This window comes from Flavimaribacter sediminis (genome assembly GCF_019492055.1).
Classification (GTDB): domain Bacteria; phylum Pseudomonadota; class Alphaproteobacteria; order Rhizobiales; family Rhizobiaceae; genus Flavimaribacter; species Flavimaribacter sediminis.
Genome location: NZ_JAICBX010000001.1, coordinates 686,232 through 801,574 on the forward strand (window position 1 = coordinate 686,232; position 115,343 = coordinate 801,574).

Below are 115,343 nucleotides of genomic sequence, written 5' to 3' on the forward strand. Positions count from 1 at the left end.
CGCGCATCACGCCGTTCGGTCGCGTTCTTAGAAAGTTTCGCATCGATGAAACGCCGCAGATCCTGAATGTTCTTCTGGGGCAGATGAGTTGGATCGGACCAAGACCGGAGGCTGTCGCCTTGTCGAGGTCTTATGAGGCGGCTCTGCCGTTTTATCGCTATCGCCATGCGGTAAGGCCCGGAATTTCTGGTTGGGCTCAAGTCAACCAGGGCCATGTCACGTCCACATCTGACGTGCATCACAAGCTTCAGTACGACTTTTTCTACATCAAGCAAGTCTCTCCATGGCTTGATATACTGATCGTCATGCGAACGGTTCGTACAGTTTTGTCCGGTTTCGGCGCCAAGTAGCAAAGAGTTCAAGGAAGGGCGATCAATGCGCATAGTGATGATAGGGGCCGGCTATGTCGGCCTGGTTTCCGGGGCCTGTTTCGCCGATTTCGGTCATAATGTGATATGTGTCGACAAGGATGCGCAACGGCTGGACGCGTTGCGAAATGGCCGGATGCCGATTTTTGAGCCTGGGCTAGACGTACTTGTCGAAGAAAACAGTGAACAGGGTCGGTTGGGGTTTACCGACAACCTGATTGAAGCTGTATCCCAGGCGGACATTGTCTTCATTGCTGTAGGAACGCCGTCCCGCCGCGGCGATGGATATGCGGATCTGTCATACGTCTATGGGGCCGCCCGCGAAATAGCCGCCGCCATGAGCGGCTTTACGGTCATTGTGACCAAGTCAACCGTGCCCGTTGGCACTGGCGATGAGGTCGAACGGATTGTCGCGGAGACCAACCCCAAGGCGGAATTCGCCGTTGTTTCAAACCCGGAATTTCTACGCGAAGGATCTGCGATCGAGGACTTCAAACGGCCGGACCGCATCGTTATCGGAACGGACAACGAAAAAGCGCGCAAGCTTATGGAGGAAGTCTATCGCCCGCTCTATCTGAACGCTTCTCCAATCCTGCACATGAACCGACGAACCGCTGAACTGACAAAGTATGCAGCCAACGCATTCCTGGCGATGAAGATCACCTTCATAAATGAAATGGCCGACCTCTGTGAGCAAGTCGGCGCGGACATCCAGGATGTTTCGCGTGGCATGGGTATGGATCAACGGATCGGTGCGAAATTCCTGCATGCCGGGCCGGGTTATGGCGGATCGTGTTTTCCCAAGGATACCTTGGCGCTTGTCAAGACAGCGCAGGACGCCGACAGTCCGACGCGACTGATCGAGGCGACGGTGTCTGTGAACGAACAGCGCAAGCGCGCTATGGCAAGAAAGGTCATTCGCGCAGTCGGCGGAAAGGTGAGGGGGAAGACGATCGGAATTCTGGGTCTGACGTTCAAGCCGAATACCGACGACATGCGGGAATCTCCAGCCATCTCTATCATTCAGACGCTTGTCGACAAGGGGGCGGAGATCAAGGCCTATGATCCGGAAGGGATGGATCAGGCAAAGCCGTTGCTCCCTCCGAATGTGAAGTATTGCAAAACTCCCTATGAAGTTGCCGAAGAGGCTTCAGCGCTGGTTATTGTTACGGAGTGGAATGTATTCCGATCTCTCGATCTCGATCGTTTGAAAACCGTAATGGCGTCTCCGGTTCTCGTCGACCTTCGCAACATCTACAGGCCTGAACAGGTGCGTCAGGCTGGCTTCACATATGCATGTATTGGTCGTGGCGATCGAGGTTTACTCGATGCTCCAGAGGCTGCCCGGGCAGCGGAATAAAATAGCGCAAGAAAACATTTACTTCAGGTTTTTAAATATACCGTGAAATACTGATCGTAAGAAATCGCGCTAACTAGAGAATTTTGGATGCGATGTTAACAGTTTGGCTGAAAAACTAAGCAATTCCTATTGAGTAAGGTAACCAATAACTGGAATGATTAGCAAAATTGAGCCAAACGAACATTGCCAGCGCGTAATACAGAATTATCCATATCGTAATATTCTGATTCCGGCTTCTGTACTTTCTAAAAGCATCCGGAATGTGTGAAAATACGAACAACTGCAGTGGAATTATATATAGTGCCATTCGATCGAGCGCTGTGCTCAAATTTGTGACGAAAAAAGCAACAAATGTGGCAATAGCAATGACGGAAAACAACGACCACAATTTTCTTTCACTTGGAGCTAACACTAGTCGATTTCGGTATATCAAAAACAAGACCGCTGGAACAAGATTCATAGAGAGTCGAATTAAGGCACCTTGAGATTGTATATTTGCGTCAGTGTAGGTCTGTATCAGTTGATCGGCTGAATCTTCCAGGAGAACGAAGTAACCAACTAATGTCGCACCGGCAGCGATGCCAAGTGAGAGCCATCGATTTTTGGATATAGATAATCCAGCAATTGGTATAATCAGAACAGCGGATTTATGAAATAGCGCCCCCAGTAGAACCCAAACTGCGAAAGCTACCAACCTGCGTCGCGAAAGCATCACCAGCCCGATCATTACCAATCCGAGCGCGATTGACTGGCGTGTATAGCCCATGGCGACGACCGTAACGAGATAAGGCATCGCGCAGGCTAGTGCGACCCAAGGTCGTGGCAAACTTTGACAAAAAACAACCAGTCCGGTCGAAAAAATCAATGCGCTTAGAGTATTGACGCCAGTTATTCCAAAACCAAAACGTACCGAGATAATGTTAAGGGCCCAGTATCCGGGGTCTTCCACTGTAACTAAATCAGTGAAATTCAGATTCATAGCGCCGAAGAGGTAGCGAAAGTAATTACCCCAGTCCCCCCCGACCTCATAGCGGAAGCCAACCACAACCGTCAGAATCAGGATCGTGAACATCCAAGCGGAATCAATCCGAACTGGTATCGTGCCGTCTGCGCGCACATTAATGCGCGGGGCGGAACTCAGTGCTATTACTGCGGGTAAAATGAAGAAAATCCAGTAGGGCAGCATATGAACCGCTCAATCAACAAGCAGAAAGACGTGTATCGGCTGACTGTGGAACAACAAAATGATGACGATATTGGTTCAGCCACGCCAAAAGCATAAGAATTGTCCAAAGTTTGGTTCCGTTGTTTACCGAACCCGCTTGATGACACGTCCACAACTCACGCACAGGGATGGGCTTGAGCCCCGCCAGTCCAAAAAGCGTATCATCTGACAGGAGCTCCTCGGCCCAATCGCGTAAGTCACCACGCAGCCACCGATCCAGGGGAACTGCGAAACCCTGTTTCGGGCGTTCGATTAGGTCTCTGGGAACATGCCGATCAAGAATCGATCGAAGCACATGTTTGCCGATACCGTTGGCCATTTTCGCTTCGGGAGGCAGTCCCCAGGCTGCTGTTATCACTCGCGAATCCAGAAAAGGCGCCCTCGTTTCGAGCGATGCTGCCATTGCTGCACGATCCACTTTTACCAGTATGTCACCTGGCAGGTATGTCACAGTGTCCATCGCCATTAGCCACTCGGCGCCTTTGAGAGGAAAAGAAATTTCCGGAATTGTCACGGCGGTTGTGCCCGACATCAGATGTTCGGGGTCATGGATGCCCCGGGTGAAAAATTGATAAAGAGCCGGCAGGTCATCAATGTCGCCCAAGTGCGGCGAAAGTTTTGCGGCTTTGTCAAGAGCTGTAACCGGCAATTGCATCCTTGATGCCACACGACGCAGCCACCCGTCTTCCGACGTGATTTTGGGGGCCACAGCCGAAACGATTTGTCCTGCTGAGCGACGCAGGCCGCGCGGCACTCTCTGCAATCTGGACAAGAGCTGCGGCCCGAAAACGTAGCGGTTGTAACCTCCAAATACTTCGTCGCCCCCATCCCCTGTCAACGCCACCGTGACAACCTTGCGCGCTTCACGGCATAAAAGCACTGTCGGAATCTGTGAGGAATCGGCAAAGGGTTCATCGTAGATTTCCGGCAGAGTTGTGATCACCCCGAGAGCGTCCTGCTCGGACAGTATGAATTCCGTGTGATCTGTCCCGAGATGCTGAGCAACCGCGGCGGCGTGCGGGGCCTCGTTGAAACGCGCTTCACTAAACCCGATGGCGAAGGTGCGAACTGGTTGTGCGCTTCTACGCTGCATTAATGCTGCAACAAGCGAAGAATCAACGCCACCGGATAGAAAGCAGCCCAATGGTACATCGCTCAGCATCTGTTCTTCGACAACTGTACGCAGAACCTCTTCAAGACGTTCGAGACCATTCTCTAGTTGCACTGTGCGCCTTCTAAGACCATTTTCAAGAAGGTCCTGGAATGTTTCATAGTCTTGGATCTCGGGGGGTGACGCCTCCAATGAAACGCTCGTCACGCATCCAGGCGAGATCTTTTGGATGCCCTCGAATATGCAATGAGTTTCCGGGACGTATCCATAGGCCAGAAATGCGGCGACGGCATCGCGACATAGGCGCGCCTCAAATCCAGGTACGGCAAGTATCGCTTTCAACTCCGATCCAAAGGCCCAGCCGTCAGAGAGTCGCGCAAGATAGAGCGGCTTTTCACCCATCCGGTCCCGCATGAAATGAAGCCGTTTTTCCTGGCGATCCCAGAGCGCTAGAGCGAACATGCCGTGGGCACGATGAACGGCCTCTCGCAGGCCCCAGTGAACGATCGCCGCGAGCAGGGTTTCAGTATCCGAGTTTCCGCGCCATGCAGACGCGATTGTTCGCTGATCGAGATCAGCTCGCAGGTCTAGGTGATTGTAGATTTCACCATTGAAAGCGATGACATAGCGTTCGCATGTTGAAATCATCGGCTGTGCGCCGGCAGGGCTCAGATCAAGGATGGACAGTCGCCGATGACCGATAGCCACACCCGCCTCTCGATCTACCCAGATACCTGCAGCATCCGGCCCCCGGTGACGCAGGGTATTGGCCATATTATCTACGGTTTCGGCCAATGTTTCTGCCGAGGCTTTTGATACTATACCGCAAATACCACACATGTTAGCTTACTGGTTTACAATTGAATAAGAATTGTTCAGCCTTCATGTGCGCAACCTTCGATTAACTCTCTTGCCGCCTCAAGAAAATCATCTCGATAAAGTGGTTTCTCCTGCCAATACGCTGCCGCTGCTCGGGACATTCGCCTGTAGCGGCACGGCTCCGACAGTAGAGACAATACAGTATCTGTCAAAGCAATGTTGTCTTGAACAAATACTGCGTTTTCACCATCATGGCAGTAACTGGCGATTTCACCTACCGGAGTTACTACAGGTACGAGACCGGCCTGCATGGCCTCTACAACCGATAGGGCCATGCCCTCTTCGAGACTTGTCTGGAGGTAAAAGGAGGCGCGCAACGCTTTCACAATAATTTGCTCCTGCTGCATCGGCCCCGTGAATACCACGTGGTCACGCAACCCTAACTCAGCCACTTGCGCCCGTAGCCGACCCTCCATGCCCCCGTCCGGTCCGATGATTGTGAATTTTGCATCTGTGCGGTGTTGTACTATAGCAGCAAACAGTATCAGAGCCCGATCAATACCTTTCTGCGCGTTAAGTCGTCCCCAGAATATAAACTCGGGCATCGGATCGCGCTGTGCGGGCAAGGGCCGCCGATTTAAAAGAAACGATACAACCCGATCCTTGCGATGCATATAGGGCGGCACGCGTCGCTGTAGTGTAGCGCTTGAATCCGCCCAAATCGCATCTGAAAGATACATTGCAACCCTGTTTGCCAGCTTGTCAATAAGATGGACGTCGTGGACGGAGTGCAGAAAGACTACTACTCTCGTACGCGGCCGCAGGAACTTTAGAAAGATCAAAACCAACGCGCTGCGCCACAAGGACGCCACCAGAATATCGGGCGGATTGCAATACAAGCGACGAATGGCATGCCAGTAAACTATTGGGTTGCTTAGAGATGTCGACAGGCCGTGATACTCGCCTCTTTCAAGGGGCGCGCCCAATGCATTAATCAAGTATTGACGTTCGAGATGCAGATTTTCGTGGCGTCCAGTGGGTACTGAGCGCGCAGCGATTTCCACCCCTCCAATACCGTCGTAAGGTATAAGATGAACAATGCGCTTCACGGCTTCTTGATGTCTCTGATTATATCCAGATAGCGCTTGAGCATTGATGATGTGCTAAATTTTGTTTTGGCTCGGTTGCGCGCGGCAAATCCCATATCAGTACGCCGTTGTGGATTGCTGATCAGGGCGGTAATAGCCTCTTTCCACGCCTCACGTGTATTGGGAACAAGCACACCGCATCGCCCGTCTTGGCCAAGAATCTCATCCATTCCAGAAATATCTGAGGCGATGATTGGTAAGCCAGAGGCCATTGCTTGAAGAATCGACATACTGAAAGTTTCTCCTTCGCTTGCATGCAGGTAAACATCCAGGCCTCGAAACCACTCCGGCATGTCAATTGAACTCACATATCCACTGAACTCAACTTGGTTTGTGTCATTTACCGCCGCACAATTTCGGAGTGCCGACAGGCGTTCACCGTCACCCGCAAATCTGAAAGTTACATCAAGGTCAGACGCAATATCTAAGAGAATGTCATGTCGCTTTGTGTGGGAAAGACGAGCGGCCATACCAGCACACAAATTGCTGTTAGATTTCTCAATTTTGCGGGGGTGAAATATCTTTGCATCAACACCATTTGGGATAGTTCGAATTTTGTCATCGCGAAACCATACTCCGAGACCTGTCCTGAGCAGCGATTTGTACTCATCGGTGAGCACCACTATACGGTCTGCCATCATCATGGCTGCGTGACTACCTGCCCATTCTGTGCGCGATTTTACCTCATTCGGAGTATGCTCAATAGCGACGAGTGGTACCCGGTGCCGATGGGCGTACCATGCGCAGGGTGGAATCGCAGTTGTAGAATGACAAAGGACCGCGTCAGGGCGTTCCTTGTCAAGCCAACGCGCCATCCTGCGCCAAGCTAACCAGGGATGCCGATGCCGTGGTTGGAAAACAGCATAGCGGATTTCGTGGGCATTACAAAAATGCTGATTGGAAGGATCAAGCGGCGCTACGCCATAAAATCCCATGATCCAGTCATGCGCCTCGGCACCGGGTGCGGTAATCATCCCATTGACCACTGCGGCAAGACCACCAAAACCAGTGAACTGGATATTGGCGATTTTCATATGTAACCGTCAATCATTTGCTTTCAATGCTTAGATTGTTCGAAAATCCAAGCCTCGCAGACTTTGTAGAATTCAAGGTCTTGTGAATACCAGCGTTCGATATTTGCACGACCCTCTTCGGATAGAGGTGGTATGCTTGAATAATCAGTCCGATGGGTGTTAACAGGATCTTCGACTAGTTCGGGCATTGGGAAACCAAGCGCTACAAACAGTATTTCCAGATCGTTGCGGAGGTGCTCTTGCCGACCGATGTGCACCGGCGGACGAAGCGATAGGAAGTTACCCATCTCGCTAAACCAGTCTATTTGATTCATCGAGGTATGTGAAATCGACTTGATGGCGCTCAAAGCTGCCGCACCGTCCAGACCCGGTACAAACAGCGCTTTGGCCAATTCGTCAGCATGTTCGAACCGAGTGAATGCTGCTTGCTCATTGGCAGACCATTCATAGTGAACTCTAGGCATCCCCTTTCGCTTTCGGCTATAAAAGGCTGACACGAAGCGGTTGACGGGGTTTCGTATGCTGAAGAAATACGGGTCATCGAAAGGTAGGTCACGTAACCGCACAGAATGCGAATGCTTGACGAACACCGTGTTTCCGCTTTTCACGTTTGCTGCTTCGCATGCGCGGGAGATGGTAGTGCCGGCATTCTTTCCAATGTGCAGAAAATGAACCCTTGTCTTCCCCCAACGACCACCCTTTAAAGAGCTTACCACTTTCAGACCGGTAGGCGACAGGAGTCTGTTGACTGCTCCAAGACTCCTCGTGCGCAGAAAGTCTAGGTAGATCATTCTAGTCCCTCCGTCTCAGAGTTTGTTGTGCTCGGAATTTGGAAAAACATATCCGAATTCATGTATGTCGGGAGCAAAGAGTTGCCGAACCTTGATGATCATCTCGACCGAGTAGACCTCATGCAATGGCTGCCGTCCAGGTGAAGCATTCCTGACGCCGACCTCCGTAAGACGTGGCAGAAGCGGAGTGAGGCTGGATAGAAACTCTTGCAACATTTCCAGCTTACCGATTGTGATATCGGGATCGACCTCGCCGGAAGGCAGGCGCAGGTAATTAACCTGGCAGCCAATGAAGTAATGGCGTGAGGCAATTTCTTCAGTCATACCTTGCATGACGAAGGACTCGAAATCAGGAAAGTGCGTGATCCACTCCAAAGGTGAGGATTTATACCGCTGGACATCACGCTCGGCATAACGAAAAGTTGAATAGAGCCTGTCCCATGGGTTGCGAACGACTGCAAACTTAAAATAGCGGTTATATTTTGCTCGGTTGATCCGTAAAAGATCAGTTGCTGTCCAGTGCCAAGGTCAACTCCATATAGTGCCTCAGAGATTGACGATCCGGCGTTCTTTGGTATGTGGATAAATACAGTTTCGATCTGATCATATACCCGGGTGTAAATACTTGGTTTGTATTGCAGACGTTCACGCAGATACTGCATGACCAGTTCACGTCGATGATTGCGACCGGACAGTACGGTCATTGTCAAAATCGCCGGCTTCGAGCCAGACCATACCCTGCGTTCAACAGCTGCAACACTGCTGTGGGCAACCAGGCGGCTATTGTCAAAACCTGCGTTTGCCGATCCACCGGGTCGAACATCAGACGGCGCAAAGCACGCGCCTGTCTCGGGAGGCTTTGCCGAATTTTGTTGCGCATACCGCTGCGCAGGCGACCATTGATATAGGCACGTATATCTTCTCGTTCGAATAGTGATGGATTTTCTGTCGCCTTGTCGCTGAGCATTGCCAGAGAAGGCGAAACGTCCGCCAACTTGTTAAGACTTGGAGGCGGTTTGTCCGTATTCTGGGAGGCTATCTGCTCCATGTTACCCATATTGCCACGACAATATACCGATGTTGTGCGATCTGACAACGCGTAGGGATATTCCAGCGCCACCCGCGACCAATATTCAAGATCGGGACCACTACGGACATTGATGAACCCTCCGACCCTCTCAAATACTTCGCGATGAATCGCGCTCGAACTGCAATTGTTCTGACCGATCTGACGCCCTGCCGCTTCGAAATAGTTAAGTTCGCTTATGCAGCTTTCTTTACGCAGATCCGGTTTCACGATGACGCCTGTGGGCATCTCTATGGGCTTTGTCGAAATTAGCGCTGGCCGTCCGACATATAATGCGATGATCGCCAATTCTTCTAAGTGGTTAGGTAACCAAAGATCATCTGCATCCAGAAAGGCAAACCATTCACCGCGCGCTTCGGCCATTCCTGTATTGCGGGCTTGGCCGCCGGCGCCTCCTTTGTTGAGTTGCCGGATGACCCGCAACCTGATGTCGCTGACGTGTGCCTCCAGAAGCTCCGCACTGCCATCGGTCGATCCATCGTCTACCACAAGCAGTTCGAGATCAGTGTACCCTTGTGCAAGTACGCTCTCAACCGCCTGAAGTATATAATCACGTTTGTTATAGAGTGGTACGATGACTGAAAAAAAGGGTGATGTGGATACGCTCATATGGATTTTCGCAAGCAATGCGATTGTCGGCGCTAGTGTTTGCTGACAATGCTTGGTGTAATTACTTCAGCGCCGAGTTTGCGCCCCGCATCTGCTAGCCAGCTACGGACTTTCAACCCATGCGGCAGCAGCATAACTGTGCGTGTCGCGAATTGCGACAGCGTGAACAATGTGCTGCTGAACGACCCTATCAGTTCAAAGGGTCGGCCTGCAGAATGACGCATGATCGCTTCCTCGGCAATATCGCCTGCCTTGTTCAGCTCCGGAATTCCGAGCACCAAAGGCTCGCGCTCGCGCGGGTGCTTAACGTACCAATCAGGTTCAAACTTTTTGGCTTCGCTTTCAACCCAGTGAATGTCTGTTTCAGAAATTACCTCTTCGAGAGGCTGACCAATGAAGTAGCGATACCCAATTTTACCGTCTTCTGAAGCTGCTGCGTTAAAGAATTCCGTTTTGATAACGGATACCCGATCGGGCGGCACGATGTTAGGGAAAGTGTCGAATATCGTGTAGTGTCTCTCAATTCGATCGCGCATCGCAGCAATAGGTTCAGAACCTAGAACCCGCCGCAACATAATCGATCGCCACGGCAGTTGTCCTGACTGATAGTTACCATTGGGTAGCAGATTAACGATGCCGTCATCCCATGTGATGAGATTTGCGCTCTTGTGGCGAGACGCGATCGCTCCAATCACTGGCGCGTCAATACTAGACAAGAAAAGCTTACTATAAGACGTATCGGTAAAGTGATCGGGGAGACGCCGCCAAAGATCAAGTTGGGTCAAAACATCGAATTTTCTTGGTGTCCGGGTTAAGAAACTCGCCGTCACCGCTTCCTTGGCGAGACAGTCGAATTGGCGGCGTTCTTCTGTAGAATTGTTGTGAGAAATCTGAAGCAAATCATAGGATATCTCCGGCACGCGAGCCAGTACTTGACGTGCAAGCCATCCCTGAAAAGCCGTCCGAAGAATAACCAGACAGTGTGGCATCATATTGACTTGTTGCTGTTCCACAACATCTCGGCCACTCGCCAGTCGAATTCCGTGTCGATGTCCAGCGATCGTTCCGGAGGCATCTCGGCGATGCGTGTATCCTGATAAAGTACGCGAGGGTCTTGCTTGTAGCGAGCGTGGTCGAAGACGTAAACCGCTCCGTTCAAATCCCAGCAACGTGGAGCGTCTTGACGGCGCGTAAGCAGTGGCTCTGTGGGCTTGGATAGGGCAACTGTGCCATCTTCTTGCTCTTCCACCAAGGAAAAATACGGTGAACTGTGTGATGGAGTTGCGCTCACGACACTACCGGGCCGGTAGGCTTCCCACAAGGCGATCGCGTCGCTGATGTCCTGAACTATTCGGAACGGACTGGTCACTTGAAGATAAGTAAAACTATCAACCGCAGTCTTCAAACGTGGCTCGACAGCAGCAATGCAATGCGCAATCGCAGGATGCACTGATATCAAATCGCTGGCTAATTCAGAAGGCCGCTCGACTAAAAGGTCCGCGCCCGCCACCTTTGCCGCCTGGAGAATTTCGGCGGCATCACTGCTTACTGCAACGCAATCGAAAAGCCCCGACTCCTTCGCTTGGTCGACCGTCCGCGTGATCAGTGGCTTTCCTCCTAACAAGCGCAGGTTTTTGCCCGGTACCCCTTTTGAGCCGCCTCTCGCACAGATGACCGCAACCCGACTCACTTCTAGCTCTCCCGATGGTAGTCTTGACGTGCGCGCTCCAGATCTTCGATGCGACCTATGTCAAGCCAGTATTCTCGTAGTGGAAAGACAGATACCGTGTCTCCTCGGTCGGTTAGACGCGCCAGTAGGTCTGGCATATCCAGTGGCATACCTGGTTCAAGCTCGTCAAATACTTCTGGTGATAGCACGTAGACACCGGCATTGACGAAATGTCTGTGCACCGGCTTTTCGACGATTCCGAGGAGGCGCGTGCCGTCGGAATCGATCACTCCGTACGGAACTTGCATATCGTAGTGCCGTGCACAGAGCGTGGCCACGGCATCTGTTTCATGGTGGAAAAGCAACAATGCGTCAAAGCGAACGGAGGTTAGTAGATCGCCGTTCATCACGATCATCGGCTCTTTGGGGTATTGCGGCAATAATGAGAGCGATCCTGCCGTTCCCATGCGTTCGTTTTCTTCGACATAGTCAATTTGGACCCCAAACCTGCTGCCATCCCTAAAATGATCGCGGATGATATCACCCAGATAGTTGATCGAAAGGACAAAGCGCGTAAATCCTTGGTCAGCAAGGTTTTCGATAATTTGCTCGAGTATCGGACGCCCGCCAATCTGTAACATGGGTTTCGGAATGCTTTCGGTAAGCGGTCGCAGGCGCATGCCCAGTCCCCCGGCCATAAGAAGTACAGGGGTGGTCCGCCGCGCGGCGCGAGTGATGTCGTCGATCCATAGCAGATCCACAATCCGGCTTTCTGCGTCGATTAACGGAACATGGTGCAACTGCCGCTCGCGCATTAATCGGCGGGCGGCCTCGACTCCATCCTCGATCCGAACGGTGGTTGGGGTGCGGTTCATTACTTCGCTTACCGGCGCATCGAGCGACAGCCCGCGCAACAGACCGCGCCGGATATTGCCATCTGTTATTACCGCGACTAGACGATCGGCCTCGTCAACCACCAGAGCCACCTGCCGTGCGCCCCGGTCTATAGCCGCGATCGCCGCGCGCAGATCGGCTTGTGGAGAAATGATTAGGTTTTGAAGGTTAGTCATCCTTTACTACGTTTAGATACACTTTGTGCTGGGATGCCAACAACAGTCGCACCGGGCAAGACGTTCTTAAGCACAACAGCACCCATGCCAACTATAGCGCCTGCGCCAATTATCAGCGGCTCGCTGGGGCTGCCCTGCCGCAGCACCGCGCCTGTGCCGATATAGGCACCGTCTTCAATTACTACATTACCGTTGCAAGCAACGTGCGGGGCAAATGTAACATAATCGCCTATCACGCTGTCATGGGCGACATAAGAGTAGATGTTAAGGTGAAAGCCTACGCCAATGCGAACGTTTGAAGTGACTGTCGTGTGGCCACACAAGATTGCGCCCGGACCGATTTCCGCGTTGTCTAACACCTCAGCAGAACCAGACCGTATCTGGAAAGGCTTAGCACCTGCGGCCTCTGCCTTGGTAGTAATACAGCGGCGCAGCTCAGCATCGGCGATGGCCACAACAAAGCGGCGCAACCCTTCGAATGCGTGAAAGGACGCCTCGTCCAAAACCTCGTACCCATTTATCGGTGCGCTCCCTTCGAGGTCCACAAAAACTGCCCGTTCTGTTGCTGGATCAAGCTGGGCGCGTAGCAATGGCATCACCTCGCGCGCGAAACCGGAGGCGCCGAAAATCCCAATTAGCGTTTTCATGATAGATCTTCCGCCCGTAAGGTTTCATCCTGTACTAGATCGCGCACGGCGCGGCGGCCCACAATGTCCCACAGATCGACTGCGGAAATGCCCTCTCCTGGACGTTTAACGGTTAGATCACCGGCACTAAGCACCGTTCCACCCTTAATCAGACGAGCGGCCACCAGACTCCGGCGTACCACTTTGCGGTTCTCTAGCTCGCGCGGGCTAGGGCGCTTAATCCCGCTGCCCAGTGCTTTCTCCACCTGACGTATGCCGCACACTAAATCAGCAAATGTATCAGGCTCTACAGAGGCAGCGTGGTCAGGACCCTCCATGGTTCGGTCCAGCGTTATGTGTTTTTCGATGATCGTCGCCCCGAGCGCTACAGCAGCAAAGCTAATGGCGTTGCCTTCAGTGTGGTCTGAATAACCAATCTCAAGTCCGAAGGCGGAGTGTAGCGTGTCCATTACCCGCAGGTTTGTATCCTCGACAGCTGAGGGGTATTCCGTTGTGCATTGCAAAAGAGAGACTTTCTCACGTAGCCGATCCCAAATGCCATTCTGTAACAATGCATCAGAAAAAGCTTCGCGACCAGCGTTCAAGTCATCGGTATAAGTCATACCAAAAGCCAAAATACCGAGTGCCATCTCTATTTCGGAGATCGTTCCCATGCCTGTTGAGAGTATAAGTCGCGCCTCTGTGCGTGCCGCCGCCAACAAAAGGGGGGCATTGGTTAGCTCGCCCGAACCTAGCTTAATCGTCGGAAGATTTAGCGTTTCTGCGAGGAACCGCAAACTCTCAACCTCTCCAGCCGTTGACAGGAAGGTTATACCCCGCCGTTGGCAGTGTTCCACCAATTTCAGATGATCGTCATTTGTAAGCTCTAGCCGCCGCAGCATGTCCAATTGGTTTTCTGACTTGTCGGTAGTTACCTTCTGGTAGCTTGCCTTAACAGCACGGGCAGAGGCAAGATTCGTACTCTTGAAGGTCTGGAACTTTACCATATCGGCTCCAGCTTCGGCAGCGGCGTCGATCAACTTGATTGCCAGCCCCGTGTCGCCATTGTGGTTGACTCCGGCTTCGGCGATGATGATTGTCTTCTGGGTCATACTCTAAAATCTCTAAATCTTTTCTTATTTAGCTCAGCGAGTGTGTCAAACTCCGCAAGAGTCTCAACGATGATCTCTGCTGCACGCCCACATCCGAAAGGGTTTTCAACATTACGACAATCAAGTGTGCGAGCGTAAATTATTGCCTCGCTGATAGCGTCTACTGTTGCAGCACAGTCGATGACCGAACGTGCTCGCGGACGTCCTGCCTGTCGGTCACCAATATTCACGGTCGGAATACGAAAGCTTGGCGCCTCAAATAGACCGCTGGAAGAGTTACCCAACATAAGACTGGAATGTGCCATGGCCGAGAAATATAGCCGTGAGCCGAGCGAGGTGTGAAATACAGCGTTTTCGCGCATCTCCGCCAGACCCGAAAACGCTTCGTCAATTGCCTGCCCTCCAGGATCGGCATTGCTGCCCGTAAGCACGAGGCCAACCTCGGGGAAGACCGCGAGCGCTTTCATGAGCGCCGACAGTTGAGCCGCCTTATCGGTCGCAAGCGTCTCGGGGTGAAAGCTGACGAGAATGAAGTCACCACTCTCTGACAACCCAACTTCTGCAACGAATTGGTCGCGCGCAACGATGGGCTGTGCAAGGATGCGATCGATGCCCGGGCTGCCGCTGATGATTACGTGAGACGGATCTTCGCCAAGTTGTTGAATTCGCCTAGCCGCATCTGCATTAGTTACAAAGTGAAGCGCAGACATCTTGGTGATCGCATGGCGGATTGAATCATCAAACGCCCCGTAGGTAAGGTCGCCGCCACACAGATGAGCAACCGGAACTTGGCTAATCAGTGCTGCGCTAACGAAGCAAAGCACTTCATAGCGATCTCCGAGAACAAGGCAGAGATCTGGCTTCGCCTGCGCAAGTACAGCGCCACTTCCTGCAATGCAAGCACCCATGGCTTGGGTCAGTGCAACTTCGCTGTCATCATTTGTCAGGCCCATCGGGATTTTGTGGTCGATTTCGAATCCGTCTTGGGCAATGGCGTTGAGAGATGAATTTCCGAGCTTCAAATGCTGCCCGGTCACTGCGATTTCTAGATCAAAACGCGAATCATCGCGCAGTCGCTTAAGCACCGGCACCAGCAGACCCCAATCCGCTCGAGTTCCCGTTGCTGCCAGTATCTTCATATCGCTCCCAGACAGGCCGAAGACGGTAGGCTTATAATCCGGCGCTCCAGATCTTCGACCACCGGCAAGGATGTGCGGGGGCAGTCTGAGTAGAATGGCAGGCGATGCAACAGCGACCACACAGGTCGGCACATGAAACCGGCTTCGTTAAGCTCGTCCAGGAGCGCGTTCCGCTCTCCAGCACGGTCCGGGTCCAGGATCAGCGTGTTGAGCCAGTAGTTACTTTGGCAACCTTCGGGTTCGCGAAAAATTGTCACTCCATCCAGATCAGCAAAGCCCGCGATGTAGCGCTCTGCCAGTGCCCGTTTGCGCGCCAGCCTGTCTTTGAGTTGCTCGAGCTGCGCGCAGCCGAGCGCCGCATTAATGTTGGGTAATCTGTAATTGTATGCTATCTCGTCGTGATAAAAGGCCCATCTATGCGGAAGCTTACCGGTAGTGCTCAGGTGTTTGGCGTGCCAAGCAAGATCCGGGTCGTCTGTCACTATAGCTCCGCCGCCGCCAGTTGTTAGGATCTTGTTGCCATTGAACGAGAGCGCCGCTATGCGGCCTAGCCCCCCGCAGGCTCGACCGTGGTAATGGCTGCCAAGCGCTTCTGCGGCATCTTCGACAACTGGCAAATCGTACGCGGCGGCGAGATCTAGAAGCGGGTACATATCGGTTGGGTGACCAAAAATATGCATAGGCAGAATGGCGGCAATACGCGCACCGGTCTTGTGGTTGATCAACTCACCTTTGCGCATTTTCGCCACCTGATCGAGATGGCGGTCCAAGGCCTGTGGATCGAGCCCGAGTGTTCGCGCTTCGCTGTCGACGAAATGTGGAATAGCTCCAGCGTGGCTAATTGCGTTCGCCGTGGCGACAAAGGTCATCGCAGGTACGATAACTTCGTCCCCAGGCATGACGCCTACAACACGCAAGGCCAGGTGCAGCGCCGCTGTCCCGTTGACCAGCGCCACTCCGTGCGCAACCCCGCAGATTTTCGCCACGTCACGCTCAAATCGGTCAACATAGGATCCAACCGACGACACCCACCCGGAGTCTAGACAGTCTTTAACCATCTTCCATTCCGCACCAGAAAATTCTGGGGCGTGAAGGGGAACGAAGTCATCGGGTTCATCAAGAACCTCGCGCAGCCGCGCCAATACAGCGGCGCGAAATGTTGCATCACCCAAAAACGTCTTTGATTCCTGCGCTTGGGTCATATGTTGTAGCGATCCGTCTTGTAAGCTTCAAGGTTGGCTGGGTTTTGAAACCATTCAGCTGTTTCGGCAATTCCCTTCGCAAACCCTTCAGCGCCGCTATGTTCAGGTGCCCAGCCGAACAGGCGTTGTGCTGCCTCAGTGCCCGCAAATAGCCGCTCAACCTCGCTGGCATTGGGGCGTACGCGCTCCTCGTCCGTCCGAATGTCGACCTCCACCCCCATCACACTGGCTATTAGCGCTGCAGTATCCGCGATCGAAATCTCGAAGCCGGAGCCGATATTGGTCACTTGACCGATCGCGTCGTCGCACCGGGTAACCTGAATGAAACCCTGCACAGTGTCACGCACGAAGGTAAAATCGCGCGTTGGATGTAGCGCACCTAGCCTAATACGACGTTCCCCCGATGCAATTTGTCCGATGATCGTAGGGATCACAGCTCGGGCTGATTGTCGCGGTCCATAGGTGTTGAATGGCCGCAGCACTGCGACCGGCAGGTCGAACGATTGATGGAAGGCAAGCGCCAACTGATCAGCGGCGATTTTCGTGGCTGCGTATGGCGATTGCGCATTTAGTGGGTGTTCTTCCGTGATCGGTACGAACTGCGCGCTACCGTACACTTCGGAGGTCGAGGTGCAAACAATGTGCGAGGTTCCGTGGCGGCGCGCTGCTTGCAGCACATTCAGTGTACCAGTGACATTTGTCTGTACATAAGCGTCTGGTGCCTGATAACTGAATGGAATAGCGATGAGCGCAGCTAGATGAAGAACAGAGTCGCAGCCCTCGACGGCTGCGCTGACGGCATGTGGATCGCGGATATCCCCAGAGACAACCTCGAAATTGCCAACTACATCCGGTGCTGCACGGTCCAGCCAGCCCCAAGAGTTGAATGAATTGTAATATACGAAGGCGCGCACTTCATGACCATCACGTACGAGCGCTTCGACTAAATGCGAGCCAATGAATCCATCAGCGCCGGTCACTAGTATCAGGTTATTTCCAGACATCTTCTAACTTATCTTCAAAGTGGATGATATTTCATGCAGCTTCATTTGACAGTGCAATACGCTGAAAGGCTCTGTTTTCAGCCATTAGAGCTTCCCAGTTGTCGCAGCCTACTACTTGTCCTTTTTCAAGGACCACAATACGATCGCAGTGCCGAACAGTGCTTAGCCTGTGGGCGATAATCACTACAGTTTTTTCGCTCGGAAGAGCTTCGATTGCGAGCATGACCTCACGTTCGGTCAAGTTATCCAGCGCGCTTGTGGCCTCGTCAAATACGATAAGATCGGCATCATGGTAGAGCGCACGCGCGATACCGATCCGTTGCCGTTGCCCCCCAGACAATCGTATACCACGCTCGCCGATTAGAGTCGCGTATCCGTTAGGCAGTTCAGATTTGATGAATCCATGCAGCTGGGCGATACGCGTTGCTTTTTCTACACGCGTCTCGTCAATGTCCTCAGTTGGAACGCCAAGTGCCACGTTCTCGGCGACGCTTGCATCCGTCAGGAAGATGTCCTGTGGCACATAGCCCACGCTTTGCTGCCAGCACCGAAGGTTGCTCTCGGTTACGGGGACGCTGTCCACGACGAGGCATCCTGTCTTAGGGGCGAGTAGCCCGAGGATAAGATCCGCGAGGGTCGTTTTGCCCGCACCGGTAGCCCCGACAACCCCGATTTTCTCGCCCGCGAGAATCTGCAAGGAGATATTGCGAACCCCGGCATGAGCGGCATCGGGGTAATGGTAGGATACTTCTTCCAGTGCGAGCCGGTTAGTCAGGCCAAGTCCGGCCGGGATGGAATTGGGTATAACAGCCTCGTTGGCCCGGATAAGGAAGTCATTATGGACGACATCCACAGCCGCAGCGCCAGCCTGGAGTTGTGCGAGTGATTGGTAAAGCTTCTGAAGCTCTGGCATTAGTCTTTGCCCGGCGAAGGCAAAGAGACCCAGAAGTGGCAGAATGCCGCCAAGGGACGCGCCTGAAGCCAGGCTTTGGGGGTTCATCAAGACAAGACAAAGCATGATGATGCCTCCAAAGGCGATCGCCTCCAGGGCGAATTTCGGCACCAGAGAGACGACCTGGACTCTCGTTACTGCGCGTGCCATTCTATATGAGGGAGCCTTGTAGCGCTCAACGTAGGTCCCCTCTCGCCCAAGTAATTTGATATCCTTGATACCAGCCAGCGCCTCATTTGCTAAACGAAACCGCTCGCTGTTAGCCATAGCCCGCACTCCGCCCAGATGCTTGAGTGCGCGACGACTCAGCCAATAAATGAGCGCGTAGATGCTGCCCAAGGTCACAAAGACCACAAACGCCACCAGTGGCTCGACCCATAATAGCAACGCAACGATAGCAATGATCGTGAAAACGGCAGCCACCGCCTCGGCTGCGGGACGAAGGAATTGCGCCACAAGTTGCTGCGTCTCCGCGAGTATTCGTGTTCCCATTTCGCCTGAATGGCGATTGAGGAAGAACTCGTAGGGCTGGCGCAAATAGGCGGCCATCAACCGATAACTGATCGAGTGAATACGCATCATTGCAAAACGCGCCAACGCCCAGGTTTTTACAATTTGGATGACGCTCGTGAGGATTATCACCCCGAGCGCGGTAAGTCCCAAACCTACTAGGAACCCATATTCTGAAGTGAACCCAAATGTTTTATAGATCCAGGACAGAGCGGGTACAGTCTCAATTCTTTCAGGCTCGGCAAGCACAGACAAAAAAGGCAGAACCGAACCAACCATCAGCGCAGAAGACAAGCCACTAACAATCACGATACCAAGCACAATCCAGGCATTTCGACGCTCACGCGCGTCCAGAAGCGCCCAAGCTTTTTTCCAGGTGCCAAAGTCGATCACAGCCGCAGCTCGCTTTCATCCGGAGCAAACACGCTCTTGAGATCGAACAATACATGCCCCTCGCGGCCATGGGCGCGCAGCGCGCTGCTTCCCTTGTCGCGCAGGCAATCATGCGCCACGGCGAGGATGACTCCGTCATAGGCACCACGGCCTGGCTCCATTATTAAATCCAGACCGTATTCATGTCTGGCTTCTGTTGGGTTCACCCACGGATCGAACACATCCACCGATACCCCGTAATCCCGCAGCTCGCGAATGATATCGACCACGCGCGTGTTACGCAGGTCTGGACAGTTTTCCTTGAAGGCGAGGCCCAGAACCAGCACTTTCGCGCCGTCGACCTGGATGCGGCGTTTCAGCATCGCCTTGACGAGCTGGCTCGCCACATAGGCGCCCATGCCGTCGTTGATGCGCCGGCCGGCCAGGATGACCTGCGGGTGATAGCCGAGCGTCTCGGCCTTGTGCGTAAGATAATAGGGATCCACGCCAATGCAGTGGCCGCCCACCAGGCCGGGTCGGAAGGGCAGGAAGTTCCACTTTGTGCCCGCCGCGCGCAGGATCGCCTCCGTGTCGATGCCCATCCGGTTGAAGATGATGGCGAGTTCGTTGACGAGCGCGATATTGAGGTCGCGTTGGGTGTTCTCGATCACCTTGGCTGCTTCGGCGACGCGGATGCTCTCGGCCAGGTGGGTGCCGGCCGTGACGATCTCGCCATAGAGATCGTCGACCCGCTTCGCGACCTCCGGCGTGGAGCCGGCCGTGACCTTGGTGATGGTGGTGAGCCGGTGCAGCCTGTCGCCGGGGTTCGCCCGCTCCGGGCTGTAACCGCAGAAGAAATCCTCGTTGAAGCGAAGGCCCGATGTGCGCTCGAGCACCGGCACGCAGTCTTCCTCCGTGGCGCCGGGATAGACGGTGCTTTCATAAACGACGATGTCGCCTTTCTTCAGCACCTTGCCGACGGTTTCCGAGGCGCGGAGGAGGGGGGTGAGGTCGGGGCGCTTGTGGTCGTCGACCGGGGTCGGCACCGCGACGATGTAGATCGCAGCGTCCGCGATATCTGCGAGGTCGCTGGAAAATGTCAGGTGTTTTGCGGCGGCAAGGTCTGCCGCCTCGACCTCGCGCGTGCCGTCGACGCCGCTGCGCAGGCTTTCGATGCGCTCCTGCTTGACGTCGAAGCCGACGACCGGCCGGATCTTGCCGAACTCGACGGCGAGCGGCAGGCCGACATAGCCGAGGCCGACGACGGCGATCTTTTCCCTGGCGGCGTCAGTCATGGATGCGATTGCTCATCATTGTGCGGTTACTTTCCGTAATAGTCGCGGAACCATTCGACGAAGCGGGCGATTCCGTCGCGAAAATCCGTTTGGGGCTTGTAGCCCGTCAAGCTCTGCAGAAGCGAGGCGTCGGCCCAGGTGGCAGGCACGTCGCCCATCTGCATCGGCATGTAGTTGCGGATCGCCTTCTTGCCGAGGCAGTCCTCGATGGCGTCGATGAAATCGAGAAGACGGACCTTGTCCGAATTGCCGATGTTGACGATGCGGAACGGGGCAACGGGCGAGAGGCTGTCGCCGGGTGCGATGTCGTCAGCGGCTTCGGGACGAACGGGCGCCGCGTCGATCAACAGGCGAATGCCGCGCACCAGATCGTCCACATAGGTGAAGTCGCGATACATGTCGCCGTGGTTGTAGATGTCGATCGGCCGGTCGTCGAGAATGGCGTCGACAAACTTGTATAATGCGAGATCCGGGCGGCCCCATGTTCCGTAAACCGTGAAGAAGCGAAACATCGTGGTCGGCAGATTCCACAGATGGGCGTAGCTGTGGCCCATGCTTTCGTTGGCCTTCTTAGTCGCGGCGTAGATGGTGAGCTGCGTGTCGGCCTTTTCTGTCTCGGTGAAAGGCATGTCCTCATTGGCGCCGTAGACCGAGGAGGTGGACGCCATCAGCAGATGGGCGACCTCGAGCCGTCGCGCCGCTTCCATGACGTTAAAGGTTCCTATCACGTTGGAATCGATGTAGGCGCGCGGATTTTCCAGCGAGTAGCGAACGCCGGCCTGGGCTGCGAGATGCACGATGATTTCCGGCGCGAAGTCGTCGGCGAGGCGGTCGAATTTCTCTTGGTCTTCCAGCATGCCTTCGACCGCTGAAAAGTTCGGGTTCTGGAGAAGCATGGCGTGGCGGCGCTGTTTCAGCCGGACGTCGTAATAGTCCGTCATGCCGTCATAGCCGCATACCTGGAAACCTTCCTTGAGCAGAAGGGTCGCCAGATGGAAACCTATAAAGCCTGCCGTGCCCGTGACGAGTACGCGTCTCACCTTAACATTTTCTCCAAATTGGCTTTGTTTACGGGCAAGATCACCGACCGGACCTGTTCCGGGTGTCTGCGGCAAGGTCATCTCCGAGGTCGATCTCTTCCTGCAAAGATGCGATCTCGGCCTTCAGGACTTCATACTCGTCCATCTTTCGCTTCAGGAAGCTCCGCGTGAGGCGCGCTTTCTCGCTGATGCCCCTTGGCGTCAGCAGATAGGCGTAGCGACGCTTGTCCTTCGCCGCGGAAAAATTACCGAGCTTCACCATGCCTTTGTCCACCAGCATGGTCAGCACGTAATGCACGCCGCCGACGCTGATGCCCAGCATTTCCGCCAATTGGCGTTGGCTGATTTCCGGATTTTCCTGGAGAAGACGCAAAATGCGAAAACGGACATCTTCCTGAAGTTTGCTGCGCTGACCCGCCACTATGTCAGCAAACCTTCAAAAGCTACCGCACCGGAGCTCGCTTCGTGTGCTTCGGAGAAGATGCGCAATAATGAGTTCAACAACACGTTCATTGTCGTTCAATTTTGAGCGATATCACAGTCTGCTGCGTCAGCAAACCGATTTTTGCGGGGCCGTCGCAAATATCTCAGGGTTGCCCGTGACAACCTTTCCGAGCGCGGCGAAGTAAGAGTCGATGATAATCCTCTCGTCGAATTGCCGCTCCATCTTGCGCCGGCCAGCGGTCCCCATGGCCATCTTTTCTGCATAAGACAAATCGAGGAACCTGAAACAGGCCTCTGCAAGGCTTGAGCCGCTCCTGACCTCGCACAGATAACCGGACTCATCTGGATCGACGATCGATCGGCATCCGGGGACATCGGTGGCGATCAATGGGCGCGCCATGGCCGCGCCTTCGATAAGTGTGCGCGGCGCCCCTTCGCGGTATGAGGGGAGTACGACGCAATGTGCGTTGGCGATATGTGGCCTTACGTCATCTGTCGTGCCGAGATGCTCAATAAGTCCCTCGTTTTTCCAGGCGTCTACCTCGGTAGCGTCGATAGCCGTGCGATTGTCCGCGCCGATTGCGCCCAATATCTGAAATTGGACAGTGGGAAAGCGCTGCTTAACCCGTTGTGCGGCCTCGACATATTCATAGACGCCCTTGTCACGCAGCAGACGAGAAATCATAAGAAAAATAGGCGGTTGATTTTCCGCAGGCAGGGGGGCGGCTGCGTAGCGGAGGAGGTCAATCCCGGACCCAGGAAGCAGCTGCGTCTGCCCAGGGCGAACAAGACGGCGCTTCAGGAAGAGGTCCCGGTCGTCGTCGTTCTGAAAAAATACGACAGGAAGATTGCGATACGAAGAACGGTACAAAAGTTCAGCAACAGTCTGGAGCATTCCGCCTGAAAGAAACGCCGTGCCGAGCCCGGTCACATTCGGGATGAAAGGGACTTTTGCTAGTCTCGCGGCGAGTGCGCCGAAAATATTGTTCTTGATCGTGTAGCTCAGAACGGCGTCCGGGCGAAGCTCCAGGAAGTGCCGTCTGAACGCGCGGACCAACTTCAGATCCTCAATCGGGTTAAGGCCCTTGACGTCCATTTCAAGTGGTACGAACGAACATCCCGCGTCCTGCAAGTTTGCTATGCTCTCATCCGGCGGGGCAAGCACCGTGACACGACAGCCTCTCTGTAGAAGCTCCGTGAACACCGGTCTGCGAAAATTCCAGATGTTCCAGGCCATGTTGGCCGTCATCAGGATATGCACAGCTGAATTCCTGCTGATCAAGCGGCGAAAAATTTCCGGTACAGAATCACGAAGCCCGAACTCACGTGAGTTCGGGCTTCGGAATCAATTCATATGGACTGCTTACCTGCTGGCGGGAGGCGGTCCGTTGTCATCCTGACACCAGCCGATGCATGTGATCGCCACGATACCTGCAGCCGCGCCAAGAGCAACCACTGCGCTCTGATCAACGCCCCCATTCGGATTAGCCTGCGAGAAGGTTGATGATTCGGAGCCGAGAGTAGCGGTTCCGAAATTTGATTCGGTAACCTTCACGCAAATCGAACCATCCTTGCCTTCCGGCTGAAGGATGCTGATTTCCGTATTCTGAGCCGCCGCAAGATTACAGTTCGAACCGATTTCTACGCTGGCCTTGCCATCGGGGCCAACGTTGATCTGGGAACCGGACGTAATTTCGGTGCCGGCTTTGCCTTCAATGAAACCGGTAGTCCCGGAATACATCACGCTGCCGGACGAATCGGCAATCTTGCCGACAACCGGGTAGGCCTGTCCGGAAGACAGATTTGTTACGCACGTACAATCAAGCGCCTGTGCTGCGCTGACGGACACGGAGCCCAACAACACACCTACAACGCCCGCAAATTTCACAAACTTCATCGCCCTTCTCCAGTTCGAACTCGGAACTACGCCCATGATAATTGATCTAGTTCCGATTGCAAGTTACTTCCGCATTGCAATAACAGCAACAGTTATCGCGTGTCATCCTTCTATTTCGCTGCAAAACAGGCTTTTTTGAGTTTGAATTGTTCAAAGTCAAATAAGATTAACGCGTGTTATCCAGCGATATGGGGCTCTATTTGTACATCGTATTTAGCAGCCAAATAGATCCAACATACATCCTTTACGAGTGGTGTGGACACCTTAAAAACAGCACTGCAAGATATCAGAAATATTAACACAGCCTTGACGTCGCATGATTTAATGTCGGTGTTGCATGGCTGCATCAGGCGTCGATCCAGGTTTCCAGTCCCAAATGATCGCGAGAAACCGTGATCATCCTCCAGCGTGCGTTTCAAGACTCCAGTATTCTGATATCACCTGCGTGAAAACGATTTTGACGCCACCTGACCCTATGCGGGCAATAACGCAAATATTGGATAATCCGTGGAGCACGTAACCTTCATTTTGTCGAAGCTTTTTTGGGCAATGCTTCGGCCCGACAGCTGGATCGTATTGGGTCTGATCCTTTCCTGCTTAGCGGTGTGGGTGAAACGATATCGTCTCACGCGATTCTTGCTTTCTGTTACAACTGTTATTGCATTTCTAATAGCGATCTTTCCGGTCGGAGATGTTCTCCGCGCGCCGCTTGAAAGAGAATTCCCGCAACAAACTGCATCTGATTCAATTGACGGCATCGTTATTCTGGGCGGATCGGCGTCAGTGGATTTGAGTTCCGAATGGAACCAAGTGCAGTTGAATGAAAGCGCCGAGCGCTTGACTGCGGGGCTTGCTCTTGCCCGCCGCTTTCCAGATGCAAAGATCATATTTACCGGGGGTAACGCCGAAATCTGGAAGGCGCAGGATTTTTCGACCGAAGCAGGCATAACGCAGGCTTTCTTTGCTGAGCAGGGGCTCGATCCGGAGCGCGTCACATTTGAAAGAAAAGCGCGCAATACCTACGAAAACGCGATCTTCAGTTATGATCTGGCAAGTCCGTCGCCGGACGAACGCTGGATTCTGGTCACGAGCGCCTATCATATGCCCAGAGCAATGGCGACCTTCCGCAAAGCGGGCTGGGAGACAATCGTCGCGTATCCGGTCGATTACCGGTCCTTGCCGTTCTGGCAGGGCGTCGAATGGGATTTTTCAGGCCACCTTGAAGCGCTCAACGTGGCCGTCAAGGAATATGTCGGACTGTTTGCTTATAGATATCTGGGTTACGCTGAATAGGTCTTGACACCAGGTCTATGTTTGCTTTGAGCCGAGCAGTTTCTCGGCGACCTCGGCGTCGCGACCTGCATTGCGCGCTTCGGCAAGCTGCCTTTTCATTCTCCATAGTTCATTGGCAATCTTCATCGGTTCAATTCCGATTTTCGACCACCAGGCTTTTTCGTCGCCAAACTGATGCAACTCCTGATGATGCTTCGAACAGAGAGGGACCGTGAATTCGTCCGATACCTTTCGTCCTAGCGCGTGGGGCTGGGCAAATGTCAGATGGTGCGCTTGCGCCCCATTGCGGCCGCACACAACACATCTGTGCCTGGCGACAAATTTGAGATGTTCCGGATCGCGAATTCGTTTCGGTTCGCCGAACGTCAGAACTGATTTATCGATCGGGTTCTTCGAGCGTGTCAGAGGTTTGGCGACAGATCCATTTCCGCCGCGTTCAGTATTTCGTTCTTTCAGCGCCGCTTTTCCATTCACATCGCATTTCTGTTCGACAGGTTCCGCGGTTCCATCGTTTGCGTTTGTTCCGACCGAGGAGTGCAGGGCAGGGACATCGTTTGCTTTGGGAAATTGAGCGTCCATCTCTGCTGCATCCACCTTTGCGCTCTTGTAGAGCGAAAGACCGAAGGCGTTGCCGAATGTCATGAGGGCGCGTTTGGTGGCGTCCGTTTCGGCAGCTTTCAACGCGAACTCATGTGCCTGGCCTGGTGTCTGGGCGCTGGATTCGCCTGTACCCGAACCTTCCCTGATGATCCTGGCGCCATCGGCGTTTACGATAATGCGAATCCGGGTTGTATAAACAGCGTCGTACCGACCGCCATTGTGCTTCGTGTAGACACATTGCACATCAACCGTCTCGCGGCTCCAGCCATCAAAACCAAAAATTCGGTTTGCCTCGGAGATGACATGCCAGCCTTCCAGATAATGAAGAGTCATACCGTTTTCGCAACGGCTTCGAACGTTGGCCTGCTTCAGTTTCGAACGCAGCTGACGCACCTGCTTTTGATCAAAAGCCATTATTTCTTCCTCACTGAAAGGGAACGCCGCGCATTGGACAGTTCTGCGCCTGTAATCGCAGTGCCAGCCTTGAGTGTGTCGAGGAGCGAGCGCTTGTCGAGCTACGCAGGCTGAGGGATCCAGAACCATTCCGGAATTACCGTCTCGTCGGTCACCAGCACGCTTGGAGGCGTGGCCCGCAGAGACAAAGTAAAATCAGGTTCAAGGATTTTTTCGATTCCGGCTTCCTCCATTGTCGAGAGAGCCAGCTGTCGCTTGTTGTCGATACGGATCTGTATGCGGTCGAGCCTTTCCTTTAACTCTCCCAACCGCGCCTTCAGTCCCGTTACCAAGCATTCATCTTCCAGAGCCGAGCGGACCAGAGCGCCTATGGCTTCATGAAGATTGGTTGCACCCTCCAAGGTGTCGAGAAGGGTGGTTTCATCGATTTCCGGATCAGCTTCAATTATCTGGCGACGTAAAGCTGTGAATCGGGTAAGTTCGAAGTCGAGTGTGATATGAGACATAATGCTGAACCTTTATGTTTCTTAATGATGCAAAAGGTATCATTATAGGCCACTATAGTCAATTCAGATTTTTGGAATGGATGTTGATTACGACCGAGCAGATAAAAGCAGCGAGAATGATGGTGGGTTGGAGCCAAGCGCAACTGTCCGAGTACTCTGGCGTTCCGCACTCAACACTTAAGCGAATCGAATCCAAGAAAGGCCCGCTTCAGGCAAACGCCAGAACTGCTTGGACTATCCAAGAGACGCTTGAAAAAGCAGGAATACTGTTTTTGTCAGCTGACGATGAGGCGGGTGCCGGTGTGAGGCTTGCGATCGGATATAGAGAAGAATAAATTTTGAAAGCGCTGATCAGATAATTACGTGTGAGTGCCGGTTGCCAGTCTTCTCTCATCCTCATAAATTTTCTGCATCGTATCGTCGAACATTCAGACATGCATGCCCTTAGCTTTTTCCAAAGCAATATTGGCTTTAATCAAACTGGCCTTTGATGACGCTGCTTGGGCTGGAAAAAGCACGAAACCAGCACAGATTCTTGGAACAGCCATATGGGCCTGAAATTCGAAATGATCCTCAAGGCGGTTTAACATCATCTCTAGTTGGGTTCTCGCTTCTACGGCAGAACCTATCTTTTCAACGACTATAGCTAATGTGTTTGCTGTGATTTCGATCAGTTCAAAGTTTCGGAAACTTGTTGAAAGCCTGTCCGTTGCTTCCATAAGATGTGAGACGCCAATTTCGTGTTGAAATCTCCAATCAACGTGGAAGATTACAAACATACCGCTCTGTTTTGACGACACCGAAGCCGCAATCGCGGACGCGAGTTTCTTCTGCAAAAATGGGTGTGTAGCGAGTATGCGATGGCCGTCAGACAACATTGTTCTCCCAGGAATCTTCTTCCTGTTGCGCGAAAGTTCAGATGGGTCTCAATGCGGTAGACTACAGGTTATGTAACTGATTGATTACACACTATAGTTGATAAACTTACAGTCGCTAAATTGCGATCTATTGCGCATGGATATGCGTAAATTGATTGGGCGGAATTTTGCTCGCCTTCGTCGTGAAAAGGGCCTGACGCAGGAAGAAGTGGAAGTGCGATCTGGGTTTAGCCAGCAATATTTGAGCAGCCTCGAACGTGGGCGGCGTAACCCGACAATGATCACACTGTATGAACTGGCGCAGGCGCTCGGCGTGAGCCATGGTGATCTAGTCGAGCCCGACGGCGAGGAGTGAGCGACCGGCCCAGGTTGGCGCACAAAGTGACAGTCTGCCAATTTCATCTCTTCAACATCCAGAGCAGCTTCAGCAAGCGGTTGTTGGCGTGATTGGTTTTGTAGAGTATACTCCGTTGTAGAATACTCATCAAGACGCAGAACTCTCGATCATGGATATTCGAGAGGTCTTTGCGCACAACCTTCGTGCAGCCCGACAAGCCAAAGGCGTGTCACAAGAGGAACTTGCCCATCGAGCAGGCCTCGACAGGACATACATCAGTTCGCTTGAGCGAAGCGTCTACAATGCCAGTATCGATGTGGTTGATCGCCTGGCAAACGCTCTGCAGATCGAAGCTTCAGATCTGCTGAAGCGGCCGACGTCAAACAAATAGGCGCTCACGCTTTGGGTTGTGAAAGGTGTATTCGACGCTATTTTGTCGCATAGCTTGCAATTCACGGACTATTACGTCTATTAATAGATACTATCGGGCGACGAAATTGAATTACACTCTTTTCAAGAGAGTAAAGCCGTGCATCTTGCCGAACCTTCAGATCTTTCAGAGGATGGCGTCATACTGATTACTGGCGCCACAGGTAATCTGGGTTCAAAACTCGCCCGTCATCTGTCGCAGAGCGAACACAGACTAATCCTTCTGGACCAGATTCCTCATCCAAATCTTCCGGTACATACTGCAAACCTATCGTCACCCGGACGCTGGATGGATTTGTTCAGGGACGCGGACATTGTCGTCCACCTGGCGGGAACGGCCAAACTCAATTCGTCGCCGGATGCCTGCAAACGGGAGAACATCGACTGCACAACCAATGTGCTTTCCGCCTGCCGGAAGCACAATGTGCGCCGGATCGTCTTTGGAAGCAGCCTTCGTGTCATGGGAGGCTACCGGGAATCAGGCAAGCGGATCGTCGAAACGCTGAAGCCTTATCCAGAAGGCTTCTTCGGTCAGTCGAAGTCCACCTGCGAAACCATGCTTACAGATTTTCCAGATGTGATTAGCCTTCGCCTCGGCTGGTGCCCACGCCAGAACGTCCGCGAAGCGGTGCTCGGCGCACCGGAGCGATTGCGGGAAATGTGGCTGAGCGACAATGACTTCCTGCAAGCGGTGGAACTGTCGATAACCGCCGAAAACCAGGGCTTTACGCCCCTCAACATCACCTCGAATGTGGCGAACAACCACTATTCTTTAAAGCAATCGCGGAAAATCCTGGGCTTCAAGCCGCAGGATCGATTGAACAAGACGCAGATCCTCCTCTTCAAGGTGACGCATGCGTTTTCGGGAAGGGCGAGGGGATATCGGTAGAGAGCTGAAATATAAGCGACTCTCTGCGGGTCTCCTTAAAACCTATGAATTCGAGCTTGTTTCGTATTGACGCAGCAGCGATCAGCGCGCAGGCTACATAGCAGATTTAATAGATGTGCCAGGCGCGAAGGAACACTATGAGTATCGAGAAGAAAAACCAATCGGACGATGGCTGGACGAGCAACCCGCCCGAAGAGCCTGTCGATAACCGCCCGCTTAATCAGATTATCGCTGAAAAATTCATCAAGGACTTCGCCAAGTATGGGGATGAAGTGATCGAGGCGCTTCGGGTAAATGATCCGAAAGCCTATTTGACGATCGTCGCGAAGCTGGCTGAAAAGACGCCGCAGGCGCAAGAAAATAGTTTCAACAATCGAAGCGGTGTTGCGGTCATACCTGCCGTCCCTCGAACACCGGAAGATATCGCTGCTTGGGAGGAACGGGCCAGGCGGCAACAGGAAAAGCTTCTCAAAGACGTATCCGACGAACCGTATATGGGCTATCAGTAGTCTTTGAGCTGCTCCACCAGTTGCTTGTAAAGCAATCGCGCCCACTTCCTCTTGTCGATTGCTTCCTTTGTAAACCTGCCGTGTTTCAAGGCGTTCCTGTTTCCAGCCGGCGCGCCGCTTCCCGCGGCACCCCCATGCATCCGGCATCGTGATTTGCCGCTGACCGCCGGCGCCTGACACTGCGTTCCTCGACGGGTTTTAGCCCCGCACCGCGGACTTGAAAGCATCGGCCCGGTATTGCGTTCATGATCTGACACAGACTATTCGATGGACTTTTTGCTGTTGACTGCCCCGACGATCGCCTGGCCGCCGTCATTGACGTGGACGTGTTTGACGATCACCTGTTGCTTACCCTTGCTACGCATCTTGGTCCAGGCCTGCAGCTGCTGCATTGATAGCTTCTTCCATTTCATGCCCTGCTCGGCCAGTTGGTCTCTTTCTTCGCGCGAGATGTTCAGGTTTCTGGCTCGTTCAAGCAGGCTTTCCGACACCTTGTCGCCCACGATAATATCTCTTGCCAGCATCGCCTGGGCCATATCTTCCGAACCAAATTCGAGGAACATCTCGATAGCTTCGTTGACCTTCTTTGCTCTTGCTTCGCCTGTATATTCGCACAGATCGGCCAAGGTATTGACCAGTCCGCTGATCAGGCCTTCCCAGGCCGGAATGCTGTCCATCGCAGTAAATTTCTTGCGCGCTTCATCCGACAGCATCTTGACGTCATAGCCCGGTCCCGAGAGCCGAGCGACGGGTGTCATCGTAATTGCAGGAGGCGCATGCGCCATGTCTCAGTCTCCTCGTAGATCAAGATACTTAACCTAAAGCCGCAACCATCACCGAATCCAACGTTTTTTGCCTTTAAGCGGTACTAAATTGCGCGAAAGGGCTGTTGGCACGTTAAACGTGCTCCCGCAGGTGGAAAATGCGCGCAGTTTCATGAGACATAGCCAGGCATTCTCGTCGCGATATCCCAGGTCTCGCGGTGATATCGTCCAGCGAGCTCCATCTCGGTCATCTCTGAACGATCTACTTTACATGGGGTTGTTTTGAAGAAATTGGAGCTGCCCCCTCCCATGGGTTCAACACCCCGGGGGTAGGTCATGCCTCGGCACAGGACGCAAGTCGCCTGTCGCCGCGACCAAAGCCGCGGCGGGGAAGGCTGCTTATTCAGGGCGTGGATGGGGTCAGTCGGTCTCGGACTTCGGCGCTTCGGAAGCCGTTTGATCGGGCGCCTTCTCAGGCCGCTGCCCCATCGCCTCCACAAGACGGTCGATATCGCGCAGATGGATATCGCGTTGCGGGAAGGGGATCTCTATGCCGGCTTCGCCCAGCGCCTTGTAGACGTCGATCAGAAGCTGGGACTGGGCGAAGGGGATGGTGAAGATCTCGCGCAGGAAGCAGCGTATCTCGAAGTCGAGCGAACTGTCGCCAAGCCCCATGAAGAGCACCTGCGGTTCGGGAACGCTCAGCACGTATTCGTTGGCGTTCGCCTGTTCCATCAGGACGTCGCGGACCTTCTCCACGTCGCTGCCATAGGCGACGCCCACCGGCACCACCAGCCGGCCAATGCGGCTTGAGTGCGTCATGTTCTTGACGGTGCCGGCGATCAGGTCCTGGTTGGGGATGATGACGTCGTGCCGGTCGAAGGTCTCGATGCGGGTCGAGCGGACCGAAATCTTCTTTACCAGCCCCATATTGCCGCCGACCTCGATCCAGTCGCCCTCCTTGATGGGGCGCTCGGCCAACAGGATGATGCCGGAAACGAAGTTGCCGACGATGGTCTGCAGACCAAAGCCGATGCCGAGAGACAAGGCGCCTGCAATGAAGGCGAGGCTCGTCAGGTTGATGCCGGCCATCGAGACCGCGATCAGCGCCGCGACCGTCAGGCCGGCGTAGCCTACGACGGTGACGAGCGCGGTGCGCGCGCCCTGGTCCATGTTGGCGCGCGGCAGAACCGAGACCCGAAGCACCCGCTGGAGCCAGCGCGTGATGAGCACCCCGATGCTGAAGACGACGAGCAGGGTCAGGATGACGTTGATCGAGATGCGCGTGTCGCCGATCTGGGCGCCGACGGTCAGATAGCGCCAGGCCTCGGCGATGTCGGTCGGCCGCGCGCCCCAGACGAGCGCCAGCAGCGGCAGAAGGCCCGCCGAAATCAGGATGATCAGGCCGATCGGGATCAGCGAAAGCTGGTCTTCCTCTTCTTCCTCCCTGCCGATCAGATCCTCGATCAGGTTGAACAGCAACGTGTAGACGATCAGGCCAAAGCCGAGAAGCGCAAGCGTCTCGATCACCGGCTCCATGGCGTAGCGGGCAAGATCCACATAGCCGATCAGCACGCAGATCACGGAAAGCCCCGCTGAAATCTGAACGACCCGCGCCACGAAGCCGAGGAACCCGGAACTCAGTCGCGATTCGGTCTCGTCGTCGGTCTCGGCTCGCACCGTTTCTTCGCCGCCGATACGCAACAGACTTGCGAAACGCCAGAGAAGCAGGCTTCCGACGATCACGATCGGCGCCGACAGGACAGACTTCGCGGCCGGTGTGAAGCCAAACTCGTTTTCCAGATGCTGGAGCATGAAATCGATGCACAGGACAACGCCGAGCCCCTGGGCCATGCGCAGTCCCTGCCATGCCTGACCGTCGTCGAGGCTGAGGATGCGAAGGTCGGGGCTGTTGGGCGCAAACAGGGTGTGGCCGATCCAGTGGGCGATGATCAGGAAGACCCCGATGACGAAGACAAGCGCCGGAAGGTTGCTCGCCGAATCCAGTTCGATCCCGAGAACCCGCATGACCGCCACAAACAGAAGCGTCGCGCCCAGGGGGAGCACAAGACGCGAGAGATTGGCGGCGACAATGAGAGCGCTGCGCCGCCGGCCGCTGACCCTGCCGGCAAGTCGTTCCAGACGTCGCGCGACCAGGCGTTCGGACAAAGTCAGGAGCAACAGCGCCAGAAGCCCGAGAAACAGGATCAACGGCAGACTGTCCCGCATGCCCCGGGCATAGTCCGGATCGTCCATGACGTCCCTGAACTGCGCGCCTATCAGGGAGAAATGCCCGCCGAGTTCCTCGAAGGCAGGCGCCCAGTTCTGAACCAAAAGCGGCGAGGGATAGAGCGTCAGAAGCTGACGGGTCTGCTGGGCGCGAATTTGCGAATCGATTTCCCGGATGAGCAATTCCGCCCGGGTAAAGGACTGCTGGGCGGCGAGGATCGGCCGGTTCGCCGCGGCGATCGCCTCACGCAGTCTCGAGCGTTCTGCAGCGACCTCGGCCGCCTCCTCTTCACCTTCAGCAGGGGCAGGTCCCAGCGCGTCGAGCTGCGCCTGGAGAGCGCGCACATTCACGCTGCCGGCCTGTGTTCTTTCGAACGCTTCGTCGCGCTGCTTGGCTATTGTTTCGCGCAACTGCTCCAGCGTCTGGATGTCTGCATCGCCCTCCTGCAGAACCTCTTCGGCCTTTTGGGCCGTGGCATCCCAGGTCGCATAAACCGGATCGAGTTCAACTGGCTGCTCTGGGGCTTGCGTCGCTTCCTGCGTATCCGGTTCGGTCGTCGTTTGCGCCTGTGTCAGCGTCGGCGCGAGGCAGATCGCCAGGACGAGGAAGGCGGCGCGCAGCCATTGCGCGTTCAGCCGTCGAGAGGAATTGCCGACAAGGTAGCGCTGAAACATGAAAAACTCCCGGACCTGGCCATACCAAAACCTAACGCGCGTGAAACTGCAAGCAAAGGCAATGATATGGCCGAATTACGCCGGGAGCTTAAAAGAACCGGAAAACGGTCAGCCGAGGCAATCGGCCATGGAGTCGGCCATATTTCCGATCAGTGAGAAATAGAGGTCCGGACCGTTGGCGAGTTCCGCGCCAAGCGGATCGAGAACCGCCGTTTTTGCGTCCGTCCCCTCAATGATCGCGCCTACGAGGGACGATTCGAACTGAGGCTCGGAAAAGACGCAAACCGCCTTGAGGTCGGAAACCTTTTCACGGATTTCGGAAATGCGGGCGGCGCCGGGTGAAACCTCGGGGCTGATGGTGATGCTGCCGGCGGCGGAAAGTCCGAAGCGGTTCTCGAAATAGTGATAGGCGTCGTGAAAGACGATGAAGGGTTTTTGTTTAACCGGTTCAACGACCGGAGCGACCCCCTCAATCAAGGAATTCAGTCGGGTTTTCAAGGTGGCGAGGTTCTCCGCGTAGAGCGCGGCGTTTTCCGGGTCGGCCATCTGCAGGCTCGCAGCGATGGCGTCCGCCATTGCAGACGCATTCACCGGATCAAGCCAGATATGCGGATCGAAGCTGTGATGGCCGTCATGATCCTCATGCGCGTGCTTTTCGTTGTCATGGTCGTCGTGGTCGTGGCCTTCTCCCTCATGCCCGGCTTCTTCATGCTTCTCGTCGTCGTGCTCCTCATGGTCGTCGTGACCATCATGATCATCGTGGTCGTGTTCCGCGTGATCGTCATGGCCTTCATGATCATGGTCGTGCTCTTCGAAAGCGCCGCCCTCGCGTACGTCCAGGAGCGCCAGTCCCGGCGCGTCGTCGAGCGCAACCGACGTCGATCCTTCGGCGATTGTCTCGAGCGGCTTTTCGAGGAACGGTTCGAGCGACGGGCCAACCCAGAAGACGACGTCGGCGTCGGCCAGGCTGCGCGCCTGGGAGGGTTTCAGGCTGTATGTGTGGGGGGAGGCGGCGCCGTCTACCAGAATTTCGGGCGATCCCGCGCCTTCCATGATGGAGGCTACCAGCGAATGAACCGGCTTGATCGATGCGACGACCTTGACGTCGGCCAGAGCCGTGGTGGACAAAAATCCGGCTGCGGCGAGAACAGGAAGGGCTAATCTGATGCTCATGGTAGACTCCAAAACGTTATGTTATTACATCCGTTGCGTTACGCTATAACGTCTGGCATAGATCAGTGCAAGAGGTCGCAGGCCGGCGCCGTCGTTTCTTGAAGACCGTTTCGGCCGCGACGGTGAAATGAAGCAACTGGAACACTGGATTAACGCGTGTTGAGTCCATCCAAACCATTGGTTGATCTCAAGAATGCCGGGATTTATCGATCCGGCCGATGGCTTGTTCGCGGCGTCGATCTCAGCGTTTCGCGCAGCGAAATCGTTACGCTTATCGGACCGAACGGATCCGGCAAATCGACCACAGCGAGAATGGCGCTGGGGTTGCTGAAGCCGGACGAGGGGACATCGACCCGGGCAAGGTCCCTCAAGATCGCCTATGTGCCCCAGAAGATCGCCGTCGACTGGACACTGCCTCTGACTGTCGGGCGCTTCATGCGACTGACCCAGACGCTGGACGATTCGGCCATGCGCGCCGCCCTGCAATCCACCGGCGTCCAACATCTCGAGAAGGCGGAAGTCGGCGATCTGTCCGGCGGCGAGTTTCAACGCGTCATGATGGCGCGCGCGATTGCCCGCAAACCGGATTTCCTCGTTCTCGACGAGCCTGTCCAGGGCGTCGACTATTCCGGTGAAATCGAGCTGTACGAACTTATCGGCAAGATACGTGATACGCTTCAATGCGGTATTCTGCTGATTTCCCATGATCTTCACGTGGTCATGGCCGCGACTGATCAGGTCGTCTGCCTGAATGGACATGTTTGCTGCAAGGGAACGCCGCAAATCGTCGCCAGAAGCGACGAGTACCGCAGGCTGTTCGGCGAAAGGGCGTCTGCGCTCGCTCTCTATCAGCATGATCACGACCATGAGCACCTGCCGAATGGAACCGTGCGCCATTCGGACGGGAGCGTAACCGACCATTGCCACCCTGACGACGGGCATCACCACGCCGAGCAAAAGGAACAGGCGGAGGCGAATAATGCTGGATGATTTCTTCGTTCGGGCAATTGTCGCTGGTATCGGCGTCGCCATCGTGGCTGCTCCGCTGGGTTGTTTCGTTGTCTGGCGCCGGCTTGCCTATTTCGGGGACACCTTGTCCCACGCCGCCCTTCTGGGCGTGGCGCTCGCATTGTTTTTCCAGATCGACGTGGTGTTCGCCGTTTTCATTGTCTGTGCTCTGGTGGCGCTTGCGCTGGTCGCCTTGCAACAGCGTGCGTCCCTGTCGTCTGATTCGTTGCTCGGTCTGCTCGCTCATTCATCGCTGGCGCTCGGTCTGGTGGTTCTGGCTTTCATGACCTGGGTTCGCGTCGATCTCATGGGCCTGCTGTTCGGCGATATCCTCGCCGTTTCGAAGACCGACATCGCGTTAATCTATGGCGGCGGCGCCGTCGTGCTTGCGATCCTGGCGTGGATTTGGCGACCGCTGTTTGCATCAACCGTCAATCGGGAATTGGCGGCGGCCGAAGGCATGGCGCCGGAAAAAACCAATATTGTCTTCATGCTTCTCATGGCGATCGTCATCGCGATTGCGATGAAAATCGTCGGCGTCCTCCTGATCACTGCGCTGTTGATCATCCCGGCGGCAACCGCCAGGCGCCTGGCGCACGGCCCGGAGGTCATGGCGGTGTTGGCGGCGCTGGTTGGAAGCGCGGCTGTGATCTTCGGACTTTTCGGCTCCCTGCAATGGGACACGCCGTCCGGACCGTCCATCGTGGTCGCCGCGTTGCTGCTGTTCATGATCAGTCTCACGCCGGTCTATTCCATTTTCGTTCGCAGGAAGGACATAGCCAAATGACCCCATCCACCGAGACTCCAAAGCTTACGAAGAACCAGACCCTGGTTTACAAGGCGCTGAAATCCGCGGAAGAACCGCTGAGCGCCTACTCGATCCTCGACCAGTTGCGCGACGACGGCTTTCGGGCGCCGTTGCAGGTCTACCGCGCGCTCGACAAACTGATCGAATTCGGCCTGATCCATCGTCTGGAAAGCATCAATTCTTTTGTCGCCTGCCGTCATCCGGATTGCGGAACGCACGAGATGGTCGCCTTTGCCATTTGCGAGAGCTGCAACCGGGTCATCGAGATCACCGACGACGCCATGGCCAGCAATTTGGCCAGTCTCGCCAGAGACAACGGATTTTCCGTGAGCCGATCGACCATCGAGCTGCGCGGTCTTTGCGACGCCTGCAGGGTGCATTGAGATCTTCGTGACTGTTCGCCTGATCCACCGCCGGGCGAAACCCTTGAAAATTGAATACACACTAGAATGGAACCTATAGCCTTTCCCGGACGTTTATCTTCTCAATCATTAATTTGGGGGCCCGCAACGTGCAGGAATTTTATTCCAAGATATCGCTTGTCTACTTCATCGCCGCGACGACGGTGCTCATGGCGCTGGCGTTTTTCCTCCTCGGCACGGCGCTGCGGGAAATGTGGCAGATAACGAAAGGCGCGGACGCAGCCAGCACGGCGCTTTCCAGCATAAGCCTTCTGATCATCGGCTTCGCGGTGATCGAAACCGCCAAATTCATCGCCGAGGAAGAGGTGCTTCGAAGCAGGGAGCTGCGTTCGACCCGGGAATCGCGCCGTTCGATCACGAAATTCATTACCATTATCGTCATAGCAGCAAGCCTCGAGGCGCTCGTCATGGTGTTCCAGGCGACCCGCGAGGGCATCGAGTTCGCAATCTATCCGGCCGCGCTGTTTCTGGCCGCGACCATATCTCTGGTCAGTCTCGGCGTTTATCAATGGCTTTCCAGCCGGATCGGAGACCATCACGATCAGGACTAATCCCGTTGTTGCATTCCCTCAGAACGGCCAGACGATCATGATCATCGGAACCGCGACGGCGATGACGATGATCTCCAGCGGCAGGCCCATGCGCCAGTAATCGCCGAAGGCGTAGCCGCCCGGCCCCAGGATCAGCGTGTTGTTCTTGTGGCCGATCGGGGTGAGGAACGCGCAGGACGCGGCGACTGCGACCGCCATCAGGAATGGGTCCGGGCTTGCGCCGAGACTGCCGGCGATGTCGACGGCGACGGGCGCGGCGATGACGGCCGTGGCGGTGTTGTTAAGCACGTCGGACAGGGTCATGGTGACCACCATCAGCAGCGTGAGCACCACCCAGGCCGGCGCGCCGGCGGCGACTGCGACCAGCACATCGGCGATCAGCTCCGTGCCGCCGGAATTCTCCAGCGCCACGCCGAGCGGGATCATCGATCCCAGAAGGACCACCACCGGCCATTCGATATCGTCATAGACCTCGCGCAAGGGAATGATGTCGGTGAGAACATAGATCACGACGACGGCGGCCAGCGCGACCGGCAGATAAAGGACGCCGAAGCTCGCGAGCGCCACGGCCGCTGCGAATACGCCTGCCGCCAGGCCTGCGCGCCCATGCTGGGTGACCTGCAGGCCGCGCTCGGCCAGCGGCAGGGCGCCGATCTGGTTCGCCGCTTCTTCCACACGGCCCGCAGGCCCGATCAGCAGCAGGATGTCGCCGGCGGCGATGGGCTGACGGCGCACCCGCTCGCGGAATCTCTTGCCGCGCCTGGATATTCCGAGCAGCGTCACGTTGTAGCGCCGGAGCAGACGGACGTCGTCGGCGGAACGGCCCTGGATGCGGGAATCGCGCGGCACGACGACCTCGATGACCTTCAGGTCGGCGCCGGCCTCCTCGCGGTGCTTTTCCTCGCCAATGAACCCCAGCTTCAGTTTGCCAACAAAGGAGTCGATGGCGTCCGGCGTGGCGTCGACGACGATCAGATCTCCCTGTCTTATCTCCTCGCGCCTTGCAGCGCCGGGCAGCCGCCGGCCATTGCGGACAAGGCCGAGGAGGACGACCTCCAGCTCCGCCGCATCCTCGTCAAGATCGGCGACGGTCTTTCCGATCGCCGGCGATTCTTCCTTGACGACCAGTTCCGCCACATATCCGTGCAGGTCTTTCAGCTCGGAACCGGCGTTCCGTTCCGTCACCGACGCCGGTATCAGGCGCCAGCCGATCGTCGCCACAAAGGCAATGCCGACGACAGCGCAGACGACGCCGACCGGCGCGAAGTCGAACATCTGAAAGCCTTCGCCGAATTCGCGTTGTCGAAAGGAGGCGATGATGATGTTGGGCGGCGTGCCTATGAGCGTGATCAGGCCTCCGAGAATGGTGGCGAAGGACAGCGGCATCAGGGTGATCGCCGGGCTGCGATTGGCGCGCGCCGCCGCCTGGATGTCGACGGGCATCAACAGCGCCAGCGCGGCGACATTGTTCATGAAGGCCGACATGACGGCGCCGATGCCGGCGAGCTTGAGAATATGGCGACCGACGGACTGGCCGCCATGGGCGAGCAGCCGCATCACGAGGTCGATTGCGCCTGAATTGATGAGTCCGCGCGAGACGACGAGGACCAGCGCGACGATGATTGTCGCCGGATGCCCGAAGCCGGAAAAGGCGTCGTCCTTCGGCACCGCGCCAAAGGCGACGGCGACCAGAAGTGCGGCGAACGCAACCACGTCGTAGCGAAACCGGCCCCAGAGCATCAGGGCGAACACGGCCACGAAAAGTGAGAACAGGAAGATCTGATCGGCTGTCATTTGATTGTCGGTTCTATGTCCAAATGAAAGGCGTGACAACAGACGGGCCCCGTAAGCGGGGGTCAGCCGGGGGAAGGCCCTGAAAAGCGTTTTTCATTCGATAACGCGCTGCCCGGAATCGGGTTCCGGTGTGTGGTTGAATGGATATATTCATTCAAGTTATTGATATCGTTGCGTAACGTGAGAAATGAGGCAAATCTGGCTTTGTTTCGGGAAACGCCGCTTTTCGGCGTTTCGGCAATCTGGCTTTGTTTCGGGAAATCGGGATTTTGCGGTTCGTCCGGCGTGTCCGGCGGCGGAGTTTCGGCCTCGGCGGGGCAGTCGATCCAGGCTTTGAACGCCTTTTTCCGCCGCGCGCGGGCCTCGTTGCGGTAGCGCCGGAGCAGACGACCTGGATCTTCCATGCGACGCGCCATGCGCGGGTCGAAAAGCGCGGTGATGAGGCTCATCACCCTGCGGTCTTCCGACCGGGTGAGGCTTTCGCCGGCAAGCGCGCGTTTCACCAGTTCCGCGCCGTCGCAATGGTCAGGGTAGGGCGCGGCCAAATTCCTTCCCGCCTCGAAATCGCGGAGCGCGCGTTCGCAGGACTCAAGCCGGGCCTCGGCTTCGGCGAGCGCCAGCGCGCGGAAGCGCCGCTCGTCACACGGGATGAAATCCGCGAGGGTCAGGTCGGGCCGGCCGAGGATGATGCGGAGCCACAGGCCGACGCGCGCCCGATCGGGCTTCGCGGTCGCCCCGTGCCGGCGGGCGTTGCCAGCGACGACGGCCTTGCCTTCCGGCGTTCTGGGGCCTGTGCTTTTGGCAGAGTTCGCCCGGTTGCGGCGGGCGATGTGGTCCGCCGTCACAACGCATCCATATGAAGGGTGGCGGCGCGTCGAAACAGGGTCTGAAAGTTGGAGATCACTGCGCCGCCTCATCGTGATTTCGGGCAGGTCTTGTAGCACGGATTGTCGAAAAATACAAGGAAATGTTCTTTTTATGTTCCGGTGTGACGAATGAACATTCGGGTCGGATCTGCGAGGATGTAGTCACAGCAGGTCAACGAAGACCGTCCGGCTTCAGAGATCGTTTCCGGCGTTCCAGCACCACAGCGTCCCGTTACTCTTTCACTTCCCTGCGGAACAACAAATTCGATACACCTTGGCGAGGCTCTGCCAGGAAACGCTTGGTCTGCTCGGGTTCGATAGGGCGGCTGATGAAGTAGCCCTGGATGACGTTTCCCCCCACGCTGGCGATCGCACAAGCTTGCGCTTCCGTTTCGACACCCTCGACCACCGCTTCCAATCCCAGAATTTCCGCAAGCTTGATCATGGCGTGAATGACCTCTGTGGCTTCGGGTCTTTCGCCAACGTCCTCCAGGAACGACCGGTCGAGTTTCAGTTTCGTGATCGGCAACCGCTTCAGATAGTTGAAGTTCGAATAGCCCACCCCGAAATCGTCAAGCGCGATGCGATGTCCGAGGCCTGCCAGCCGGTTCAGATTGTCCCGGGCCAGAGAGAATTCGTGCAGCAGGGCTGTTTCGGTAATCTCGAATTCCACTCTCTCTGGTGGAATTTCCGACTGGGCGACAACGTCACCGATCCGGTCGATCGTGGCGGTCGACAGGATGTCCTGGGTCGAGAGATTGAAAGACACCGTCAGGTCTTCAGGCCACCAACGCGCGCCCGCAAGCGCCTTGCGGAGCAGCACCGGCGTGAGCTTTCCCAGCATGCCCGACGTTTCAGCGACGCGGAAGAACAGGTCCGGAGTCACGGCGCCGACGGAAGGACTGTTCCAGCGTGCGAGCGCCTCAAAGCCCAGTGTTCTGCCGGTGGTCAGATTGTGTTGCGGCTGGAATACGATCGAGAACTCTTCATCAAGGTTGCATGTGCGCAACGCCTGATCAATGTTGAATAGATTCTCCATTTCGTGGGCGATCTGCTCGGTGAAGACGACCACCTCGCCTCTCAGGTTCTTCTTGGCATAGGCCAGAGCGAATTCAGCGCGCTCGATCACGCCGGCCGCGGTCATCGATGGGTCTGCGCACAGAAGAAATCCGCCGGAAAGAGACAAGCTTACCGAGTACGCTCCGAGTTCATACCGACCCGCAAGCGACCTCTTAAGCTGCGCCGCAAATCTGTCGGGTTCCCCGATAATCGCCTTATCGAAACTGATGATGGCGAACTCATCGCCACCCATTCGGGAGCAGAACGTGTCTTTTCCGGCTGCTGTTTCGAGTTTTGAGGCGACCTGCTCAATCAGGCTTGCACCCGTCATATGGCCGAAATTGTCGTTGATGTTCTTGAAACCGTCGAGATTCAGGATCACGAGAGCGAATGGATCTCTGTGTGCCGACAGCCGATCGAGACTCTCGTCGAGTTCGCGAAGCAAACGCAGCCGATTGGGAAGCCCCGTCAGTCCGTCGGTGTTGGCCTGCCGGCGGGCGACCCGTTCCAGTTCTTCCGCCTTCTGCTGCTGGTCCTGCGCGGTCCTGCGGGAAGCAATCACCTGAAGCATTGCTCTCCTGAAAATCCACCACAGGCCGATGGAAGCAAAAGCCACGCCGAAAGCCATGAAGGCCAATACGAAAGTCTGATCCTGATGCTTTTGAAAAATCTGAAACGCCATTGCGCCCAGTGCGATGGCGATGCTCAGCAGGATCTGCCGCAGACTGATGCCGACTGCCGCAAAGATCATGGTCATGACGATGAAGTAGACGAGCTTGTACGGGTCGAAGGCCAGTTCTACGGTTATCCAGACATTCACCACGATCAAGAGGTTCGTGACGAATCCCCAGGTTTCCAGTGCGCTGAAATCCCGTATTTTGCGGCAGTGCCAGTAGCCGAACCCGGCCAGGACCGAAGCAGTGGCGGATGCGAGCCCGAGGAAAGCAAGCGCCACGCCTCCGCGATAGGCAAGATGCGCCAGAGTCATAATTGCATAGTAGATCGCCGACGCCGCCATATAACTGCGAACAATCGGCAGGTAGACCTCGGCGATTTCGATCGGCTTGACGTTTTGTATGATTTGACCCCAGTTGAAACAATACCAAACGCATTAAGTTATATTTGGTTCCAATTATTCTGCAATCAACACCAGTATTTCCTATTGGCTGGCTATCGATAGCGAATGGACTTGCCGTTAATCCAAGTGAGTAGAAGAATTTACTGCTATTTCTCTCAAGTCGTAGTTTGACCGCCAACAAAGCCCAGCATTGTATTCCGTGTGGATGGAGGTGTATCGCCTGTCGTCAAAAGGCGCGTGCGCGATGCGCCGCAGAGGCGCCGCTTGTGTCCGGCAGCTGAAGTTCGCACTATCAAGCAGCCAAGTCTGTTGGAGCTTCAGATCCGCCGCACTGTCTGAATTGCGCTCAAGCGCGCCATGAGGGCAGGGGCGGCGTTTTGCAGGACGACATTTTCAAGCATAAGCCGCCGGGCGTTACAGGAAATTCCGCTAAAGTCACTATAGAAGAAATTTGATTGAATTGTGTAACGAAATTGCAAGGTCGTTCTGATTATTTGACCTGTCCGTTGCTTCTGGAATTCTTCAACGCGATACGGTATTATTCGCAACTACTGAGAGTGGCGACTATCAGTTCCGCATATGACGTCAAATGAACAAGAGACGGGCGCCTCGTCCTCTTCCACAAGTCATTGCTGAGCCGTGCACAGTCGCCGCCAGCAAACAGGATCATCGACAACAACAAGCGTCATGAAGGAAAAACCCATGCGAAAAACGACAGATCTGAAACGTAGGGCCGCAACGATGCTCACGGCGGTCGCGACCGCGGCGATGGTCGCCATACAGCCCGCCGCCGCCTGCACCAGCTTCCTGCTGCCGACCTCGGACGGTGAGAGCGTCTACGGACGGACGATGGAATTCGGTTTCGAGCTGGAATCCGAAATGATGGTCGTGCCGCGCGGATATTCCTTCACCAGCGTCGTGCCGGACGGCAAGGGCGTCGACTGGACCGGCAAATACGGCGTGGTCGGGCTGAACGCCTTCGATCTGCCGAACGTCGTCGACGGCGTGAACGAAGAGGGCCTGGCGGGAGGCATCCTGTATTTTCCGGGATACGCCGGTTACGCCGAGGCGAAGGATGTGGACGCCAAGAGCGGCCTTGCGCCGTGGGAAGTGCTGACCTGGGCCTTGACGCAATTCACCACAGTCGCAGAAGTGAAAGCGGCGATCGCCGATGTTTCCGTGGTCGGCGTCGTCGAATCATCGCTCGGCATCGTGCCGCCGTTCCACTTTGTTTTTCATGACGAAAGCGGGGCGTCGCTGGTGGTCGAGCCGGTGGATGGCGCGTTGAAAATCTACGACAACCCCGTCGGCGTCATGACCAATTCGCCCGGATTCGACTGGCATCTGACCAATCTCGGCAATTTTGTGAATATTTCGCCGGTCAATGTCGAGTCGATGGAAATCTTTGGCGACAAGATCGGCAGCTTCGGCCAGGGATCCGGGCTTCTGGGTATTCCCGGCGACCCGACGCCGCCTTCGCGGTTCATCCGCGCCCTTGGCTATACGGCGTCCGCCGAACGCGTGCCCTCCGGCATCGAAAGCGTGCGGCTCGCCGAACACATTATCAACAATTTCGATATCCCGATCGGCTTCGTAAAGCCTGACGACCCGAAGGAATCGCCGGACTATACGCAATGGTCGGCCATCGCGGATCTCAAAAACCGTCGCTACTACGTGAAGAGCTACAAGGACCAGGTTCTGCGCAGCGTCGATCTGATGAGCTTCGATCTCGACGCCAAGGACCTGGCAAAGGCGCCGCTGACGCCGATGATGGAACCGCCGGCGCTGGCGTTTCCGAAGTAGCGAGAAGACCTGGAGGGGACGACAATCACCTCCAGTTTTTAACGCCGCCTTCCGCATTTGACGCCGGACGGAGCGCGCCGATCTTGCGGGCGCGCCGTCAAGGCTGACTCTTTTGTTGCGTCTCCACCGCAACAAAAGACCCGTTTTCTGGCCCCAAAATCCAATCCGTTTCGCCGGCGGCAGCAATGCCGCCGCAGTCATTTCACAGGCGTCAATCATACAGGGATTGACTCCTTACTAAACGCTCGTTAAGTAATCTACTGAACGCTCGTTAAGTGAGGAAGGCGAGTGGAGGAGGAGGTTCGGTTTGGCGAGTCCGAAAACGGCGACAAGTCGTGATAACGCTTCAGCAAGAGTGGAAAGACAGGTTTCCAGGGGGCGCGATCCCCGGGCGCAGGGCGCTGCCCGCCGCCAGGAGATTCTCGACGCAGCCTGCGAGCTGATCTATGCGCGCGGTTACGCGTCTGCGTCGATGCGGGATCTGGCAGGCGTCGTGGGCGTGACCCAGGCGGCGCTTTACTATCATTTCGCCAACAAGGAAGACATCCTCTTCGCGCTCATCGAGGGCTTTACCAAGAAGCTCTCAGCGCTGTTGCAAGACGCCTTGCAGGCGGGCGACGGCGGGGTGGCCGGACTGGAAGACGCCATCAGGGCGCATATCATGCTCGCGCGCTCGCACTACCGTGAATTCAAGCTCGTCACCGAAGACAAGAAGCTGCTTGGCGAAGTTTATTCGGAAGCAATGCGAAAGGGCGAACGCGAAATATTCTTGATGTATCGCGACGCGATTGCGGAGCTGAAGGAACGCGGCCTCATCGCGCCGGTCAATATCTCGGTGTCCGTCTTCAACATCCTGGCGATGATCAATTTCGTTCCCCAGTGGTATCGCGCCGATGGCGAGCTGTCGCTGGAGGACGTGGCTGACGAGACCGTCGCGCTTGCGATGAAAGGATTGCTGGCGAAGCCGGCCGACTGATGCATTCCCGAACTGAATAATCTCAACGGAGGAAAGAGAGATGAGAGGAATACGCGCAACCGCAGTGGCGGCAGGCCTTGTCGCCGCCTGCAGTTTCATCACCACGTCGCATGCCGACGACACGATCCAGATCGGCGCTCCGCTGATCCTCAGCGGACCCGGCGCATTCGCCGGCGAAGCGAGCAAGCGGACCCTCGACATGCTGGCGGAGGAACTGAACAAGGGGGGAGGGATTTCCGGCGCCCCTGTCGAGTTCGTCTATTATGACACCGAAGGCAAGCCCGACGTGGCGGTGCGCGTCGTCAATCGCCTGGTCAAGAGCGACCAGGTCGACGCCGTGCTCGGGCCCATCGCGAGCTGGGAGGCGGTCGCAGTCAAGCAGGTGCTTGAACGGGCCGGCGTGCCGACCCTCATGCTCTCCGCAACGCGCTCGACCGTCGATCCCGTGTCGGATTGCGTCTTCAAGCTGCCGGCCGATGACGCGATCGTTGTTGCGCGGGTGTACAAGTATCTGAAGGAAAACGGCATTTCGAAGGTCGCCCTGATCACCACGCAGGACGGATTTGGCGACGGCGGCCAGCGCGAGCTGGAAAATCAGGCTGAAGCAGCCGGCATCGAGATTGTCTTCGACGAGAAGTTTTCGATGGACGACACCGATCTCGCGCCGCTTCTGAACAAGATCAAGCGCACGGACGCGCAAGCCGTCATTAACTGGTCGTCCTCGCGAGCCCCGGTCATCGTGACCAACACATTCAGACAGGTCGGCCTCGATCTTCCGCTGATCCACAGTCACGCCGCGATTTCGCCGGCTGTGCTGGAGGGCGCAGGCGACAACAGCGAAGGCATGCTGGCGGCCGGCGCCAAGTTCGAAGCCGTCAACGATCTGCCGGATTCCGACCCCCAGAAGCCTGTCATCAAGGCCTATCGCGACGCCTATGAGGCCTCCTTCGGGGAAGCGCCGAACCAGTTCGGCGCCGGCGCCTACGACGCCTTCAACATTCTGGTTGACGCGCTCAAGCGCGCCGGCACGGAGTCGGAAGCCCTGTGCGACGCGATCGAGCAGACCAAAGGCCATGTAGGTCTTGGCGGCGTCTATTCCTATTCCGACAGCGATCACGCCGGACTGGGAACGGATTCCGTCGTCATCTATCAGGCCGGATCCGGCCAGTGGAAGATGCTGCAGTAACGAGCCCCTGGCGGTGATGAGATCATGATAACGGACCTTGCGCAGATCCTGATCACGACCCTGACGGTGGGGAGCATGTACGCCCTCGTCGCCGTCGGCGTGTCGCTGATCTACAGCGCCACGGGCGTGATCAACTTTGCGCAGGGCGAGTTTGTCATGATCAGCGGCATGACCGTCGCCGGGCTATATGGTCAGCTTGGCTGGCCCCTGGCGCCGGCGATCGGCGTGGCGCTTGTCGCCGTGCTGCTGTACGGCGCGCTGCTGATGGTGCTGACGACCGGGCTTGCCCGGCGCACATCGCTGATTGGCGTGCTCATCATCACGATCGGCGCGTCGATTGCGACATCGGGCACGGCGGCCCGCATCTGGGACAGCGACACCCATCGCTTTGCGCCGTTTTCGGGCGACGCGCCTTTCTGGGTTTTCGGCGCCACGGTGACGCCGCAGGCGCTCTGGATCATCGGCGTCAGCACTGTGTGCGTTGCGGGTCTTATCTGGTTCATGCGCTCCACCATGGTCGGCAAGGCCATGCGCGCGTGCTCGCTCGACAAATCCGCCGCCACCATGGTGGGTATTCCGGTGCAGGCCACAGTAATGGTTTCCTTTCTGCTGTCAGGCCTGCTTGGCGGCGTCGGGGGGATCGTCACCACGCCGCTGACGACCGTCGACGCCTATAGCGGCATGCTGCTCGCCATCAAGGGATTTTCCGCGGCGATGCTGGGCGGGATGGGAAGCATTGTCGGCGCGCTGCTCGGCGCCTTGCTCATCGCCTTTATCGAGACGGTGACGGTGACTTTCGGATCGAGCGCCCTGAAAGAACTTCCGACGTTCACGGCCATCATCCTCGTCCTGCTTTTGCTGCCGCGCGGCATCGTGGGAGGACGCCAGGAAGCCGGCCTGCAGCACGAGGATCTCACGAAGCAATAGGAGGCGCGGCGGCGCGCCTGCGGGCAGCGCAGCCTTGTTCCTGATCCGAGATAGACAGACAATGACGACAATCGCACTTCCCGCCAGAAACGAGATCCGGAACAACGCAGCCACCGTGCTTGCCTTCGCCGCCGGCATGATTGCGCTGCCGTTCGTTTTCGGCAACGGCTACTATCTCAACACGCTCGTCTTCGTCGCCATTCTCGCCCTGCCTGCGCTGGGCCTGAGCCTGTTGAGCGGTTTGAGCGGGCAACTCGCCATTTCCCACGGCGCGTTCTTTGCGCTCGGCGCCTACGGCTCGTCCATTCTGGCGGTTCGCCTCGGAATAGACCCGGCGATCTCGACAATCCTCGCGCAATTCATCGTCGCGGCGATCGCAGCCGCGATCGGGGCCGTGGTGTTGCGGCTGCGCAGCCACTATCTCGCCATTGCGACCTTGAGCTTCGCCATCATTGTCGAACTGCTGATCGAGGAATGGTCTTCGGTGACCGGCGGCATGCAGGGCATGATCGGCATTCCGCCCTACGAGATCGCCGGAATGAGCCTGACCTCGGACAAGGCGGTGTACCTGGTTTACTGGCCGATCACGATCCTGATGCTGTGGTTCGCGCTGAACCTGTCCGTCTCGCGCGTCGGCCGCGCGCTGCGGGCGATCCGCGAAGGCGAGCCGATCGTCGACTCGCTCGGCATTCGGGCGGCCAACTACAAGATCGGCGTCTATGTCGTGTCTTCGGTTTTCGCAGGCCTGGGCGGAAGCCTGTACGCGCATTTCGTGGGTTTCGTGACGCCGGCCACCGGATCGCTGATGTTCGCGATCGACATCATCATGGTGCTGGCGCTCGGCGGGTTCGACCGCTTGTGGGGCGCGCTTGTCGGCGTCGCGTTGATTACGCTGCTCAACGAATATGCGCTTGGCTTCGCGGACTACAAACGGATCTTTCTTGGCGTGGCGCTGATCGCCGTGATGCTGGTTTTTCCGCGCGGCCTGCTGCCGGGGATCATCGATCTCGTCGGCAGCGGCTTGAGGAAGGGGGGCGCCGATGCTCGCCGCGCGTGATCTCGGCAAATCCTTCGGCGGTCTGACCGCCCTGCACAATGTCAGCTTCGACGTTGTGAAAGGCCAGATCAAGGCCGTCATCGGGCCGAACGGCGCCGGCAAGACGACGCTGTTCAACCTGATTGCAGGAACCTTGCGGCCGAGCGCCGGAACGATCACGCTGGATGGAAAGACCATATCCGGTCTCTCTGCTTCGGCGATCGGCGCCAGCGGCATCGCCAGAACGTTTCAGCAGCCCCAGGTCTTCCGGTCGCTGTCGGTGGCCGAAAACGTGATGCTCGGCGGTCACCGGTTCAACAAGGCCGGCTTTATCGCCTGCGGCCTCGGGCTTTCCTTCACCCGGCGCGAAGAGGAAGACCTGCACGCCACGGCCTCAAAATGGCTCGATTTCGTCGGACTTGCGGAGTTTTCGTCCCGCACGGCGAGCGAGCTCTCGCTGGGCCAGCAGCGCTATGTGGAAATCGCACGGGCGATGGCGACGGGCGCAAAGGTCATCCTGATGGACGAACCGGCCGCGGGTCTCGACGACACGGAGACGAGGCAACTCGGCGATCTGGTCAGGCAAATCCGCGCCACCGGCGTGACGGTTCTTATCATCGATCACCACATGGATTTCATCATGAGCATTGCGGACAGCATTCTGGTGCTCAACTTCGGCGAATGGCTGGCGGAAGGAACGCCCGAGGAGATCGTCGGATCGGAAACGGTGATCAACGCCTATCTGGGGAGCGTGGAGGATGCTTGAGCTTGCCAACATCTCCGTGTCCTACGGTTTCATTTCCGCCCTGAAGGACGTCTCGCTGAATGTCGACGAAGGCGAGATCGTCGCGTTGATCGGCTCCAACGGCGCCGGGAAATCGACCCTTATCAACACATGCGCTGGCCTTGTGCGTCCGGGCGGTGGCGAGATCAGGCTGCGCGATCGCGCCCTTTTGAAAACGCCGTCCTACAAACGCGCGGAACTGGGCATCGCCGTCGTGCCGGAAAACCGGCGCCTGTTCGGCGAAATGAGCGTGCGCGACAATCTGTGTCTTGGCGCCTTTTCGCGGTCGTCCATGGGACGCATGCCGGATCTGAAGCAGGATATCGAGATGGTTTTCGCCCTGTTTCCGCGCCTGGCGGAGCGGCAGTCGCAGCGGGCGATGACGATGTCGGGCGGCGAGCAGCAGATGCTGGCGATCGGGCGCGCCCTGATGAGCCGTCCGCAGATCATTCTCATGGACGAGCCTTCCATCGGGCTCGCGCCGAAAATCGTCGCCCGGATTTTCGAGGTCATCCGGCAATTGCGCGAGCAGGGCAAGACGATCCTGCTTGCGGAGCAGAACGCCGCGGCGTCGCTCAGAATCGCCGATCGCGCCTATGTGCTCGAGCTCGGCCGCATCACCATGCAGGGCAAAGCAAGCGAGCTGTGGGAACAGGACAAGATACGCAAACTCTATCTCGGGGAGAACAAGACGTGAAAGGCAAGGTTGCGATCGTTACAGGCGCGGGCGGCGGCATCGGCGCCGATGTCAGCAGCGCTCTGGCGGAGGCTGGATACGTGATTGCGGCGAACGACATCAATGCGGAGGCGGCGCAGCGCTGCGTCGCGCTGCTGCAGGGCAGGGGTTTCGAAGCCACGGCCTATCCCGTCGACATCGGAGATCCGGTCGCCGTGGACGCCATGGTCGCACAGATCGAGGAAGACCTCGGACCAGTGACCGCCCTCGTCAACAACGCCGGCGTTCCGGGGCCGTTCTCGCTTCTGGTCGACATGGACAACGATGTCTGGGACCGGACGCTGAAGGTTCATCTCAGCGGCTCGTTCTATCTCATTCGCGCAACCGCGCGGCGCATGATTGTCCGGCGCAAGGGCCATATCGTCAACATCGCCTCAGTGGCCGGGATGCGGGGCGTCGTGGGAAGCGCGGAATACGGCGCGGCCAAGGCTGGCGTGATGAACCTGACGATGACCGCGGCCAAGGAACTCGCGCCCTTCGGGATCACGGCCAACGCCGTGGCGCCCAGCATGGTGGGAACGACGATCAACACCGAGCTTCACGCCAAGGGAAGCCGGTTCATTTCCTCGGCGCTCGAAGGCACGCCCGACGGCTCTCTGGTCGCGCCGGAGAGGATTGCGGCGCTGGTTGCGTTCCTGTGCAGCGACGCCGCCGAGCACATCAACGGCGTGACAATACCCATCGACGGCGGCGCCAGCATCGAGATGGCCTCCGACGGCTATATGCGCCGAAGCCTTGTCAAGCGCAGCGCCACTTGCGGCGAGGTCTAGAATGCGGGTTCTGACTGACATTCTGGAAGAAGGCGCGGCGAAATTCGGCGATCGGACGGCGATCGTGTTCGGCGAACAAAGCCTGACCTACCGCGAACTGCTGGACGCGGTTTTGCGACTGACGGCGCGCCTGCAGAAACTCGGTCTTCAACCAGGCGACAAGATAGCGTTTCTCGATGAGAACAGCCTCGAGTTTCCGGTCGTCGTCTTCGCCGCAGCCATGGCCGGCGGCGTTTTCGTACCTGTGAACTTCCGCTTCGGCGCGGATGAGATCGCTTACGTCGTCAACGACGCCAGACCCGGATTGTTGCTGGTCTCTGCGACCTACAGGCCGGTGGCCGACCGCGCGCGCAGCGACTTCGCCGACGACGTCAAGGTGTTGGATGTACCGTCGGTGGCCGCATTGCTTGCCGCGTCCGACGCGCCGCAACCCGACCGTCCAACCATCGAACCGGACAGTCCGGCGATGGTCATGTATACGAGCGGCACGACGGGTTTTCCGAAAGGCGCGCTGCTATCCCACGGAGCCTACATCGCCAACATCAACGCCATCGCCGCCGCCGGAGAGCTTGCGGCGGACGACCGCGTGATGGTTTCGCTGCCGATGTTTCACAATGGCGGACTGATCGCCGTATTGATGCCAACGCTCAGTCTCGGCGCGCTGGCGGTGATCATGCCGAGAGGATTTGAGCCTGACGCGGTGCTGGCGGTTGTCGAGCGCCATTCCATCAGCGCCACGATGTGGGTGCCGACAATGCTGTCGATGCTCGTCAATTCCGATGCGATCGGATCCCGCGACGTCTCTTCCCTGAAGAAGATCTGGTACGGGTCTTCGCCGATTGCTCCAGGTCTTCTGGAACAGGTCCGAGCCGCGTTCGACGCTGATCTCTACCAGTTCTACGGCATGACCGAAACCGGCATGACCTCCGTTCTGACCCCGGACGACCATCGGCTTCACCCCCAGGGCACGGGCCGTCAGATGGACCCGGCAGAGCTGCGGCTGGTGGATGACAACGGAGACGACGCGCCGGTGGGCGAGGTCGGAGAACTGCTTTCCAGGCAAACGCCGCTCGGCATGACGGGCTATCTCGGCAACGACGACGAGACGGGCAAAACCGTGGTCGACGGGTGGATCCACACCGGCGACATGGCGCGAAACCTCGGAGACGGTTACTTCGTCATCGTCGATCGCAAGAAAGACATGATCATATCAGGCGCCGAGAACATCTATCCGCGCGAAATCGAGATTGCGCTGGCCGCCCATCCGGACGTGGCCGAGGTCGCGGTCTTCGGCATTCCGGACGCCGTCTATGGCGAGGCGGTGTGCGCAGCCGTCGTTCCCGCGCAAGGCGCTGCGCTGCAGCCGGATGACCTGGTGGCCTGGAGCGCGGCGCGCCTTGCCAGTTACAAGAAACCCAAGCGCGTGCTCCTTCTGGACGAACTGCCGAAAAACGCCGCCGGAAAGGTGCTCAAACACGCCCTCAAGGCGCCGTTCTGGCGCGTAGAAAAGCGAGCGATATAGCAATGCTGGATGAGAGAATCCTTGAAGGGCTGCGTCCTTTGCGAGAAGGGCTGTATGTATTCGAGGACGGTCGTCCCGTGGCCTTGTCGGGCGGGCGTTGCCAGCGATGCGGCAAGGTCTGTTTCCCGGCCCGCCGACAATGCGGAGACTGCCCGTCCGGAACGAGGATGCTGCCTCACAGATTGTCGACGGAGGGCTTTCTCTACACCTGGACTGTGGTGCACGTGCCTTCGGCGCTCGGTCATAAGCCGCCCTATGCCTATGGCTACATAAACCTGCCGGCCGACGGGACACGCATCTTTGCGCCGCTTGTCGCCGACAGCGAAACCGTCTGGAAGCCCAGCCTCTCCGTTTCGCTGATATTCGTTGAATCGCCGGCGCGCGAGACGCCCGGCGTGCTGAGCTACGCTTTCACACCAACAAGACGTGTCGACGATGTCTGAGCCCGGTCGCAAAGCATATGTATCGGGCGTGGGGATGACGGCTTTCGGTCGCCACGAGACGAGGACTATGACCGATCTCGGCTGCGAGGCCGTCACAGGCGCTCTTGAAGATGCTGGCGTTGCGCCCCGCGATGTTCAGGCTGCCTACTGCGGCAGCGCCATGGCGGCGCTCGTTCACGGCGAAACCGGCCTTGGCCAATCGGTTCTCATGGAGCTTGGCGTCAGAGGCATTCCCGTGGTCAATGTCGAGAACGCCTGTGCGACAGGCGCCACGGCGCTGCATCTTGCATGGCGCGACGTCGCCTGGGGCATTCACGACGTCGTTCTGGCGTTTGGCGTGGACAAGGCCGTCATGCCGAAGGGCACGGTTCTGAAAGCGGGCACGACGCAGTTCGAGGCCCAACTCGGTGACATCTTTCCGGGCACCTTTGCACTGATTGCCCGGCGGCACATGGAAAGCTACGGCACGACGCCCGCGCAGCTCGCCCGGGTGTCGGTCAAGAATCACGACAACGGCATGCTCAATCCGCTGGCGCAGTTCAACAAGCCGGTCAGTCTGGAAACGGTGCTTGCCTCTCCCATGATTGCAGAGCCGCTGACCTTGCTGTCGTGCTGTCCAAACAGCGACGGCGCCGCAGCGGCGATCGTCTGTTCGAAGGAGTGGCTAAGCCGCAGCGACAACGACGCCTTGCGTATTGCGGCGTCGGTGCTTGTGTCCGGAGACTACGAGCCGCTGCGCGACATGACCTGTTGGGACAGCGAAAAACGCTGCGTGAACCAGGCCTACGAGGACGCCGGTCTCGGCGTTGAAGACCTGGACGTCATCGAGGTGCATGACGCCTTCACGATTTCGGAAATCATTCACTGCGAGACGCTGGGGCTCTGCGCGCCCGGCGACGGCGGCGCCCTGATCGAGAGCGGCGCCACCAGTCTCGGCGGCAGCATCGTCGTCAATCCGAGCGGCGGGTTGCTGGCCCGCGGTCATCCGCCCGGCGCCTCGGGCCTCGCCCAGATCCACGAACTCGCGGCGCAACTGCGCTGCATGGCAGGGCGCCGGCAGATCACGGGCGCGCGCGTCGGGCTCGCCCAGATCATGGGCGGCAACAAGGCGAACGACGCCCAGGCCTGTGCGGTTCATATTCTGGTGAACGACGTTACATATTGAGTTTCGAAAGGGCGGTCGAGCCGGTTGGCGGAAAGCGTCGCGATCCCCGATGCGTCGTTGACGAGGCGCTTGAAGGAGGAGTGACTGCCACTGTCCTGCAGGTTCGCCATGAGGGCAGGGGAGAATTGGCAGACACGCCCTTAACGAACGGGATCATGCTCACTCCGGCAGAACGCGGAACTCCAGCCGGTGAAGATCATCCGGCAACGCAGAGACAGGCATCTCCTGCTTCGCTGAGGCGGTCTCAAAACGCCAGGTTCAGGCTGATGCTGGCCGCATGGTTCTGCTGTTCGCTGTTGAACAGCCCGTCATAGTTCGCCCGCACCTTGAAACTGTCGCTGACGGGAACGGCGACGCCCGCGCCGAGCCGGAACCGGTTGCGTCCGGCATCGGGGCCGAGGACCGAGAATGCTGTCGGGCTGCCCTCGAACACCATGGTCTGTGTGGGCACGACGTCGGCGAAGGCGTATTCCCAGAGCGCGCGCACCTCGAAGGTCACGTCTCCGGCGCCGGTGGGCATCGTGTGCTGCAGCGCGAGACCGAGGCCAATGTCGAACTGCGTCCAGCTTTCCGAGAGGCCCGTCAGATTAAGCGCGCCCGCGCCGGTTTCGGAGAAGTCGCCATGTCCGGACCAGCCGGCGTCGACCGTTGCAATCGGCGACAGCGTCGTGCCGGCGGCGATGGCGAAGCCGTAGGCGGCCTCGCCGGAAAAGCCGAATGTGTTCGTCCAGTAGTCGGTTTCGGCCCTGCGGTTGATGTCGCCGAAGGCAATTTGCCGTGTCGTCGACACGCTGCTGCCGAGATAGGCGAGCGAGCCGGAAAGGCTCCACGGGCCGTTCGCCCATCCGCCGTAGACGCCGATCTGGAAGTTGTCCGCCTCCATGGACGACAGACGCGCGTCCACCGTCGCGCTGCTCCTGGTATACCCGAGGCCGAAGCCGGCGAAGGCCTGGCCCCGCGCAACGTCCAGCGAGTTCTCGTAGCCGCCGGCGATGCCGGCCGACCACCAGTCGAGCGTAGCGGCGTTTCCGTCGCTGTCGATCGATCCGCCGCCGCCGAGCGGCGCAAGCCAGGCCTGGCCTGCGGAGGCGTTTGCCGATGCGTCCTTGCCGAAGCCGTGTGTCGCCGTCATCGTGTCGGTGAGCCCGGTGTTCATGACGCCGGCCGCGCCCTGCTGACGCAGCAGGCGGCTGAACTGCGAGAAGGTCTGATTGATGACATGCTGCGCGGAGGCGTGGATCTCGCCGGAAGAAACATCGAAGGCCTGGCGCACCGCTTCCACGCCGTTCGGCGCCAGCGACAGCTTCACGATTTCGTTGAAGACGGTCAGGGCGTCGCCTGTCTGCGCCATGTTCTGAAGTCCGCTTGCCGCCTGGAACTGGTTGTAGGTGTTCGCAAGGCTGGTGAACGGAATGTCGGCGACCAGCATCAGGTCGACATAATCGGCGCCGTAGAGCACATCGGCGCGGATCAGCGAGAAGGGCTGGTTGTAGAGGAAATCGGCATTGCGGATGACGCCGGCCTCGGCCTCGACGATGCGGTAGGTCTCGCCGTCGGCATAGCTTGCCTCGGAATCGAGCGCCACGATGTCAAGCGCGCCGCCGTTGATGGTGGCCGTTCCCGTGGCCGCAATCAGGTCGGCCTCGTCGGGCGCCGCGATCTCGACCTCGTAGACCGACCCGGCGTTGAAGACGACGTCGCCCGCAACATTGATCACGCCGACCGAATTGCCGGGCGCGACTGTTCCGTCGATCACCAGCCCGCCGACCGTGCCATCGCCTTCCAGCCGGCCGTCGGGGCCGACGGTCATCGCCATGTTGGCGAGCATCGCGTTGTTGACCAGCGTGCCGCCGGCGACCGTGAAGGGACCGGCGACGGCGTTGGTTCCGGTGAGCGTCCAGACCGAGGCGTCTTCCTTACCGAAGATCTCGAAATCGTTGTACTGGGTTCCAATCAGCGCCACATCGAAGGTCTGTTCGCCTTCGCCGCCGAGGAGGAACCGGTCCTCGCCGTCGCCCGCCTCGACCGAGCCGATGACGACGCCCATCGGCTGCAGTTCGAAGATGTCGTCGGTCGCGCCGGTGTACTGGACCGCAACGCCGACTGCGCCGTCGGCGCTCTCGATCAGGCCGTTGTTGGAGAGATTGCCGACGACCGGGTCGCTGACGGTGAAGGTTCCGTAGAGAATGCCCTCATTGTGGACGGCGCGACCGCCTTCGCCGGTGGCGACCAGATTGTCGAAGGAATTGATGAACCCGTTGACGATGGTGTGGTTTGCCGTCGTCGCGCCTTGATTGGCGACGCCATCGAGCGTCAGCGTCGTGTTCTTGCCGATGACGAGAGCGTGGGCGTTCATGCCTTCCGTGGATACGGAAACATCGCCGATGGCGAGCGTATTGTCCATGTCCACGCCGGGGAGTTCCGTACCCAGCCCTTCGCCAAGCACGAGGCCGTGCGCCTCGTCGCCGGTGGTCGTGATCTCGATCTCATCCAGGATCGTGAGAGAATCACTGCCTTCGACCTGGCTGCCGAAATTGACGACGATGCCGCGCGATCGGTCGCCCGATGTCGTGACATCCATATTGTCCAGCAGCAAGTTTGACGAAATGTCGGTGGAGTCGACGCCGAGCCCGTGGATGATGACGCCGTCGGCGTCATCTCCTGTGGTTTCAACCGAAACGAAATCCATATCATTCGTGAAGGTGGAATTTGACGCGGTCGATGGCGATACGCCATAAAAACCTGCGTCGCCGAGGATGACGCCGGCCGATCCCGAGCCCGATGTGGAAACCGAAACACTTGTCAGACTGCTGACAAAAGTGCTGCCGCTTGTTGCTGAAGGCGACAATCCGGCCAAAACCGGAACAATCATCAGACCGGCCGAATTGTCCCCTTGGGTGCTCAAGGTCAAATTCAATGCATCGAAAGCCGCAATGCTGTTGTCGGCCCTGACGCCGATATGCGTCGCCGCGTTGGAGTTGTCGCCCACGGTGGAAATGTCGAGGTTTGACAGTTCGAGCGACGTTGAGCCCGACTCAACCCCACCATGAAAGAGCCCCGGCGAGTCGTCGCCATGTGTGGCGATGGTCGTTGCGTTTAGAGTAAAACTGGAGGCGGATAAAGCGCCCAGACTGCCTATATACAAACCGGCGCTGTTGTTTCCCTGCGTCGTAAGGTTGCTGTCGAAGAGATCGACGGTGCGCACCGAATCGAAGCCGCCGTCTTCGACGTGGAGCGCCGGCGCATCGTCGCCTTGGGTATTGATTGTTACGTTTTCGAGGAAATAGCTATCGGACGACGTTTCACCGTCATCGACCTGAAAGACGAGACCGCCCGAGCCGTCGCCGGAGGCCTGGAACGCGCTGTCGAGAACGACGGCGTTCAGGATCGACGACGAGCCGCGCGTGACATCGAGCAGCGTGGCGTCGTCGCCTCCCGAGGCAAACGACGTGCCCTCGGCGAAGAACAGGACATCGCTGGAGTCACCGACATGCAGACTGACGACTTCGGAACTGTCGCCGTGCGTGCCAAAGCTCGTGTTCTCCGCCGACAAGTTTATGCTGGACTCGTCACCGAGATCGACGTCGATCAGCGTCGCGTTGTCGCCTTCGGTGCTCAGGGCAGGGCCGGATTGCGGGGTGAGGTCGGCGAACGACAAGGTCGCTGTCATCGGACCGCCAGGGCTGTGCACCACGATGCCGCGGGAATTGTCGCCTGTCGTGTTCGCAGCCACATTCTCGAAGCTGACGGAGGCTTCCGTGTTGGGTCCGCCCGCGCCGAGCCCATAGACGACCACGCCGTCGGCGTCGTTGCCTGTCGTAGAGACCGTGACATTGTTCAGATCGTAATTGACCGTGGTGTCCGGTACGGTCGGAACCGGCCCGTCATAGAGGCTGGCGTCGCCAATGATGACGCCGGTCGAGCCGGCGCCCAGTGTCGAGACAGTCAGGTTTTCCAGAGACACGACGCCGGTGCTGCCGCCCGTGGCGCCGGAGAGCGGGACGGCGAGCAGGCCCACCGAGTTGTCGCCTTCGGTGGTGAACGTGGAGTCGATGATCTCGATTCCGGAAAGGCTCATATCGTTATCGACGCCCAGTGAAATCAGGGCGCTGGAATCATTGCCGAACGTGGAAACTGTGAGATTGAATATGACGAGGGATTTGACCGAATCTCCTCCCGAGCCGCCAACGAAGATGCCTGTCGAGTTGTCGCCTTGTGTAAAAGTTGTCATATCCCCGATAGCCACTTCAATGGCAGAGTCTTGGCCGAGTTCACCTATGTGTACGCCACCGCTGTTTGCGCCACTTGTGGAAATGCTGCTGTTAAAGAACTGCGTAACGCGAACGGAGGAATTGCCGCCGTCTTCCAGATAGAATGCCGGTGCATCGTTGCCCTGTGTCTCGATCGTCACGTTGTCGAGAAAATGGGTATCGGTTGACATGTCTCCTTCGTTTACCCGAAAAACGAGCCCACCCGATCCGTCGCCGACGGTTTCGAACGTCGTGTTGAGGGCAGTTACATTCATGATGGAGTTCGAACCGCGCCTGATCTCCAGGAGCGTCGCTTCGTCGCCCTCCGAGGCAAACGATGCACCTTCGGCGAAGAACAGGACATCGCTGGAGTCACCGACATGCAGACTGACGACTTCGGAATTGTCGCCGTGCGTGCCGAAGCTCGTGTTCTCCGCCGACAGGTTTATACTGGACTCGTCACCGAGATCGACGTCGATCAGCGTCGCGTTGTCGCCTTCGGTGCTCAGGGCCGGGCCGGATTGCGGGGTGAGGTCGGCGAACGACAATGTCGCTGTCATCGGACCGCCAGGGCTGTGCACCACGATACCGCGGGAATTGTCGCCTGTCGTGTTCGCTGCCACATTCTCGAAGCTGACGGAGGCTTCCATATTGGGGCCGCCCGCGCCGAGCCCATAGACGACCACGCCGTCGGCGTCGTTGCCATCTGTAGAGACCGTGACATTGTTCAGATCGTAATCGACCGTGGTGTCCGGCACGGTTGGCAGCGGCCCGTCATAGAGGCTGGCGTCGCCGATAATGACGCCGGTCGAGCCGGCGCCCAGTGTCGAGACAGTCAGGTTTTCCAGAGAAATGACGCCGGTGCTGTTACCGGTCGAACCGGACAGCGGGACGGCGAGAAGACCAACGGAATTGTCGCCTTCGGTGGTGAGCGTTGAGTCAACCACGCTGAAAACAGCGACGCTGCTGTCATTCGCCACACCGAGGAGGGTTGCGGCGGCGGAGTCGTCGCCAACCGTCGAAATATCGACATTGGTCAAATTTGCGGTAACTGCAGACGAGGCGCCAGCGCCGCCGAAGAACAAGCCGTCGGAGCTGTCGCCCTGTGTTGCTATGGACGTATCCGTTACCGTCAGTTCACTGGCCGAGCTCTCGCCCATGCCGCCGACAGTGACAGCCGGACTGCCGCTGCCCTGCGTTTCGAAGGTGCTGTCGATAATTGCTACGGTGCGCAGCGAGGAGTCGCCGCCGTCTTCCACATAGAAGGCCGGGGCGTCGTGGCCCCGGGTATAGATCGTCACGCCATCGAGGTAATAGTTGTCCGTTGACGTATCGCCGCCGTCGACATGAAATACGAGACCGCCTGACCCATCGCCGGAGGTCTGGAACGCGCTGTCGAGGACGACGGCGTTCAGGATCGACGACGAGCCGCGCGTGACATCGAGCAGCGCAGCGTCGTCGCCTTTCGATATCAGTGTGGAATTCTGCAGGAGGAGAAGCAGGTCGCTGCTGTCGCCGACCGAGAGGTCGAACACGCCCGATCCGTCTCCGCGCGTGCCGAAGCTGGTGTTCGCGCCCGCAACGTTCAGGCTCGAGGTGTCGCCGAGATCCATGTCGACAAGCGCTGAGTTGTCGCCGCTCGTCTGCAGACCCGGTCCGTTGCTGGAACTGATGTCGTCGAACTGCACCGTGGCCGTGGAGCCGCCCGCGCCATGCATGAGGATGCCGGCGGAATTGTCGCCGTAGGTCGCGATCATCGGCCGGCCTTCCGTCGCCCCCGATCCGTCGGCTTCGAAATTGAAGACGCTGTTCGCGCCCGGGCCCATGATTGCGGGGGAATTGTCTCCGACTGTATGGATGCGCGCGTCGTCGTACATCAGCACGTCCAGCGCGGAATCGCCACTTGCGGCGCTGATGGCGGGAGAGCCTCTGCGATGGGCGACGATGGCGCCGTTGTCGAGTTCGACGGCGAGCGAACCTGTGCCGTCGAGCAGGATGGCGGGCGCGTTCGTCCTGATGGTTTCGACAGATCCACCGTCGGAAATCGAAACACTGAGCGCGCTGTTCTCGACGGAGCGGATCGCCGCCGCGCCGTCCGAGATGATCCTGCCGCCGCCGACATCGACGCGGTTTACACCGTCGACTTCCCCCGATGCCGGCGGCGGAGGAACGATCACCGAACTCACGATAAAATCGGTGATCGCGTTCATGGCCCGGTCCGCCATTTTCGCCTTGTTGACGGTTACCTTGGCGGTCGTCTCGTGGATTGCGGTTTGCAGCGCGTCGTTGCTGGTAAGACCGAGGTCAATCGTGGCGTCCGACGGCGACGGACCGGCGATTCTGTTGTGATCGGCGATCAGACTTCCAGGCCGCATGTAGATATAGGCGCCGCCGCCGAGTTGGACGGAGGGACTGCCCAGGGTCCGAAGTTCGGCGTCTTCCCCGAAATTGATGGTCACGCCTTTAGCGTCGGGCGCTATGATCGGGTCGGATTCCGGGTTCGGAGATCCGGCGCCGCAGGTCACCGTATCGCCCGTTTGCGGCGCAGTCGCGTCACAGGCGGCGAGCGCCGGCGACGGCGCCGCGCCTATTGCCGCGGCCAGTGTGAAGATCGAAACGCCGGCCCAGGCGATCGCCCGGACGTTTCCGCCTGCTTGTACGCATCCCGCATTGATGATCATTTCCCGGTCCCCCGACAGGTGGTCATGTTGATTGCTTCGGCATTCGACACCGAGGCTCGCCTTGACCAGACGATCGCGCAGCTCAGGCGTATTCGCGTCTATGAAACTGGCGACCACGCCTGCAGTCTGCGCTCGAAATTTCCCGGATTTGGCGCGCTTCGATTCGTATGGAATCGTATTGGAGCAGGCGCTGAAACGTCAATCGATGCACATGTTTTCATTATGAAAAAATGGGCGCCGGAAAAAGTTTACGCGTAGAAAATAAAGTATAAAATGTAATGATTTACGAATTCCTGTGGAGCCTTGTTCCTGTCCGTTCGTTTTCAATTTGAAAAGACAAATTGAGCCGCGTCGGTACTGGCGAAAAATCTGATATTCGAAAGGCGGGGTCGCACGTCCAATGTTACCCATGACAGTATACAGGTTCAGTAACGGTCGACGGAAATTTCCGGGACAGAAGAGAGTGAACGTTCACTTCGGTATATTTCACGCTGGTGGGGAGGCGGGAATTGAAAATACAGCAGAAGATCCATGCGCGAACTATGCGGGAGCATGCGCATGAGCGATGATACGACGATGAACGCCGGGCCCGGCGACAAGAAAACACGGATACTGGCCGCGACGACGAAGCTGCTCAGGACGCAGGGCCTTCAGGCTTTCTCTTTCGACGCCGTCGCCAATGAAGCCGGTCTGTCCCGCCAACTGGTCCGGTATTATTATGCAAGCCTGGACGAATTGATCATCGATCTCTGCGACCACCTGGCAAAAGCCTACCAGGAAGCGCTGGTGGCGGGCATCGTGAAATTTGGTCAGGTCGAAAGGCTTGATTTCTTTCTCGACTACTTCTTCGGCATGTCCGAGGAGCATCCGATGCCCGACAACCTCGAGGTCTATGACGCGTTTTTCGCCTTCGCCGTCGGATCCGGGACGCTGAGGGATCGCCTGTGCGAGTCCTATAAAACACTCGGCCAGGTTATCGAACAGGAACTGGCTATCGGGCATCCGCAACTGGGCTCGGCCGCCTGCGAGGAGCTTTCCTTTCTTTTCGTCTCGATGATGCATGCGCACTGGAGTTTTGTCGCGACGCTGGGTTACTCCAAAAAGCACAACGCAATAATGAGAAGGGCGTTTGCGCGTTTGATTGATTCCCATGTGCGCGAGAAGTCGGCTGACGCTCCAGCCGTCAAGCCCTGGACGCGCAAGGGATAAGGCGCGCGACCTTACACCGGTTCGTGCAGGCGCATTGAGCACGCCCGCGCCCGACCAGAGCCCTTGGGAACACCTGTCTTTCCAGCTAGACCTTACACTAAAGTTGGTGTTTGATTGGAATCGGGCGCTCTGGACTTTGGAGGATAAAGTTCATAAGGAGCCTCAACGACCGAGAAGGGAACTTTGGTCGTGTCATCACCGTATGGGAGGATATTAATGGAACGACGTACTTTTCTTAAAAGCGCAGCGCTTGCGGGCGCCGCGACAACGCTTGCCGCTCCGGCGGTCGCACAGTCCACCACCGAGATGGTTATCGTCTCGACCTGGCCGCGCGACTTTCCGGGTCTCGGGCTTCCCGCCCAGCGCCTGGCGGCTCGTATCGCCGAACTGACGGACGGCCGTCTCGACGTGCAATATTATGCAGCCGGCGAGCGCGTCGGAGCCTTTGACGCTTTCGACGAAGTCGCGTCCGGCAATGCGCAGGCCTATATCGGCGCCGATTATTACTGGAAGGGCAAGCACCCCGGCTGGGTGCCGTTCACGGCTATTCCGTTCGGCATGACCAGCACCGAAATCGACGCCTGGACGAAATTCGGCGGCGGACAGGAACTGTGGGACGAACTCGCAGACCAGTTCGGACTGCAGAACTTCGCAGCCGGCAACACCGGCGTCCAGATGGGCGGCTGGTTCAACAAGGAAATCAATTCGCCTGACGACCTGAAAGGTCTGAAGATGCGCATTCCGGGCCTCGGCGGCGACGTCATGGCCAAGCTCGGCGCGTCTCCGGTGTCTCTACCAGGCGGCCAGATCTATGAAAACCTGGTGTCCGGCGCGATCGACGCAACGGAATGGGTTGGCCCGTACAACGACTACTTCATGAAGTTTTATGAAGCGGCCAAGTACTATTACTGGCCGGGCATGCACGAGCCGGGCTCGATGCTGGCCATGGGTCTGAACAAGAGCTGGTTCAACAGCCTTCCGAAGACCGAACAGGAAATCATCAAGGCCGCTTGTACGGAAGAAAACAACCTGACGCTTTCCGAAACCAACGCCAATAACGGCGCCTATCTGAACCGTCTGATCAACGATCACGGCGTTGAGCTGCGCGAGTTCAACGACGACGTTTACGACGCGTTCGGTTCGGCGTCGGCGGAAGTCATCGAGGAAGCGCGCGACTACGACGACCTTTCGAAGCGGATCTACGATTCGGTTCTCGAAAAGCGTGACGAGATCGGCGCCTGGACGGCTCTGTCCGACATGGCCTACGTGCAGAAGCGTAACCGGGTTATCGGTCGCTGATCGCCATCGATCCACGAAATAGCGGCAAGGCGGTCATTCGCCTTGCCGCAACAGAACGGCTGTGAAAAGGGGCGGCGACAAGCCTGCAAAAAAAGCAGGCGGCGCCGAAAAAGCCCCAAACAGCCATAAGCGGGAAGCTCTTCGGGGGAAGACATGTCCAATTGGCAATCGGGCCAACCGACGGCAGCGATGTCGTTTCCGAATGTCGTGCGCTGGTTTGGATGGTCGATCCTGGCCGTCATGCTGGCGTACCTCGTCAACAATTTCCTGACTTTCGCTGGCGGATGGCCGGGAGCGAACGCCGTTTTCCATGGCGACGCCGGCGCAATGGGCCTGCTGCAGACGCTGCTTTATCCGCTCGCAGTGATCCTGGCGATTTTCTACGTCGCGCGGAGTTCGGCCACCAGCCTGCGACAGGACGCAGCCCGGGTGACGGCCATCAACACCTTTTTCATTCGCGCCGCTTTCTGGTGCGTGTTGATTGTAGGCGTCGCCGACATGACGCTGTCTTTCCTCAGGGTCGAGGGGCTGCTTGAAACCTTCGTGAGCGCGGATGTCGCGCAGGATCTTGGCCGTTCGAAATTTCGCGGGGTCTATGTCCATCTGCCGTTGATCGGCGTCGGCGTGATCCTGGCGATGTTCACGCGGACCCTCGGCTTTCAGTGGCTGGCCCTGCTGATCGTGGCCGCGGAACTGGCGATCGTGTTCCTGCGCTTCATCTTTTCCTACGAACAGGCCTTCATGGCCGATCTCGTGCGCTTCTGGTACGGCGCGCTGTTCCTCTTCGCCAGCGCCTATACGCTTCTCGAGGAAGGGCATGTGCGCGTCGACGTGTTCTACGCCGCCTTCACCGACAAAACGAAGGCCGTGGTCAACGCCGTGTGCACCTTGCTGATGGGACTGACCTTCTGCTGGACGATCCTGATCGTCGGCATGGGGCAGAAGAGCTCCATCATCAACAGCCCGATGCTGAACTTCGAAGTGACCCAGTCCGGTTTCGGCATGTATGTGAAATACATGATGGCCGGCTTCCTCGGCGTCTTCGCCATTTCCATGATGATCCAGTTCGTCGCCTATCTGATGGACGCCATCGCCGACTATCGCGGCGAACCGGGCAAGTATCAGCCCGGCGAAAGCATGGGGCAGTAGGGGCGGATCATGGAACTCTATTTTCTCCTTCTCCTCGTCGTCCTGATGGCGATTGCGCTTGGTTCCGGCTATCCGGTCGCCTTTGCGTTGCCCGGCTCCTCGATCATCACGATCCTGATCGCCGCCGGCTGCGGCCTGCTCTTCTTCGGCAATGTCGATGCGTTTTTCGGGCAGGGCGGGCCATCGGAATGGCTGAGCGCGGGCGTGACCAATTTGCGCGGGGTCTACTGGGAACCTGAACGCGACACGCTGATAGCGATTCCGTTGTTCATATTCATGGGCATCATGCTGCAGCGCTCGAAGATCGCGGAAGATCTGCTGATCACGATGGCGCAGCTGTTCGGACCGATACCGGGCGGCCTCGGCATTTCGGTTGTTTTCGTGGGCGCGTTGCTGGCTGCGACCACCGGCATCGTCGGCGCGACCGTGGTGGCGATGGGACTGATTTCGCTGCCCGCCATGATGCGCAACAACTATTCCACGCCGCTGGCCACCGGCACGATCGCCGCGTCGGGCACGCTGGGCCAGATCATCCCGCCCTCCATCGTGCTGATCATCCTCGCGGACCAGCTGTCGAGCGCCGCCGACCAGGCCGGCACCGCGCGCAAGGCCCTTCACAAGGCTTCGACCGGCGAACTGACCATGCCGTCGATCTTCGACGTCGGATCGACCAGCGCCGGAGAAATGTTCCTCGGCGCCGTGCTGCCGGGCCTGGTGCTTGTCGGCCTGTACATGGCGTTCATCCTGATCGTCGCAATGATCCGGCCGAAGCTTGCGCCGCCGGTGCATTACGACGGCAAGTATGATTTCCGCTTTGCGCTGAAGGTTCTGATGACCCTGACGCCGCCGCTGGCGCTGATCTTCCTGGTGCTCGGATCGATCATCGCGGGCGTCGCCACCGTGAACCAGGCCGGCGCGATCGGCGCCGGAGGCGCGCTGATCATGGCCGGCTACCGTTTGCGCGACGGCCACCGCGACGCCTACTACCCGGCGATACTGGCGCTGATCTGTCTCGCCGTCATCGGCTTTGTGCTTGCGAATTTCGACACCAATATCAAAAGCAGCACGGCGAGCGTCTGGGGCGTTCGTTTCGCCATCGTGGCCGTGATCGGTCTCATCGTCGCCCTGATATGGAGCGGATGGCGCGCGCTCAAGATTGAAAACACGCTGCAAAGCGTGATGATCGAAACGGCAAAGACGACGTCACTCGTCTTCATCATTCTGCTGGGCGCGGCGATCCTTACGGCGGCGTTCCGCGCCTTTGGCGGCGAGCATCTCGTCCGAGACTTCCTGGAAGGCCTGCCCGGCGGCTTCTGGACCAAGTTCGTCATCGTCATGGCGGTGATCTTCGTTCTTGGCTTCTTCCTCGATTTCATCGAGATCGCCGTCGTCGTCGTGCCGATCGTGGCGCCGATCCTGCTCGCCGATCCGTCCGCCAACGTCACGGCGGTGTGGCTGGGCGTGATGATCGGCCTCAATATACAGACCTCCTTCCTGACGCCGCCCTTCGGCTTCGCCCTATTCTATCTGCGCGGCGTGGCGCCGGCCGCGGTCAAGACGCTGCAGATCTACAAGGGGGTTATCCCGTTTATCGGCATCCAGCTGGTTGCGCTTGTCATCGTCGGCATGACGCCGCAACTGGTGAACTATCTGCCTGGACGCGTTTCGCTGCTTTCGGACACCGCGCCGCCGCCGCGCAATCCGCGCCTGACCTACTGTGTCGACAACTACGTCACGGAAGAACTGGCGGGTCGCCGCGGCGAAATACTTCAAAGCGTGGATACGGCGCGCAAACTCGACTGGAGCATTCTGCCGCAGCGCATGGCGAAATCCATCGAGGACAGTTTCGACAAGGTGGAAGTGGCGATCGCCTCTCTGGACGAGGCGAACGAGGCCGCCGCGACCGTCGAGCGGGAAAGCGGCGACTACAAGCCGCTGCATATAGAGGTGCGTGGCATCGAGCGCGATATTCGCGGCATTGACGGCAATATCGAAGATCTGGAAACACAGATCAGGCGGTTGCGCGATCCGAGCCAGGCGGAGCGGAAGGCGAGACTGGAGCGGCGCGTCGAAGTGCTGAAAGCCGATCGGGACGCGCTGAAGGGCAAGATCCCGGAGACCTGGAAGCCGGCCTTTGACGAGTTCCGGGCCCTGGTGAACGGTGAAACCAAGCTGCGGCGTCAATACCAGCTTGCCTCGCGCCAGGCCTTCGAACCGGTGCAGATGGCGCTGGCGAGCCTGGACGCTTATGACGCTTTCGTTGCACTGGAAGACGAATTGAAGGCCATGCCGCAGCGTATCGCCGACAGCGCGCCGGAAGCGATGGAAGATCCGCTTGGCGAACTGGCGAGCAAGTTCGGCGAAATTGGCGGCGCGGACGATATCCGGTCCGCGGTTTCGGACGCGCGTCGGGCCTTGCGCGGGAACTCGATCGACAAGGCGAAGGCGGCGGAGGAAATCGAGGCCGCAATCGCCGAGTACGATAAGCAGCTGGCGTGGCGCACGGAGGCGAATACGGCTCTGCGGCCGGGTCTGCAGACCTATGTCAATTCACTGAAGACGACGATCGGCATTCGTCAGCAGGAGGACATGACGCGGGCGCAGGCCCTGTTCGTCGCAGCCTGCCAGGCCGATCACCGCGACATATCGCTGAACTTCTGAGCAGCAGTCATCCGCGCCCGATGAAGGGCATGTTGGTCGCCATGATGGTCATGAACTGAATATTCGCCTCCAGCGGCAGACCGGCCATATGGACGACGGCGTCGGCGACCTGCTGCACATCCATCACCGGTTCGACGCGGGTCGAGCCGTCGGCCTGGATGATGCCCTTGCGCATGGCGTCGACCATGTCGGTCGAGGCGTTGCCGATGTCGATCTGGCCGCAGGCGATGTTGAAGGGGCGGCCGTCCAGGGAGAGGGTGCGCGTCAGTCCGGTGATCCCGTGCTTGGTGACGCTATAGGGAACGGAGCCAGGGCGCGGCACATAGGCCGAGATCGATCCGTTGTTGATGATCCGCCCACCCTGCGGCGACTGTCCGCGCATGATGGCGAAGGCTGCGCGGGCGCAAATGACCGATCCGGTGAGATTGACGGCCAGCACTTCGTACCAGTCTTCGAGCGGCATGTCGTCGATCAGCTGTGGCGGCTTGCCCATGCCGGCGTTATTGAACAGGACGTCAAGCCGACCCCACTCGCTTTTGACGCGAGAAAAGGCCTCGTCCACCGCCGCCGGATCCGTGACGTCGCATGAGAGCGGCAGCGCGTCCGGGTTGCCTGCAGCGGTCTCTTCCAGAGCTGCAAGACGTCTTCCGATCAGCGCCACGCGATAGCCGTTGTCGAGCAGAGCGATGGCCGCGGCGCGGCCAATCCCTGATCCCGCTCCGGTAACGATTGCAATCTTAGATTGATTCTTGTGCATTGCACCCCTCCACACGTTGACACAGCAGTCCGGATTCATATTTAGAACGCCGGAGAAAATCCATTGCGCCAAATGCATCCGATGGCGCATGGTACGTATTGATGCAGGCGACGGCATTGAAAGTCCAGAGAATGATCTTGAGGCGACGGCACTCTATTAACTCCCGTTTGAAAGCCAAATCTTCACCTCTTCTCCAGCATCCTGTCGCGCGTGATCGCAGGCAGGCCGGACGTGTGAGTTGTGAGGCGCTATATGGGTGACCATCAAGAGCGCCTGGTGCTGTATGCGATAGGCGACATTCACGGCCAGCTCGAAATGCTCCGTGAGCTTCATCGAAAAATCCTGCGATATCACAGGCGATATTACGGCGGATGGCGCGGCAGGCTCGTCTATATTGGCGATTACATAGACCGGGGACCGTCCAGCCGCGGCGTCATCGATTGCGTGCGCGAGGGGGTGCCCGGCTTCAGTTCGGTGTTCCTGAGGGGCAATCACGAGGTGATGATGATGCATTGCCTTGAAACGGACGCCCGGGACGCCTGGCTGCAATGGGTCACCAATGGCGGCGAAGAGACGCTCGGTTCGTTCGACTATCCGATCGGGCAAAAGGGGATCGACCGCGATCACCTGCGCCAATGCGTCGGCGCGGACAGGATCGACTGGTTGTCGTCGCTGCGCCTTACCTATGTTCACGCCGATTATCTTTTTGTGCACGCCGGGGTGCGGCCTGGCGTCAAACTGGAAAAACAGCGCGAGCAGGACCTGCTGTGGATCCGGGAGCCCTTTCTCAAGTCCAGGAAGGATTTCGGCCATCTGGTCGTGCACGGACACACGCCGGTCGACGAGCCTGAAGTGCTTCCAAACAGGATTGACATCGACACGGGCGCGGGCTTCGACAGAAAGCTGACGGCGCTGGTGATCGACCGACCGGCCGACGAATTGCTCGAACATCCGGTCTTTATCTCGGCGAAAGGTTGAGGAGGGCTCTGCGGCTGAAAACCATCGGTTCGATCGACAAGGCCGAGATCATCGCAGGTCGGCGGCGCGTTGACCTTCCCGAACCGGGCGAAATCCATGTCTGGGTGGCGGCGCTTGACGACGCGGGCTGGACCGACGACTTCGCATTCATCGACATGGAAGAGAAGGCCCGCGCAGAGCGTTTCTATTTTCCGGTTCATGCGCGGCGTTTCAGGCGCGGGCGGATCATGCGCAGGATCATTCTCGGCAATTACATTGGCATGGATCCCGATAAAATCCGCTTTGAAACGGCCATACACGGCCGCCCCTCGCTTGCGGCGAACGAGACTGGTGGCCAGGCGATCGATTTCAACATGTCGAACAGCGAGGAGGTCGTTGTCCTGGCGGTTGCCGCCGATCGGCGGATCGGGGTCGACGTCGAACTGGAAAAGCCGATGCCGGACGCCGATTCCATCGCCAGGGGCAGTTTCCACGCCAAGGAGGCCGCCAGCGTCGCCGCAACCGAACCGCCCGGCGACAAACTGGAAGCCTTCTTCCGCTGCTGGACGCGCAAGGAAGCTGTGGTCAAGGCCGTTGGAAGCGGATTGCAGATGGACCTGAACGGCTTCTTCGTGGGAACGGGGCGCCGCGTCGATCCTTTCCAGCCATTATACGAACCCCATTTTGAGGGCGAGCGCAGCTGGTGGGTCGCCGATTTCTCGCAAGGACCGGTCTACGCGGCCCTGGCGATGGACGGTCCGCCTAGGTCGCTGACGATCAGACGCTGGAAACCCTGATTCTACCCTCTCAGTCGGACCCGCCCTGTCTTTTGGCCTGGATCGACTGAACGCTTTCCCGGCAGTCCGGCGACAGCGCATCGAGATTGGTTTCCATACAGGCGAGAACACGGCCGCCGCCGGACTCCACGCCGCTGCACAATCTTGTGTAGTCGGGTTGGCAGGTCTTCATCATGGCGCGGGCCATTTTGCGTTGTTCCGGCGTCAGGTTTTGCGCGGTTGCCTGTCCTGCGAAAAGCAGCGCGAACGAGAGGACGAGGAGGGGCGTTTTAACGTAATTCATCGAGTTCTCCTGAAGGGCATTGCGCCGGGGTGCGTTGATCAGGCGTGCAGTATCGACGAGCATTGTGTTGGAAGTTTCTTTGGGCGGAAACGATTATTCTATTAATGTCAGTGACTTGTAACCGATTGTAACAGCATGGCGGTTGCGCTTGCGGCGTTTCCCGCTTTATTGCTAACTGGCGTCATGAACGCCGACAGCGCCACGATCCTGCTGGTAGAGGACGATCCGGAAATTCGCCGGCTCGTCAGCACGATGATGCAGCATGAAGGGTATCGCGTGGAGGTCGCCTCCGACGGTCCCGCGATGGACGTTGTCATGCAGGGCGTGCAGCCGGACCTTGTAATTCTTGACTTGATGCTGCCGGGGGAGGACGGGCTGTCCATCTGCCGTCGACTGAGGACGACGAACACGGTTCCGATCCTCATGCTGACGGCGAAAAGCGAAGAGGTGGACCGGGTGATCGGGCTGGAGATGGGCGCGGACGACTATCTCAGCAAACCCTTCGGCCCGCGTGAATTGCTGGCGCGCGTCAGGGCGCTGTTGCGCAGGGCGCAGGGCGTTTTGCCCATGGCCGACAATCGCCGCTACGCCTTCGACCGGTTTGTGGTTGACCTGGACGCCCGCCTGCTTCTGTTGTCCGACGACAGGCGCGAGATCGACCTGACGAGCGCCGAGTTCGACATGCTCGCCTGTTTCATTCTGCGGCCGCGGCGGGTGCTGTCGCGCGACCATATCCTCGATCGCCTGCATGGCCGCCAGATTGAACCCTTCGACCGGTCCGTCGACATGCTGGTTTCCCGCCTGCGCAAGAAATTGCGGGCGGCGGCTCCTGGAACCGACCTGATCAGGACGATCCGCAACGGCGGATATCTGCTGACGTCGCCGGTCGCGCGGGTTCCGTAATGCGCTGGCCTCGACGTATGGCGAGGCTGACCATCTTCGCCGTCATCAGCCTGATGGCGCTGGCGGTGACCATGGCGGCGGCGATCTATATCCACCAGGGCGACCGGCTGAAGACGGATCTTCCGCCGCCGGAACGCGTCGCAGCGCTTGTCAGGCTTGTTGAGGCGGCGCCGCCGGATCAGCGCGATTTGCTGCTGGAGGCTGCTTCCGATCTGATTTTCCGACCCAGTATTGTGAGCCCCGACGATGCGCCGGAGACGCATTCGCAACGCGTTACGGACGCCGAGACGCTCGCGCCCTATCAGGCGGCGCTCGGTCCGCGTCCGCTGGAGATCAGGGTTCTGTCCTATTATCCGGTTCGCTCGCTGCTGTTCGGCGACCATCCTTCAACGCGCAGCATGATGGAGTTCAGGATTGGTCTGAGCAACGGCGACATGCTGCAGATCAGGACGCGCAACGTGCTGGCGTTGACGCGGACCGGCCTGCCGGTGGGGCTTGGAGCCGGGCTGCTTGGCACGCTGGCCGCCGTGATCGCGATCTTTCTGATGTTTCGCGAGACGAAACCGCTGGCGAAGCTCGCCGAGGCGGTCGACCAGATCGATTTCGATTCCGACTACGTGGAATTGCCGGATGTGCGACGCAATTCCCCGGAAATCCGCGCTGTCGCCGATGCGTTCAATCGCCTCCAGAAACGGCTGTGGAGCATGTTGCGCGCGCGCATGGCCTATGTCGGCGGCATCTCGCACGACGTGCGCACCTTCGCCACGCGCCTGAGACTGCGCGTCGAGCTTATTCCGGAAGAGAGCGAGCGCAGCCGCGCGATCGCCGATATCGAGGACATGATCACCATGCTCGACGACGCGTTGCTGTCGGTGCGCGCGGGAGCCGGTGAATTGTCGCAGGAACTGATCGACATTCATGAGCTGGTTGGCGATGAAATCGCCGATTTGCGGGCGAAGGACATCCCGGTTGTCTGGCGCCCGCAAACGGATCACGAGGTGCTGGTGCTGGCGGACCGGCTGGCGCTGCGGCGCATTCTCTCCAATCTGGTCGACAATGGCGTGAAATACGGAACCGCGTCCAGGGTCGGCATGACGGCGGACGCGGACACTGTTCGTCTTGTCTTCGAAGACGAAGGCGAGGGCATTCCGGAAGAGCAGCGCGACGTCATGCTGGAGCCTTTCAGCCGGCTTGAGCAATCCCGCAGCCGCGACACCGGCGGCGCCGGGCTGGGCCTCTCCGTCGTCCGCACCCTTTGCGAAGCGCAGGGCGTCAGCGTCGCGCTTGATTCAGGCGCAAACGGGTGCGCGCGCGTCACGGTTTCATTGCCGGTTTTTTCCGGCGACTGAGCAGGCATCCCCGAACGGGTTGTCACGTCATGCAGTTGCGGCACCGCGTCGTGTAGGGAACGGCGTCTAGGCGTTCCTTCGAAATTTCCTCGCCGCACTCCATGCAGATTCCGAACACTCCATTCTCGATCCGCTGGAGGGCGGCGTCGATCGCCCGAACCTCTTTCTGGTCTTCGTTGCCCTGGGCTTCGAAAACCTCATCCTGCTCGCGTTCGGTCGCACGCTCCTCCGTGTCCGGATTTGGCGTGTCGTCGAGCCAATCTTCAATCCGGTTCATGCGTTCGACCAACTCGGCGCGCCGGGCGGTCAGGCGTTTGCTGTAGTGTTCGGTATCGATCATGTTTTCCTCCGTTGCGGCGGCGGCGCCACTCTATCAGTATAGTCCTTTTCGACGCTGAAAGCTTGATTTTGATCAACAAATCAGCCTGTCGGGTAGGATACCATGAACAAGAGAGTTTGGTCTTCGTCGCGTATTTGGACCAAAGAAAGGACATCATGAAACCGAAGATAACCTGGATACTGATCGCCAACAGTCGAGAAGGATACATCCTGGAAAACGCCGGGCCTGGTCACGGTCTGCACCGGGTGAAGAGCAAGACCTGGTCGTGGGAGCCAAGCCCGGTCTCCTCCCACGAGCCCGGGCGCTCCTTTGACAGTCATGGCGCCGGGCGCCACAAGATGGAGCCCCACCATGGCGGTGGCGACGAGGCGGATTTTTCCAGGAAATTGGTCGAGGATCTTCTGGAGGATTGCCGAAAGAAAAAGTTCGACCGGCTCATTCTGTGCGCGCCGCCCTCCATGCTCGGAACGTTGCGCAAGGAAATTCCCGGCGAACTGGCCACCCTCGTGTCGTCCGAACTGGACAAGGATCTTGTGCCGATTCCGGTCAAGGACCTTCCGTCGCATTTCGAGGATGTGCTGGCGGTTTGACGGCGCCGTTCAGCTGCGGCGCGGGCTGACGCCGCTTTCCAGGCCGCCAAGCTCCTGCCTGATCGCCAGCCAGGACATCAGGTCCGAGAGCGAAATGACGCCGACCAGGCGATTGTCTTCGACGACGAGCATCTTGCGCCGGCCGGTTTGCGTCATGCGCTGGAAAAGGTCTTCCATCGCAGCGTCCGGAGACACGGTGTTCTCGTCCGAAACGGGCGCGACGATCGAGATAAGCCTGGTTGTCGCCCATTTCTCGCGGTCGACGCCGTGGACGAGGGCCGTATCGACGTAGCCGGCAAGCTTGTCGCCCTCGAGAACGGGCACGAAGCTGACCTTCTTGGGCATCATCGTCTCTTGGACCGTATGCTTGATCGTGTCGTCAATTTGCGCTGCGATCGGGGGGCTGCTCATCAGGGACCGCACCGTCTTGTCCTTCAAGGCCGCCTTGACGACAAGTTGGCGATAACTTCCGCGGGAGGCGCTGAGAATGAAGAATCCGATCAGGATCTGCCACAGGCCGGCCGCCGAACTGGCTGAAAACACGGCCAGAACGCCGGTTGCGATCAGGAAGACGCCGAACCCCGTGCCGAATGCGCTGGCGATGCGCGTCGCCGAAAACAGATCCTTGCGGTAATGCCACAGGACGGCGCGCAGCACGCGGCCGCCGTCCAGCGGAAAGGCCGGGGCAAGATTAAAAACCGCCAGTATCAGGTTGATCAGGGCGAGATAGGCGAAAAGCGCGTGAAGCCACGAGGTTGTTTCGCCGCCCGATACCAAGAGTGACAGGAGAAAGAACAGGCCGGCGAGCGCAAAGCTCATGATCGGGCCGGCGATTGCGATCCAGAATTCGGATTGCGGGCTCGCCGGCTCCTGTTCCAGTTCGGCTACGCCGCCGAAGACGAAAAGCGTTATGCCGCCGACACTGAGGCCAAAGCTCCGGGCGACGACGGAATGCGACAATTCATGGAGGATCAGCGAGGCGAACAGACCGAGCATCGCTATCACCGACAGAACGACATAGGCCGAGCGGGAGTATCCAGGCAAGGCGTCGGGAAAATAGGCCGCCGACAGGCTCCAGACGATCAGCGCCGCAATCAGCAGCCAGCTGGGATCCACCCTGACTTTGAAACCAAGTACCTCGAACAGATTGACTGCATTCCTGAACATCAGTCACCTCACAGGCGTTGCCTTTAGAATATCATTGCATGCGGGAGCCATTTCTACCTTGATTTTCATCAACCGAAGCGCGTTTTGCCTCGGGCGGTTCTTTCGTCGATTGATCTAACGCAACATCCGGAAGCGGGCCGTGGTATAAACTGCGTGCGAGTTCAATCTGTTGGCGAAAGGCTGGACGATGAGCGTGACGACCCTGCTTACCATTCACTCGATCGACGAGGCGGCGGACGCCATCCAGCCGTTCGTTGCGCTGGCGGGCGATATCGGCGCTCATCTCGACATTATCGTGCTCGGCGTCGTCAAGTCGATCCCGACGGCGAACTATCCGGGCCTGCCGGACTATTCCATGGCGGACGAATACAGCCGCATTATAAAGAGCGCTGACGAAAGGGCAAAGGCGCTCGACGCCATGATCGCGCAAAGCGGCGTCTCCGCCTCGGTGACGATCGAGTGCTGCAGCCGCGGCATGGTGGGGCATACGGTGTCGCGTCACGCCATGATCGCCGACGTCACCGTGCTTGCCAATGGCGGCGTTCCGGAAGACGCGCTGGCGACCGAGGCCTTCAACGGGGTCATTTTCGAATCCGGTCAGCCGGTGGTCGTGCTGGGCCGCTCGTCGACGCCGTTCACACAAGCCCGTCGCGTTCTCATGGCGTGGAACGGGGAACCGGAAGCGGCCAGCGCCATCCACCTTGCCTTGCCGATGCTGGAGACGATGGAGGAGGTCCATCTGGTTCTGGTGGATCCAGACGGCGGCGGGACAACGGCCAACCCCGGCGACGCCATGGCGCTTTTCCTTGCAAGGCGCGGCCTCAAGGTGACCGTGGACGTGATCGCCAGCGCGGGAAGGGACGTTTCCGACGTTCTCCTTCAACATGCGTTGTACAAGGATGCCGACCTGATCGTGATGGGCGCCTATGGCCGCTCGCGCCTGCGCGAATGGCTGCTCGGAGGCACGACCCGCACCATGCTGGAAAAGGCGACAATCCCGCTTCTCATGGCGCACTGATCCGAATGAAGCGGTTGCTCACAAGCAGATTATTTCTCTTCAGGACTGCTTGACCTAAGGTGGTTTTCAGGATGAAGTTTTCATCCGCCGGTAGATTTTCAGTAAACAGATAACCGGCCGGAACCGTTTCATGCGGCAAGACTGCTGTCTTGTCCGCAGGCGGGCGAACAGCGGGAGAGGCTCCGGTGACTGTCGGCGAGATCGCAGGCTACGCAGCATCCATTCTGGTGTTTGCGACCTTCTACATGAAGACCATGATGCCGCTTCGCATCGCGGGCATCCTCAGCAATATCGCGTTCATTACCTATGCATCGATAGAAGGTCTTCTGCCGATACTGGTTCTGCACAGCGCGCTCCTGCCGCTCAACCTGGTGCGCCTCAATCAGCTGCGAGCGCAATTGCGCGATGTCGGGGCGGCGGCCGTCGGCGACTTTTCCATCAAACCACTCCTGCCGCTGATGAAACCGCACAGGATGAAGGCTGGAGACGTGATTTTTCGCGCCGACGATCCGGCCGACAAATTGTACTTTCTGGCGACCGGCGCCATCAGTCTGCCGGAGGTTGGCGCAGATCTGGAACCGGGCACGCTGTTCGGGGAGTTCGGACTGTTTTCACCGTCCGGCCGTCGCACGGCGACGGCCATCGCCAAGACGGACGGGACCATCCTTTCCCTGGATCAAAGCGATATTCTCGGCACGCTCCTTCAGCATCCGAAGCTCGGCATCCTGCTCCTTCGTCTGATCACAGCCCGGTTCCTGGAGAATGTCGGCGAGGGCGAACAGCCGGATATCGTCCGGGACGTCGACAAGGTGACCGACCCGGCGACAACTCCTGCGGAGCGCGCCGCATCCGAGACAAAGTCCAATCTGCGGCTTTGGGCGACCGTCCTTGTCGTCGCTGTGACTGTGACCTCCCTCGGCGTGATCTTCGGACCGTCTTTCTATTTCTATCTCGAGAGGGAGTCCGCCGTCACGACATGGCTGGACGTGGCTGCGTCGCCTATCCAGGGAACGATTGTCTCTTCTCCGCCGCAAGCCGGCTCGATCATCGATGAAACCGGACTGGTCGCGGAGGTCACCAACGTCTACGCCGACACGTCCGACAGGTTGCGGGCACAGGCGATTCTGGAGAACGCCCAGGCGGAGTTGGCAAGGCTTCAGGCCTATCAGGGCCGAATGCAGTCGCTGGATCAGGAATGGAAGCAGCGCACCGATGACTATGCGGCCGGCTTTCGAGACAATCTGGATATCGTCATCAAGGGTCTTGACCGGGAAATCGACCTCTTGCGCCAGCGTGTGGGCCTCGCCCAGGCCGCCATGGACCGCAAGGTCGCCCTGACGACCTCCGGCGCCGTCTCGGAATCAACCCGGGAAGTCGCCCTGCGCGACTTGCTGGACCTGCAGGAACTGCTTGTGGCGCGGGAAAAACAGCTTGCCGGCGCGCAATTGCGACGACGGCTGGCGGACGAGGGCGTCTTCATCGAGAGCGACGGCCGCAGTCCTGACTGGGCCTACAGCAGCAGAGACAGCATCCGTCTTCAGATCGAGAAGGTGTCCGCCGATATCATCGACGCGCAAGCCGATATCGAAAAGGCCAGCAAGGACCTGGAGGCGGAGGAGACTGGCCTTAGCGCCACAACCACCGCCCTCGTGAAGGCGCCGCCCGGTTCGACCGTATGGGTCAGGATCGCCAATCAGGGCGAGGTGGTCAATGTCGGTTCGCCCATTGTCGAATGGGTTGATTGTGGATCGTTGCTGGTCGACGTGCCGGCTTCCAACGTTTTGGCCGGCCTGCTCGGCGAGGGCATGTCGGCGCAAATTCTCATCGAGGGGGAAAGCAACGTCCACGAAGGCGCTGTCCTGTTCACACGTGGGCCGGGCGCTAAACTGACGGACCGGGAGCTGGCCGCATCGGCGTCAGGGCATGACGCGAATACGGCCCAAGTCATCGTCAAGTTTCTGCATGAAGCGAAACGGAAGGCCTGTCCGGTCGGTCGCGCGGCGTCGGTGACGTTTCCGCAGGTGAGTGTGTTTACGCTCGTGAAGGCTCTGTTTCGAATGAACTGAGCAGAGCCTTCACTTGTTGCGCTGCAGATATCAGCAGAGCTCGGCGCCGCAGGCCGTGATGGTAAACGTCTTTTCAGGCTCCGTCTTGGCCGCGTCGAACATTCTTCCGTCGACGCACTGAACGCGCGCTTCGAACGTCGCGTGGGCGCCCAACTGTCCTTCGCGCATATTGATGAAGTAGTTGACCTCACACTGTTTCTCGACCTGCAACTGCATGCGCAAATCATCGACCCAGGCCGGGTCGGACGACTGCGACCATGCCGGCAATACGACCAGAACGCAGGCGAGCAGCGCCGCAGACGGAAAAACCAGCTTGGCGGGTACTTTCATGAATGCCTCCATTTATAGGTTTATTCGATTCTACGTCGATGCTATCGAATTTGCATTGCGGCAGATCAATTCGGCAATTCCATATGGGAGACAGAAAGGTGTCCGAAACAAAAGTCGCCGCGCAAAACACCCTGAAACCCAGGGAGATTGCAGATTTCATACGCCGGGTGGGGGCTTCGCGCGTTCGGCAACCGGCGCTCTCCATCGTCATGCTGTCGATCCTCGCCGGCGTGTTTATTGGCCTCGGCGGGCTTGCTTTCACCCAGGTTACGGTCGGAACGGATCCGGCGTTTGGTCCGACGCGGTTTCTGGGAGGCGTCGTCTTTTCCCTCGGACTGATCCTTGTCGTCGTTGGAGGGGCTGAACTTTTTACCGGCAACGCGCTGTTGATCATGCCGATGACCAGCCGGCTGATATCGCCGATGGCAATGACGGGCAACTGGGCTCTCGTTTATGTCGGGAATTTCGCGGGATCCGTTTTGTTGGCGATTGTGGTGGCGGCAAGCGGCGTTCTTGAAGGCGGCATGGCCGAGCGGGCGGCCGCAATCGTCGAGGCGAAGGCGGCGCTGGAATGGCAGGAGGCGCTGTTTCGCGGAATCCTGTGCAACATGCTGGTCTGCCTTGCCGTGTGGCTTTCCGTGGCGGCGAAAACCGTCATTGGCAAGGTCGCTGCGGTGATCTGGCCAATTGCGACCTTTGTCCTGCTCGGCCTCGAACATTCGGTCGCCAACATGTATCTGTTCCCGCAAGGCATGGCGGCGGGCGCCGATGTCGGCGTCTCAGCCTTCGCGCAGAACTTGTTCATTGTCACGATCGGCAACATAATTGGCGGCGCGCTGGTGGGCGTCGCCTACGGGCTGGCTTACCCCGCCGACCGTTGACGCGAGGCGCCGTTGATGCGCTGAATATAGATCAGTCGAACGGCGTCGATCGCCGTCCAGCGCATCGACGAAGGCCCATTGGCGGTGATCGGGGGAGGCAAAAGTGTTTGTGTATCGAATTGGCGCAATTTTGATCGGACTGGCTTTTTCACCGGGCCATGCAAACGCCGCAGAGTTGACTGGCACATCCTGGAGGCTGGTCGAGATCCAGTCAATGAACGATACGGTCGCCCGACCCGAGAACCCGTCGCGTTATACGCTGGAGTTTCTGCCGGATGGCCGCGTTGCGATCCAGGCCGATTGCAACCGCGGCGCCGGCGCATGGACGAACGATGGCGGCCAATTGCAATTCGGTCCAATCGCGTCGACGAAAGCCATGTGCCCGCCCAGCTCAATCTCGGAAATTTATCTGTCGCAGTTTGAATGGGTGCGCAGCTACGTCATGGAAGACGGTCATCTGTTTCTGGCGACCATGGCTGACGGCTCGATTATCGAGTTCGAACCGATGGAAGACCCAACGGCAAGGGTGCTTGGTGAAGACATCCGCATAAGCGATCCGAGGGAATTGCAGTCAGCGATACTCACGCAGCTTTTCGATGACTATGCTATCGAAAATGCAATAGAGACCACTCCGGACGAGGTCGACGCCTTCGTTGAACGAATGCGTCAGGGCATGGCGGAAAAAGGTCTGGCGGCTGAAAAGGATCTCTCTGCGGAGGAAGCCGAACAGGTTGCCGTAATGCGCGAACAGATGGCGCGTTCGATGATCCGCCAGTGGAAGATCAACAGGGCGCTGTATGAAGAATTTGGCGGCCGCGTCATCTATCAGCAACTGGGCCCCGAACCGCTGGACGCATACCGGCGGTATCTGGAAGCGCGCCAGAGCGCCGGCGATTTCTCCTTTTTCGGTGATACGCTCGAAGCAGAGTTCTGGCGCTATTTCACAGACGACGCCATGCACGACTTCATGGAGCCGGGCAGCCAGGATGAAAAGGATGCATTTGCGATCCCGCCGTGGGAACGCAAAAGCTGATCGAAAACGCTGTTAAGCGCCCGATCCGTAAGGCCAAACGATATTCAGGATCATGAGCGCCACGATGGCGCCCACCTAACGGCCATCCGGTCTGATTTCGACAAGCTTCCCGTCTTCCAGGACATCGCTCGGGTAGAGCACGACCATTTCGCCCGCCTCAAGGCCGCCGAGCACCTGAGCCACGGTATCGTTCATGCGCCCGAGTTCGACCTTTTCGAGCTTCGCCTTTTCGTCGTCAATCACGAAGACCGACCACGATCCTCCCGAACGGAATATCGCGGCGATCGGCACTGTGAGGACGTCGTCTTTTTCCCAGACGCGCAAATGGGCGAGAATCCGGAAGCCGTGGCCGAGGCTCGCCGGCACTTCGTCTATGTCGATGATGATATTGACGCGTTGCTCCTCGATTCCCAGGGAAGAAATCTTGGTGAAGGCGGCCGGCTCCACGGTCCTGACCGTTCCCTCGATCGCGTCCTCGCCGCCCCAGTCGGTGATGCGGACGCTGGCTCCCGGCCGGATGCGCGCGGCGTCGCTTGACAGCAGATCGACAACGATTTCGAGGTTTGCGGGGTCGCCGATCTCGGCGATCCGGGTTCCGGGGGTCACCGCCTGCTCGCTCCGGGTGAGGATCTGCAGCACGACGCCGTCGATCGGCGCGGTCATGTGGACGCAGCAACTTTCAGTATCCTCCACTTGCTGGATGTTCGTCGGCTGCTTCAGCCTCGCCAGCGCCGAATCCAGTTCCGCCTTGCGCAGGCGGATCGTCGCGTCGGAGCTTTCAACCTGCGCTCTCTGAAGCTCCATTTCGCTGAAGGAATGCTCCAGCTGGCTTGTGGAAATGGTCTTGCTCCTTGCCAGTTGCTCGGCCCGGCGATAGTTGGATTGCGCGAGGTTGTAAGCTGTTTCTGCTCTTTTCTTTTCGACTTCCGCAAGCGCAATGGCCGTTCTGGCGGCTTCGGCGGCCGCCCGCAATTCGGCGCGCGTCCGCTCGTCCAGAAAAGGCGGTTCCAGGGGGTGGATCGACGCGATGACGGTGGAATGCGCCGCGACGGGTTCGCCTTCGTCCAGCGTGGTGCGATCGAGATGGCCGGCGATCGGCGAGGACACTGCATAGACGTCCTTGACGCGGGTCACGCCCTCTTCGACGATCGTGACTTCCATATAGCCGCGCTCGACCATGGCGGCGTCCACGGGAACCGGACGTTCGCGGAAGGCCAAGTATATGCCTGCCATGACGGCAATTGCGATCAGTAATATTCCAAGCCGTTTCAACCAAACACGCATGGCGTCACTCTCTGGTTTTCAATACGCGGATGAGGTCGAGATGATCTACCCTCCGCCGGACAATAAGGACCGAGGCCACAGCCGCCGCGATGACGACCAGGCTGGCGGTTGCATAGGTCGACGTATAGATAATCAGCGGCACGCGAAACAGGTCGCTCTGAAGCCCCTGCATCACGGACCACGACAGCCCATAGCCTACCAGCCAGCCGACCGGCTGGGCTGCGAGGACGATCAGCGCGAGCTCGATGATCAGGACGCTGGAGACTTCGGCTTTCGTAAAGCCGAAGACCCTGAGACTGGCCAGTTCGCGCGCGCGCTCGGAAAGCTGGATACGCGCCGAATTGTAAATCACGCCGAAGGTGATGATCACCGCCAGCGTCACATAGATGGTGGACATGGTGGTGATGTTTTCCTCGATGGTCGCGCGAAAACGGTCCCGCGAGACGCCTTGCAGCGCAATCGAAGAAATGACAGGCGTGGACTTGATGACGTCGTAGAGCTCGTCAAGCATCGCTTCGTCAACCGATATGCGCGCGCCGGAGATCTGTCGCCCGTCCCGCAAAAGACGGTCCAGCGCATCGAGATGCATATAGGCGTTGAGGCCGATATAGCTTTGCGCCACCCCGACGACGGTGACGTCCTCAAGCCGCTTGTCGCGCTCAAGCAATTCGACCTCTACCGTCATGCCCGGCTCGAGCTTCAGTTTGGAGGCCACCCGTTCTGACAGAATGACGCCGTTTTCCGGCGCGGCGACCGGAAACAGATCAAGATCCAGAACTCTCGACAGATCACTGTCCGGCGTAACTCCGGTCAACGACATGCGTAATTCGCGATGACCATGCCTGAGATTGACCGGCGTCATGCGGTAGGGTTCGGCGCGCATGACGCCCGGCATCGCCGCTGCGGCGATCAGAGCCTGCGGGCCGCGGTCCACCGAAAACGTGATCGTCGCGTCCTGCCTGTCGGCGCGAAAGAAAATCGCGTCGATCATGTAGTCGATCGAATCGTAGGAGAAGAGTGACGTGATCAGCAACGCGACAGACATCGACGTGCCGAGCATGGTCAGGAACGACCGCACGGGCCAGCGCAGCAGGTGCCTGAACGCCATGATCGACAGTTGGGAAAAAACGCCGATCCGCTGCAAGGCGCCGACAAATGTGTTGCGATAGGTGGTTGGCGCGGGCGGACGCATGGCCACCGCCGGCGGAAGGGTGACGCTGCTCCAGATGGATTTCGCCGCTCCGGCGACGGCCGCGGCGATCGATACGCCGCCGGCGAGAAAGTAGAGATCCACGCTCTGGCGGAAAATCAGGAACGGGAACGAATAGAACTGGGCGTAGATCCGGGTGAGCCCGCGGCCGAGCCACCAGCCGGATACCGAGCCGATGAGGATTCCCGCCAGGGAAATCAGGATCACCAGCTTGGCGTAGTGCATTCCGACCGTCAGATTGCGGTAGCCGAGGGCCTTCAAAAGGCCGATCTGCTCGCGGTCGAGCGCGATCAGACGGGACAGGATCATGTTGACGAGAAACGCCGCGACCGCGAGGAAAATCGGCGGAATGACGGTCGCCATGGCGTTGAGCTGGTCCAGTTCCGCGTCGAGGAAGGCGTGCGAAATCTGGTCTTCGCGGTCATAGGCGCCGCCGCCGCCATAGGGTTTGAGGATCTCGTCGAGACGGTCGATGATCACGCGCGTATCGGCGTCGCGCGCCGCGGTGAGCACGACGTCGTTGAAGGCCCCTTCCATGTCGAACAGGCCGGACATCACCTTTTCCGGCATGAAGAAAATGCCGAAGCGTCGCGGGTCCGGCACCATATCGCCCGGACCGATCGCATAGATGTATTCGGGCGACAGGACGACGCCGACGATATTCAGCCGCTGCTTTCGTCCGTTGAAGATGGCTTCGAAACTGTCGCCGGGCTCGAAGCCGTGCGCATCCGCGAAGGTCTCCACCACGGCGACCTCGCTGCTGCGTTCGGGCTCCGGCAGCCGGCCGCGGCGCAGATAGAGCCGGTTGACCGCCGGATCCCTGAACTCGGGCAGGGAAATCGCCATGCCCGAGGCAGGCTCGCGCATGCCCTCGACGTCGATGAGAACCGGTTCGGCGATCCGCAACTCGCTCGACAGGACATCGGGTATGTCGGCGATGCGCGACTTGAGGTGACGCGGCGCCCGCACGGCCGAGGCAAAGACGGTGGCGAAGCGGTACCGGTCATAGAAGGTGGCGCGCGTTTCTTCGAGCGAGCGATAGGCGCCGACAGACAGGATGAGCGTGGCGACGCCGCAGGCAAGCACCATGGCGATGGCCAGCGACTGGGCCCACAGTCGCACGAAATCTCTCACGAGTTTGCGGTCGAGCATGTTCATGATCACCACACGACCTCTGAGGGTTCGATGCGCTGGTCATTGACCTGAACCTCGGCGATCTTGCCGTCGATGAAGGAGATGACGCGGTGCGCGATGTTCCGGATCGCCGCATTGTGGGTGATGATCGCCGTGGTGGTTCCGAGCTCCCTGTTGATGCGGGTCAACGCCTCCAGAACGATGACGCCGGTCTTGGAATCCAGCGCGCCGGTCGGCTCGTCGCACAGAAGCACTTCCGGGCGCTTGGCGATGGCGCGCGCAATCGCCACGCGCTGCTGTTCGCCGCCCGAAAGCTGGGCGGGAAAATGGGTCATGCGCTTTTCCATGTCGACCATGGCGAGCGCTTCTTCCGGTGGCATGGGATTGTCGGCGACTTCCGTGACCAGAGCGACGTTCTCCCAGGCGGTCAGGCTCGGAATGAGATTGTAGAACTGGAAAACGAATCCGACATGGTTGCGGCGGTAAAGAGTCAGTTTTCCATCGGAGAGTGTCGCCAGGTCCTGATCCCGGAACGTCACCTGGCCGGATGTCGGCCGGTCAAGACCGCCGACGATGTTGAGGAAGGTCGATTTTCCGCTCCCGGACGGTCCAAGCAGGACTGCGAGTTCCCCGCCGTAGAGCTCGGAATCGACGCCGTTCAGCGCGCGGACCTCGACATCTCCGGTGAGATATATCTTGGTGAGGTTTCGGGTTGTGAATACGGCTTCGTTCATAGGTGAGGGCCCTGATCTCGCCATACGGTTAAAGCGACTTTCGGTAGCGCGCATTGATGCCGATCAATCGGCGGTTATGCTGTCCTGCACCATAGAATTCAGTGACTTAAATCGGCGCTCGATTGACAGCGAATTGCGTTAGCCAGTAACTTTGGTCATTATTCGAGCTCGTTTTACACCTTAGTATTGTTCGATTGAAATTACACTGTCACCTGAAAGGGGCAGTCTGCACTATTCCGGAACAGGCTCCGGAAAGCCTTGTGCGGCGCATCTGAAGTTTTGTCGACAATGTCGTCCAGCCAGCAGGCGTCGTTTGTAGCCGAGTACGCGTTGAAGCGTTGGATTTCCGCATGAAAACATGCACTTGGGAAAAAGGGTTTAACCATGGAATCTGAAGTTGGCGCCGGAATGGGCGTGTTGATGGCTCTGATCATATGGATCATCATTGGCGGTATCGCAGGCTGGCTCGCCGGTCTGATCGTCAAGGGATCCGGGTTCGGGCTTGTCGGCGATGTGATCATCGGAATTGTCGGGGCCGTGATCGCCGGTTGGCTTTTCCCCGCACTCGGACTGTCGCTTGGCGGCGGGATCATCGGCGCGATTATCGCCGCGGTCATCGGGGCGGTCATACTGCTCCTGATCATCAGGCTTATTCGAAGCGTCACCTGATCGCATGCATACATTCAAGGGGGAGATTGTCGTCTCCCCCTAATTGTTTTCACTGCCTCCATTCGACGCCTTGTCATCGCTACACTGAAATGTATACATGCACGCGTTCCCGAGCCGGACGCGCGGCGCGGGACGCATAAATCCCCGCTGCGCGCGCCAAGGCGCGCACTTGCCTGACAGAGGTTTTCATGGATTCCAACCGCTTCATTATCGCCGCCCATTGCGTCAATCGTCCGGGCATCGTTTCAGCCGTTTCCACCGCGATTTTCGGGCTCGGTTGCAACATTCTCGACTCCCAGCAATTCGACGATACGGAGAGCGGCCGGTTTTTCGTGCGCATGGTGTTCAACCACGACACGGTCACGCTGGACGAGGTGAGGGCGGTTCTGGAGCCGGTGATGAGCGAACTCGACATGGAGTGGACGCTTCGCGACCGCGAACACCGCCGCAAGGTGCTGCTGCTGGCGTCGCGTTTCGACCATTGCCTGGGCGATCTTCTCTATCGCTGGCGCAGCGGCGACCTTGAAATGGATGTGGTCGGCATCATTTCCAACTATCCGCGGGACACCTACAAGCAGATCACGATGGGAGACATTCCGTTCCATCATCTGCCGATCACCAAGGAAACAAAGCCGCAGCAGGAACAGCAGATCACCGATCTGATCGAGGAAACCGGCGCAGAACTGGTCGTGCTGGCCCGCTACATGCAGATATTGTCGGACCAGATGTCACGCAGCCTGTCGGGCAAATGCATCAATATCCACCACTCGTTCCTGCCGGGTTTCAAGGGCGCGCGGCCCTATCACCAGGCGCATGAGCGCGGGGTGAAACTGATCGGCGCGACGGCGCATTTCGTCACCGGTGATCTCGACGAGGGACCGATCATCGAACAGGACGTCGAACGGATCAGCCACCGCGACACGCCCGAGGGTCTGGTTCGCAAGGGACGGGACATCGAGAGGCGGGTGCTTGCGCGCGCAGTGCGTTACTATCTGCAGGACCGGGTCTTCATGAACGGTAACAAGACGGTGGTCTTTCCGGAATAGAAAGACGCTGAATTCCGTTCCGACAACCGCCATGTTGTTTACACGGCTCAGGAAATCGGGTCAGTATCGCTGACATGTACGCTTCGCACGGATTTCTTCGCTCCGACATCGGCGATGTCGATATCGTCTGCCATGAGGGCGTCTACCACCTCTTTCATCTCGTCCTGCCCAATCATGACTTCATCGCCCATGCGGTCAGCAAGGACGGGATGGCTTGGAACCGGGTTCGCAACGCCCTGTTCGTCGGCGAGCCCGGCGAATGGGACGACGACATGCTGTGGACGATGCATGTCTCGCCCGACCCGGAAAAACCGGGCTCCTGGCGGATGTTCTACACCGGGCTTTCCCGCGCGGAATTCGGCCGGGTGCAGCGCGTGGGGCTCGCGCGATCGGACGATCTCTATCACTGGAAGCGCTGCAACAACGGCAATTACCCGCTGGAGATCGACGGCCGGTTTTATGAATCCAGCGCCGACGAGGGCCGCAAATGGGTGAGCTTCCGCGACCCGTTCTTCTATCGCGACGAGGAAAGCGGCGAGCGGCTGCTGTTATCGTCGGCGCGGATCAACGAGGGGCCGATCATCCGTCGCGGTTGCGTGGGGCTGGCGCGGGAGGTCGAGCCGGACGTGTTCGTGTTCGACAAGCCGTTGCATCGGCCGGGCCTCTACGACGACATCGAAGTGCCCAACCTGATTCGCATCAAGCACCGCTACTTCCTGCTCGGATCCATACGCGAAGACACGAAGGTTCATTACTGGTGGTCGGACCGGATCGAGGGACCCTACGAGAATTTCTACGACAATGTGCTGCTGCCGGAAGGCAATTACGCCGCAAGGATCTGCTGCTACGAGGGCAAATATCTGCTCTTCAACTTCTTCTCGCGGAAGGAAACGTTGTACGGGCGCGAAATCATCACACGGCTGCTGCCGCCGCCAAAAGAGATCGTCTCAGGCAAGGACGGCAGGCTGCATCTGAAATCCTTCAGCGGATTCGATGCGCTGGTCTGCGATTGCGAAACGATCAGCGACCCCGGCCAGATTTCCATGCTGTTCGACAATCCGCACGCCCGAGTCGAGGACCTGGACGACGGCATGCACATTCTTTGCCCGAGCGGCTATGAGGCGTTTTTGCTGCCGGGCCTGCGGCAGGACTTTCGCCTGCGCGCCCGCATCGAACTGGCAGGGCTCGGCAAATGCGGAATGGTGATACGCGTGTCGGAAGCGGGCGACGGCTATTACCTGTCGCTCGATCTGGTCAAGGGAATAGCGCAGATCCGGCACTGGGGCGCCAATCCGACGCCCGAGTTCGAACACGCCTTCACTTACCAGACGCTGCAGACCGGATATTTTCTGTCGAACATCATGCAGGGCGGATGGGAAATCGAAATCGTCTGCCATGGCATGTATCTCGAATTGTCGATCAACGGCCAGGTGACGCTGAGCCTCGTCGACGACGGTTTTTATGAGGGGCATGTCGGCTTCTACACGGAATCGGCCAATCTCAAACTTGGCGATGTCGTCATGCAGTCGCTCAGTCGACCGACCACCGAGCAGGACAGCGTGTATACGGCCACGCGGCCTGTCGACGCGGAGATCATTGGACCGGGTCCGGCCAGCGAGATATGACGCGCGAACCCTATCTGGTCGTCAGCGACATCGATGACACGCTGACTGGCGACGCGCAGGCGCTATGCGATCTGGCGGATATACTCGCAGCGCATCGGGACACCGTGCGTTTTGCGCTCAATTCCAGCCGCCCCTCGGCGAGCGTCGACAAAACCATTGAAACCGAATTTCCGCCGGGCTTCGAAGCCGACGCCTGCATCACCGCGATGGGGACCGAAATCCGCGTCGACGGCGCTTTGATCGGGGATTGGGAAGCCAGATTCAGCGACTGGCCCCGCGACGAGATTTTTCGCATTGTGGAGGCAGAGGGGCATCCGCCGCATGCGACGGAATTCCAGACGCGCTACAAGGTGAGCTTCGCCGTGCCCCGTGGTGGACCGCAGGATCATGTCCGTGAGATTCTTGCAAAAACGGGCGCGGATTGCCGGTTCATCGCTTCCGGCGCTGATGATTTCGATATCATCCCGTCGCTTGCCGGAAAGGACAATGCGGCGATTTTTCTTGCCGGTTTCCTTGGAATTTCCACCGAGCGCCTTATAGTTGCAGGTGACTCTCAGAACGATCTGGCGATGTTCCAGGTCGCATTCCGGGCTATCGCGGTGGGCAACGCCCGCCTGGAACTCCTCGATGCGATGCCCGTTAACACCAGTTACCGCGCGACCCGAAACCACGCCGCGGGAGTAATCGAAGGCCTCAGGCATTTCGGTGTGATTTCAGCTTAAATAGGCCGCGCTTTCGCTTGATCGAAAGGACCCTTCATGCCCGAAAACACTCTTGGCTCACTGATGATGATTTCCCTGCACGGTTATGTGGCGGGCTCTCCCGAGCTCGGCAAGCCGGATACGGGAGGCCAGGTCGTTTTCGTACTCGAACTGGCCAAGCGCTTTGCGCGGCTCGGCTACCGGGTCGACGTCGTCACCCGTCAATTCGAGGACCAGCCGGCCGAGGATCGCATCAACGACAATCTGCGCATCTGGCGCATTCCGTTCGGCGGATCCGATTTCATCCGCAAGGAGGACATGCACGACTGGTACGGCGATTTCGTCAGCAACCTGCTGGCCGCGGTTCGGGCGCGCAAACTGCACTACGACATCGTCAACAGCCATTACTGGGACGCCGGCGTGTCCGGCCAGAAAATCGCCGAAGAACTGCAGATCCCGCATATCCACACGCCGCATTCGCTCGGCTGGTGGAAGGCCAAGACCATGAAGGGCGCCAATGAGGCCGACTTCGCCGATTACCGCTTCGACGAACGGATCCAGAAGGAATTCGTGCTCTACCGCAATTGCGATCACATCATCGCGACGAGCGAACATCAGGTCCAGCTCATCGAGAAACAGTACGACATGCCGCGGGAGAACATCACGATGATTCCTCCAGGCATTGACGAGCAGCGGTTCACACCGGTTCCGCCGCAGAAGCTGAAAGAAATTCGCCTGAAACACGACCTGAAACCGACCGACGTCTATGTCGTGGGGCGGGCCGCCACCAACAAGGGGTACGACCTGATCATCGACGCGCTGCCGACCTTGAAGGAGCTGCAGCCGAAAGCGCGTCTTGTGCTTGCCGCAGGCGCCAATTCCGCCGCCGACAAGAAATTGCTGACGCGCTGGAAGAAGAAGGCCGAGGAGATCGGCGTGGCCGACAGTGTGGACTGGCGCGGTTATGTGGCGGACGACGACCTTGCGGACTATTACCGCGCCGCGGGCGTCTTCGCCCTGCCGTCACGCTACGAACCCTTCGGGATGACGGCGGTCGAGGCGATGGCCTGCGGCACGCCGACGGTGCTGACGACGCGCGGGGGACTTTTCGACCAGATCGAATTCGGCCGGCACGCCCTTGTCGCGGACCCGACGCGTCCGGTCGAATTCGCGACCATGATCAACATGGCCCTGCAGTATCCGTGGCTTCGCGACACGCTGATCGTCGAAGGCGCGCGCTTCGCCCGCCGCCAATTCGGCTGGACCGGCATTGCGAGGCGCACCATCGGCATATTCGAGCGCTTCAAGGGCCGTTATGAGCCGGAGCTTGATGAATCGGCGTGAGGTTGAAATTCCGGATGGTTGGGCTTTGACTTTGAATCGGCAGATGCATCGCAAACTTGATGGAAACCCGAGAAACTCTTATATTCCGGATGTTATGACGCATGACACGCAAACCGCGCTGCTGACGACTGTGAACGCTCCATACCAGAACCAGCTGGATGCGGGCGGGCTTGCTGCTGCGCTGAAAAGCGGGAATGTCGCTCTCGGTCAGGTGTCGTCGTTCTTTATGGAAATCGATGTTGAAACGCAGAAGGCGTTTGCGTTAGAGCACGGCATTTCCAACGATACTCTGGCGCATGTTGCGAGCGTATTCCAGGATTGGTCCGGCCAATCGGTCGCTTTGGCGACTTGAGCTCGTGTACGCGCCCTTCCCAATGGGAAGACCTCCTCCAACAAGCTTACAGAATTATCGATAACGTCAATCGCACCCACGACCTCCTGACGTCATGGACGTTCGGGGGCGGGACCGCAATGATGCTGCAGATCAATCATCGTGAAAGCCACGACATCGATCTGTTTCTCGATGACCCGCAGTTGCTGCCCTATGTCACTGCGTCGGTAGGAGAACTGGAGTTCCAGATTGGCGCGCCATCCTACAACAGCGATGGAGTCGGACATCTGAAGATTGCCTTTGAGGGTGTTGGTGAAATAGATTTCATCGTTACCGGGCACATACTGGACCCTTATGCCAAAGCGATTGAAATCCTTGGCAGAGAAGTGGACCTCGAAACCGTGCCCGAGATTATCACCAAGAAGATCAGGTTTCGCGGCGCCAGCATCCAGCCGCGCGACATCTTCGACATCGCGGCCGCAAGCAACGCCGGGTATGGACAACAACTCCGAGACGCCCTTGCGGAAATCGCAGAATATCGCGACACCGCAGCGCGCCGGCTCGACGCCCTCAACGAAGACTATGTGAACGCAACGATCCAGCAGCTCATGCTAAAACCAAATTTCGAAGCCACAGCCAGACATGCAATTGCAATTGCTAGAAGTCTACTTCGATCGTAGCAGGCCTGTTGTCCCAGTAAATTTCGGGTCTGCCGAGAGGCCGTTCTGGATCCCGCATCAAGTGCGGGATGAGGGAAGTTGGGGAGGCGGGGAGGAACGGATAGTCCGGTGTCCGCAGCATCCGCTGCGCTGGCTTTCACAAAAAGACTTTCATTTTCTCTTCGTCGCGGGAGAAGATCCGCGATCCAGGGACTGCCTGAGCACGTTTGCCGAGAGACGCCCGGGAACCCCGCGCCGGGGCGCGGGGCCAGATCGGTGGGAAATTGGCGTTGTTACCGGGCGAGGCCCTGCGCCTGCAGCCAGGCGATGGAGTCCGGTATGTTCGACTTGTCGCGGATTTCGATGATCAGGCGCGGATTGGAGTCCAGGAGCCCGAGGGCAGCGAAGACGGATTTCCAGCAGATTGTTCCTTCGCCCAGGCTCCAGTGGCGATCGGCGTAACCGTCGGCGTCCTGCAGGTGGATGTGGTTGAGCAGGTTTCCGGCTGCATGCACGTAATAGTCGACGGGCGGCGCGCCGGTTGAACCGTGCGCGTAGAAGGCGTGTCCGGTGTCGATCGAGACCCTGACGCTGTCGGAATCGAAGCTGCGGCACAATTCGACGCGGGCGTGCGGATCCTTGTCCTCGATGTTTTCGATGACAAGAACGCAGCCGATGTCTTCGGCGCGCTTGACGACGTCCCTGAGGGTTTCGTGACACCGCTCAACGAGTTGCGCCCGCGCCTCGGCGTAATTGTCGAGATTGTTGTAGTCCCACGTCGTGTAGGGCGAGTGGATGACCATCTGGTTCGCGCCAATGGTTTCGCAGACGTCGAGGCCCTGCATGAAGCGCTTCTGCACGACGGCGCGGATGTCCGGATCCTGCGAGGCGATGGTGAAGCCCCAGAAGGGGCCGTGAATGCCGATCCGGCCTTCATGGCCGTCCAGAAGCTGCTTCGCGCGCTCCGCGGCGGACTGCCAGTCGCCTTCGAGGAGATCGGCGGAGAAGAAATCCTGGATTTCGAGGTCGCGGGGAAGCTCCCGCATCAGGTCGCGATGTATTTCGTAGTAGTCGAGCGTCATGGCCGCGCCGACAATCGGTAATTCACTCATCAGAGATCCTCGTAACGGGAAGGGGCGGTCGGTGATGCGACCGCGGAACAGACAATGCGCCTGTTGAGGCTGCTCCTTCACATGATCACGAAGCGATGACAGACGGATTGCAGTTTGATTTCAGAATTATGATCCAACCAACGGCCGCCTGTGGAGCCGGGGCGGTGAAAATCCGCCGGTATGAATACTGTCACAAACAGCGCCTAGGCTCTTGCTGTCATTCTGCACTGTAATCTCACACACGGCGATCATGAGCATCCAGGCGCGCAAGGCGGTAATTTGTGTTTTTGACGGTCTGCGGCCGGATATGGTCAGCAAGGAGACAACGCCCAACCTCTGGCGGTTTGCGGCCGATGGCGCATGGCTTAGACAGGCCAGGTCGGTGTTCCCGTCGATGACGCGCGTCGCCACGACCAGCTTCGCCACCGGGTCGAAGCCGCAGACGCACGGCGTCGTCAACAACGCGTTTTTCCATCGACCGGTGATCGCCGATACGGCGCTGGACACCTCAAGGGCCGATCATCTGGCGCTTGCGGAGAAGTTTCACGAGGGGCGGTTCGTGGAGGCCGCCGGTCTCGGATGCGCGCTCGCCAAGGCCGGCAAGAGCTTTTGCGTCGTCCATTCCGGTTCCGCGGGTTCGGCCTATCTCGTCAACCACCGGGCGTCCCACAACGGTCAGTGGACGTTTTCCATCCATGGCCGTGAATTCACCCGCACGCCGGGCGCCGTAGACGAGGTTATCGAAAGGTTCGGGCCGCCGCCGCGCAGCAATGGCGCGCCGAAATTCCAGGAGGCCGACTACGCGACCCGCGTGATGACGGACCATGTGCTTGCCCGCCTGCAGCCCGATGTCGCGCTGATCTGGTTCTCGGAGCCGGACACGTCCTACCATTACCGTCGGATCGGCTCCCGGGATTCACTCGACGTGACGCGCAAGGTCGACGCCTGTTTCGGCTCGATCCTCGACGCCATTTACAGCGGTCCGGACGCTGCAGACACGCTGGTCGTCGCCATGAGCGATCACGGCCAGATCAGCATGACGGGCGAGTTCGACCTGATCGGCGCGCTGAAGGAACGCGGGTTCAAGGCGACAGACCGCATGGAGGAGGGCGCGGAGGTGCTTGCGACGCACGGATCAGTGTCCGGATTGAGTCTCGTCAATCCCGACGCAATACGGCTGCAGGATCTGGCGGCCACGCTGATGCACATGCCGCAAACCGGGATGGTGTTTTCGCGCGACGGCGAGAACGGGGACGCCGCCATCGCCGGGACGCTGGCCTATTCGCTGATCGGGATCGATCATCCCCGCGCGCCCGATCTTTTCTGGATCGCCCTATCCTCCGCAGCGCCGGACCTTTCCGGCGCGCCCGGAACCGGCCTTTTCACCGGCGGCGTTGGCGTTCCGATCGGCGGCGGCATGCATGGCGGCCTCAATCCGCACGAACTCAACACGATGCTCGCTTTCGGCGGCGCCGGCATAGAGAGCGTCGGACAGATTGACGACGCCACGGACCTGACCGCAATTGCGCCGACGGTTCTGGCCATGATGGGCGTCGCGGCGCCTGACACGATGACCGGCAAGCCGATCGCCGCAGTGACCGGGCAGGCGCGTCCACGAAGCACCCGCAGACGCATCGAAGCGGAGTTTAACGGTTTTCGTCAGTCGCTCGACATTGTGGAGCTTGAAAACTCAAACATCGTGCTCGGCGGTGGAAGAGAAGTCTGAAAGTCGATGGCGTCCCGATAGTTATCGTTCGTGAACAGTTTAACAAAACTGTCACCGCGCCGAAAAGACCGGGTCACATTGATTGACTATTGTGAGTGTGACGCAACTTTCCTCCCACGCGTCTGAGTTTAATTCATCACATCACTTACGAGGGCAACTCAATGAGCTACCTGCGCAAGCATGCTGCGCTGATTCTTGGCGCAACTTTTCTCGCTACGACCTGTTTTACTTCGCCGGCGCTGTCGGACGAACGTCCGGACGTAACCGTCGCCGTTCAGCAGATCGTCAACGCCGGCGCGCTCGACGTGCTGCGCGAGCAGTCGAATGTGGGCGCCCGCGTCTTCTATTCGATCTTCGAAACCCTGATCGACTACGACCGCCAGCAGCCGGAGCTGCCGCAGAAGCCGGGTCTCGCCACCGAATGGAAGCGCATCGACGACAAGACCGTCGAACTGAAGCTGCGTCCCGGCGTGAAGTTCCACAATGGCGACGTCATGACTGCAGACGATGTCGTCTTCACCTTCTCCAAGGAGCGTTTCGGCCAGCTTGACGAGCAGGAAGCCGCCCGCAAGGAAGGCAACACGCTGTTCACGAACACCGCGAGCTCCAATTCGGTCGGCAAGGTTCCGCCGGCGGAAGTCGCGGCTGTCGCAAAGCGCGCATGGCCCAATCTCGACCGCGTCGAGAAGGTTGACGACATGACCGTGCGTTTCGTTTCCACGGTTCCGGATCCGACGCTTGAAGGCCGCATCTCCCGCTACGGCGCGGAAATCCTCTCCAAGCGCGCCTATCAGGAAGCTGAAAGCTGGCTGGACTTCGCCCGCAAGCCTCTCGGCACCGGCCCTTACAAGGTCGTCGACTTCAAGCCGGACAATGTTCTGGTTCTCGAAGCCCATGACGAATACTGGGGCGGCGAGCCGCCGATCAAGACGCTTCGCTTCGTGGTCGTTCCGGAAGTCGCAAGCCGCGTAAACGGCTTGCTGTCCGGCGAGTACCAGTTCATCACCGACGTGCCTCCGGACCAGATCAAGACCATCGAGGACGACGCCAAGTTCGAAGTCGTCGGCGGCCCGATCACCAATCATCGCCTGATGGTTTTCGACAAGAACAATGGCCCGATGCAGAACCCGAAAATCCGTCAGGCCATGACGCACGCAATCGATCGCGACACCATCGTGAGCGCCCTGTGGGGCGACCGCACGGCGGTTCCGGCCGGACTGCAGTGGGAATATTACGGCGACATGTTCCTGTCGGACTGGACCGTTCCGGAATACGACCCGGAACTCGCAAAGAAGCTGGTTGAGGAGTCCGGTTATAACGGCGAACCGATCATCATGCGGGTTCTGAACAACTACTACACCAACCAGGTGTCGACGGCGCAGATCAACGCCGAAGCATTCCGTCAGATCGGCCTGAATATCCAGATGGAAATGAAGGAAAACTGGCAGCAGATCTTCGACACCGAATCCGGTCCGCGCATGGTTCGCGACTGGTCGAACTCGGCTCCGTTCCCGGATCCGGTTTCCTCGATCGTCAACCAGCATTGCCAGAACGGCCAGCAGCAGCAGGTCGGCGAGTGGACGAACGAGGAGTTCAACGAACTCTGCATCAAGCTTGAGACCTCGACGGATCTGGAGGAGCGCCGCGCGGCTTTCCAGCGGATGCTCGAGATCGCTGAGCGTGAAGATCCCGCTTACACGGTTCTGCATCAGAGCGCGATCTTCTACGGCAAGCCGAAGAATATCGACTGGACCTGGTCAGGCCTGCAGTCGATGGACTTCCGCGGCGACAACTTCAAGGTCAACAATCTGGCGAACTGACCTTTCCACAAACGGGCCGGGACGTGATCGTTCCGGCCCGGTTCTTTTTGGGGAGGTGAGGAGAGTCAGGGTTGAGCTGAATGGACGCGATAGTCTCCATACGCAATATGACGGTGGACTTTGATCAGGGTCACCGTTTCGTCCGTGCACTGCACGGCATTTCACTGGACGTCGGACGCGGCGAAACCGTCGGGATCGTCGGCGAATCCGGATGCGGCAAGTCGATCACCTGGCTTGCGGCGCTCGGTCTGCTCGGAAAGCGCGCGCGCGTCGGCGGTCGCGTCATGATGGGCAGCAAGTCTCTTCTTGATCTGGACCCGAACGGCCTTGCCGGTATTCGCGGCGGCAAGATTGCGATGATCTTTCAGGATCCGTCGAGTTCCCTCAATCCGGTGCACCGGATCGGCCGCCAGATCGGCGAGGCGCTGCGTCTGCATCGCGGCTTGCGTGGAAGCGCGGCGAAGGCGGAGGCCAGGCGCCTGCTTGACCGCGTCGGCATATCCAACGCCGCCCAGCGACTGAACGAATATCCGCACGAACTCTCCGGCGGCATGAACCAGCGCGTGATGATCGCGATGGCGCTCGCAGGCGAGCCGGAAGTCCTTATCGCAGACGAGCCGACGACGGCGCTCGACGTGACGATTCAGGCGCAGATCCTCGATCTGTTGCGTGAACTGAGCGCCGACAATGAAATGGCGCTGGTTCTGATTTCCCACGATCTCGGCGTCGTCGCCGACATGACGGAACGGGTGGCGGTGATGTATTGCGGCCGGATCATCGAGCAGGCCGCGACCGACGCCCTGTTCTCGCGACCGGTTCATCCCTATACGCGGGGACTGATCGCGGCGCTTCCCGATATCGTCGGACCGAAGCGGCGCCTGGCGTCGATCCCCGGAACGGTGCCGCCGCCGGACAGGCTTCCGCCCGGCTGCAGTTTCGCGCCACGGTGCGCCAGAGCCGACGAAGCTTGCACGGACCGTCAACCCGAACTCGCAGGTGTCGGCGGCGACAGTCACGATGTCTCCTGCCTGCACGCCGCCGAACTGGCGGCGACCGCCATGCGCGAAGCGGCCAATCATGAACTGGAACAGGCATGAGCGCTGCAGAGACGCCGCTGCTTTCGGTGACGAACCTCAAGCGGCACTATGACGTGAGACTGCCTGGAGGACTGTTCGGAACGCCGGCCACGCTGAAGGCGGTGGACGGGATTTCGTTCGAGATCATGAAAGGCAAGACGCTTGGTCTTGTGGGCGAATCCGGTTGCGGCAAGTCAACGACCGCGAAGCTGGTTCTCGGACATATCCCGGTCACCGCCGGAGAGATACGTTTCGACGGCGAAAAGGTGACGGCGAACCACAATGCGCAATGGCGTGCACTGCGGCGGCGCATGCAGATGATCTATCAGGATCCGCTGGGCGCGCTTGACCGCCGGCTCAGCGTCGCCGACCAGATCGGCGAACCGATCCAGATCCACGCGCCGGAAACCCCAAAGGCCGAGAGGGACGAACGGGTCGCCTCACTCATGGCCGATGTCGGCTTGCGCCGCGACATGGCGGACCGGTTTCCGCACGAATTGTCGGGCGGACAGCGCCAGCGCGTCGTCATTGCAAGGGCGCTTTCCCTGAAACCGGATCTGCTGGTGGGCGACGAGCCGGTGTCCGCGCTGGACGTCTCCATCCAGGCGCAGGTGCTGAACCTGCTCGACGACCTTCGGCAGAGCACCGGCTTTACCGCGCTGTTCATCAGCCACGACCTGAAGGTGGTGCGGCAGATGTCCGACCGCGTCGCTGTCATGTATCTCGGCCGGATCGTGGAATCAGGCGCGCCGGAAGAGGTCTTTCGCAGGCCGCAGCACCCCTATACGCAAGCGCTGGTGTCGGCGATCCCGACAATTCGGCGCAGCGCGGTCGCAAACCGCATCGTGCTGAAGGGCGATCCGCCCAATCCGGTCAACGCGCCATCGGGATGTCCCTTCCACACGCGGTGTCCTTCCGCCATTGCGCAATGCAAATCGGAGGTTCCGGCGCTGCTTGAGACCGCCGGCCACAAGGTCGCCTGTCATCTTGTCAACAATGCGCCTGCCGGCGCCGGCATTGCGGCGGAGTAGTCATGCTGCGTTACACACTCCTGCGCATCCTTCGCGCGCTCATCACCGTCACCCTTATCGTTTCGCTCGCCTTTGTGATCTTGCGGTTATCCGGAGATCCGGCGATCATCATTCTCGGTCCGGAAGCGCCGCCCGAGGCCTATGCGGCGTTCCGAACCAACTGGGGCCTCGATCAGCCGATCTGGATCCAGTATCTCAAATATTTCGGCGCGGTGTCGCAGGGCGATCTCGGCAATTCGATGCGCGACGGCCGCTCCGCCCTGCAGGTGGTCGGCGAACGGGTGCCGCTGACGCTGGCGATCACCATTCCGGCGCTTTTCCTGAAGATCCTCATCGGTCTGCCCGCCGGCATATGCGCGGCCCTCTACCGCAACACCTATATCGACCGCTTGATCATGACGGTGTCCGTGATGGGGTTCACCGTGCCGAGTTTTGTCCTCGGGCTGGTGCTGGCGCTGATTTTCGCAGTGAAGCTGGGCTGGCTGCCGTCCGGCGGCTCCGACACCTGGCAACACGCCATTCTGCCCATCCTGACCATGGGACTGATCGGCGCCGCCGTGATCGCGCGCTTTACGCGTTCGGCCATGCTGGAAGTGCTCGGGCAACCCTATATCCGCTCCGCTTCGGCGAAGGGACTGGTGTGGCGTGAGGTGGTGACGTCGCACGCCTTGCCGAACGCCGCCATTCCGACGCTGACCATCGTCGGCTTCATGGTCGGCTCGCTCGTCGCCGGCGCAGTGGTCGTCGAAAGCGTGTTTTCCTGGCCCGGTGTTGGGCGATTGCTGGTGACGGCCGTCGCCAACCGCGATCTGGCCGTCGTGCAAGTGATCCTGCTCTTCATCGGTTTCACCATGGTGTTTGCCAACCTCACGGTCGATCTGCTTTATGGCTGGGTCGACCCAAGGCTCAGAACGAAACAGCTTCAGGCGGGGAGTTAGGCGCAATGACACTCGAACTCAACGATCCCAAGAGCATCGCCGAGGACAGCGGCTCAGGCAGCGTATTCACCGCCAAGGACAGGCTGACCGCGTTTTTCGAAACCTGGCCGCCGCTGGTGTTGTTCGCGCTGTTCTGGATTGCTTTCAGCGCCTTTGTCGTGGCTTTTGCGCCGCTGATCGCCCCCTACGACTTCATGTCGATGGATCTGCCGTCGCGCCTGACGCCGCCGGTTTTCTTCGGCGGCGTGTGGACGCATCCGCTTGGCACGGACGAACTGGGCCGCGACGTGCTTTCGCGACTGATCATCTCGATTCGGATCTCCGTCGTGATCGCCTTCCTTTCCACCCTGATTGCGGCGACGCTTGGCGTGACGCTCGGCTTTCTGGCCGCCTATTTCCGGGGCAGGGTGGAGCAACTGATCCTGATCCTCATCGACGCCCAGGCTTCGATGCCTTTCATGATCATCGCGCTCGCCGTGCTCGCCTTTCTCGGCAACTCGCTGACCCTTTTTGTGATCCTGATGGGCTTCTACGGATGGGAGAGGATCGCCCGCATTGCGCGGGGGCTCGCCATTTCCGCCAACGAGCAGGGCTACGCTACCGCCGTGCGCGATCTCGGCGCATCGCCGTGGCGCATCTATTCGCGCCACATCCTGCCGAACATCGCCTCGACGCTGATCGTCTCCATGACGCTGAATTTTCCAGAGGTCATTCTGCTGGAATCCGGATTGTCCTTTCTCGGGCTTGGCATCCAGCCGCCGATGACTTCGCTCGGCAACATGGTCGGCTACGGCCGCGACTACATCCAGTCGGCTCCGTGGATCATGCTCGCGCCGAGCGTCGCGATCGTGCTGACGACGCTTTCGATATCGATCGTCGGCGACTGGATGCGCGACCTGTTCGACCCGACCCTCAAATAAATCCGGGGTCGGGCGGGCGGCGGCGCAATTTTCAGGAAATGGCTCGTATATTGCGGCAATCCGCTCTACAAGGATGGCCGAATTCAGTCACGGCCAGCCGTTGTTCGGGCGGTGGGCGTCGTGAAACATTGTCTATCCCGAACCTCGTTCGAGCTTGAAGGAAGTATTCATGGCATTGGTGCAAGTCGTCGTCGGAAGCGTCAGGGAAAAACGCATAGGCCGGAAGGTCGCAGATTGGTTCATGGAAGCCGGAGCCGGCAGGGATGATATCGAGCTCGAACTGGTCGATCTCAAGGAGGTCAATCTCCCGATGTTCGACGAACCCAACCATCCGCGATTCGCCAATTACGTTCATGATCACACGAAAGCCTGGAGCGAGACCGTCGCGCGGGCAGACGGCTTTGTATTCGTGACGCCCGAATACAATCACAGTTTTCCGCCAGCGCTGAAAAACGCAATCGACTATCTCAGCCAGGAATGGAAATTCAAACCGGCAGGGTTCGTGAGCTACGGCGGCGTCGCCGCAGGCACGCGCGCCGTCCAGGCCCTGAAACCGGTTCTCGCCTGTTTTCAGATGCCGCTCGTTCTGGAAAACGTGCATATTCCGTTCGTTGGCTCGCTCTTCAACGACGACGGCGTGTTTGTTCCGCCGGATGGTCTGGATGAAGCGGCGCGCCTGCTGCATGACCGCATGGCGTTCTGGATCGCGCACCAGGCCGGGTTGCGGGACTCGTAAGGCTCTAGAACTTGACGAAGGCGCCGGTGATGACGGCGAGGCCGTCGCGATAGGAAGCGTCTGTCGCCTCGTAGCGATAGTTGCGGACGCCGACATAGAACTTGGTCTCCCAGTCCTTTACGTCCTGGACGAACTGGAATCCGTAAGATCGGCTGATGTCGTCGTCGGAATATATCGAGTCGCCAAAATAGGCGTCGACGGAGAAGGCTGTCTTGCCGAATTCGAACCAGTCGACCTGATAGCCGAGCTTGCCGTAGGCGTACCGGCTTGTCTGCCCGGATTCCTGGCGCTCTGCGGCTGCCAGCGTCAGGCTTATTCCGCTTGGATCGTGGAGCGCGGACACCGAGCCGTCGATGATCGTCTCGTCGCCCGCAAAGGTTTGCGACCAGGCGACCGCCCCCGACAGGCTGACCGGACCAAGTTTCTGCGCATAACGCAACGCAACGTCCCAGCCGAGATTGTCCTTTCGATCCGGTACGATCGTTTCTCCGATGGATCCCGACAGGATAAAGCCGTTCCAGCTTGGCGTGTCGTAGCGAAAGCGCAGGCGCCGCCCGAAACCGTCCATGTTCTCAAAGGTGTTTCTCACCTCGATGTCGGACAATGACCCGTCGGCGAGCCGGTACAATTGTCCGCCGGCGATCCTTTCTACCCGCGACTGGCCCACCAATGCGGTGTTGGAGAGGTCGATTTCGGCCGAGCCGTCCGAAGCCATGCTTCCCTGACCGAGCCAGACGGTTCCGTAAGTTTCGCTGACCACATAGAACTCCGCCTTGCGGAGATTGGGGTCCCAATCGATTGGATTGTCATCCTGATTGACCACCTTTGTGGAATAAGGCGCCCATCCGAACTCGACCTTGCCGGTCCACTGCCAATCGTCGTACTGCGGCGATTTCAACTGGAAGCCGAACCGCGATTCCGATCCCCAATTGTCGACCGGAAAATAGGAACGGGTCGACGCGCCGTCGTCGTAGGAAAGCAACGCCTTGTTCAAATGTCCGTAGAAACGTAGCGAGAAACCGGCTTCCTTCAACAAGCGACGCGGTCTGACGGACTGTGTGACGACGGCCTCGTCGTCGACGAGATCCTCGGTCGAGAGCGTCACCGGATCGTCTGCGTGCGCTGCGCCATGCCACGCGCTGGCGGCGGCAAGCGCCAGCAGAGCCGATCTGTGAGCGGATCTCTTCATGGCAAGGGTTTCCGCGACCTCACTGGTTCAGCAGCAACGGGCCCTGACCAAGCAGTATGATGGGGGCGCTGGCCAGGTCTGTTGCAAGCCGCTTGAAGGTCAGGTCGTCGTCGGCGTCGTTGGCGATGCTTCCCTGTGATTCCAGTCGCCTTCCGATCAGTTGAACGACTTCTGGCGCATCGGCGAACTTGGCGTGGTGCAGACTGGATTTGTCATCGATCTGGGACAGATCGACAACCGCGACCCCGAGTTCCGCCAACCTTTGGGAATCGGCGTTGCCGACGCGGTTGATCCCGCCGGCGATTCGCTGCGAAACGGACAAGGCGCGGTCATTTTCGGAAATCATGACCCAGAATTGCCGCCTGTCGGCCGGCAGATCGTCAAGTTGGGTCGTAAACAGATCCATATCGATATCCGGCGACGCCAGAATAATGTTCTTCACACGGCCCGATGCGTCGTACTGGCCCTGAAGATGCGCCTGCCGGATCGCCTCGACGGTCAGCAGGTTGCCCATGGAGTGCGCCATGATATCGAACTCGGCTGGTCCGGCCTCGGCCAGGAGCGTTGCGCCTTCAATCAGCCTGTCGCGGGCCGAAAGAGCGCTGTTCATATCGTAGACATAGTTCAAAGTCTTGCCGCGGGAGGCCCAGCTGAAGACGACCGGGACGCCTTTGAAATTCATGTCGTTTGCCAATTGCGCCGTGCGCAGAATAGCCGCGGTCATTGTTGTGTTGTAGCCATGCACGAAGAGCAGGATGCGCTGGTCCGGCTTCGACCGTTCTGCGAGCTCGGCGCCAACGCTCGCCTGAAACTGCTCGGCGTCGCCGAAGATGATCGGATCGACGATCGTGAAGTTCGTGCGCGGATCCGGCGGGCCCTTCTCGGACCTCTCGATGACGCCGGTCTGGTGATCCGGCGGGATGGTGACCGTGACGCGCGCCAGTCCGAGACCCTCGCTGCGTTCTCCCGAGTACATTACGGACGGATCGTCCGACGCCGCGCGGGTCGTCATCACATAGACGTCCTGCTTCTTTACGCCGTAGGCATTGATTGCCTCGGCAGGCGCGGCGAGCCCGATGATATTGTCCGGAGGCCCGGCGCATCCAGACAAAAACATGCCGAGTACGAGCGCCGGAAGCAGTAAATTCAGCAAATTCATGTGTTTCTTTACAGCCAGATCACCCGGCCGTGATGCGACTGGCCGCGGAAGAGGTATACGCTAGACTTGATGCCGGGCGGGCCCCAAGGCCCGCCCGGCGGGATCAGTTCGAACTCTCGCTCGAGGTGGAACCGTCGCTGCTCTCTTCAGCCGCCGGTTCGCCGTCCGATGCGCCATCGGCGGCCGCGGCTTCCGGTTCGGCGGGCGCATCCGCTGCCGGCGCATCCGCTGCGGGCGCATCCGCTGCGGGTTCGGCTGCTGGCGCATCCTCTGCGGGTTCGGCTGCGGCGGGAGCCGCTTCCTCGGAGGAGCCGGCCGAAGCATCCGCTGGCGCGCTCTGCGTTTCCTGACTGGTGGTCGCAGGCTCCGCGGCGGGCGCGGGAGGCTGTTCGGGCGCAAGGGTCGCCGTGTATTCGGCGGCGATCGCGTTGGCCGTTTCAGTATCCACAACGCCCGTGACGGGCAGTCCGTACCAGTCCTGGAAGGCGCGTACGGCTTCGTCTGTTCCACGTCCGAAGATGCCGTCAGCGCCGCCGCCAACGCTGAAGCCTATTGCAATCAGCGCATTCTGCAGCGTGCGGACCCGATCGCCCCTGATGTAGGGCGACTGGAGGCTGAGCTCGATCTCGCTGTCGTTGCTCGCCTGCGTGCTGGGCTTCGGCGTGTCCTCGTCAGAGGAGACGATCTCGTAGACCTGTTCGTCCTGGTAGTAGGTCGGCCGATAGATGACGCCGTTGCAAGCGTACACCGTATCACCCTGGTCGACATACTCCTGGCAATCGCTTCCGTTGTCCGGCAGCGCCGATACGAAGGCCAGCGTCGCGCCGGCGACAATCGCCGTGTTGTACCAGCCCCATCCGGGATTCCAGTAGTAGTTGCCCCAGCGATAGTGCGGCGGGCGAACATAAGGCGGGCGATAGTAGGGCGGGCGCCAGTTGGGCGGCCGGTAACCGGGCGGACGATAGCCGGGCGGACGTCCCGCGATGGGCGGCCGGCCGTATGGCGGGCGAGCGCCTGGTGGCCTGGTTCCCGGCGGCCGCGTGGACGGCGGACGACCTGGTCCTGCGCCCGGGCGAGCACCCGGAGGCCGCGCCCCCGGAGGACGAGACCCTGGCGGCCGCGTGGACGGCGGTCTCGACGGTCTGTTGGGACTTGCCGAAGGCCGGCTCGCCGGCCTTGAGGCCGGTCGTGACGAAGGTCTGGATGACGGTCGAGACGCCGGCCTTGAAGACGGCCTTGAGGCGGGTCTCGAAGATGGGCGCGCCGAAGGCCGGGCAGAAGGGCGGGACGACGGCCGGCTGGCGCTCGGGCTTCGAGGCCGCGAGGAGTGTCCGCGCGAGACGCCAGCCCCACGCGGGCGCGCCTTTGGAGCGCCATGGAAACCGCCGCCATGTCCGCCGGGGCGGGCCTGAGCCTGATCCGGGGAGTAGTCGTCCGGAACGAACAGCTTTTCCGGCGGATTGCCGAGCGCAAAAGCGGCCAGGGCTGATACAAGAAGGAACTTTCTCATTATCTTTGCTCCTTACTGATCCGACGAGGACTTGGTCATGGCCGAAAGCTGCGGAAAGTAGAGCCGCAACGCGCCTTCGTCCGGTTCGAACCTGAACTGCGCCGGATCGGTGTCCGGTTCGGCGTTCCAGTCGGACATGAACACCCGGTACTGCGGATCCTCCGGATCGGTTCGACGCGTGCCGAACAGCATCAGAGGCCACGGCGCTTCATCGTCGGCGGAGATCCACACCTGCCAGTCCTCCTCGGCTTCCCGGAAGACGATATGATGCGCTTCCTGGCCGGCGATCAGGGTGGTTCCGAGATAGGCGGCCGCCTCGACATCGCTTAAAACGTCGTTGGGAAAGGTCTCGCTGAGGATCGACCACATGGGCAACACGGTTCCGGTCTTCTCGCGCACCGCTTCGACCAGGTCGTCGAAACTGCCGGAGAATTCGGTGCTGGCGTAGAAGTCTTCGTTGGGAGAAAAGATCGTGAATTCCGAACCGTCCCAGTAATAGTCGCGCAACGTGTCTTCACGTTCGGTACGGGAGTAAAAACCGGAGTCCCGGACCATAAGCGTATTGCCGCTGCGTATGTAGGTGATTTTCTGATCCTCCGTCACTTCGTCGAACGTGACGAACCAGGAAAACGAAAATGCCGGCTGGGATGCGAGAAATTTCGCGCTGTTCAGGACAATTTCCGTCGCCTGGGTTTCAATGTCGGTGGACTGTGCGACCGCCGGCGTCGCTGAGCCAAGACTGGCGGCGAATACCGCTGCAACGAGTGTTTTCATCGGGAATGTACTCCTCCCTGTAAGAGGTACATAGCTATCTTGCTGAAATCGGCCCGCAATCTTCAATCGCGGGAGTGTGTCCGATCTTGGCGTATGGTATTTATCGGGCCTTTGGATGTAAAAAGCAAGACAAGTAACGTTACTGAATTCGTCTCCAAACCCATGCAGAAATTTCAATTTTCGCTTCATGGAAAAGCAACTTGTGCTATTAATTCGGTTACGGAACAGCAGGAACAAGTTCTGGCTGGAGGCAGTGTTCCTTATCGAAACGCGTCGATTTTCCCGGTTGTTGAACCGAGTCGCAATCGAAATTGCGAAAATAGGCGATTTGCCGCGTTGAAGAAGAGAATTTCTGCAGGTTAGTTCTTTGCGGCGCGCTCGACGGACAGAGTCGAACGGGGCGGGGAGCAACCGGTTGAACGGGATGCCGTCGCCAATTGGCCGACGCGGCTTATCAATACCGGCTTCTGAGAGAAACATCAGGGTCGCTATCGTGGGAAGGGAATAAACGATGCGCAAACTGGTCTTTACAGCAATGACACTGGCCATAGGCGTGAGCAGTCAGGCGTTTTCCGCAGACATGGTCTACGAACCTGCGCCTGTTGGGCCGCCGCCTGTCGAAAGCAAGGAATGGACCTTCACCATCGCTCCCTACATCTGGGGCGCCGGTCTGACCGGCGATGTCGGCGTCTTCGGGCAGGATCCGACCGATATCGATTTGACCTTTGGCGACGTGCTTGAAAATCTTGATGTCACCGGGATGATTGTCGGCGAACTCCATAACGGCCAGTGGGGCGTGCTGGCGGATTTGATTTATGTAAAGCTTTCGACATCGGAAAGAGTCATGGGCGGGGTGCGGAACACGCCCGTGGAGCTAAGACTCGGCATCGACGCGACCACCTTCACAGCCACCCTGATGGGCGAGTATCGCGTTGTCTCGCAGCCCAACTACATCGTGGATCTGATGGCCGGCGCTCGCATATGGAGCGTCAATAACGATATCAGCGCCACCCTCTCGGCGGGCGGCGCGCCGATCGCCGGTCTGAGCGGCAGTGACGGCGCCACATGGGTCGACCCGATGATCGGCGTCAAGGGACGCGTCGATCTCACTCCAAAATGGAATCTCAGCGGTTGGGGCATGATCGGCGGTTTCGGCGCCGGATCGGAAATCACCTGGGACCTGCTTGGCGCCGTCGGTTACAAATGGACGGACACGTTTTCCACGCGGGTCGGCTATCGCGCGCTGGGCGTTGATTATTCGGATGACGGTTTCGTCTACGACACCATTCAGCACGGACCGGTGATCGGGTTTCTGTTCTCGTTCTGATTTTCGCCGACTATTGCAGTCTTTGTCGCAATTGCATGATCAACTGCTGAATTTGCGGGTCGTTCGGCTGGAGACGGTCGAGCGTCTCTAGGCGCGCCAGCGCTGATCGCAGATTGCCGGCCTGCAGTTCATAGCTGATCAGGGCCTCCAGAATCGCCTGGTCGTAAGGGTGGCGCTGCAACGCTCTCGTCAACTGGGCGATCGCGCCCTGCGCATTGCCGGTGTCGTGCAGCGCGACGGCGTAGACGTAGGCGTAGCGGGGATTGTCGACGCTTAGTTCCGCCGCTTTGCGCAACCATGACATGGCTTCCGGAATATTCCGCTGGCGCACCAGCACCAGCCCGAGCGCGTGCGCGAGGTCGGCGGAATTCGCGTTTGTCTCAAGCATATCGCGCAACAGGGTTTCCGCCGCCTGCTCGTCGCCGCGGGCTCGGTAGAGCTCCACGAGGCCGATGGCGGCAGGCGCGAAAGTCGGGTCCCGATTCAACGCGGTTTCATAGTAGCGCTCCGCGTCGGCGAGATTACCCTGCTCCATGTTGAGGAGGGCGAGATTGGCGTTCGCTTCCGGGCGTTCTGCGTTGAAGAGTTGGCCGTCGACATATTCGGCGAGGGCGCTTTCGAACTTTTCGCGCGTTGCCTCACTCATCATCGCCTCGGGCTCGCCCACCATCGCGCGGGCGGCTTCCATGCGCACGAGCATGCTTTCATCGTCGAGCAGGGGAGTGAGCGTATTGAGCGCCGTCATCGTGTCGGCGCGACTGACTATCGGGATAGCGGCGGAACGCACCAGGGGATCGCTGTCGGAAAGCTTTTCGCGAGCCAGGCGCACCGCGTCCGGCGTCGGGTTGGCGGCGATACGGGCGAGCGCGCTGGCCGTGACGATCGCCGGCCGCTCCGTTTCCTCGAGGTATGCGATCAGCGCGCCGCGGGAGCCCGGCGCTCCGCGGTCGCTGGCGTGAAACAACTCCGCAAAATCCTGGTGTCCTTTCGCCGGCTCGCCGAACCATTCGACCAGACGGTCCACCGCCCATTGCGCGTTCTGCGTTTCGTGGCAGCGGTTGCAGGCGTTGGGAACCCCTGTGCTGATCGTGAGGTCGGGTCGGGGAATACGCAGCGAATGATCGTGACGGGCGTCAACGATCATGTAGTTGGTGGTCGGCATATGGCACGACACGCATTGCGCCGCTTCGGTTTCGGGCGCGTGGTGGTGATGCTCGGCCGTGTCGAAGACCTCCGGCTCGTGACACTGACTGCACAAGGCGTTGCCCTCCAGCAGGACCTTGCCGGAATGGGGTTCATGGCAGTCCGAACAGGTGACGCCTTCGGCGTGCATCTTCGACTGCAGGAAGGAGCCGTATTTGTAGACCTCATCGAGTTGCTGGCCGTCGGAGTGGTAAAGACCGGGGGACAAAAGAGACGGTCGGAAGGCTGAGAGAAAATCGGCGGCGTGATGCGGATCGTCCGAGAACTGTCCCCGCCGCGCATGGCAGCCGGCGCACAGATTGATCTCCTTCATCGTTGTGCGCGGCGACGACCGCCTCGCCGTGCCCGCGTCGCCTGGCTCCCAGAAGACATCTTTCCGCTCGTCGAGACGCAGCGCGAAACCGGCGCCATGCGACATCGGCGGGCGATCGGCTTCGGGCTTCTCCGCCCAAAGGACATGATCTTTTCCTGGCCCATGGCAGGCTTCGCAGCCGACATTGATCTCGGACCAGGTCGTCGAAAACAGATTCGTCTCGGGGTCGTAGTTCTTTTCAAGATTCGTGGAGTGGCACCAGGCGCATTGATAGTTCCAGTTCTGGTCAATCCCTGTCCAGTGGATCGGATCGCCGGCTGAAAGCTTCGTATCGGGATAGAGGTGAAACCACCGCTGCCCGCCTTCGGCTTCGGGTCTCGAATCCCAGGCTATTCCCAACGCCTGATAGCGGCCGCCAGGCAGCGCGATCAGATATTGCTGCAGCGGCGTGACGCCGAAGGTATAGTCGATCTCGAAATCCTGCAGTTCGCCGTCAGGGCCGTCAGTGTTAACGAAATACCCGCCATCGCGCTGGAAGAAGGTTGTCGTTACGCCGTCTTTCGAGAATGTCTCGCCCTCGAAAGGCGCAAGGACGCTGTCGCTGTCGGCTTCCAGCATGGCGTGCGCATGGTGCGACCCGCGCCAGAGCTCCGCCTCGTCTTGATGGCAATCGGAGCAGACCTCGCTGCCGACGAACCCGGCTTCGTCCTGCGCCGGAGCGGAGATGGCGGCCGCCAGAACCGCGGGAAGGGCGATTGCGAGTGCTGTCGTGAACGATTTGAATACTGCAAACAAGAGCGGTTCCTAGTTGGCTGCGGGCTGCGCTGTCTGAATCAGGAATTCCAAGCTTATCCCGATGGGGTCGGATTGTCATGATGGGCCATGGTCGACGACCGGATTAAGCGGCGGTAGCGCGATGGCTTTCTCCTTCTGCAGCGCCTCGCGCCGAACCTCCCCGAGAACCGAGCGCAATCGCCGCCATGCGGCGGCGTTCGGCGTCGATGGAGACGCCCCGAAACACGCGGCTCCGATGGCCGTCAATGCGCTGCGAAGGCGTGGATCGCGCCGCGGATCGGCGCCGGCGACCTTCCCGGCCCAGAGATCCAGCGATGACAGAAGGCGCGAGAGGTCCCGGTCGCGCGCCGCCTTTTCAACCATTTTAAAGGCGTGTTGTTCGGATTCCAGCCGGCGCTGGCGGCGATCTCGGAGAATATCGACAATCAGCGGGATCAGCCATCGCAGCAGCAACGTCAAAACCGTTATCGCCACGACGGCTGCAAGCGCCAGAGCCGCGATCGCGCGCCAGTCTCGCATTGCGGCAGACGAGGGCGGCGGACCGTCGACATGGATGGAGAAACCGTCAACCGTCGTGGTTTCGACGCGACGCGACGACAGATTGTACCAGTCAAGTGAGACGGACGGCCATTCGCCGGTCGCTCCGCCTTCGGCGAGCAGGGATGCGCGCTCCGTCCTGCTGCCGCTGTAGACGCCGCGGTTCTGCCTTTCGTCTACGGCCGGTTCATCTTCGTAAATCGCGATGCCCGCTATTGTGTGGTCCGGCAAAAGGCGCGGCAGGAACATCGGTGAATTGCCGGCGATGTCGGCTTTCATCGTGACGACAACGCCGTCGCCGGGTTTCATGGTTTCCGGATCACCTTCGACGGTCGCCTCCAGCTTGAGACTTTCGGCGGAAATGAACGGATCGAGATTTTCGGCGCCTTCCGGAATGACGCCGGTCAGGGTTATCGTCGGCGTATCAAGACGGAATTCCGTCGCCTGCCTCGTCTCCGGATCGGAATAGGTCACCAGGATCGGTTGCGGCGAAATGGTGAACCGCCCGGCGATCATGGGGGAAATCCGCCAGGTTCTCGTCAGTCCCGACCAGGTTTCACCGTTGATCCGTTCACTTGTCGGGTTGGTCGAGCGTTCGGGCAGACGCACGAGCAGGTTCGGCATGTCGAGGCTCGGCCAAACGGGCGGTTTCGGCATGAATGTCGGCACCATGACCGTCATGCGCAGGATCAACATCTCGCCGGGCACGGCTTCGGTGTCGTCGAACTGGACTTCGAGGAACGGCTTGTCGTCAGCGCCTCGCTGCTGGGCGGTCGCCTGTATAAGCGCGGCGAACAGGAAGAGGACGGCGATAAACAGTCTCACTGGCTCGCCTCCGGTTTGCCGGCTCTCGCCGCTTCGATGGCAAATCGCTGGCGCAGGAAGTCGCCGGTTCGCGTGTCGACCGTGTTCATCCACTGATCGGCGGTCATCAGGCCGACGCCTTCTTCGCGAGGCGCCTCCATACTGGTTTCCACGCCGCGATTGCCTTCATTGTCGAAGACTACCTCGTCGGCTCCGATGCCGCCGCTTTCGCCGGTGTCGGACTGCTCGCGGACCCGTTCCACGTAGTCGACGATCTCACGCGCCGTTTGGAGGTTTTCGTCGGCGTGGGGATAGTCCGGATCGCGCTGCAGAGCCGTTTCGAAGGCGCGCACGCCGTCGCGGTAGGAACGGGACTTGATATGCGCCATGCCCTGGATGAAGGCCGCTTCGGCGGTGTCGACGCGATCGAGCGTTATGACGGCTTCCTCGTACTGGCCGCTGCGATATTGCGCGTAGCCGCGCCAGAGCGGATCGGCGAAGAGGTCCGCGGCCTTGTCGAAGTTTCTGTTCTGAAAAGCAATGCGTCCCTGCTGGTCCGGCGTCAGGAACCAGTCGGCGACGCCATCGGCGCGCGCCGGAGCAGAATGAAAAAGACCCGGTATCGCAATGGCGGCGATGACGGCCCAGCGCATTGTCCAGCCCTGACGGAACCAGAACAGGATCAGGAGCGCAACCGGCCAGGCCAGCCAGTACCCCCGGTCTTCCCAGGGCTGTTCGGTGTTTTCCAGAAGCGCCTGACGGTAGGCGGCGTTGAGAAGCCGGTCCAGCCTGTCGATATCGGCGGCGTTGGGCGTGACGCTGACGACCGGAACGGCAAGCTGGTCCAGGCCGCGATCCCTGCGGTCCTCGCGAAGCATCGCCAGGAAGACGACCGGCTGACCTGCGTCGTTGATGGCGGCGGCGTCGGCCGGATCGAGGCCGTCGGCGACAAAGAGGATGCCTCCGGGCGTCTCTTCGCTCGCCAGCAGGTCGAGCCCAAGCTGCAGGGCGAGTTCCGCGCGTTCGCCATCCCGGGGCATGATCTGCGGATTAAGCCCTTCAAGATAGGGGGTCATGACCGACGGATCTTCAGTCATCGGAACGACCAGATGGGCGCTGCCCGCATAGGCGACGAGCGCGGTTCTTGCGCCGGCGCGGAGTTTCAGCAGATCGCGGATCTTCTGCTTGCCTCTTTCCAGGCGCGACGGGGCGATGTCCTTGTCTTCCATCGACGGCGTGACCTTGAGGGCCACGACCACCGGCGCCGATTGCGCGACGAAGGGATCGGGCGTGCGCGACCAGGTCGGCCCCGCGGCGCCGATCGCAAGCAGGATGAGCGCGGCGGCGACCCCGTCGATCGGCTGCAGGCGCCGCCGCTCATCTGCGCCAAGAACCAGCGCCGCGCGCAGATGCGGCGCAAGCCCGTCCGCGGGTATGTCCCGACTGTAGGCGGAACGACGCACTGGCCACCAGATCACGATTGCGACCGGAATCAGAAGAAGAAGGAGCGGTCTGATGAAATGAAATGCTTCGAGCGATACGAGGAAGGCGTTCATGCGGCCGCCCTCCGACGGGAGCCGCCATGCAGCAGTAAAATCGTTCCAAGACCGACGAGCGCCGCAAGCGCAAGCGGGATATAAGCGAGCGGCTGACGCGGGCGATACGAGAGCACCTCGACCTGACGCGGCGCCAGTTCATCAATGCGGTCGTAGACAGCGTTCAGATCCGTTTCGTCCTCCGCGAAGAAGAACTCGCCGCCTGTTCGCGACGCGATGTTTTCCAGCGCGTCGAGATCGACCCGGGCTTCACCCGTCGCGCCGGGGTCGCCGACGCCGACGGTGTAGATTTCGACGCCGTGACCGGCGGCGATTTCCGCAGCGTTGATCGGGCTCATCGTGCTCGAGGTGTCGCTGCCGTCCGACAGCAGGATCAACAGGCGCTGTTCGATGTCGCTTGCCTCGAACGTCCTGATCGAAAGGCCTATGGAGTCACCGAGCGCCGTGTGAGGGCCGGCCATGCCGACCTCCGTGATGTCGAGCAGGCTGATCACGGTGTCCAGATCTTCGGTGAGCGGGGCCTGAACATAGGCTTTTGAGCCGAAGACGATCAGCGCCATGCGGTCGCCCTCGCGGCGCTCTACGAAACTGCGCACCACGTCGCGCACCGCCTCGAGACGCTGTTTGCGCGTTCCGTCGGGCGCTATGAAGTCGCGTGTGTCCATCGAACCGGAAATGTCGATGGCGAGCACGACGTCGCGGGCGGACTTGGTGATTTCGATCGGTTCGCCAACCCGTTCCGGTCGCGCCATCGCGAGTACGACGAGGCACCAGCACACGATTGCCGCGAGCATTTGCAGTCTGCTTCGCGTCAGCACGATTGCGCCCGAACGCGGCGCAACGCCGATCGTCTCGACGATCTTGCGGAAGAACGGAAATCGCAGGGCGGGGACCTGCTTGCGATGCGGCGGCGCGAAGCGCCAGACGAACCACGGCAGCGGCAGAAGAAGAAACGCCCAGGCAAAACCGAGGGAGATCATGCCTCTGTCTCCACCGGAAGGACCTTGTGCTTACGGATCCAGCGCGCGACAGCTTGGCGAAACTCGGGCGTCGAGGCTGTGATATCCTGCCGGTAGGGCGCAAGCAGCATGCCCCGACAGGCCTCGCTCGCGAATTGCCCGTCTCCTCCGGTCTTGTCAAGGAAGCCGATCCATTGGGCGCCGACGAGGCCGGCCACCTGTTCGCGCGGCCAGGCGACGAGCGCGCACCGCCGCAAGACGGCGGCGATGGCGGCGGCGTCGCCGCCCGCTGCATCGAGTTCCGCCAGCGCGGCCCTGCGATAGGCGTTGGCGCGCCACTTGCGCCAGCCGGCGAACGCAAGCCAGGCCAAAAGGCCCAGAACCACGATTACGAGCACCACCCATCCGAACGTTTGTGGCGCCATCGACACCGCCGGTGGCTCTCCGGGCTCGGCGAGTTTGCCGATCAGGTCGACCAGGTTTTCGGGCGTTTCAGGATCGGCGTCTTCGTTCATGACGGCGCCAACCCCATCAGGCGACGCAATTGCGGAAGCGTCTCTTCAGCCGCGCTGACGGGCAGGACCGGCATTCCGTAGCGGCGCTGCCAGTCAAGCACTTCAGCCAGGCGTCCGTGCGCCATCTCGCGCAGGCTTGTGTGCTGCGTGCGGTCGACCGTGTTGACCTCCGCCTGCAGCACGCCGTCGGAAACGACGAGGCGCTGGTTCGGCGGCATGTTGTCCGCGAAGGGATCCGTGACGAGGCCGATGATCAGATCGTTGCGCCGTGCGATGCCCGAGATCAGGCGGGAGGTTTCGTCGTCGATCTCGTCGAAATCGCTCAAGATGACGATGAGATGATTGCGCGGCGCGATCCTGGCGACCGAACGCAGAACCTGGTTCATCGGGATCGGCGCCACATTCGCGGCGTCCGCCCGCAGCAATCTGTTGAGATCGGCGAGCGCGGTGAGGAACCGGTTCAACGCCCTGCGGCTGCGTTCGGGGCGGATTTCCGCAATCCGTTCGTCGCCGAACACGACGCCGCCCAGGCGGTCGTCCTGCCCGAGGATGCGGTAGGCGATGAGCGCGGCCGTTTCGGCGGCGGTCACCGCCTTCATGTTGAGGACGGAGCCGAAAAACATGGACATGCGCTGGTCGACGACGAGCAGGGTGGGTCGGTCGCGTTCTTCCGTATAGACGCGGACATGCGGCGTACCCGTTCGGGCGGTGACCTTCCAGTCGATCGAGCGGATGTCGTCGCCCGGCAGATAGTCGCGCAGTTCCTCGAAATTCAGCCCGCGACCGCGGAGCCGCGAGGCATGCCTGCCATTGAGAACGGAGCGCGCGGGCTGACGCGGCAGGAAGCTGAGGCTGCGCGCCTTGCTTTCGAAGGATCTGAGATGCGGGAGCGTGACATGTATTCTGGCGTCGCCGCCATCCGCGGACCGGGGTTTCGGGTTGGTCCCCGTTCTGACCCGTGCAGCCGTATCGCGCATGATCCGGACCCCCGACTACGGCAACGCCACTTGCCTGACGATTTCGGCGACCACGGCGTCGGGGGATACGCCTTCGCCCTGCGCTTCGTAGCTGAGCCCCAGCCGGTGACGCAGCACGTCAGGCGCAATCATGCGGACGTCCTCCGGATCGACATAGTCGCGTCCGTTCATCCAGGCATGGGTTCGCGCGCACTTGTCGAGCCCGAGACTTGCCCGCGGGCTTCCGCCGACCTCGATCCAGCGGGGCAGGTCGGAGCCGAAGGACGCCGGATGGCGCGTGGCGTTGACGAGATCCGCCATGTAACGCTCCATGGCTGCAGAAACGTGGATCTGGCCGATCTCCCTGCGCGCCTGAAATATCGTGTCCTGGGATATCGGGCTTTCCCCGGTCCGCTTCGGCTTGTCGGTTTTTTCCGCTGACGCCGCGATCTCTTCGCCGCGCACCAGCCGGATGACCTCGACCTCGTCATCGACCGGAGGATAGGTGATGTTCACATGCATGAGGAAACGGTCAAGTTGGGCCTCGGGCAGGGGATAGGTGCCTTCCTGCTCGATCGGGTTCTGGGTCGCCATGACCATGAAGAGCGGCTCCATGGCGTGGGTCTTGCCGGCGACGGTGACCTGCCGTTCCTCCATCGCTTCCAGCAACGCCGCCTGAACCTTGGCCGGCGCCCGGTTGATTTCGTCGGCCAGAACGATGTTGGCGAAGATCGGTCCCGGCTCGAAACGGAACTCGCCGCCGGTCTCGGCCTGGTAGTAGACTTCCGTTCCGGTGACGTCCGAGGGAAGCAGGTCAGGCGTGAACTGTATTCTGCTGAAATCGCATTCGAGATTTTTCGCCAGCGCCTTGATCGCGCGTGTCTTGGCAAGACCGGGCAAGCCTTCAACCAGCAGGTTGCCGTTTGCAAGCAGGCCGATCAGCAGCCTGTCGATGACGTCGCGTTGTCCGATGATCGCCTCGCCCATGCGTTCCCGCAGGGTTGCAATCAGCAATCTTGTGTCGTCGGCTTGCGTCGCCTCGCCGATGGATGGTGTTGCGTGATCACTCGCCATGCTGAACGATAGCCCCCAAGTATACTCTCATAAAAACTTATAGTGAAAAAAAGGGCCGCGGCAATGCGCGGCCCCTGGCTTTAAAATACCGGAATCAGTTGCTTCCGACGCCCTCGGAAAGTTTTTTCTCGATAGCGCTCAGGTTGAACGAACCCGGCGTCTGGCTTGGCGGATAGTCCTGCATGGTTTGCAGGAACTGAGCCGCCAGACCCTGGATCGGCACAAGTACGAATGCGCGATCGAGGAACCAGTCATTGTAGGTGTTCGCGTTGTGCTGCGCCTTCTCGAAGGGATCCCGGCGCAGGTTGAAGAGCAGCGGAACGCGGAGTTCCGTAAACGGCTCGCGCCACACGCCGAAAGCCTGACCGCGATTTTCCAGGAAGACGGCTTTCCAGTCATCGTAGCGGGCTGCCACGATTTGGCCGTCGTCGTTGACATACCAGAACTCGTGACGCGGCGATTCTTCGGTTTCCCCGGTCAGATAAGGCAGCATGTTGTAGCCGTCGATGTGGTTGCGATAAGTGCGGCCATTGAGTTCGACGCCTTCTAGCAACTGTTCCTTGATATCCGGAGCGCCTGCAATAGTGGCAAAGGTCGGAAGCCAGTCTTCGTGCGCCACGATACCGTTCAACGTCTTGTCGGCGGGGAATTGGCCCGGCCAACGGATGAAAGCGGGCACGCGATAGGCGCCTTCCCAGTTCGAGTTCTTTTCGTTGCGGAACGGCGTCGTGCCGGCATCGGGCCAGGTGTTGTAGTGCGGACCGTTGTCGGTCGAATACATCACCACCGTGTTGTCGGCGAGGCCAAGCTCGTCAATGAGCGCCAGCAGTTCCCCGACATGCATGTCGTGTTCGACCATGCCGTCATGGTATTCGTTGCCGCTCGGTCCCGAGATGCCCGTATGTTCTTCCTTCACATGGGTGCGGAAATGCATTCGCGTGCCGTTCCACCACACGAACCAGGGAACGCCGGCTTCTTCCTGCCGCTTTATGAAGTCGATGGCGGCGGCGACGGTCTCGTCGTCAATCGTTTCCATGCGCTTTTTGGTGAGCGGTCCGGTGTTTTCGATCCGCTGCGTACCGTCCGGATTGGCCCATGAATGGATGACGCCGCGTGGACCGAACTGTTCCAGAAACGTCTTGCCGTTGGCCAGCACCATGTCTCTCGGATAGTCGCGGTTCTCCGGCTCTTCTTCGGCATTGAGATGGTAGAGATTGCCGAGGAATTCGTCGAAGCCGTGATTGGTGGGCAGGTGTTCGTCACGGTCGCCCTGGTGGTTCTTGCCGAACTGGCCGGTGGCATAGCCCTGGCTCTTGAGGATCGTGGCCATGGTGACGTCGGT

106 protein-coding genes and 1 pseudogene (2 of these 107 cut by a window edge) are annotated in these 115,343 nt (G+C 59.1%); 53 read left to right on the plus strand and 54 right to left on the minus strand.

The annotated features are described in order from the left end of the window. Positions 1 to 350: the 3' end of a sugar transferase gene (locus K1W69_RS03260; RefSeq protein WP_220226898.1), read on the plus strand. It extends 973 nt beyond the left edge of the window; only the last 350 of its 1,323 coding nucleotides appear in the window; the start codon falls outside the window, past its left edge; its stop codon occupies positions 348 to 350. Between the two features lie 25 nt (positions 351 to 375). Beyond that, positions 376 to 1,728: a UDP-glucose dehydrogenase family protein gene (locus tag K1W69_RS03265; RefSeq protein WP_220226899.1), complete on the plus strand. Its 1,353-nt coding sequence runs from the start codon at positions 376 to 378 to the stop codon at positions 1,726 to 1,728. Between the two features lie 115 nt (positions 1,729 to 1,843). Here K1W69_RS03265 and K1W69_RS03270 read toward each other — a convergent pair whose 3' ends face one another. The 20 genes and pseudogenes from K1W69_RS03270 to K1W69_RS03360 all read right to left on the minus strand — a co-directional run bounded on the left by K1W69_RS03270 (position 1,844) and on the right by K1W69_RS03360 (position 21,916). After that, positions 1,844 to 2,914, minus strand: a complete 1,071-nt coding sequence (locus K1W69_RS03270; protein WP_220226900.1) for an EpsG family protein — start codon at positions 2,912 to 2,914, stop codon at positions 1,844 to 1,846. Between the two features lie 13 nt (positions 2,915 to 2,927). Then, on the minus strand, positions 2,928 to 4,904 hold the full coding sequence (gene asnB / locus K1W69_RS03275) for an asparagine synthase (glutamine-hydrolyzing) (RefSeq protein ID WP_220226901.1): 1,977 nt from the start codon (positions 4,902 to 4,904) through the stop codon (positions 2,928 to 2,930). A gap of 35 nt (positions 4,905 to 4,939) precedes the next feature. Next, a complete protein-coding gene (locus tag K1W69_RS27400) occupies positions 4,940 to 5,992 on the minus strand; it encodes a glycosyltransferase family 4 protein (RefSeq protein WP_220226902.1) in 1,053 nt (350 codons plus the stop codon). Further along, positions 5,989 to 7,065, minus strand: coding sequence for a glycosyltransferase family 4 protein (locus tag K1W69_RS03285; protein WP_220226903.1), 1,077 nt, complete (start codon positions 7,063 to 7,065; stop codon positions 5,989 to 5,991). Before K1W69_RS03285 ends, K1W69_RS27400 begins: the two co-directional genes overlap by 4 nt. Before the next feature lie 23 nt (positions 7,066 to 7,088). Next, entirely contained in the window at positions 7,089 to 7,856 is a 768-nt protein-coding gene (locus tag K1W69_RS03290) for a sulfotransferase family protein (RefSeq protein WP_220226904.1), read from the minus strand. A 15-nt stretch (positions 7,857 to 7,871) separates the two neighbouring features. After that, a complete protein-coding gene (locus tag K1W69_RS03295) occupies positions 7,872 to 8,189 on the minus strand; it encodes a hypothetical protein (protein ID WP_258570789.1) in 318 nt (105 codons plus the stop codon). After that, a pseudogene (locus tag K1W69_RS27510) lies at positions 8,190 to 8,351 on the minus strand (sulfotransferase family 2 domain-containing protein); the annotation flags it as partial. Between the two features lie 211 nt (positions 8,352 to 8,562). Next, a complete protein-coding gene (locus tag K1W69_RS03300; protein ID WP_220226905.1) occupies positions 8,563 to 9,552 on the minus strand; it encodes a glycosyltransferase family 2 protein in 990 nt (329 codons plus the stop codon). Between the two features lie 32 nt (positions 9,553 to 9,584). Further along, a complete protein-coding gene (locus K1W69_RS03305; RefSeq protein ID WP_220226906.1) occupies positions 9,585 to 10,565 on the minus strand; it encodes a glycosyltransferase family 52 in 981 nt (326 codons plus the stop codon). Continuing rightward, entirely contained in the window at positions 10,541 to 11,242 is a 702-nt protein-coding gene (locus K1W69_RS03310; protein WP_220226907.1) for an acylneuraminate cytidylyltransferase family protein, read from the minus strand. Before K1W69_RS03310 ends, K1W69_RS03305 begins: the two co-directional genes overlap by 25 nt. A gap of 2 nt (positions 11,243 to 11,244) precedes the next feature. Further along, the gene (locus K1W69_RS03315; protein ID WP_220226908.1) at positions 11,245 to 12,291 is read right to left on the minus strand and encodes a nucleotidyltransferase family protein; all 1,047 of its coding nucleotides are present in this window, start codon (positions 12,289 to 12,291) and stop codon (positions 11,245 to 11,247) included. Further along, on the minus strand, positions 12,288 to 12,938 hold the full coding sequence (locus tag K1W69_RS03320) for an acetyltransferase (RefSeq protein WP_220226909.1): 651 nt from the start codon (positions 12,936 to 12,938) through the stop codon (positions 12,288 to 12,290). Before K1W69_RS03320 ends, K1W69_RS03315 begins: the two co-directional genes overlap by 4 nt. Continuing rightward, a complete protein-coding gene (neuB, locus tag K1W69_RS03325) occupies positions 12,935 to 14,029 on the minus strand; it encodes an N-acetylneuraminate synthase (protein ID WP_220226910.1) in 1,095 nt (364 codons plus the stop codon). The genes K1W69_RS03320 and neuB overlap by 4 nt, the downstream gene beginning before the upstream one ends. Then, entirely contained in the window at positions 14,026 to 15,168 is a 1,143-nt protein-coding gene (neuC, locus tag K1W69_RS03330; RefSeq protein WP_220226911.1) for a UDP-N-acetylglucosamine 2-epimerase, read from the minus strand. The genes neuB and neuC overlap by 4 nt, the downstream gene beginning before the upstream one ends. Continuing rightward, complete coding sequence (locus K1W69_RS03335; protein ID WP_220226912.1) at positions 15,165 to 16,370, minus strand: LegC family aminotransferase; 1,206 nt, start codon at positions 16,368 to 16,370, stop codon at positions 15,165 to 15,167. The genes neuC and K1W69_RS03335 overlap by 4 nt, the downstream gene beginning before the upstream one ends. Further along, positions 16,367 to 17,374, minus strand: coding sequence for an NAD-dependent 4,6-dehydratase LegB (locus tag K1W69_RS03340; RefSeq protein ID WP_220226913.1), 1,008 nt, complete (start codon positions 17,372 to 17,374; stop codon positions 16,367 to 16,369). The genes K1W69_RS03335 and K1W69_RS03340 overlap by 4 nt, the downstream gene beginning before the upstream one ends. Before the next feature lie 31 nt (positions 17,375 to 17,405). Further along, on the minus strand, positions 17,406 to 19,229 hold the full coding sequence (locus K1W69_RS03345; protein ID WP_220226914.1) for an ABC transporter ATP-binding protein: 1,824 nt from the start codon (positions 19,227 to 19,229) through the stop codon (positions 17,406 to 17,408). Further along, entirely contained in the window at positions 19,226 to 20,503 is a 1,278-nt protein-coding gene (gene tviB / locus K1W69_RS03350; protein WP_220226915.1) for a Vi polysaccharide biosynthesis UDP-N-acetylglucosamine C-6 dehydrogenase TviB, read from the minus strand. Before tviB ends, K1W69_RS03345 begins: the two co-directional genes overlap by 4 nt. 26 nt (positions 20,504 to 20,529) lie before the next feature. Then, on the minus strand, positions 20,530 to 21,543 hold the full coding sequence (locus K1W69_RS03355; RefSeq protein WP_370688163.1) for an NAD-dependent epimerase/dehydratase family protein: 1,014 nt from the start codon (positions 21,541 to 21,543) through the stop codon (positions 20,530 to 20,532). 40 nt (positions 21,544 to 21,583) lie between these two features. Continuing rightward, positions 21,584 to 21,916: a MarR family EPS-associated transcriptional regulator gene (locus K1W69_RS03360; protein ID WP_258570877.1), complete on the minus strand. Its 333-nt coding sequence runs from the start codon at positions 21,914 to 21,916 to the stop codon at positions 21,584 to 21,586. On the opposite strand from K1W69_RS03360, the gene K1W69_RS26900 reads away from it, so the two are divergent. Beyond that, on the plus strand, positions 21,836 to 22,072 hold the full coding sequence (locus tag K1W69_RS26900) for a hypothetical protein (protein ID WP_258570943.1): 237 nt from the start codon (positions 21,836 to 21,838) through the stop codon (positions 22,070 to 22,072). The genes K1W69_RS03360 and K1W69_RS26900 overlap by 81 nt on opposite strands. A gap of 21 nt (positions 22,073 to 22,093) precedes the next feature. On the opposite strand, the gene K1W69_RS03365 is transcribed toward K1W69_RS26900, so the two are convergent. Together K1W69_RS03365 and K1W69_RS03370 are read right to left on the minus strand one after the other, a co-directional pair. Beyond that, a complete protein-coding gene (locus K1W69_RS03365; protein ID WP_258570790.1) occupies positions 22,094 to 23,236 on the minus strand; it encodes a glycosyltransferase family 4 protein in 1,143 nt (380 codons plus the stop codon). 114 nt (positions 23,237 to 23,350) lie between these two features. Continuing rightward, on the minus strand, positions 23,351 to 23,884 hold the full coding sequence (locus K1W69_RS03370; protein WP_220226919.1) for a hypothetical protein: 534 nt from the start codon (positions 23,882 to 23,884) through the stop codon (positions 23,351 to 23,353). 507 nt (positions 23,885 to 24,391) lie between these two features. Between K1W69_RS03370 and K1W69_RS03375 the strand changes: the two genes are divergently transcribed. Continuing rightward, positions 24,392 to 25,177, plus strand: a complete 786-nt coding sequence (locus K1W69_RS03375; RefSeq protein WP_220226920.1) for a YdcF family protein — start codon at positions 24,392 to 24,394, stop codon at positions 25,175 to 25,177. 15 nt (positions 25,178 to 25,192) lie between these two features. Here K1W69_RS03375 and K1W69_RS26905 read toward each other — a convergent pair whose 3' ends face one another. Further along, on the minus strand, positions 25,193 to 26,191 hold the full coding sequence (locus tag K1W69_RS26905; protein ID WP_258570791.1) for a Rad52/Rad22 family DNA repair protein: 999 nt from the start codon (positions 26,189 to 26,191) through the stop codon (positions 25,193 to 25,195). Between the two features lie 101 nt (positions 26,192 to 26,292). Further along, positions 26,293 to 26,697, minus strand: a complete 405-nt coding sequence (locus tag K1W69_RS03385; RefSeq protein WP_220226921.1) for a siphovirus Gp157 family protein — start codon at positions 26,695 to 26,697, stop codon at positions 26,293 to 26,295. A 14-nt stretch (positions 26,698 to 26,711) separates the two neighbouring features. On the opposite strand from K1W69_RS03385, the gene K1W69_RS03390 reads away from it, so the two are divergent. Beyond that, positions 26,712 to 27,032: a helix-turn-helix domain-containing protein gene (locus tag K1W69_RS03390; protein WP_220226922.1), complete on the plus strand. Its 321-nt coding sequence runs from the start codon at positions 26,712 to 26,714 to the stop codon at positions 27,030 to 27,032. Between the two features lie 93 nt (positions 27,033 to 27,125). Here the strand turns inward: K1W69_RS03390 and K1W69_RS03395 are convergent, their stop codons facing one another. Next, a complete protein-coding gene (locus K1W69_RS03395) occupies positions 27,126 to 27,572 on the minus strand; it encodes a diguanylate cyclase domain-containing protein (protein WP_220226923.1) in 447 nt (148 codons plus the stop codon). Between the two features lie 139 nt (positions 27,573 to 27,711). On the opposite strand from K1W69_RS03395, the gene K1W69_RS03400 reads away from it, so the two are divergent. The 4 genes from K1W69_RS03400 (at position 27,712) to K1W69_RS03415 (ending at position 29,739) form a co-directional block, all read left to right on the plus strand. After that, positions 27,712 to 27,930 carry a helix-turn-helix domain-containing protein gene (locus tag K1W69_RS03400; protein WP_220226924.1) on the plus strand — a complete coding sequence of 73 codons (219 nt, stop codon included), beginning with the start codon at positions 27,712 to 27,714 and terminating at the stop codon, positions 27,928 to 27,930. Positions 27,931 to 28,081: 151 nt separating this feature from the next. After that, on the plus strand, positions 28,082 to 28,303 hold the full coding sequence (locus K1W69_RS03405; protein WP_220226925.1) for a helix-turn-helix domain-containing protein: 222 nt from the start codon (positions 28,082 to 28,084) through the stop codon (positions 28,301 to 28,303). Positions 28,304 to 28,441: 138 nt separating this feature from the next. Then, positions 28,442 to 29,230 (plus strand): NAD-dependent epimerase/dehydratase family protein, encoded by a 789-nt coding sequence (locus tag K1W69_RS03410; RefSeq protein ID WP_220226926.1) that lies wholly within the window; start codon positions 28,442 to 28,444, stop codon positions 29,228 to 29,230. A 137-nt stretch (positions 29,231 to 29,367) separates the two neighbouring features. Further along, the gene (locus K1W69_RS03415) at positions 29,368 to 29,739 is read left to right on the plus strand and encodes a hypothetical protein (RefSeq protein WP_220226927.1); all 372 of its coding nucleotides are present in this window, start codon (positions 29,368 to 29,370) and stop codon (positions 29,737 to 29,739) included. Here K1W69_RS03415 and K1W69_RS27265 read toward each other — a convergent pair. From K1W69_RS27265 to K1W69_RS03430, 4 genes are all read right to left on the minus strand, one after another. Further along, complete coding sequence (locus tag K1W69_RS27265) at positions 29,733 to 29,966, minus strand: HGGxSTG domain-containing protein (RefSeq protein ID WP_306308773.1); 234 nt, start codon at positions 29,964 to 29,966, stop codon at positions 29,733 to 29,735. The genes K1W69_RS03415 and K1W69_RS27265 overlap by 7 nt on opposite strands. 33 nt (positions 29,967 to 29,999) lie before the next feature. Further along, positions 30,000 to 30,524 (minus strand): hypothetical protein, encoded by a 525-nt coding sequence (locus K1W69_RS03420; protein ID WP_220226928.1) that lies wholly within the window; start codon positions 30,522 to 30,524, stop codon positions 30,000 to 30,002. 399 nt (positions 30,525 to 30,923) lie between these two features. Continuing rightward, the gene (locus tag K1W69_RS03425; RefSeq protein ID WP_220226929.1) at positions 30,924 to 33,407 is read right to left on the minus strand and encodes a DUF3772 domain-containing protein; all 2,484 of its coding nucleotides are present in this window, start codon (positions 33,405 to 33,407) and stop codon (positions 30,924 to 30,926) included. A gap of 108 nt (positions 33,408 to 33,515) precedes the next feature. Then, positions 33,516 to 34,580 carry a zinc ABC transporter substrate-binding protein gene (locus K1W69_RS03430; RefSeq protein WP_220226930.1) on the minus strand — a complete coding sequence of 355 codons (1,065 nt, stop codon included), beginning with the start codon at positions 34,578 to 34,580 and terminating at the stop codon, positions 33,516 to 33,518. 156 nt (positions 34,581 to 34,736) lie between these two features. Between K1W69_RS03430 and K1W69_RS03435 the strand changes: the two genes are divergently transcribed. The 4 genes from K1W69_RS03435 to K1W69_RS03450 all read left to right on the plus strand — a co-directional run bounded on the left by K1W69_RS03435 (position 34,737) and on the right by K1W69_RS03450 (position 37,369). After that, complete coding sequence (locus K1W69_RS03435; RefSeq protein ID WP_220226931.1) at positions 34,737 to 35,570, plus strand: ATP-binding cassette domain-containing protein; 834 nt, start codon at positions 34,737 to 34,739, stop codon at positions 35,568 to 35,570. After that, positions 35,560 to 36,375, plus strand: a complete 816-nt coding sequence (locus K1W69_RS03440) for a metal ABC transporter permease (protein ID WP_220226932.1) — start codon at positions 35,560 to 35,562, stop codon at positions 36,373 to 36,375. Before K1W69_RS03435 ends, K1W69_RS03440 begins: the two co-directional genes overlap by 11 nt. Next, the gene (locus K1W69_RS03445; protein ID WP_220226933.1) at positions 36,372 to 36,779 is read left to right on the plus strand and encodes a Fur family transcriptional regulator; all 408 of its coding nucleotides are present in this window, start codon (positions 36,372 to 36,374) and stop codon (positions 36,777 to 36,779) included. Before K1W69_RS03440 ends, K1W69_RS03445 begins: the two co-directional genes overlap by 4 nt. Before the next feature lie 128 nt (positions 36,780 to 36,907). Then, the gene (locus K1W69_RS03450) at positions 36,908 to 37,369 is read left to right on the plus strand and encodes a GNAT family acetyltransferase (protein WP_370688164.1); all 462 of its coding nucleotides are present in this window, start codon (positions 36,908 to 36,910) and stop codon (positions 37,367 to 37,369) included. Positions 37,370 to 37,387: 18 nt separating this feature from the next. Here the strand turns inward: K1W69_RS03450 and K1W69_RS03455 are convergent, their stop codons facing one another. The 3 genes from K1W69_RS03455 to K1W69_RS03465 all read right to left on the minus strand — a co-directional run bounded on the left by K1W69_RS03455 (position 37,388) and on the right by K1W69_RS03465 (position 42,106). After that, positions 37,388 to 39,163 carry an SLC13 family permease gene (locus K1W69_RS03455; protein WP_220226935.1) on the minus strand — a complete coding sequence of 592 codons (1,776 nt, stop codon included), beginning with the start codon at positions 39,161 to 39,163 and terminating at the stop codon, positions 37,388 to 37,390. A 62-nt stretch (positions 39,164 to 39,225) separates the two neighbouring features. Continuing rightward, on the minus strand, positions 39,226 to 40,008 hold the full coding sequence (locus K1W69_RS03460; RefSeq protein WP_220226936.1) for a hypothetical protein: 783 nt from the start codon (positions 40,006 to 40,008) through the stop codon (positions 39,226 to 39,228). A 253-nt stretch (positions 40,009 to 40,261) separates the two neighbouring features. Next, positions 40,262 to 42,106, minus strand: coding sequence for a putative bifunctional diguanylate cyclase/phosphodiesterase (locus tag K1W69_RS03465; protein WP_220226937.1), 1,845 nt, complete (start codon positions 42,104 to 42,106; stop codon positions 40,262 to 40,264). Between the two features lie 762 nt (positions 42,107 to 42,868). Between K1W69_RS03465 and K1W69_RS03470 the strand changes: the two genes are divergently transcribed. The 11 genes from K1W69_RS03470 (at position 42,869) to K1W69_RS03520 (ending at position 53,514) form a co-directional block, all read left to right on the plus strand. Beyond that, entirely contained in the window at positions 42,869 to 43,969 is a 1,101-nt protein-coding gene (locus K1W69_RS03470; protein WP_220226938.1) for a linear amide C-N hydrolase, read from the plus strand. A 307-nt stretch (positions 43,970 to 44,276) separates the two neighbouring features. After that, the gene (locus tag K1W69_RS27270; RefSeq protein WP_220226939.1) at positions 44,277 to 44,945 is read left to right on the plus strand and encodes a TetR/AcrR family transcriptional regulator; all 669 of its coding nucleotides are present in this window, start codon (positions 44,277 to 44,279) and stop codon (positions 44,943 to 44,945) included. A 40-nt stretch (positions 44,946 to 44,985) separates the two neighbouring features. Continuing rightward, a complete protein-coding gene (locus tag K1W69_RS03480; protein ID WP_220226940.1) occupies positions 44,986 to 46,131 on the plus strand; it encodes an ABC transporter substrate-binding protein in 1,146 nt (381 codons plus the stop codon). Between the two features lie 24 nt (positions 46,132 to 46,155). Then, entirely contained in the window at positions 46,156 to 47,058 is a 903-nt protein-coding gene (locus K1W69_RS03485) for a branched-chain amino acid ABC transporter permease (RefSeq protein WP_220226941.1), read from the plus strand. 61 nt (positions 47,059 to 47,119) lie between these two features. Continuing rightward, complete coding sequence (locus K1W69_RS03490; protein WP_220226942.1) at positions 47,120 to 48,115, plus strand: branched-chain amino acid ABC transporter permease; 996 nt, start codon at positions 47,120 to 47,122, stop codon at positions 48,113 to 48,115. Next, positions 48,099 to 48,860 carry an ABC transporter ATP-binding protein gene (locus tag K1W69_RS03495; protein ID WP_220227814.1) on the plus strand — a complete coding sequence of 254 codons (762 nt, stop codon included), beginning with the start codon at positions 48,099 to 48,101 and terminating at the stop codon, positions 48,858 to 48,860. The genes K1W69_RS03490 and K1W69_RS03495 overlap by 17 nt, the downstream gene beginning before the upstream one ends. Then, a complete protein-coding gene (locus tag K1W69_RS03500) occupies positions 48,853 to 49,575 on the plus strand; it encodes an ABC transporter ATP-binding protein (protein ID WP_220226943.1) in 723 nt (240 codons plus the stop codon). Before K1W69_RS03495 ends, K1W69_RS03500 begins: the two co-directional genes overlap by 8 nt. Beyond that, positions 49,572 to 50,384, plus strand: a complete 813-nt coding sequence (locus K1W69_RS03505; protein WP_220226944.1) for an SDR family NAD(P)-dependent oxidoreductase — start codon at positions 49,572 to 49,574, stop codon at positions 50,382 to 50,384. Before K1W69_RS03500 ends, K1W69_RS03505 begins: the two co-directional genes overlap by 4 nt. A gap of 1 nt (position 50,385) precedes the next feature. Continuing rightward, positions 50,386 to 51,906 carry a class I adenylate-forming enzyme family protein gene (locus tag K1W69_RS03510; protein ID WP_220226945.1) on the plus strand — a complete coding sequence of 507 codons (1,521 nt, stop codon included), beginning with the start codon at positions 50,386 to 50,388 and terminating at the stop codon, positions 51,904 to 51,906. A 167-nt stretch (positions 51,907 to 52,073) separates the two neighbouring features. After that, positions 52,074 to 52,349 carry an OB-fold domain-containing protein gene (locus tag K1W69_RS03515; RefSeq protein ID WP_220226946.1) on the plus strand — a complete coding sequence of 92 codons (276 nt, stop codon included), beginning with the start codon at positions 52,074 to 52,076 and terminating at the stop codon, positions 52,347 to 52,349. 34 nt (positions 52,350 to 52,383) lie between these two features. Further along, positions 52,384 to 53,514 carry a thiolase family protein gene (locus tag K1W69_RS03520; RefSeq protein ID WP_220226947.1) on the plus strand — a complete coding sequence of 377 codons (1,131 nt, stop codon included), beginning with the start codon at positions 52,384 to 52,386 and terminating at the stop codon, positions 53,512 to 53,514. A 244-nt stretch (positions 53,515 to 53,758) separates the two neighbouring features. Here K1W69_RS03520 and K1W69_RS03525 read toward each other — a convergent pair whose 3' ends face one another. Further along, a complete protein-coding gene (locus tag K1W69_RS03525; RefSeq protein ID WP_220226948.1) occupies positions 53,759 to 60,562 on the minus strand; it encodes an autotransporter domain-containing protein in 6,804 nt (2,267 codons plus the stop codon). Positions 60,563 to 61,003: 441 nt separating this feature from the next. Here K1W69_RS03525 and K1W69_RS03530 point away from each other — a divergent pair, with 441 nt between their 5' ends. From K1W69_RS03530 to K1W69_RS03545, 4 genes are all read left to right on the plus strand, one after another. Next, the gene (locus K1W69_RS03530; protein ID WP_220226949.1) at positions 61,004 to 61,654 is read left to right on the plus strand and encodes a TetR/AcrR family transcriptional regulator; all 651 of its coding nucleotides are present in this window, start codon (positions 61,004 to 61,006) and stop codon (positions 61,652 to 61,654) included. Positions 61,655 to 61,870: 216 nt separating this feature from the next. Beyond that, positions 61,871 to 62,953 carry a TRAP transporter substrate-binding protein gene (locus tag K1W69_RS03535; RefSeq protein WP_220226950.1) on the plus strand — a complete coding sequence of 361 codons (1,083 nt, stop codon included), beginning with the start codon at positions 61,871 to 61,873 and terminating at the stop codon, positions 62,951 to 62,953. A gap of 153 nt (positions 62,954 to 63,106) precedes the next feature. Beyond that, positions 63,107 to 64,102, plus strand: coding sequence for a TRAP transporter small permease subunit (locus K1W69_RS03540; RefSeq protein WP_220226951.1), 996 nt, complete (start codon positions 63,107 to 63,109; stop codon positions 64,100 to 64,102). A gap of 9 nt (positions 64,103 to 64,111) precedes the next feature. After that, positions 64,112 to 66,763 (plus strand): TRAP transporter large permease subunit, encoded by a 2,652-nt coding sequence (locus K1W69_RS03545; RefSeq protein WP_220226952.1) that lies wholly within the window; start codon positions 64,112 to 64,114, stop codon positions 66,761 to 66,763. A gap of 7 nt (positions 66,764 to 66,770) precedes the next feature. Here the strand turns inward: K1W69_RS03545 and K1W69_RS03550 are convergent, their stop codons facing one another. After that, positions 66,771 to 67,520 (minus strand): SDR family oxidoreductase, encoded by a 750-nt coding sequence (locus K1W69_RS03550; RefSeq protein WP_220226953.1) that lies wholly within the window; start codon positions 67,518 to 67,520, stop codon positions 66,771 to 66,773. A gap of 252 nt (positions 67,521 to 67,772) precedes the next feature. Here K1W69_RS03550 and K1W69_RS03555 point away from each other — a divergent pair, with 252 nt between their 5' ends. Both K1W69_RS03555 and K1W69_RS03560 read left to right on the plus strand, forming a co-directional pair. Next, entirely contained in the window at positions 67,773 to 68,498 is a 726-nt protein-coding gene (locus K1W69_RS03555; RefSeq protein WP_220226954.1) for a metallophosphoesterase family protein, read from the plus strand. Then, complete coding sequence (locus tag K1W69_RS03560) at positions 68,495 to 69,274, plus strand: 4'-phosphopantetheinyl transferase family protein (protein WP_220226955.1); 780 nt, start codon at positions 68,495 to 68,497, stop codon at positions 69,272 to 69,274. The genes K1W69_RS03555 and K1W69_RS03560 overlap by 4 nt, the downstream gene beginning before the upstream one ends. Positions 69,275 to 69,284: 10 nt before the next feature. Here K1W69_RS03560 and K1W69_RS03565 read toward each other — a convergent pair whose 3' ends face one another. Then, positions 69,285 to 69,557 carry a cysteine rich repeat-containing protein gene (locus tag K1W69_RS03565; protein WP_220226956.1) on the minus strand — a complete coding sequence of 91 codons (273 nt, stop codon included), beginning with the start codon at positions 69,555 to 69,557 and terminating at the stop codon, positions 69,285 to 69,287. A gap of 183 nt (positions 69,558 to 69,740) precedes the next feature. On the opposite strand from K1W69_RS03565, the gene K1W69_RS03570 reads away from it, so the two are divergent. Together K1W69_RS03570 and K1W69_RS03575 are read left to right on the plus strand one after the other, a co-directional pair. Continuing rightward, positions 69,741 to 70,460, plus strand: a complete 720-nt coding sequence (locus K1W69_RS03570) for a response regulator (RefSeq protein WP_220227815.1) — start codon at positions 69,741 to 69,743, stop codon at positions 70,458 to 70,460. 17 nt (positions 70,461 to 70,477) lie between these two features. After that, a complete protein-coding gene (locus tag K1W69_RS03575; RefSeq protein ID WP_220226957.1) occupies positions 70,478 to 71,809 on the plus strand; it encodes a sensor histidine kinase in 1,332 nt (443 codons plus the stop codon). Between the two features lie 22 nt (positions 71,810 to 71,831). On the opposite strand, the gene K1W69_RS03580 is transcribed toward K1W69_RS03575, so the two are convergent. Beyond that, entirely contained in the window at positions 71,832 to 72,149 is a 318-nt protein-coding gene (locus tag K1W69_RS03580; protein WP_220226958.1) for a TraR/DksA family transcriptional regulator, read from the minus strand. A 155-nt stretch (positions 72,150 to 72,304) separates the two neighbouring features. Here K1W69_RS03580 and K1W69_RS03585 point away from each other — a divergent pair, with 155 nt between their 5' ends. After that, a complete protein-coding gene (locus K1W69_RS03585) occupies positions 72,305 to 72,739 on the plus strand; it encodes a host attachment protein (protein WP_220226959.1) in 435 nt (144 codons plus the stop codon). 9 nt (positions 72,740 to 72,748) lie between these two features. On the opposite strand, the gene K1W69_RS03590 is transcribed toward K1W69_RS03585, so the two are convergent. Next, positions 72,749 to 73,906 carry a site-2 protease family protein gene (locus K1W69_RS03590; protein WP_220226960.1) on the minus strand — a complete coding sequence of 386 codons (1,158 nt, stop codon included), beginning with the start codon at positions 73,904 to 73,906 and terminating at the stop codon, positions 72,749 to 72,751. A gap of 187 nt (positions 73,907 to 74,093) precedes the next feature. Here K1W69_RS03590 and K1W69_RS03595 point away from each other — a divergent pair, with 187 nt between their 5' ends. Together K1W69_RS03595 and K1W69_RS03600 are read left to right on the plus strand one after the other, a co-directional pair. After that, positions 74,094 to 74,924 (plus strand): universal stress protein, encoded by an 831-nt coding sequence (locus K1W69_RS03595; RefSeq protein WP_220226961.1) that lies wholly within the window; start codon positions 74,094 to 74,096, stop codon positions 74,922 to 74,924. Positions 74,925 to 75,109: 185 nt separating this feature from the next. Next, on the plus strand, positions 75,110 to 76,990 hold the full coding sequence (locus K1W69_RS03600) for a cyclic nucleotide-binding domain-containing protein (RefSeq protein WP_220226962.1): 1,881 nt from the start codon (positions 75,110 to 75,112) through the stop codon (positions 76,988 to 76,990). 30 nt (positions 76,991 to 77,020) lie between these two features. Here the strand turns inward: K1W69_RS03600 and K1W69_RS03605 are convergent, their stop codons facing one another. After that, on the minus strand, positions 77,021 to 77,320 hold the full coding sequence (locus K1W69_RS03605) for a hypothetical protein (RefSeq protein WP_220226963.1): 300 nt from the start codon (positions 77,318 to 77,320) through the stop codon (positions 77,021 to 77,023). 98 nt (positions 77,321 to 77,418) lie between these two features. On the opposite strand from K1W69_RS03605, the gene K1W69_RS03610 reads away from it, so the two are divergent. Further along, on the plus strand, positions 77,419 to 78,201 hold the full coding sequence (locus K1W69_RS03610; protein ID WP_220226964.1) for a formate/nitrite transporter family protein: 783 nt from the start codon (positions 77,419 to 77,421) through the stop codon (positions 78,199 to 78,201). Positions 78,202 to 78,304: 103 nt separating this feature from the next. Further along, the gene (locus K1W69_RS03615) at positions 78,305 to 79,234 is read left to right on the plus strand and encodes an META domain-containing protein (RefSeq protein WP_220226965.1); all 930 of its coding nucleotides are present in this window, start codon (positions 78,305 to 78,307) and stop codon (positions 79,232 to 79,234) included. A 75-nt stretch (positions 79,235 to 79,309) separates the two neighbouring features. Here the strand turns inward: K1W69_RS03615 and K1W69_RS03620 are convergent, their stop codons facing one another. The 3 genes from K1W69_RS03620 to K1W69_RS03630 are packed head-to-tail and all read right to left on the minus strand — an operon-like array spanning position 79,310 to position 83,596. Further along, the gene (locus K1W69_RS03620; RefSeq protein WP_258570793.1) at positions 79,310 to 80,467 is read right to left on the minus strand and encodes an efflux RND transporter periplasmic adaptor subunit; all 1,158 of its coding nucleotides are present in this window, start codon (positions 80,465 to 80,467) and stop codon (positions 79,310 to 79,312) included. A 55-nt stretch (positions 80,468 to 80,522) separates the two neighbouring features. Then, positions 80,523 to 82,886, minus strand: coding sequence for an ABC transporter permease (locus K1W69_RS03625; RefSeq protein ID WP_220226967.1), 2,364 nt, complete (start codon positions 82,884 to 82,886; stop codon positions 80,523 to 80,525). Positions 82,887 to 82,888: 2 nt separating this feature from the next. Continuing rightward, entirely contained in the window at positions 82,889 to 83,596 is a 708-nt protein-coding gene (locus tag K1W69_RS03630) for an ABC transporter ATP-binding protein (protein ID WP_220226968.1), read from the minus strand. Between the two features lie 384 nt (positions 83,597 to 83,980). On the opposite strand from K1W69_RS03630, the gene K1W69_RS03635 reads away from it, so the two are divergent. The 7 genes from K1W69_RS03635 to K1W69_RS03665 all read left to right on the plus strand — a co-directional run bounded on the left by K1W69_RS03635 (position 83,981) and on the right by K1W69_RS03665 (position 89,992). After that, the gene (locus K1W69_RS03635; protein WP_370688165.1) at positions 83,981 to 84,265 is read left to right on the plus strand and encodes a GlsB/YeaQ/YmgE family stress response membrane protein; all 285 of its coding nucleotides are present in this window, start codon (positions 83,981 to 83,983) and stop codon (positions 84,263 to 84,265) included. Between the two features lie 188 nt (positions 84,266 to 84,453). Then, a complete protein-coding gene (purU, locus tag K1W69_RS03640; protein WP_220226969.1) occupies positions 84,454 to 85,311 on the plus strand; it encodes a formyltetrahydrofolate deformylase in 858 nt (285 codons plus the stop codon). Positions 85,312 to 85,385: 74 nt separating this feature from the next. Next, positions 85,386 to 86,936: a glycoside hydrolase family protein gene (locus K1W69_RS03645; protein WP_220226970.1), complete on the plus strand. Its 1,551-nt coding sequence runs from the start codon at positions 85,386 to 85,388 to the stop codon at positions 86,934 to 86,936. Continuing rightward, the gene (locus K1W69_RS03650; protein ID WP_220226971.1) at positions 86,933 to 87,658 is read left to right on the plus strand and encodes an HAD-IIB family hydrolase; all 726 of its coding nucleotides are present in this window, start codon (positions 86,933 to 86,935) and stop codon (positions 87,656 to 87,658) included. Before K1W69_RS03645 ends, K1W69_RS03650 begins: the two co-directional genes overlap by 4 nt. Positions 87,659 to 87,694: 36 nt before the next feature. Beyond that, a complete protein-coding gene (locus tag K1W69_RS03655) occupies positions 87,695 to 88,981 on the plus strand; it encodes a glycosyltransferase (RefSeq protein WP_220226972.1) in 1,287 nt (428 codons plus the stop codon). After that, on the plus strand, positions 88,968 to 89,333 hold the full coding sequence (locus K1W69_RS03660; RefSeq protein ID WP_220226973.1) for a hypothetical protein: 366 nt from the start codon (positions 88,968 to 88,970) through the stop codon (positions 89,331 to 89,333). Before K1W69_RS03655 ends, K1W69_RS03660 begins: the two co-directional genes overlap by 14 nt. A gap of 119 nt (positions 89,334 to 89,452) precedes the next feature. Next, positions 89,453 to 89,992 carry a nucleotidyl transferase AbiEii/AbiGii toxin family protein gene (locus K1W69_RS03665; RefSeq protein ID WP_370688166.1) on the plus strand — a complete coding sequence of 180 codons (540 nt, stop codon included), beginning with the start codon at positions 89,453 to 89,455 and terminating at the stop codon, positions 89,990 to 89,992. Positions 89,993 to 90,264: 272 nt separating this feature from the next. On the opposite strand, the gene K1W69_RS03670 is transcribed toward K1W69_RS03665, so the two are convergent. Then, positions 90,265 to 91,083: a sugar phosphate isomerase/epimerase family protein gene (locus K1W69_RS03670; RefSeq protein ID WP_220226975.1), complete on the minus strand. Its 819-nt coding sequence runs from the start codon at positions 91,081 to 91,083 to the stop codon at positions 90,265 to 90,267. A gap of 250 nt (positions 91,084 to 91,333) precedes the next feature. Here K1W69_RS03670 and K1W69_RS03675 point away from each other — a divergent pair, with 250 nt between their 5' ends. From K1W69_RS03675 to K1W69_RS03705, 7 genes are all read left to right on the plus strand, one after another. Then, positions 91,334 to 92,809 carry an alkaline phosphatase family protein gene (locus K1W69_RS03675; RefSeq protein WP_220226976.1) on the plus strand — a complete coding sequence of 492 codons (1,476 nt, stop codon included), beginning with the start codon at positions 91,334 to 91,336 and terminating at the stop codon, positions 92,807 to 92,809. Between the two features lie 161 nt (positions 92,810 to 92,970). Next, the gene (locus tag K1W69_RS03680) at positions 92,971 to 94,629 is read left to right on the plus strand and encodes an ABC transporter substrate-binding protein (RefSeq protein ID WP_220226977.1); all 1,659 of its coding nucleotides are present in this window, start codon (positions 92,971 to 92,973) and stop codon (positions 94,627 to 94,629) included. Positions 94,630 to 94,709: 80 nt separating this feature from the next. Further along, on the plus strand, positions 94,710 to 95,726 hold the full coding sequence (locus tag K1W69_RS03685) for an ABC transporter ATP-binding protein (RefSeq protein WP_220226978.1): 1,017 nt from the start codon (positions 94,710 to 94,712) through the stop codon (positions 95,724 to 95,726). Further along, complete coding sequence (locus tag K1W69_RS03690) at positions 95,723 to 96,736, plus strand: ABC transporter ATP-binding protein (RefSeq protein ID WP_220226979.1); 1,014 nt, start codon at positions 95,723 to 95,725, stop codon at positions 96,734 to 96,736. The genes K1W69_RS03685 and K1W69_RS03690 overlap by 4 nt, the downstream gene beginning before the upstream one ends. Positions 96,737 to 96,738: 2 nt before the next feature. Beyond that, entirely contained in the window at positions 96,739 to 97,674 is a 936-nt protein-coding gene (locus K1W69_RS03695; protein ID WP_220226980.1) for an ABC transporter permease, read from the plus strand. Positions 97,675 to 97,679: 5 nt separating this feature from the next. Then, positions 97,680 to 98,594: an ABC transporter permease gene (locus K1W69_RS03700; RefSeq protein WP_220226981.1), complete on the plus strand. Its 915-nt coding sequence runs from the start codon at positions 97,680 to 97,682 to the stop codon at positions 98,592 to 98,594. A 169-nt stretch (positions 98,595 to 98,763) separates the two neighbouring features. Next, positions 98,764 to 99,330, plus strand: coding sequence for an NADPH-dependent FMN reductase (locus K1W69_RS03705; protein ID WP_220226982.1), 567 nt, complete (start codon positions 98,764 to 98,766; stop codon positions 99,328 to 99,330). Positions 99,331 to 99,334: 4 nt separating this feature from the next. Here K1W69_RS03705 and K1W69_RS03710 read toward each other — a convergent pair whose 3' ends face one another. From K1W69_RS03710 to K1W69_RS03720, 3 genes are all read right to left on the minus strand, one after another. Continuing rightward, complete coding sequence (locus tag K1W69_RS03710; RefSeq protein WP_220226983.1) at positions 99,335 to 100,519, minus strand: porin; 1,185 nt, start codon at positions 100,517 to 100,519, stop codon at positions 99,335 to 99,337. Between the two features lie 19 nt (positions 100,520 to 100,538). Then, entirely contained in the window at positions 100,539 to 101,678 is a 1,140-nt protein-coding gene (locus K1W69_RS03715) for an alpha/beta hydrolase (protein ID WP_220226984.1), read from the minus strand. A 103-nt stretch (positions 101,679 to 101,781) separates the two neighbouring features. Continuing rightward, positions 101,782 to 102,426 (minus strand): peptidoglycan-binding domain-containing protein, encoded by a 645-nt coding sequence (locus tag K1W69_RS03720; RefSeq protein ID WP_220226985.1) that lies wholly within the window; start codon positions 102,424 to 102,426, stop codon positions 101,782 to 101,784. A gap of 235 nt (positions 102,427 to 102,661) precedes the next feature. Between K1W69_RS03720 and K1W69_RS03725 the strand changes: the two genes are divergently transcribed. Then, the gene (locus tag K1W69_RS03725) at positions 102,662 to 103,090 is read left to right on the plus strand and encodes a FliH/SctL family protein (protein WP_220227898.1); all 429 of its coding nucleotides are present in this window, start codon (positions 102,662 to 102,664) and stop codon (positions 103,088 to 103,090) included. Positions 103,091 to 103,200: 110 nt separating this feature from the next. Here K1W69_RS03725 and K1W69_RS03730 read toward each other — a convergent pair whose 3' ends face one another. After that, a complete protein-coding gene (locus K1W69_RS03730) occupies positions 103,201 to 103,962 on the minus strand; it encodes a DUF2092 domain-containing protein (RefSeq protein WP_220226986.1) in 762 nt (253 codons plus the stop codon). A 511-nt stretch (positions 103,963 to 104,473) separates the two neighbouring features. On the opposite strand from K1W69_RS03730, the gene K1W69_RS03735 reads away from it, so the two are divergent. Beyond that, positions 104,474 to 105,289, plus strand: a complete 816-nt coding sequence (locus tag K1W69_RS03735; RefSeq protein ID WP_220226987.1) for a hypothetical protein — start codon at positions 104,474 to 104,476, stop codon at positions 105,287 to 105,289. 10 nt (positions 105,290 to 105,299) lie between these two features. On the opposite strand, the gene K1W69_RS03740 is transcribed toward K1W69_RS03735, so the two are convergent. The 8 genes from K1W69_RS03740 to K1W69_RS03775 all read right to left on the minus strand — a co-directional run. After that, positions 105,300 to 107,600 (minus strand): tetratricopeptide repeat protein, encoded by a 2,301-nt coding sequence (locus K1W69_RS03740; RefSeq protein WP_220226988.1) that lies wholly within the window; start codon positions 107,598 to 107,600, stop codon positions 105,300 to 105,302. A 75-nt stretch (positions 107,601 to 107,675) separates the two neighbouring features. Next, positions 107,676 to 108,962, minus strand: coding sequence for a hypothetical protein (locus tag K1W69_RS03745; protein ID WP_220226989.1), 1,287 nt, complete (start codon positions 108,960 to 108,962; stop codon positions 107,676 to 107,678). Continuing rightward, positions 108,959 to 110,497, minus strand: a complete 1,539-nt coding sequence (locus K1W69_RS03750; protein ID WP_220226990.1) for a VWA domain-containing protein — start codon at positions 110,495 to 110,497, stop codon at positions 108,959 to 108,961. Before K1W69_RS03750 ends, K1W69_RS03745 begins: the two co-directional genes overlap by 4 nt. Further along, positions 110,494 to 111,477 carry a vWA domain-containing protein gene (locus K1W69_RS03755; protein ID WP_220226991.1) on the minus strand — a complete coding sequence of 328 codons (984 nt, stop codon included), beginning with the start codon at positions 111,475 to 111,477 and terminating at the stop codon, positions 110,494 to 110,496. The genes K1W69_RS03750 and K1W69_RS03755 overlap by 4 nt, the downstream gene beginning before the upstream one ends. Beyond that, a complete protein-coding gene (locus tag K1W69_RS03760) occupies positions 111,474 to 111,971 on the minus strand; it encodes a DUF4381 domain-containing protein (RefSeq protein WP_220226992.1) in 498 nt (165 codons plus the stop codon). The genes K1W69_RS03755 and K1W69_RS03760 overlap by 4 nt, the downstream gene beginning before the upstream one ends. Further along, positions 111,968 to 112,948, minus strand: coding sequence for a DUF58 domain-containing protein (locus K1W69_RS03765; protein WP_220226993.1), 981 nt, complete (start codon positions 112,946 to 112,948; stop codon positions 111,968 to 111,970). Before K1W69_RS03765 ends, K1W69_RS03760 begins: the two co-directional genes overlap by 4 nt. A 15-nt stretch (positions 112,949 to 112,963) precedes the next feature. After that, positions 112,964 to 113,914 (minus strand): AAA family ATPase, encoded by a 951-nt coding sequence (locus K1W69_RS03770; RefSeq protein ID WP_258570885.1) that lies wholly within the window; start codon positions 113,912 to 113,914, stop codon positions 112,964 to 112,966. A 181-nt stretch (positions 113,915 to 114,095) separates the two neighbouring features. Further along, positions 114,096 to 115,343: the 3' portion of an arylsulfatase gene (locus tag K1W69_RS03775; protein ID WP_220226995.1), read on the minus strand. Its footprint extends 330 nt past the window's final position; 1,248 of the gene's 1,578 nt are visible here — the last part of the coding sequence; the start codon falls outside the window, past its right edge; its stop codon occupies positions 114,096 to 114,098.

Excerpts from the sequence above, each read along its gene's own strand:
- K1W69_RS03265 (WP_220226899.1), top strand. The coding sequence starts at position 376 with ATGCGCATAGTGATGATAGGGGCCGGCTATGTCGGCCTGGTTTCCGGG.
- K1W69_RS03270 (WP_220226900.1), bottom strand. The coding sequence starts at position 2,914 with ATGCTGCCCTACTGGATTTTCTTCATTTTACCCGCAGTAATAGCACTG.
- asnB (WP_220226901.1), bottom strand. The coding sequence starts at position 4,904 with ATGTGTGGTATTTGCGGTATAGTATCAAAAGCCTCGGCAGAAACATTG.
- K1W69_RS03285 (WP_220226903.1), bottom strand. The coding sequence starts at position 7,065 with ATGAAAATCGCCAATATCCAGTTCACTGGTTTTGGTGGTCTTGCCGCA.
- K1W69_RS03290 (WP_220226904.1), bottom strand. The coding sequence starts at position 7,856 with ATGATCTACCTAGACTTTCTGCGCACGAGGAGTCTTGGAGCAGTCAAC.
- K1W69_RS03295 (WP_258570789.1), bottom strand. The coding sequence starts at position 8,189 with ATGCAAGGTATGACTGAAGAAATTGCCTCACGCCATTACTTCATTGGC.
- K1W69_RS03300 (WP_220226905.1), bottom strand. The coding sequence starts at position 9,552 with ATGAGCGTATCCACATCACCCTTTTTTTCAGTCATCGTACCACTCTAT.
- K1W69_RS03315 (WP_220226908.1), bottom strand. The coding sequence starts at position 12,291 with ATGACTAACCTTCAAAACCTAATCATTTCTCCACAAGCCGATCTGCGC.
- K1W69_RS03320 (WP_220226909.1), bottom strand. The coding sequence starts at position 12,938 with ATGAAAACGCTAATTGGGATTTTCGGCGCCTCCGGTTTCGCGCGCGAG.
- neuB (WP_220226910.1), bottom strand. The coding sequence starts at position 14,029 with ATGACCCAGAAGACAATCATCATCGCCGAAGCCGGAGTCAACCACAAT.
- neuC (WP_220226911.1), bottom strand. The coding sequence starts at position 15,168 with ATGAAGATACTGGCAGCAACGGGAACTCGAGCGGATTGGGGTCTGCTG.
- K1W69_RS03335 (WP_220226912.1), bottom strand. The coding sequence starts at position 16,370 with ATGACCCAAGCGCAGGAATCAAAGACGTTTTTGGGTGATGCAACATTT.
- K1W69_RS03340 (WP_220226913.1), bottom strand. The coding sequence starts at position 17,374 with ATGTCTGGAAATAACCTGATACTAGTGACCGGCGCTGATGGATTCATT.
- tviB (WP_220226915.1), bottom strand. The coding sequence starts at position 20,503 with ATGACTGACGCCGCCAGGGAAAAGATCGCCGTCGTCGGCCTCGGCTAT.
- K1W69_RS26900 (WP_258570943.1), top strand. The coding sequence starts at position 21,836 with ATGCACGCCGCCGACGCTGATGCCCAGCATTTCCGCCAATTGGCGTTG.
- K1W69_RS03365 (WP_258570790.1), bottom strand. The coding sequence starts at position 23,236 with ATGACGGCCAACATGGCCTGGAACATCTGGAATTTTCGCAGACCGGTG.
- K1W69_RS03370 (WP_220226919.1), bottom strand. The coding sequence starts at position 23,884 with ATGAAGTTTGTGAAATTTGCGGGCGTTGTAGGTGTGTTGTTGGGCTCC.
- K1W69_RS26905 (WP_258570791.1), bottom strand. The coding sequence starts at position 26,191 with ATGGCTTTTGATCAAAAGCAGGTGCGTCAGCTGCGTTCGAAACTGAAG.
- K1W69_RS03385 (WP_220226921.1), bottom strand. The coding sequence starts at position 26,697 with ATGTCTCATATCACACTCGACTTCGAACTTACCCGATTCACAGCTTTA.
- K1W69_RS03390 (WP_220226922.1), top strand. The coding sequence starts at position 26,712 with ATGTTTCTTAATGATGCAAAAGGTATCATTATAGGCCACTATAGTCAA.
- K1W69_RS03400 (WP_220226924.1), top strand. The coding sequence starts at position 27,712 with ATGGATATGCGTAAATTGATTGGGCGGAATTTTGCTCGCCTTCGTCGT.
- K1W69_RS03405 (WP_220226925.1), top strand. The coding sequence starts at position 28,082 with ATGGATATTCGAGAGGTCTTTGCGCACAACCTTCGTGCAGCCCGACAA.
- K1W69_RS03415 (WP_220226927.1), top strand. The coding sequence starts at position 29,368 with ATGAGTATCGAGAAGAAAAACCAATCGGACGATGGCTGGACGAGCAAC.
- K1W69_RS27265 (WP_306308773.1), bottom strand. The coding sequence starts at position 29,966 with ATGCTTTCAAGTCCGCGGTGCGGGGCTAAAACCCGTCGAGGAACGCAG.
- K1W69_RS03420 (WP_220226928.1), bottom strand. The coding sequence starts at position 30,524 with ATGGCGCATGCGCCTCCTGCAATTACGATGACACCCGTCGCTCGGCTC.
- K1W69_RS03425 (WP_220226929.1), bottom strand. The coding sequence starts at position 33,407 with ATGTTTCAGCGCTACCTTGTCGGCAATTCCTCTCGACGGCTGAACGCG.
- K1W69_RS03430 (WP_220226930.1), bottom strand. The coding sequence starts at position 34,580 with ATGAGCATCAGATTAGCCCTTCCTGTTCTCGCCGCAGCCGGATTTTTG.
- K1W69_RS03440 (WP_220226932.1), top strand. The coding sequence starts at position 35,560 with ATGCTGGATGATTTCTTCGTTCGGGCAATTGTCGCTGGTATCGGCGTC.
- K1W69_RS03445 (WP_220226933.1), top strand. The coding sequence starts at position 36,372 with ATGACCCCATCCACCGAGACTCCAAAGCTTACGAAGAACCAGACCCTG.
- K1W69_RS03455 (WP_220226935.1), bottom strand. The coding sequence starts at position 39,163 with ATGACAGCCGATCAGATCTTCCTGTTCTCACTTTTCGTGGCCGTGTTC.
- K1W69_RS03465 (WP_220226937.1), bottom strand. The coding sequence starts at position 42,106 with ATGGCGGCGTCGGCGATCTACTATGCAATTATGACTCTGGCGCATCTT.
- K1W69_RS03470 (WP_220226938.1), top strand. The coding sequence starts at position 42,869 with ATGCGAAAAACGACAGATCTGAAACGTAGGGCCGCAACGATGCTCACG.
- K1W69_RS03480 (WP_220226940.1), top strand. The coding sequence starts at position 44,986 with ATGAGAGGAATACGCGCAACCGCAGTGGCGGCAGGCCTTGTCGCCGCC.
- K1W69_RS03485 (WP_220226941.1), top strand. The coding sequence starts at position 46,156 with ATGATAACGGACCTTGCGCAGATCCTGATCACGACCCTGACGGTGGGG.
- K1W69_RS03490 (WP_220226942.1), top strand. The coding sequence starts at position 47,120 with ATGACGACAATCGCACTTCCCGCCAGAAACGAGATCCGGAACAACGCA.
- K1W69_RS03495 (WP_220227814.1), top strand. The coding sequence starts at position 48,099 with ATGCTCGCCGCGCGTGATCTCGGCAAATCCTTCGGCGGTCTGACCGCC.
- K1W69_RS03500 (WP_220226943.1), top strand. The coding sequence starts at position 48,853 with ATGCTTGAGCTTGCCAACATCTCCGTGTCCTACGGTTTCATTTCCGCC.
- K1W69_RS03510 (WP_220226945.1), top strand. The coding sequence starts at position 50,386 with ATGCGGGTTCTGACTGACATTCTGGAAGAAGGCGCGGCGAAATTCGGC.
- K1W69_RS03515 (WP_220226946.1), top strand. The coding sequence starts at position 52,074 with ATGCTGCCTCACAGATTGTCGACGGAGGGCTTTCTCTACACCTGGACT.
- K1W69_RS03520 (WP_220226947.1), top strand. The coding sequence starts at position 52,384 with ATGACGGCTTTCGGTCGCCACGAGACGAGGACTATGACCGATCTCGGC.
- K1W69_RS03530 (WP_220226949.1), top strand. The coding sequence starts at position 61,004 with ATGAGCGATGATACGACGATGAACGCCGGGCCCGGCGACAAGAAAACA.
- K1W69_RS03535 (WP_220226950.1), top strand. The coding sequence starts at position 61,871 with ATGGAACGACGTACTTTTCTTAAAAGCGCAGCGCTTGCGGGCGCCGCG.
- K1W69_RS03540 (WP_220226951.1), top strand. The coding sequence starts at position 63,107 with ATGTCCAATTGGCAATCGGGCCAACCGACGGCAGCGATGTCGTTTCCG.
- K1W69_RS03545 (WP_220226952.1), top strand. The coding sequence starts at position 64,112 with ATGGAACTCTATTTTCTCCTTCTCCTCGTCGTCCTGATGGCGATTGCG.
- K1W69_RS03550 (WP_220226953.1), bottom strand. The coding sequence starts at position 67,520 with ATGCACAAGAATCAATCTAAGATTGCAATCGTTACCGGAGCGGGATCA.
- K1W69_RS03555 (WP_220226954.1), top strand. The coding sequence starts at position 67,773 with ATGGGTGACCATCAAGAGCGCCTGGTGCTGTATGCGATAGGCGACATT.
- K1W69_RS03565 (WP_220226956.1), bottom strand. The coding sequence starts at position 69,557 with ATGAATTACGTTAAAACGCCCCTCCTCGTCCTCTCGTTCGCGCTGCTT.
- K1W69_RS03570 (WP_220227815.1), top strand. The coding sequence starts at position 69,741 with ATGAACGCCGACAGCGCCACGATCCTGCTGGTAGAGGACGATCCGGAA.
- K1W69_RS03575 (WP_220226957.1), top strand. The coding sequence starts at position 70,478 with ATGGCGAGGCTGACCATCTTCGCCGTCATCAGCCTGATGGCGCTGGCG.
- K1W69_RS03580 (WP_220226958.1), bottom strand. The coding sequence starts at position 72,149 with ATGATCGATACCGAACACTACAGCAAACGCCTGACCGCCCGGCGCGCC.
- K1W69_RS03585 (WP_220226959.1), top strand. The coding sequence starts at position 72,305 with ATGAAACCGAAGATAACCTGGATACTGATCGCCAACAGTCGAGAAGGA.
- K1W69_RS03590 (WP_220226960.1), bottom strand. The coding sequence starts at position 73,906 with ATGTTCAGGAATGCAGTCAATCTGTTCGAGGTACTTGGTTTCAAAGTC.
- K1W69_RS03595 (WP_220226961.1), top strand. The coding sequence starts at position 74,094 with ATGAGCGTGACGACCCTGCTTACCATTCACTCGATCGACGAGGCGGCG.
- K1W69_RS03605 (WP_220226963.1), bottom strand. The coding sequence starts at position 77,320 with ATGAAAGTACCCGCCAAGCTGGTTTTTCCGTCTGCGGCGCTGCTCGCC.
- K1W69_RS03620 (WP_258570793.1), bottom strand. The coding sequence starts at position 80,467 with ATGGCAGGCATATACTTGGCCTTCCGCGAACGTCCGGTTCCCGTGGAC.
- K1W69_RS03625 (WP_220226967.1), bottom strand. The coding sequence starts at position 82,886 with ATGAACATGCTCGACCGCAAACTCGTGAGAGATTTCGTGCGACTGTGG.
- K1W69_RS03630 (WP_220226968.1), bottom strand. The coding sequence starts at position 83,596 with ATGAACGAAGCCGTATTCACAACCCGAAACCTCACCAAGATATATCTC.
- K1W69_RS03635 (WP_370688165.1), top strand. The coding sequence starts at position 83,981 with ATGGAATCTGAAGTTGGCGCCGGAATGGGCGTGTTGATGGCTCTGATC.
- purU (WP_220226969.1), top strand. The coding sequence starts at position 84,454 with ATGGATTCCAACCGCTTCATTATCGCCGCCCATTGCGTCAATCGTCCG.
- K1W69_RS03645 (WP_220226970.1), top strand. The coding sequence starts at position 85,386 with ATGTACGCTTCGCACGGATTTCTTCGCTCCGACATCGGCGATGTCGAT.
- K1W69_RS03650 (WP_220226971.1), top strand. The coding sequence starts at position 86,933 with ATGACGCGCGAACCCTATCTGGTCGTCAGCGACATCGATGACACGCTG.
- K1W69_RS03655 (WP_220226972.1), top strand. The coding sequence starts at position 87,695 with ATGCCCGAAAACACTCTTGGCTCACTGATGATGATTTCCCTGCACGGT.
- K1W69_RS03660 (WP_220226973.1), top strand. The coding sequence starts at position 88,968 with ATGAATCGGCGTGAGGTTGAAATTCCGGATGGTTGGGCTTTGACTTTG.
- K1W69_RS03665 (WP_370688166.1), top strand. The coding sequence starts at position 89,453 with ATGATGCTGCAGATCAATCATCGTGAAAGCCACGACATCGATCTGTTT.
- K1W69_RS03670 (WP_220226975.1), bottom strand. The coding sequence starts at position 91,083 with ATGAGTGAATTACCGATTGTCGGCGCGGCCATGACGCTCGACTACTAC.
- K1W69_RS03675 (WP_220226976.1), top strand. The coding sequence starts at position 91,334 with ATGAGCATCCAGGCGCGCAAGGCGGTAATTTGTGTTTTTGACGGTCTG.
- K1W69_RS03680 (WP_220226977.1), top strand. The coding sequence starts at position 92,971 with ATGAGCTACCTGCGCAAGCATGCTGCGCTGATTCTTGGCGCAACTTTT.
- K1W69_RS03685 (WP_220226978.1), top strand. The coding sequence starts at position 94,710 with ATGGACGCGATAGTCTCCATACGCAATATGACGGTGGACTTTGATCAG.
- K1W69_RS03690 (WP_220226979.1), top strand. The coding sequence starts at position 95,723 with ATGAGCGCTGCAGAGACGCCGCTGCTTTCGGTGACGAACCTCAAGCGG.
- K1W69_RS03695 (WP_220226980.1), top strand. The coding sequence starts at position 96,739 with ATGCTGCGTTACACACTCCTGCGCATCCTTCGCGCGCTCATCACCGTC.
- K1W69_RS03700 (WP_220226981.1), top strand. The coding sequence starts at position 97,680 with ATGACACTCGAACTCAACGATCCCAAGAGCATCGCCGAGGACAGCGGC.
- K1W69_RS03705 (WP_220226982.1), top strand. The coding sequence starts at position 98,764 with ATGGCATTGGTGCAAGTCGTCGTCGGAAGCGTCAGGGAAAAACGCATA.
- K1W69_RS03710 (WP_220226983.1), bottom strand. The coding sequence starts at position 100,519 with ATGAAGAGATCCGCTCACAGATCGGCTCTGCTGGCGCTTGCCGCCGCC.
- K1W69_RS03715 (WP_220226984.1), bottom strand. The coding sequence starts at position 101,678 with ATGAATTTGCTGAATTTACTGCTTCCGGCGCTCGTACTCGGCATGTTT.
- K1W69_RS03725 (WP_220227898.1), top strand. The coding sequence starts at position 102,662 with ATGGGCGGCCGGCCGTATGGCGGGCGAGCGCCTGGTGGCCTGGTTCCC.
- K1W69_RS03730 (WP_220226986.1), bottom strand. The coding sequence starts at position 103,962 with ATGAAAACACTCGTTGCAGCGGTATTCGCCGCCAGTCTTGGCTCAGCG.
- K1W69_RS03735 (WP_220226987.1), top strand. The coding sequence starts at position 104,474 with ATGCGCAAACTGGTCTTTACAGCAATGACACTGGCCATAGGCGTGAGC.
- K1W69_RS03750 (WP_220226990.1), bottom strand. The coding sequence starts at position 110,497 with ATGAACGCCTTCCTCGTATCGCTCGAAGCATTTCATTTCATCAGACCG.
- K1W69_RS03755 (WP_220226991.1), bottom strand. The coding sequence starts at position 111,477 with ATGATCTCCCTCGGTTTTGCCTGGGCGTTTCTTCTTCTGCCGCTGCCG.
- K1W69_RS03760 (WP_220226992.1), bottom strand. The coding sequence starts at position 111,971 with ATGAACGAAGACGCCGATCCTGAAACGCCCGAAAACCTGGTCGACCTG.
- K1W69_RS03765 (WP_220226993.1), bottom strand. The coding sequence starts at position 112,948 with ATGCGCGATACGGCTGCACGGGTCAGAACGGGGACCAACCCGAAACCC.
- K1W69_RS03770 (WP_258570885.1), bottom strand. The coding sequence starts at position 113,914 with ATGGGCGAGGCGATCATCGGACAACGCGACGTCATCGACAGGCTGCTG.